The sequence below is a fragment of the Bradyrhizobium sp. 164 genome, from assembly GCF_023073715.1.
In the GTDB taxonomy this organism is placed as follows: domain Bacteria; phylum Pseudomonadota; class Alphaproteobacteria; order Rhizobiales; family Xanthobacteraceae; genus Bradyrhizobium.
The window spans coordinates 279155-368622 of the sequence record NZ_JADPKA010000050.1 but is presented as its reverse complement, the minus strand read 5'-3'; the positions used below and the strand labels follow the sequence as shown (position 1 = coordinate 368622).

General features: G+C 63.6%; 89 protein-coding genes and 2 pseudogenes. 47 read left to right on the top strand and 44 right to left on the bottom strand.

Annotated elements, in window-relative coordinates:
* Positions 1 to 300, bottom strand: a 300-nt coding sequence (locus IVB01_RS19080; RefSeq protein ID WP_276577622.1) for a transposase DNA-binding-containing protein, incomplete at its 3' end; no start/stop codon positions are given.
* Positions 301 to 441: 141 nt separating this feature from the next.
* Here IVB01_RS19080 and IVB01_RS19075 point away from each other — a divergent pair.
* The 4 genes from IVB01_RS19075 to IVB01_RS19065 are packed head-to-tail and all read left to right on the top strand — an operon-like array spanning position 442 to position 3493.
* On the top strand, positions 442 to 1182 hold the full coding sequence (locus tag IVB01_RS19075) for a CDC27 family protein (protein ID WP_247281534.1): 741 nt from the start codon (positions 442 to 444) through the stop codon (positions 1180 to 1182).
* A 41-nt stretch (positions 1183 to 1223) separates the two neighbouring features.
* Positions 1224 to 1928 carry a hypothetical protein gene (locus IVB01_RS19070; protein WP_247494731.1) on the top strand — a complete coding sequence of 235 codons (705 nt, stop codon included), beginning with the start codon at positions 1224 to 1226 and terminating at the stop codon, positions 1926 to 1928.
* A gap of 5 nt (positions 1929 to 1933) precedes the next feature.
* Positions 1934 to 2065, top strand: a complete 132-nt coding sequence (locus tag IVB01_RS35480) for a hypothetical protein (RefSeq protein ID WP_256464846.1) — start codon at positions 1934 to 1936, stop codon at positions 2063 to 2065.
* A 33-nt stretch (positions 2066 to 2098) separates the two neighbouring features.
* On the top strand, positions 2099 to 3493 hold the full coding sequence (locus IVB01_RS19065; protein WP_247494730.1) for a S8 family serine peptidase: 1395 nt from the start codon (positions 2099 to 2101) through the stop codon (positions 3491 to 3493).
* A 37-nt stretch (positions 3494 to 3530) separates the two neighbouring features.
* Here the strand turns inward: IVB01_RS19065 and IVB01_RS19060 are convergent, their stop codons facing one another.
* Positions 3531 to 5153 (bottom strand): ABC-F family ATP-binding cassette domain-containing protein, encoded by a 1623-nt coding sequence (locus tag IVB01_RS19060; RefSeq protein WP_247449333.1) that lies wholly within the window; start codon positions 5151 to 5153, stop codon positions 3531 to 3533.
* A 350-nt stretch (positions 5154 to 5503) separates the two neighbouring features.
* Here IVB01_RS19060 and IVB01_RS19055 point away from each other — a divergent pair, with 350 nt between their 5' ends.
* Entirely contained in the window at positions 5504 to 6034 is a 531-nt protein-coding gene (locus IVB01_RS19055) for a DUF992 domain-containing protein (protein ID WP_247281538.1), read from the top strand.
* Positions 6035 to 6214: 180 nt separating this feature from the next.
* Here IVB01_RS19055 and IVB01_RS19050 read toward each other — a convergent pair whose 3' ends face one another.
* A complete protein-coding gene (locus IVB01_RS19050) occupies positions 6215 to 7156 on the bottom strand; it encodes an alpha/beta hydrolase (RefSeq protein ID WP_247281539.1) in 942 nt (313 codons plus the stop codon).
* 238 nt (positions 7157 to 7394) lie between these two features.
* Between IVB01_RS19050 and IVB01_RS19045 the strand changes: the two genes are divergently transcribed.
* On the top strand, positions 7395 to 7991 hold the full coding sequence (locus IVB01_RS19045) for a phasin family protein (RefSeq protein ID WP_247281540.1): 597 nt from the start codon (positions 7395 to 7397) through the stop codon (positions 7989 to 7991).
* Between the two features lie 378 nt (positions 7992 to 8369).
* Here IVB01_RS19045 and IVB01_RS19040 read toward each other — a convergent pair whose 3' ends face one another.
* The 10 genes and pseudogenes from IVB01_RS19040 to IVB01_RS18995 all read right to left on the bottom strand — a co-directional run bounded on the left by IVB01_RS19040 (position 8370) and on the right by IVB01_RS18995 (position 19061).
* A complete protein-coding gene (locus tag IVB01_RS19040) occupies positions 8370 to 8741 on the bottom strand; it encodes a hypothetical protein (protein WP_247494729.1) in 372 nt (123 codons plus the stop codon).
* Between the two features lie 28 nt (positions 8742 to 8769).
* Positions 8770 to 11889 carry an efflux RND transporter permease subunit gene (locus IVB01_RS19035; RefSeq protein ID WP_247281542.1) on the bottom strand — a complete coding sequence of 1040 codons (3120 nt, stop codon included), beginning with the start codon at positions 11887 to 11889 and terminating at the stop codon, positions 8770 to 8772.
* A 7-nt stretch (positions 11890 to 11896) separates the two neighbouring features.
* Complete coding sequence (locus IVB01_RS19030; protein WP_247281543.1) at positions 11897 to 13603, bottom strand: efflux RND transporter periplasmic adaptor subunit; 1707 nt, start codon at positions 13601 to 13603, stop codon at positions 11897 to 11899.
* A gap of 51 nt (positions 13604 to 13654) precedes the next feature.
* Entirely contained in the window at positions 13655 to 14038 is a 384-nt protein-coding gene (locus tag IVB01_RS19025) for a hypothetical protein (RefSeq protein ID WP_247281544.1), read from the bottom strand.
* 234 nt (positions 14039 to 14272) lie between these two features.
* Entirely contained in the window at positions 14273 to 14977 is a 705-nt protein-coding gene (locus tag IVB01_RS19020; protein WP_247281545.1) for a GrlR family regulatory protein, read from the bottom strand.
* Positions 14978 to 15232: 255 nt separating this feature from the next.
* Positions 15233 to 15382 (bottom strand): hypothetical protein, encoded by a 150-nt coding sequence (locus tag IVB01_RS19015; RefSeq protein ID WP_007609497.1) that lies wholly within the window; start codon positions 15380 to 15382, stop codon positions 15233 to 15235.
* Positions 15383 to 15571: 189 nt separating this feature from the next.
* Positions 15572 to 16393: pseudogene (locus IVB01_RS19010) on the bottom strand (tetratricopeptide repeat protein).
* A gap of 32 nt (positions 16394 to 16425) precedes the next feature.
* On the bottom strand, positions 16426 to 17112 hold the full coding sequence (locus IVB01_RS19005; RefSeq protein WP_247281546.1) for a substrate-binding domain-containing protein: 687 nt from the start codon (positions 17110 to 17112) through the stop codon (positions 16426 to 16428).
* Positions 17113 to 17130: 18 nt separating this feature from the next.
* Positions 17131 to 17832: a GrlR family regulatory protein gene (locus tag IVB01_RS19000; protein WP_247281547.1), complete on the bottom strand. Its 702-nt coding sequence runs from the start codon at positions 17830 to 17832 to the stop codon at positions 17131 to 17133.
* Between the two features lie 194 nt (positions 17833 to 18026).
* Positions 18027 to 19061, bottom strand: a complete 1035-nt coding sequence (locus tag IVB01_RS18995) for a glutamine synthetase beta-grasp domain-containing protein (RefSeq protein ID WP_247281548.1) — start codon at positions 19059 to 19061, stop codon at positions 18027 to 18029.
* Between the two features lie 539 nt (positions 19062 to 19600).
* Here IVB01_RS18995 and IVB01_RS18990 point away from each other — a divergent pair.
* The 5 genes from IVB01_RS18990 to IVB01_RS18970 all read left to right on the top strand — a co-directional run bounded on the left by IVB01_RS18990 (position 19601) and on the right by IVB01_RS18970 (position 22854).
* A complete protein-coding gene (locus tag IVB01_RS18990) occupies positions 19601 to 19804 on the top strand; it encodes a DUF2735 domain-containing protein (protein WP_247449327.1) in 204 nt (67 codons plus the stop codon).
* A 405-nt stretch (positions 19805 to 20209) separates the two neighbouring features.
* A complete protein-coding gene (locus IVB01_RS18985) occupies positions 20210 to 20953 on the top strand; it encodes a tyrosine-protein phosphatase (protein WP_247281550.1) in 744 nt (247 codons plus the stop codon).
* A 22-nt stretch (positions 20954 to 20975) separates the two neighbouring features.
* Complete coding sequence (locus tag IVB01_RS18980) at positions 20976 to 21656, top strand: SDR family oxidoreductase (RefSeq protein ID WP_247281684.1); 681 nt, start codon at positions 20976 to 20978, stop codon at positions 21654 to 21656.
* Between the two features lie 111 nt (positions 21657 to 21767).
* Complete coding sequence (locus IVB01_RS18975; RefSeq protein WP_247281551.1) at positions 21768 to 22454, top strand: DUF2161 family putative PD-(D/E)XK-type phosphodiesterase; 687 nt, start codon at positions 21768 to 21770, stop codon at positions 22452 to 22454.
* A gap of 94 nt (positions 22455 to 22548) precedes the next feature.
* The gene (locus IVB01_RS18970) at positions 22549 to 22854 is read left to right on the top strand and encodes a hypothetical protein (RefSeq protein WP_015686575.1); all 306 of its coding nucleotides are present in this window, start codon (positions 22549 to 22551) and stop codon (positions 22852 to 22854) included.
* A gap of 60 nt (positions 22855 to 22914) precedes the next feature.
* Here the strand turns inward: IVB01_RS18970 and IVB01_RS18965 are convergent, their stop codons facing one another.
* A complete protein-coding gene (locus tag IVB01_RS18965; protein ID WP_247281552.1) occupies positions 22915 to 23520 on the bottom strand; it encodes a GNAT family N-acetyltransferase in 606 nt (201 codons plus the stop codon).
* A gap of 150 nt (positions 23521 to 23670) precedes the next feature.
* Positions 23671 to 24072: a PaaI family thioesterase gene (locus tag IVB01_RS18960; protein WP_247281553.1), complete on the bottom strand. Its 402-nt coding sequence runs from the start codon at positions 24070 to 24072 to the stop codon at positions 23671 to 23673.
* 118 nt (positions 24073 to 24190) lie between these two features.
* Between IVB01_RS18960 and IVB01_RS18955 the strand changes: the two genes are divergently transcribed.
* Positions 24191 to 24973, top strand: a complete 783-nt coding sequence (locus IVB01_RS18955) for a cobalamin-binding protein (protein ID WP_247494728.1) — start codon at positions 24191 to 24193, stop codon at positions 24971 to 24973.
* Between the two features lie 115 nt (positions 24974 to 25088).
* Here the strand turns inward: IVB01_RS18955 and kynU are convergent, their stop codons facing one another.
* From kynU to IVB01_RS18930, 5 genes are all read right to left on the bottom strand, one after another.
* Positions 25089 to 26291, bottom strand: coding sequence for a kynureninase (gene kynU / locus IVB01_RS18950; RefSeq protein WP_247419917.1), 1203 nt, complete (start codon positions 26289 to 26291; stop codon positions 25089 to 25091).
* Between the two features lie 8 nt (positions 26292 to 26299).
* On the bottom strand, positions 26300 to 27139 hold the full coding sequence (gene kynA / locus IVB01_RS18945; RefSeq protein ID WP_247281555.1) for a tryptophan 2,3-dioxygenase: 840 nt from the start codon (positions 27137 to 27139) through the stop codon (positions 26300 to 26302).
* A gap of 34 nt (positions 27140 to 27173) precedes the next feature.
* Positions 27174 to 27983 (bottom strand): alpha/beta hydrolase, encoded by an 810-nt coding sequence (locus tag IVB01_RS18940; protein ID WP_247281556.1) that lies wholly within the window; start codon positions 27981 to 27983, stop codon positions 27174 to 27176.
* Positions 27984 to 28263: 280 nt separating this feature from the next.
* Positions 28264 to 29541 (bottom strand): ArgE/DapE family deacylase, encoded by a 1278-nt coding sequence (locus tag IVB01_RS18935; protein WP_247281557.1) that lies wholly within the window; start codon positions 29539 to 29541, stop codon positions 28264 to 28266.
* A 54-nt stretch (positions 29542 to 29595) separates the two neighbouring features.
* Positions 29596 to 30321: a pyridoxamine 5'-phosphate oxidase family protein gene (locus tag IVB01_RS18930; RefSeq protein WP_247281558.1), complete on the bottom strand. Its 726-nt coding sequence runs from the start codon at positions 30319 to 30321 to the stop codon at positions 29596 to 29598.
* A 73-nt stretch (positions 30322 to 30394) separates the two neighbouring features.
* On the opposite strand from IVB01_RS18930, the gene IVB01_RS18925 reads away from it, so the two are divergent.
* Together IVB01_RS18925 and IVB01_RS18920 are read left to right on the top strand one after the other, a co-directional pair.
* Complete coding sequence (locus tag IVB01_RS18925) at positions 30395 to 31861, top strand: PLP-dependent aminotransferase family protein (protein ID WP_247281559.1); 1467 nt, start codon at positions 30395 to 30397, stop codon at positions 31859 to 31861.
* 67 nt (positions 31862 to 31928) lie between these two features.
* The gene (locus tag IVB01_RS18920; RefSeq protein WP_247281560.1) at positions 31929 to 32174 is read left to right on the top strand and encodes a DUF6719 family protein; all 246 of its coding nucleotides are present in this window, start codon (positions 31929 to 31931) and stop codon (positions 32172 to 32174) included.
* 8 nt (positions 32175 to 32182) lie between these two features.
* On the opposite strand, the gene IVB01_RS18915 is transcribed toward IVB01_RS18920, so the two are convergent.
* From IVB01_RS18915 to IVB01_RS18905, 3 genes are all read right to left on the bottom strand, one after another.
* Positions 32183 to 32545 carry a hypothetical protein gene (locus tag IVB01_RS18915; protein ID WP_247281561.1) on the bottom strand — a complete coding sequence of 121 codons (363 nt, stop codon included), beginning with the start codon at positions 32543 to 32545 and terminating at the stop codon, positions 32183 to 32185.
* Between the two features lie 35 nt (positions 32546 to 32580).
* On the bottom strand, positions 32581 to 32979 hold the full coding sequence (locus IVB01_RS18910; protein WP_247281562.1) for a hypothetical protein: 399 nt from the start codon (positions 32977 to 32979) through the stop codon (positions 32581 to 32583).
* Positions 32980 to 33248: 269 nt separating this feature from the next.
* Entirely contained in the window at positions 33249 to 33797 is a 549-nt protein-coding gene (locus IVB01_RS18905; protein ID WP_247281563.1) for a CreA family protein, read from the bottom strand.
* Positions 33798 to 34005: 208 nt separating this feature from the next.
* Here IVB01_RS18905 and IVB01_RS18900 point away from each other — a divergent pair, with 208 nt between their 5' ends.
* From IVB01_RS18900 to IVB01_RS18875, 6 genes are all read left to right on the top strand, one after another.
* Entirely contained in the window at positions 34006 to 35607 is a 1602-nt protein-coding gene (locus tag IVB01_RS18900) for a L,D-transpeptidase (protein ID WP_247281564.1), read from the top strand.
* A 160-nt stretch (positions 35608 to 35767) separates the two neighbouring features.
* The gene (locus IVB01_RS18895; RefSeq protein WP_247281565.1) at positions 35768 to 36334 is read left to right on the top strand and encodes a glutathione peroxidase; all 567 of its coding nucleotides are present in this window, start codon (positions 35768 to 35770) and stop codon (positions 36332 to 36334) included.
* A 162-nt stretch (positions 36335 to 36496) separates the two neighbouring features.
* Entirely contained in the window at positions 36497 to 37516 is a 1020-nt protein-coding gene (locus IVB01_RS18890) for a polysaccharide deacetylase family protein (RefSeq protein WP_247281566.1), read from the top strand.
* Between the two features lie 7 nt (positions 37517 to 37523).
* Complete coding sequence (locus tag IVB01_RS18885) at positions 37524 to 38075, top strand: dihydrofolate reductase (RefSeq protein ID WP_247281567.1); 552 nt, start codon at positions 37524 to 37526, stop codon at positions 38073 to 38075.
* Positions 38076 to 38492: 417 nt separating this feature from the next.
* Positions 38493 to 38972, top strand: a complete 480-nt coding sequence (locus IVB01_RS18880; RefSeq protein WP_247281568.1) for a hypothetical protein — start codon at positions 38493 to 38495, stop codon at positions 38970 to 38972.
* Positions 38973 to 39051: 79 nt separating this feature from the next.
* Positions 39052 to 39306 carry a hypothetical protein gene (locus IVB01_RS18875; RefSeq protein WP_247281569.1) on the top strand — a complete coding sequence of 85 codons (255 nt, stop codon included), beginning with the start codon at positions 39052 to 39054 and terminating at the stop codon, positions 39304 to 39306.
* 165 nt (positions 39307 to 39471) lie between these two features.
* On the opposite strand, the gene IVB01_RS18870 is transcribed toward IVB01_RS18875, so the two are convergent.
* Together IVB01_RS18870 and IVB01_RS18865 are read right to left on the bottom strand one after the other, a co-directional pair.
* Positions 39472 to 39924 (bottom strand): DoxX family membrane protein, encoded by a 453-nt coding sequence (locus IVB01_RS18870; protein WP_247494727.1) that lies wholly within the window; start codon positions 39922 to 39924, stop codon positions 39472 to 39474.
* A gap of 175 nt (positions 39925 to 40099) precedes the next feature.
* Positions 40100 to 42409 (bottom strand): NADP-dependent malic enzyme, encoded by a 2310-nt coding sequence (locus IVB01_RS18865; RefSeq protein WP_247281571.1) that lies wholly within the window; start codon positions 42407 to 42409, stop codon positions 40100 to 40102.
* Between the two features lie 248 nt (positions 42410 to 42657).
* Between IVB01_RS18865 and IVB01_RS18860 the strand changes: the two genes are divergently transcribed.
* The gene (locus tag IVB01_RS18860; RefSeq protein ID WP_247281572.1) at positions 42658 to 44628 is read left to right on the top strand and encodes a hypothetical protein; all 1971 of its coding nucleotides are present in this window, start codon (positions 42658 to 42660) and stop codon (positions 44626 to 44628) included.
* Positions 44629 to 44780: 152 nt separating this feature from the next.
* On the opposite strand, the gene aspS is transcribed toward IVB01_RS18860, so the two are convergent.
* The gene (aspS, locus tag IVB01_RS18855; RefSeq protein WP_247281573.1) at positions 44781 to 46553 is read right to left on the bottom strand and encodes an aspartate--tRNA ligase; all 1773 of its coding nucleotides are present in this window, start codon (positions 46551 to 46553) and stop codon (positions 44781 to 44783) included.
* Between the two features lie 196 nt (positions 46554 to 46749).
* Here aspS and IVB01_RS18850 point away from each other — a divergent pair, with 196 nt between their 5' ends.
* Positions 46750 to 48222 carry a protein adenylyltransferase SelO gene (locus IVB01_RS18850; protein WP_247449320.1) on the top strand — a complete coding sequence of 491 codons (1473 nt, stop codon included), beginning with the start codon at positions 46750 to 46752 and terminating at the stop codon, positions 48220 to 48222.
* A 429-nt stretch (positions 48223 to 48651) separates the two neighbouring features.
* Here IVB01_RS18850 and IVB01_RS35715 read toward each other — a convergent pair whose 3' ends face one another.
* Positions 48652 to 48951 (bottom strand): hypothetical protein, encoded by a 300-nt coding sequence (locus tag IVB01_RS35715; protein WP_346015594.1) that lies wholly within the window; start codon positions 48949 to 48951, stop codon positions 48652 to 48654.
* A gap of 191 nt (positions 48952 to 49142) precedes the next feature.
* Here IVB01_RS35715 and IVB01_RS18840 point away from each other — a divergent pair, with 191 nt between their 5' ends.
* The 5 genes from IVB01_RS18840 (at position 49143) to rnd (ending at position 54714) form a co-directional block, all read left to right on the top strand.
* Positions 49143 to 49991 (top strand): phosphodiesterase, encoded by an 849-nt coding sequence (locus tag IVB01_RS18840; RefSeq protein ID WP_247281575.1) that lies wholly within the window; start codon positions 49143 to 49145, stop codon positions 49989 to 49991.
* Position 49992: 1 nt separating this feature from the next.
* The gene (locus IVB01_RS18835; RefSeq protein ID WP_247494726.1) at positions 49993 to 50937 is read left to right on the top strand and encodes a sugar ABC transporter permease; all 945 of its coding nucleotides are present in this window, start codon (positions 49993 to 49995) and stop codon (positions 50935 to 50937) included.
* The gene (locus tag IVB01_RS18830; RefSeq protein WP_247281577.1) at positions 50934 to 51803 is read left to right on the top strand and encodes a carbohydrate ABC transporter permease; all 870 of its coding nucleotides are present in this window, start codon (positions 50934 to 50936) and stop codon (positions 51801 to 51803) included. The genes IVB01_RS18835 and IVB01_RS18830 overlap by 4 nt, the downstream gene beginning before the upstream one ends.
* An 11-nt stretch (positions 51804 to 51814) precedes the next feature.
* Complete coding sequence (locus IVB01_RS18825) at positions 51815 to 53149, top strand: ABC transporter substrate-binding protein (RefSeq protein WP_247469476.1); 1335 nt, start codon at positions 51815 to 51817, stop codon at positions 53147 to 53149.
* A gap of 416 nt (positions 53150 to 53565) precedes the next feature.
* On the top strand, positions 53566 to 54714 hold the full coding sequence (gene rnd, locus IVB01_RS18820) for a ribonuclease D (protein WP_247281579.1): 1149 nt from the start codon (positions 53566 to 53568) through the stop codon (positions 54712 to 54714).
* 171 nt (positions 54715 to 54885) lie between these two features.
* Here the strand turns inward: rnd and IVB01_RS18815 are convergent, their stop codons facing one another.
* From IVB01_RS18815 to IVB01_RS18800, 5 genes are all read right to left on the bottom strand, one after another.
* Positions 54886 to 56268, bottom strand: a complete 1383-nt coding sequence (locus IVB01_RS18815; RefSeq protein WP_247281580.1) for an aspartate aminotransferase family protein — start codon at positions 56266 to 56268, stop codon at positions 54886 to 54888.
* 165 nt (positions 56269 to 56433) lie between these two features.
* A complete protein-coding gene (locus tag IVB01_RS35475) occupies positions 56434 to 56562 on the bottom strand; it encodes a hypothetical protein (protein WP_256464847.1) in 129 nt (42 codons plus the stop codon).
* Between the two features lie 71 nt (positions 56563 to 56633).
* Positions 56634 to 57197, bottom strand: coding sequence for an isochorismatase family protein (locus IVB01_RS18810; protein ID WP_247281581.1), 564 nt, complete (start codon positions 57195 to 57197; stop codon positions 56634 to 56636).
* 25 nt (positions 57198 to 57222) lie between these two features.
* The gene (locus IVB01_RS18805; RefSeq protein WP_247281582.1) at positions 57223 to 57843 is read right to left on the bottom strand and encodes a GNAT family N-acetyltransferase; all 621 of its coding nucleotides are present in this window, start codon (positions 57841 to 57843) and stop codon (positions 57223 to 57225) included.
* Positions 57830 to 58435, bottom strand: coding sequence for a hypothetical protein (locus tag IVB01_RS18800; protein ID WP_247281583.1), 606 nt, complete (start codon positions 58433 to 58435; stop codon positions 57830 to 57832). Before IVB01_RS18800 ends, IVB01_RS18805 begins: the two co-directional genes overlap by 14 nt.
* Positions 58436 to 58512: 77 nt before the next feature.
* On the opposite strand from IVB01_RS18800, the gene IVB01_RS18795 reads away from it, so the two are divergent.
* A complete protein-coding gene (locus IVB01_RS18795) occupies positions 58513 to 59553 on the top strand; it encodes a LysR family transcriptional regulator (RefSeq protein ID WP_247281584.1) in 1041 nt (346 codons plus the stop codon).
* An 8-nt stretch (positions 59554 to 59561) separates the two neighbouring features.
* On the opposite strand, the pseudogene IVB01_RS18790 reads toward IVB01_RS18795, so the two are convergent.
* A pseudogene (locus tag IVB01_RS18790) lies at positions 59562 to 60739 on the bottom strand (autotransporter outer membrane beta-barrel domain-containing protein).
* 371 nt (positions 60740 to 61110) lie between these two features.
* Here IVB01_RS18790 and IVB01_RS18785 point away from each other — a divergent pair.
* Together IVB01_RS18785 and IVB01_RS18780 are read left to right on the top strand one after the other, a co-directional pair.
* Positions 61111 to 61317, top strand: coding sequence for a cold-shock protein (locus IVB01_RS18785; protein WP_008551638.1), 207 nt, complete (start codon positions 61111 to 61113; stop codon positions 61315 to 61317).
* A gap of 71 nt (positions 61318 to 61388) precedes the next feature.
* The gene (locus IVB01_RS18780) at positions 61389 to 61700 is read left to right on the top strand and encodes a DUF6678 family protein (RefSeq protein ID WP_247281585.1); all 312 of its coding nucleotides are present in this window, start codon (positions 61389 to 61391) and stop codon (positions 61698 to 61700) included.
* Between the two features lie 44 nt (positions 61701 to 61744).
* Here IVB01_RS18780 and purN read toward each other — a convergent pair whose 3' ends face one another.
* Positions 61745 to 62398, bottom strand: a complete 654-nt coding sequence (purN, locus tag IVB01_RS18775; protein WP_247281586.1) for a phosphoribosylglycinamide formyltransferase — start codon at positions 62396 to 62398, stop codon at positions 61745 to 61747.
* A complete protein-coding gene (purM, locus tag IVB01_RS18770; protein ID WP_247281587.1) occupies positions 62398 to 63471 on the bottom strand; it encodes a phosphoribosylformylglycinamidine cyclo-ligase in 1074 nt (357 codons plus the stop codon). Before purM ends, purN begins: the two co-directional genes overlap by 1 nt.
* 154 nt (positions 63472 to 63625) lie before the next feature.
* On the opposite strand from purM, the gene IVB01_RS18765 reads away from it, so the two are divergent.
* The 4 genes from IVB01_RS18765 to ppx all read left to right on the top strand — a co-directional run bounded on the left by IVB01_RS18765 (position 63626) and on the right by ppx (position 68781).
* Positions 63626 to 64168: a CDP-alcohol phosphatidyltransferase family protein gene (locus tag IVB01_RS18765; RefSeq protein WP_247281588.1), complete on the top strand. Its 543-nt coding sequence runs from the start codon at positions 63626 to 63628 to the stop codon at positions 64166 to 64168.
* Positions 64169 to 64253: 85 nt separating this feature from the next.
* Complete coding sequence (locus IVB01_RS18760) at positions 64254 to 64931, top strand: DnaA/Hda family protein (RefSeq protein WP_247281589.1); 678 nt, start codon at positions 64254 to 64256, stop codon at positions 64929 to 64931.
* Between the two features lie 139 nt (positions 64932 to 65070).
* Complete coding sequence (locus IVB01_RS18755) at positions 65071 to 67263, top strand: RNA degradosome polyphosphate kinase (RefSeq protein ID WP_247281685.1); 2193 nt, start codon at positions 65071 to 65073, stop codon at positions 67261 to 67263.
* Between the two features lie 15 nt (positions 67264 to 67278).
* Positions 67279 to 68781, top strand: a complete 1503-nt coding sequence (gene ppx / locus IVB01_RS18750) for an exopolyphosphatase (RefSeq protein ID WP_247281590.1) — start codon at positions 67279 to 67281, stop codon at positions 68779 to 68781.
* Between the two features lie 3 nt (positions 68782 to 68784).
* On the opposite strand, the gene IVB01_RS18745 is transcribed toward ppx, so the two are convergent.
* Positions 68785 to 69645 (bottom strand): TerC family protein, encoded by an 861-nt coding sequence (locus IVB01_RS18745; RefSeq protein WP_247281591.1) that lies wholly within the window; start codon positions 69643 to 69645, stop codon positions 68785 to 68787.
* Between the two features lie 44 nt (positions 69646 to 69689).
* Complete coding sequence (gene ndk / locus IVB01_RS18740) at positions 69690 to 70112, bottom strand: nucleoside-diphosphate kinase (RefSeq protein WP_035715388.1); 423 nt, start codon at positions 70110 to 70112, stop codon at positions 69690 to 69692.
* Positions 70113 to 70425: 313 nt separating this feature from the next.
* Between ndk and IVB01_RS18735 the strand changes: the two genes are divergently transcribed.
* The 3 genes from IVB01_RS18735 to IVB01_RS18725 all read left to right on the top strand — a co-directional run bounded on the left by IVB01_RS18735 (position 70426) and on the right by IVB01_RS18725 (position 73070).
* Positions 70426 to 70695 carry a sulfur globule protein precursor gene (locus IVB01_RS18735; RefSeq protein ID WP_247281592.1) on the top strand — a complete coding sequence of 90 codons (270 nt, stop codon included), beginning with the start codon at positions 70426 to 70428 and terminating at the stop codon, positions 70693 to 70695.
* Positions 70696 to 70928: 233 nt separating this feature from the next.
* Positions 70929 to 71102: a hypothetical protein gene (locus IVB01_RS18730; protein WP_247281593.1), complete on the top strand. Its 174-nt coding sequence runs from the start codon at positions 70929 to 70931 to the stop codon at positions 71100 to 71102.
* A 108-nt stretch (positions 71103 to 71210) separates the two neighbouring features.
* Complete coding sequence (locus IVB01_RS18725) at positions 71211 to 73070, top strand: ABC-F family ATP-binding cassette domain-containing protein (RefSeq protein ID WP_247281594.1); 1860 nt, start codon at positions 71211 to 71213, stop codon at positions 73068 to 73070.
* Positions 73071 to 73217: 147 nt separating this feature from the next.
* Here IVB01_RS18725 and IVB01_RS18720 read toward each other — a convergent pair whose 3' ends face one another.
* Entirely contained in the window at positions 73218 to 74183 is a 966-nt protein-coding gene (locus IVB01_RS18720; protein WP_247494725.1) for a tripartite tricarboxylate transporter substrate-binding protein, read from the bottom strand.
* A 134-nt stretch (positions 74184 to 74317) separates the two neighbouring features.
* Complete coding sequence (locus tag IVB01_RS18715; protein WP_247494732.1) at positions 74318 to 74788, bottom strand: MarR family winged helix-turn-helix transcriptional regulator; 471 nt, start codon at positions 74786 to 74788, stop codon at positions 74318 to 74320.
* Between the two features lie 97 nt (positions 74789 to 74885).
* On the opposite strand from IVB01_RS18715, the gene IVB01_RS18710 reads away from it, so the two are divergent.
* A complete protein-coding gene (locus IVB01_RS18710) occupies positions 74886 to 75254 on the top strand; it encodes an antibiotic biosynthesis monooxygenase family protein (protein WP_247281596.1) in 369 nt (122 codons plus the stop codon).
* 236 nt (positions 75255 to 75490) lie between these two features.
* On the opposite strand, the gene IVB01_RS18705 is transcribed toward IVB01_RS18710, so the two are convergent.
* The 3 genes from IVB01_RS18705 to IVB01_RS18695 form a co-directional block, all read right to left on the bottom strand.
* Entirely contained in the window at positions 75491 to 75991 is a 501-nt protein-coding gene (locus tag IVB01_RS18705) for a hypothetical protein (RefSeq protein WP_247281687.1), read from the bottom strand.
* A gap of 156 nt (positions 75992 to 76147) precedes the next feature.
* The gene (locus IVB01_RS18700; RefSeq protein ID WP_247281597.1) at positions 76148 to 76600 is read right to left on the bottom strand and encodes a DNA polymerase III subunit chi; all 453 of its coding nucleotides are present in this window, start codon (positions 76598 to 76600) and stop codon (positions 76148 to 76150) included.
* Positions 76597 to 78096, bottom strand: a complete 1500-nt coding sequence (locus tag IVB01_RS18695) for a leucyl aminopeptidase (RefSeq protein WP_247281598.1) — start codon at positions 78094 to 78096, stop codon at positions 76597 to 76599. The genes IVB01_RS18700 and IVB01_RS18695 overlap by 4 nt, the downstream gene beginning before the upstream one ends.
* 338 nt (positions 78097 to 78434) lie before the next feature.
* Between IVB01_RS18695 and lptF the strand changes: the two genes are divergently transcribed.
* From lptF to IVB01_RS18650, 9 genes are all read left to right on the top strand, one after another.
* Complete coding sequence (gene lptF / locus IVB01_RS18690) at positions 78435 to 79604, top strand: LPS export ABC transporter permease LptF (RefSeq protein WP_247281599.1); 1170 nt, start codon at positions 78435 to 78437, stop codon at positions 79602 to 79604.
* Positions 79601 to 80698 carry an LPS export ABC transporter permease LptG gene (gene lptG, locus IVB01_RS18685; protein ID WP_247281600.1) on the top strand — a complete coding sequence of 366 codons (1098 nt, stop codon included), beginning with the start codon at positions 79601 to 79603 and terminating at the stop codon, positions 80696 to 80698. The genes lptF and lptG overlap by 4 nt, the downstream gene beginning before the upstream one ends.
* Positions 80698 to 83184 (top strand): LPS-assembly protein LptD, encoded by a 2487-nt coding sequence (locus tag IVB01_RS18680; RefSeq protein ID WP_247281601.1) that lies wholly within the window; start codon positions 80698 to 80700, stop codon positions 83182 to 83184. The genes lptG and IVB01_RS18680 overlap by 1 nt, the downstream gene beginning before the upstream one ends.
* 68 nt (positions 83185 to 83252) lie before the next feature.
* Positions 83253 to 84179, top strand: a complete 927-nt coding sequence (locus tag IVB01_RS18675; protein ID WP_247281602.1) for a SurA N-terminal domain-containing protein — start codon at positions 83253 to 83255, stop codon at positions 84177 to 84179.
* The gene (gene pdxA / locus IVB01_RS18670; RefSeq protein ID WP_247281603.1) at positions 84179 to 85204 is read left to right on the top strand and encodes a 4-hydroxythreonine-4-phosphate dehydrogenase PdxA; all 1026 of its coding nucleotides are present in this window, start codon (positions 84179 to 84181) and stop codon (positions 85202 to 85204) included. The genes IVB01_RS18675 and pdxA overlap by 1 nt, the downstream gene beginning before the upstream one ends.
* Positions 85204 to 86061 carry a 16S rRNA (adenine(1518)-N(6)/adenine(1519)-N(6))-dimethyltransferase RsmA gene (gene rsmA, locus IVB01_RS18665; protein ID WP_247281604.1) on the top strand — a complete coding sequence of 286 codons (858 nt, stop codon included), beginning with the start codon at positions 85204 to 85206 and terminating at the stop codon, positions 86059 to 86061. The genes pdxA and rsmA overlap by 1 nt, the downstream gene beginning before the upstream one ends.
* 116 nt (positions 86062 to 86177) lie before the next feature.
* On the top strand, positions 86178 to 87236 hold the full coding sequence (locus tag IVB01_RS18660; protein WP_247494724.1) for an alcohol dehydrogenase: 1059 nt from the start codon (positions 86178 to 86180) through the stop codon (positions 87234 to 87236).
* A gap of 75 nt (positions 87237 to 87311) precedes the next feature.
* Complete coding sequence (locus tag IVB01_RS18655; protein WP_247281606.1) at positions 87312 to 87548, top strand: hypothetical protein; 237 nt, start codon at positions 87312 to 87314, stop codon at positions 87546 to 87548.
* Between the two features lie 418 nt (positions 87549 to 87966).
* On the top strand, positions 87967 to 88149 hold the full coding sequence (locus IVB01_RS18650; protein WP_247281607.1) for a hypothetical protein: 183 nt from the start codon (positions 87967 to 87969) through the stop codon (positions 88147 to 88149).
* A gap of 61 nt (positions 88150 to 88210) precedes the next feature.
* Here IVB01_RS18650 and IVB01_RS18645 read toward each other — a convergent pair whose 3' ends face one another.
* Positions 88211 to 88438, bottom strand: a complete 228-nt coding sequence (locus IVB01_RS18645; RefSeq protein ID WP_247281608.1) for a hypothetical protein — start codon at positions 88436 to 88438, stop codon at positions 88211 to 88213.
* The gene (locus IVB01_RS18640; protein ID WP_247281609.1) at positions 88435 to 89259 is read right to left on the bottom strand and encodes a Crp/Fnr family transcriptional regulator; all 825 of its coding nucleotides are present in this window, start codon (positions 89257 to 89259) and stop codon (positions 88435 to 88437) included. The genes IVB01_RS18645 and IVB01_RS18640 overlap by 4 nt, the downstream gene beginning before the upstream one ends.
* Positions 89260 to 89468 lie beyond the last annotated feature (209 nt).

Sequence of the window (89468 nt, the reverse complement as noted above, 5' to 3'; positions counted from 1 at the left end):
TTGATAACTGAACTCGGTCGTATCGTGGAGCACTAGAATAGGTCCGTCGGTGGCAATCGTGCGCTCACGCGTCGATTGAAAGTGGCCGGCCAGAATGTCGGCCTCACTGACCCGGTCGTTGGAGAAAAAACGATACGCAGCCTTGGTATTGGCCCAGTCCTGGCACACCAGTGGAATGCTTTCTCCCATGGCGCTCCCGATCTGCGCTAGCAGTTTGCGGAGCCGCTTATTCAGGCGCTCGTCGGCAAGGTTGCAGCCAGCGAGCTCGCGATCAAACCATGCGTCGGCTTCTTCGTCCATTGGCACCGCCCCCTGCGAATCGGTGCCAGACAAGGAATCACGGTCGATTCCCGCGATGCAATAGTTGGTGCGCTCCCTCAGCCCTCTCGGCTAAATGTGGGTAATTGAAAGTCGGACAACCTCAACGCTTACGAGCTGCTCATGAAGGCGATCGACTTCATGTACCGCATGAACTTCTTCGACTTCAGCCGGGCGGGCGAGCTGCTACAGGCCGCAATCGCTGCGGACCCAAACTACGCCACTCCCTACGCTTATGCAGCGCTATGGCACATTCACAATGTCGCACAAGGCTGGGGAGCCGAGCGCGGGCCCGATGCGGCGGAAGCGGCGCGCCTTGCCGCCGCTGCGGTAGACCGTGCGCCGGCCGACGGCTTCGCGTTAGCGGTTCTTGGACATGCCAAGGCGCTCTTATTCAAGGACTACGATGCAGCGCTCGACCTCTTCGATAGAGCGTTGAGCGCATCGCCTGGAAATGCCATGGCCTGGACCTTAAGCAGCGGCGTGTACGGCTACCTTGGCGACGGGCAGTCGGCGATCACGCGCGCTGAACAAGGATTGCGTCTATCACCTGCCGACACGCAGGCCTATTTCTACCTGATGTTCCTCGGTCAGGCGCATTACATCAACGGCAATTACGACGAGGCGGTCGTTTGGGCACGCAAGACCGCGGGACTGAACGGACGCCTATCCGCCAACCTGCGTATCCTGGCAGCTGCCTACATTGCAAAGGGCCAAGTCGAAGAGGCCCGCTCCGTCGCCAAAATGCTCTTGGACATACAGTCTCAATTCCAGCTTTCGGTCTACCGTGAGCGTTGTCCCTTCAAATCAGATTTGCGGGACCGCTTCATCGAACATTTGCGACAGGCAGGTCTGCCTGATTGAAGCCATGCTGCATTTGCAGCGAACCATAGGAGGATGCCGAAATGGGCGGTAATTGGTTCGGCGGCAACTGGTTTGGTGGCAACTGGTTTGGTGGCAACTGGGCGGGCGGTTCAAACGGGGCTAATGCAACGCGCGTGTTCGCCATGCGCGCAGATCGGCCACTTGCCGAGATCACCATCGCGCGGGCCTACAATGAGAAGTTCCGGGAAGCGGAATGGGATGCCGATTTGCGCGCCATGGCGATCATGTCGGAGTTCCCGATGCAGCAGCAAGGAGGCATGTACTGGCAGGCAGCCGTCGCGCTGCCGCCACCGACCTACCCGGTCACGGCGAAGATGATCGACGAGGTTTTGGTGCTCGCGGTTGCAGAACGGCCGGAGGCGCTCGGCGAAATCGTGGAGGAGGATCAGAATTTTCAGCTGCGGTGGTTGCAGCTTCTCAACATTACCGCGACGAGCCACCCGCAAACATTCCTGCTCATGAAAATCATAGCTCGGGTCGGCGATTCGCGATGGTCCAACTCAAGCTCCAATATGCGAACACGGCTAGCGCCGGCATGCCGCCTTGGTACCAGCCACGGCCGAGCCAGGTCTGCCCGACAATATACCCGCCCGTCCCGATTCCGGGGCATCCGGCCTATCCGGCAGGACACGCACTCATTGGCACGCTCACCTCCGAGTGCCTGGCCGACCTGCTGCCTCAATACGCCGACGCTTTGCGGGCTCTCGCCGCCCGGGTCGGGATGAACCGGATGATCGCCGGATTGCATTATCACGAGGACATCGACGCGGGCGCCAAGGCCGCTCTCGCCATCAAGCCCTACCTCTCGGCGTGCCAGTTCTACGCGGCGACGTTCGCACTCGCGCAGAAGGAATGGAAGTGAGGGAGCAAGGCTGGCCCAAGACCGGAGGCGACCATGAGACCTTGGGAACTGCAGTCCCGCTACATACGGGTGCTGGCGCAGCGCGATCAACACGACGTACTTGTCCAGGCTGCTGAAGACCTGATCGACGGCATTAGCCCCGTCGGCACGATGCGCCGTTACGTTCACGAGAACGCAGCGCCCGACTTTCTTATTGATGAGGCATTCGCCGCCGTGCCGATCTGGGACGGCGCCGATCACGTGCCGGTGGTCTCGGTCAAGGACAGGGGCGAGGCAGCGCGCTCCCGCCTTGCGCTCGAGAAATCGAAGAAATTCCTGATCCGTGCCTACGTGGATCCTGCGAGCCTTTCCAAGCCGAATTTCAATAATGGCGAGCCGGTCTGGTCGGATCCGGATTTGGGCGGCGCGAGTACGTTCCCCGCCGCCAACCAGGCCACGGGCGACGTGGACGCGGTCCGGCAGGACCTCGACACGGCGACGCTGCAGCACAACGGCCTTTCTGGCGCAGGCGTTGCGGTCGCAATTGTCGACACGGGGATCTACAGGCCACACCTTGCCAGGCGGCTTGGCTTCAACCCAGCCCTCGATATCGGCAATTCGTGGACGCCACCGACCGTGGCGACCAAGCCCGGTCTCAACCGCGTTGGGCACGGCACGATGTGCGCATACGGCGTGCTCGCGGTGGCCCCCAACGTGACGCTGCTCGATTACCCGTTGCTGCTGGGGCGACCGGCCGGAGAGCACACCGTCCGCGCAACGATCAGCGAGATGGTGCTCGGCTATTTTGTCCTGATCTGGCGCACCATTCCCCAGGCTGCGCTCGTCGTCAACAACAGCTGGGGCATTTTTCATCCGAGTCTCGACGAGTTTTCGCCCGGCGATCCGCGGCGTTACATCGACAACCCCATGCATCCTTTCAGGCTATATGTCTCGCTGCTCACATCATTTGGGGCCGACGTGGTTTTCGCCGCGGGCAATTGCGGGAAGGGTTGCCCCAATGCCGTGTGCCTGCAGCGGACGGCGGGAATGATCATGGGCGCCAACACATATCATGAGGTGCTGACGCTCGGCGCATGCGATGTTCACGACGTACGACTCTGTTATTCGTCGCAAGGACCATCTATCGCGGGAATGTTTCCGCAGAAGCCGGATGTGACCGCCTACACGCAGTATCTCGGCTCGAAAGTTCAGCGCGGCCCGCGTGGCTTCGAGCCCGACACTGGGACATCAGCGGCATGCGCGGTCGCATCCGGCTGCGTCGCCGCGCTGCGAAGCCGTCGGCCACCGACGGCGACGGATCCGGCAACGATGATTGCGGTATTGCAAGCCACGGCGCAGCCGGTCGGCGGCGCAGTGCCAAACTATGATTACGGCTTTGGCATCCTCAGACCGGTAGCGGCCGGACACAGCCTCGGCATCATTCCGTGAACGCGCAAATCGCCAGCCCAGCCTGTAACGAACTGCCCTAACTCCGCAATCCCGGCGCCTCCTGCCCGGTGCGTGCGACGTATTCCGTGTAGCCACCGCCATATTGGTGGATGCCCTCCGGCGTCAGCTCCAGCACGCGGTTGGATAGCGTCGCCAGGAAATGCCGGTCATGCGAGACGAACAGCATGGTGCCCTCGAAATCCGACAGCGCATTGATCAGCATCTCCTTGGTCGCGAGGTCGAGATGGTTGGTCGGCTCGTCCAGCACCAAAAAGTTCGGCGGATCGAACAGCATCTTGGCCATCACCAGGCGCGCCTTCTCGCCGCCTGACAACACCCGGCAGCGCTTCTCGACATCATCGCCGGAGAAGCCGAAGCAGCCGGCGAGCGCGCGCAAGGAGCCCTGCCCCGCGGTTGGAAACGCGTCCTCCAGCGACTGGAACACGGTGCGCTCCCCGTCGAGCAAATCCATCGCATGCTGGGCGAAATAGCCCATCTTGACGCTGCCCCCGAGCGCCACCGTGCCTTCGTCCGGCTCGCTCGCGCCGGCAACCAGCTTGAGCAGCGTCGACTTGCCGGCGCCGTTGACGCCCATCACGCACCAGCGCTCGCGGCGGCGGATCATGAAGTCGAGACCATCATAGATGCACTTGTTGCCATAGCCCTTGTGCACGTTCTTGAGCGCCACGACATCCTCGCCCGAGCGCGGCGCCGGCGGGAAGTCGAACGCAACGCTCTGGCGGCGGCGCGGCGGCTCGACGCGTTCGATCTTGTCGAGCTTCTTGACCCGGCTCTGCACCTGGGCGGCATGCGAGGCACGCGCCTTGAAGCGCTCGATGAACTTGATCTCCTTGGCGAGCATGGCCTGCTGGCGCTCGAACTGCGCCTGCTGCTGCTTCTCGTTCTGCGCCCGCTGTTGCTCGTAGAATTCGTAATCGCCGGCGTAGGTGGTGAGCGAGCCGGAATCGATCTCGATCACCTTGGAGATCACGCGGTTGATGAACTCGCGGTCATGCGAGGTCATCAGCAGCGTGCCTTCGTAATCGTGCAGGAATTTTTCCAGCCAGATCAGGCTTTCCAGATCGAGATGGTTGCTCGGCTCGTCGAGCAGCATCACGTCGGGACGCATCAAAAGGATGCGCGCCAGCGCCACGCGCATCTTCCAACCACCGGAGAGCTTGCCGACGTCACCATCCATCATCTCCTGGCTAAAGCCGAGGCCGGAGAGCGCCTCGCGGGCGCGGCCGTCGAGCGCATAGCCGTCGAGCTCCTCGAACCGGTGCTGCACCTCGCCATAGCGGGCGATGATCTCGTCCATCGCGTCGGCCTTGTCAGGATCGGCCATCGCGGCCTCGAGCTCGCGCAGCTCGGCCGCGACCTCGCTGACGGGACCTGCGCCATTCATGACTTCGGCCACGGCACTGCGGCCGCTCATCTCGCCGACATCCTGGCTGAAATAGCCGATGCTGATGCCGCGATCGGTCGAGACCTGGCCCTCGTCGGGCAGTTCCTCTCCGGCAATCATGCGGAACAAGGTGGTCTTGCCGGCGCCGTTCGGACCAACGAGGCCGATCTTCTCGCCTTTGTTGAGAGCGGCGGAGGCTTCGATGAAGAGGATCTGGTGGCCGGCTTGCTTGCTGACGTTGTCGAGGCGGATCATGCTTGTCTTTGGGGGAATTTTTGCGTTGCAGCGTCATAGGCCATGCCGGCCATCAGGGGAAGCCCGGCGGGACCCGAATCCTGGCGCGTCGGCTAGGGCGCCTCCATCTCATTCGCCGCCGCTACAAATCGCTTGGCAATTCTGTCCACCTTGAAGACACCTCGGCACCTGAAATAATCGTCCTCGCAGCTGGTCGCATGAGCGTCAGAGCCCGGCCACACGTCGCGTCCGGCGCTGCTTCGACAGATCAGAGATTTTTCCTGTACTCTTATTCGCTTCCCCAACAACAGGAACATCGCTGGGTGAGCGCGTATTGAAGGACCATCAGAATAGGCTCGACGGAGGCCCTCATGATTGGGACAAAGCTGAACGAAACAAGGCTGACCAATTTGGCGACAGCGTGCGCGGCCCTGGCCCTCGTGCTCGCCACGGTTCCGGCAGCGGCGCAGGAGGCCGGACGACCGAGAGTCGGCACACTCACGTGCAACATATCGCCCGGGGTCGGCATGATTGTTGCTGGACAACGGCAGTTGAGCTGCATCTATGCATCGGCGAGAGGCAGGGCGCGCGAGGCTTATGAAGGCACCGTCAGCACGCTTGGTCTCGATATAGGGGCCACGTCCGGCGGTCAGCTCGTTTGGGCCGTTTATGCCCCGACCGCGGTTCGCCACGCCGCGTTGGCTGGAACCTATGCAGGCGCGACCGCCGGCGGCACTGTTGGCGCCGGAGTTGGTGCCAACCTTCTTGTGGGCGGGTCGGATCGCACGATCGCCTTGCAACCGGTATCCGTTCAGGCGCAAACGGGTGTGAACATCGCGGCAGGCATATCGAGAATGGAATTGCGGCCGGCTGCTGCGCCAGTGCGTCGCAGGGCGCAGTGACGGCCGTCGCCGGCCAATTAAAGTAGAAATGGCGCTTGTTAGTGAGGCCGGGTCCGCCGTGGCCATCGGTGCTCTCAGCACGTCACTGCTGGTTCATCGCAAAGATGCCCGAAGGTTCGCTTTGCGCAAGCCGAGTGCTCTTCTTCCGGCGAGGTCCAAGCGATAGACAAGCCACCGGCCTCAGGAATTTGCTATTGAATTAACGGCTTGTACAATGGCGGCGGGATCTGCGTACGTGACCATATGCCCGGCATTCGGAACGAGATGAAGATCGGACCGGGGCAGTGCCTGATGTAAATCTCGCGCTTGGTTGTGTTCGACCACCTGGTCCTCTGTTCCGTGGAATATTTGCACTTGATGGGCCATGGTCGAATAATAGGATTGGAATTGTGCCGCAGTTGGAATGAGGAGTGCACTTTCCTCCGCAGCCGCCCTCAACTGTGTGGGTCTGAGAACGAGAGACGCTGGAAATTCATTCTTGAACGTCTGCGGGACAGAACGGGGCGCGAAGATCTTACGGAGAGCTCCCGGCAAGACGGCCCACGAAATGATCGGCGCGACAGTGTAACTGACCAAGTCGCCTAGCACCGGTATGGCTGGACCGGCCATCAGCCACACGTCCAATCGGACGGTCGGGAAGTAATACCCGGACGCAAGCACAAGACCCCGGATCGGATAATCCTTCCGCACGCCGAGAGCGATAGCGACAAAGGCGCCCCAAGAATGGCCCAGCACCACAGGATCGCGGATCCCGAGTTGATTGAGCGCCTTCACCAATAGAGCTGCTTGAGCTGCTGCGGTCCATATTCGGCGCCGCGGCCGCTGACTATAGCCAAAGCCCGGGCGGTCGAAGCACACCACGCGATTGCTACGAGCAAGAAGATCGACCAGGCCACTGATCGTGAAGTCCTGGATCATGGATCCGTTGCCATGGAGCAGCACAACACAAGGAGCCGCGGGATCGCCCCGATCGATATAGTGGAGTACCACGCCGTCGCACTCGAGGAACTTGCCGATTGGTGGATTCCTCCACGCGGCCAGTTTGGAGAAGCCGACGTTGCCGATGATGAGAAGTGCTAATAACAAGGCGGCGATGAGCAATACGGTTTCGGCGGCGGTCATGATCGAGCCTTGATGATCGAGGGGTCAGAACACGAGACCCGCGGTGCCGAGCAGATCAGCCAATCCATCGAATAATTGGAAGTTGAAGCGCTCGTTCCTGCGCGCAATGGCGGAGGATTGATTAAAAAATCGCTCGCCCCGGAACGGTCCAGAAATGCCCACGTTTGCTCGCGTAGGATCGCACCTGTGACGGAGAGCATAGGATCCGACCTCACCAACAACAACGATGGAGCAACAAATGGCCAATCCACGCCAGGAGGAAAAGTCTACGCAGAGCCCTGAGGACACAATCCGCCGCGCCGCCGAGAGGACCGCGGAGCAGACCAGACGGATCGGCTTAGCTACCGCTGAGGCCGGCGAGGAGGTGGCCCAAGCCAGCAGCCACCTGCTGCGACAAAATGCCGAGATGCTGCAAAACACTTGGCGCTTCGGCGTCGACATGGCCACCGCGATGATGGGCCGCTCGACTGATCAGCTTGGTCGCACGTTCGGTTTGACGGGCAATGAAGCGCAGCGGGCAACGGAACGCTCGGTCCGCAACGCCGAAGCAATCATGTACTCTACGACCGCAGTGGCCAAAGGAATGAATGGCATGTCACGCGAGTACTTTGATTTCGTTCGACAGCAGATCGAGAGGACCATGGACCGCATGAATGAACTCTGGCGCTGCCGAACTCCTCACGATTTGGCGGCCTTGCAGACTGATCTGATGCGCGACACGGTCAGTAGCGCCTTGGATACCAGCCGCCGGATGGCGGACATGTCTCTGAAGGTGGCTGACGACGCCGGAAACCATATAACCCAGAGTATCGAACGCATGCGGCAGGCTGCCTAGCACGCCGGCATAATCATGGGGTACGTGCGCGGCTGAACCTCAGCCGCTCATGTGCCTTGCTGGAGCTGCGGCCTCGCCGCTCCAGATTCCTCAGCGCACTGCATCAGCGCGGAGTAGACGACCACGTCAGCGGCTAAATCGCCGCTAGTCGCCTTTGAACCCGCTGCTCAGTCAAAGTGCCCTCCGAACGGCCAGACGAACCACGTCGCTGCGACAAGAAGGAGCCTAGCACTTAGCCGCGGACTTGTGAGCCGTAGTCTAGGAGGATGTCCGACTTGGGGTCACGTGCCGCTGTCCAGGCACCGCAGCCCGCATCCCGACCTCGGCGGCCTGCATCATTGGCGCCAAGTGCCGCGCCTTTTTATAATTATGCGCTGACTATTCCGCGGTGTACCTGGCCGTCAGGGAATGACCATGCAAGCTCGCGGAAAACACCACGATGGCCTTTGGTGACAGCTCGGCCTGCAGCTTTCCCGTCATCATGTTGGGATTGGCCGGCGCAAGCGGAACGGTGACGGTCTTGCCGCCGTCTTGAATCGTTGCGCGCCCCCACATGTCCTTGGTCGACAGCGGAGAACCATCGTCGTCGCCCACATAAAAGACGATTTCCGTGCCCTTGCGGACAAACTCGATCGGATGTCCCTGCGATCTGACGACGGGACCGCCGTTGCTGCCCTTCGTCTGTGCCATGGCAAGGTCCGGCATTGTGGCGATCACAGCCATCACGGCCGGGAAGATGTATTTTCTCATTGGTGGCTCCTCGGTAGGTTGTGCGAAGTCAGTGAGCTTCCGCGGGGGTAAACCTTGCAGCATGCCCGGCCATCAGCCGCTCCAACGGCTGCTTGCCAAACGTCAGAAACAGAATTGGGGTCACGACGGTATCGAGGATCGTGGCGCTGAGCAGGCCGCCAAAGATCGTCACGGCCACGGGGTGCAGGATCTCCCGGCCCGGCTCGTCCGCGCCGATCAAGAGCGGCGTAAGCGCCAATCCGGCACAAAGCGCCGTCATCAGAACGGGGCTGAGACGCTCCATGCTACCGCGAACGACCAGCCCGATTCCGAAACGCTCGCCCTCGTGAATGGCGAGATTGATGTAATGGGAGATCTTCAGGATCCCGTTGCGCGCTGAGATGCCGGCAAGCGTGATGAAGCCGATCATCGACGCCACCGACAGCGGCTGGCCGGAGATCTTCAGCGCGCCGACGCTGCCGATCAGGGCGAGCGGTATGCCGCCCATGATGATCAGCGATAGCGCGGTTGATCGGTAACGGCCGTAGAGGACGATGAAGATCAGCGTCAGGGACGCCAGCGACAGAATGCCGATGCGCCACGACGCCTCCTGCTGGGCCTGAAAGGCGCCCTCAAGGTTGGTCGTGTAGCCTTGCGGAAATTCAAGTTCCCGAATCGCCTTCTGAATGTCGGCAGCGATATCGGCGATGTCGCGGCGTCCGTCCCCATTGCCATAGACAACGATCCTGCGCTGGGTCCCCTCGCGCTGAATCTGGTTCGGCCCGTCTGTCTCGACGACTTCAGCCAAAGCGCTGAGCGGAACGAATTCCAAGCCGGTCGGAATAAGCAGGTTTTGCAGGCCTGTTGTCGACCGGTCTTGCTCAGAAAGGCGCATGATGACGTCGAAGCGGCGATTGCCGTCGACGATCTGAGAGACCTTCCGGCCGTTGGACAGCGCGTCGAGTGCCTGGGTGATCGCGGCCGGCGTCAGGCCATGAAGTGCGGCGCGGGCATGGTCGACCTGAACCCGCACCTGCGGAATAAGCACCTGCTTTTCGACCTGGAGATCGACCAGACCGGGAATCGTCGATAGACGTTGGCGCACCGTTTCGGACAGGCGGCGCAACATCTCGATGTCGTGCCCAAAGATCTTGAGCACGATCTGGGCACGAATACCCGACTGGAGATGATCCAGGCGATGGCTGATCGGCTGTCCGATGGCAACTGACGCCGGCAGTGCGGATAGAGCTTCCCTGATGCTCGTATAGATGTCCGCCTTTTGGCGCTTGGACGGAACGAGATCGACATCGATCTCGCTGAAGTGCACGCCTTCGGCGTGCTCATCGAGCTCGGCGCGGCCGGTGCGGCGTCCGACCGATTTCACCTCGGGCACCTTTGCGAGCAACTGTTCCGCCAGCAGTCCAAGACGGTTCGATTCCGCGAGCGAAATGCCTGGATTGTACTGCAGCGACAGCACCAGCGTCCCTTCGTTGAAGGGTGGAAGAAAACTGCGAGGCATCTGGCTCGCGGCGTAGCCTGCCACCATGACCGCCGCCGCGACGGAGCTCAGCACGAGACCCCGCCGCTCGAAAGCCCAACCCAGCACCCGCCGATTGGCCTGCTTCAGCTTGGTGACGATCAGGCTCTCGCGGTCACCCGAACGCGCTCGTTTCGAAAGCAGATAGTAGGACAGAACAGGCGTCACCGTGATCGACGTCAGCAGCGAAGCGAGGATCGAGACCACATAGGCCACGCCAAGCGGCGTGAACAGCCGCCCTTCGATGCCCGGAAGGGCGAATAGCGGCACAAAGACGAGAACGATGATCATCGTTGCATAGACGATGCCGGAACGAACCTCCTGGCTCGCCCCGGAGATCACGTCCAGAACAGGACGCGGCGTGCTCGACGCGGCGTTCTCCCGCAAGCGCCGCAAAATGTTTTCGACGTCCACCACGGCATCGTCGACCAGTTCGCCGATCGCGATGGCGAGGCCGCCAAGGGTCATCGTGTTGATCGTGAGGCCGAAGGCGCGGAACACCAGGACTGTCACAAGGATCGATATCGGAATGGCCGTCAGCGAAACCAACGCGGCCCGTCCGTTCATCAGGAACACGAACAGGACCACGGCGACGACGATGGCGGCTTCGGCCAGAACGTGCTCGACATTGCTTATCGATGTCTCGATGAACGTGGCCTGACGGAATTGCATGTTAGTCACGTTAATTCCCGAACGTATGGTGCGCTGCAGCTCCTTCAGCCCGGCTTCGATATTGCGCGTCAATGCCACGGTATCAGCAGCCGGCTGCTTCATGACGCTGATGATGACGGCGGGCTTGCCATTGTACCCGGCGTCGCCCCGCTTGGTGCGCGCCGCGAAATCGACGGCGGCGACCTGCTTCAGCAGGATCGGCTGCTGGTCGCGGCTCGCAACGACGGTGTTGCCGAGGTCCTCGAGACGCCTGGTGAGCCCGACATTGCGGATCAGATATTCGCGGCCATGCTGGTCAACGAAGCCGCCGCCGCTGTTGGTGCCGAACTTGGCGACCGCCTGCTCGATCTGGTCGTGGGTGATGCTGAGTGCCTGCATGGTGGCAACGTTCGGCGTCACGCGGTATTGCCGGACCTCGCCGCCGATGGGTATCACCTGGGCGACGCCGGGAATGGCGAGGAGTTGCGGCCTGACGACGAAGTCGGCGATCTCGCGCACTTCCATGGGCGAACCTGTGCCATCGCTCGTCAACGCGAATAGCATGATCTCGCCCATGATCGATGTCACCGGCCCCATCTGGGGATTGACCGAAGAGGGCAATTGTTCGCGGATCAGCGCCAGCCGCTCCGAGACGAATTGCCGGGCGCGGTAGACGTCGATGCCCCAATCGAATTCGACGTAAACGACCGACAGACCGACGCCCGAGACCGAGCGTACCCGGATCACGCCGGGCATGCCGTTCATTGACGTCTCGATCGGAAACGTCACCAGTTGCTCGACCTCCTGGGGCGCCAGTCCCTCCGCCTCGGTCAGGATGTTGACGGTCGGGCGGTTGATATCCGGCAAGACGTCGACGGAGACGCTCGGCAGGACGACCAGCCCGTAGCCAACCAGCACGGCGGCTACTGCCAGAACGAACAGGCGATTGCGCAAACTTGTTTGCACGATGAGCTTGAACATGAGCGGTCTACCGGATCTGATTGATGAGGTCGGTGCCGCGAATGACAATGCGCTCGCCCTCCTTGACGCCGGCCGCCACTATCACGCGGGCCGCGTCGACCGGCAGCACGCGAACGGGTTTCGGCTCGAAGCGCTCGGGCCCGGCATGCAGCCAGACGATGTTCTCACCATTGCCGCTGCGAACGACCGCATTGCGCGGAAAGATCAGGCCGGCGACAGGGGCGCCGCTCTGGATCATCACGTTCAGCGGCTGGCCGATGTTGAGGCCCGTTGGCGGATCCGGCATCGCAAACTGAACCACGGTGGCATGCTGGCGCAGTGCCCGGCTCGTTCCGACGAAGGTCAGCGCAATCTGCTGCCCGTTCGGGGCCATCGCCGTTGCAGCTTCAGGCTGCTTCAATCCTATGTCATCATAGGCCAATGCTTCGACCCAGAGGCTGCTTGGGTCCGCGATCTGGAACAGGACGTCCTGCGGTTGAATGACTTGGCCGGGCACGACCTTGGCGGACGTGATGACGCCGTCGGTCGATGCCCGCAGCTCCTCGAACCCGGTGCGGGAATTTCGGACGGTTTCGCGGCGCGCCCGCAGGCCCTCCAATTCACTTTCCAGGTCGTTGACCTGCCCATGCGGCACCGCGCCGCGTTCGGCCAGCGGCCGCAGACGCCGCAGCTTGTTTTCCGTGACTGCCATCAACTGTTCGATCTCGCCCACCTTTTCGAGGATCGTCGTGCGGTCTGCGACCGGCAGATGCGGCTCGATCTGGATGAGCAGATCGCCCTTGCGAACGGTTTGGCCAATGCGAGGTATGCCGCCATCGATCGGAACGACGCGGCCCCCGTAGACGCTCTGCACGATGCTGCTGCGGTTGGGGTCGGCCATGACGCGGCCGATCAGCGTAACCGCGGGATGAATTGTCTGCAGCTCGGCTGCAGCGGTCCGGACATCAAGCAACCGCTGCGTCGGCTTGGCCGCGAAGACGGTGCCGTCTTGCAGGCGCCGCGGGGCATCGCTCAGTGCGGGAGCATCCGGCGGATTTGGTTGCGTTGCGTTCGTCCGCCCCTCGCCGAACATGATGGCGGCGAGAACGGCGAACACCGCTGCCATCACGGCGGAAATGGAGGCGGCCATGCTGCGGCCGCGTCGCCTCCAATAGGCGAAGAGAAGGCCGAGGCCCAAGGCAACTAGCGCGGAGGCAGCGATGGCGGTTCGGCTTGAGAAAAGCCAGCCATGCTCGTGCTTCTGTTCTGGTAGCCGGGCATCGCCGGCACGCGTCGGTATGAACGAGTCGACCAGCAGATCATTCCCCTTGCCGGCGCTGATTGAGAAGATGACTTCAACCGATCCAGCCGGCGTGCCGTTCGGGATCGCGGCGGTGTAGACTCCGTCCTCCTGGCTTGAAGCCTCGATCGGGGCGGAATCCCCGATCGTGACTTGCAGGGCAGCGTCCGAAACCGGGTCGTTCGAAACTGCATCATCAAGGAAGACCGAAAGCTTGCCGTCTTTTAGGATGCCGACGATCTCATAAAGCTCGGAGCGCGCGGCAACCCTTGGATAGGCTGAGGACACAAACGTCGGCTTGTCGGCATCGCTGTGATCGTGGCCTTCATGGGCAACGGTTCCGGACAGACCAAAGATCAGGCTCGCCAGCCAGATAAATCCGGCCAGCCCAAAGATTGCGAGCCGCCCTTTCGGGCAGCGCTGATTCATAAACATGGAAAATTCCCTCAGACATGCGAAAAGGCGGCGGCCGTAGGGCCGCCTGGGCTACGCGATGCTGAAGGTACTTGGTGGCCGGATGAGTGCCTCGGGGCTTACCCCGACGATGGCTCGCGCAAGCGGCAATTCGATAGCGCCGAGCACTTCGAAAGAGCCGAGCACGTGAATGAACTGCGGTGAAGCGATCGAGGTACCAAACATGTCCCAAGCCACGCTTGGAGCGCCATCGTCGTCGTGATCCGGTCCATCATGTACGTGGCCTTCGGCGTCGTCGCCAGCGTGGGAATGCACGTGCCCTGCCAACTGATCGTGAAAATGCAAGGAACCGCTGAGCGTGACGGCAGGCATCGGCATAGCGCCAACAGCCGCCTTCACCTGCGAGACCGAAATCAGGGACACCTGAAGCACAAAGGCCCATATCGCCACGAACATGGCCGTTCTGGCGAGTGGACGAAGATGTTGGACAAGACCGTGCTGCACGGCAAAGAACTAGGTCATCCCAGCGGCGATTTCAACGACGTTCGCAGCAGCATCGAACGGGAACTTGACTGAAGGTCGCCCACAATAGCGTGTCCGTTCTCAGCTGCGGGTCGACGGCTATGTTGCCACGGGGACGGCTCAGGACTGCTTCAGGAAACAGGTATCCAACACCTATATGTCCGCGCCCTACGCTCGCCGCATCAGCTTGAGCGAGGCGGCAAGGCGCAGGCTGCGCTTGCCGGCGAGCGCGATGCCTTCGAGCTCGCCGCTGTCTTCCGTGCAGGTCCCGGAGAAGCCGATCCCCACCTCCAGGCCGCCAAACACGGGATTGTCGTCTTTCGCCGGCGTATGCTCCTGGTTCAGCATCTCGCCCTTCCAGCGGCCATGCGCCGAGGAGTAGGAGCCGAGATAGTAGAAGAACGCATCGCCTCCGAGGATACGCCCGTCCATCAGCAGCATCACGCCGGAGAGGCCAGCCTCGACGCCGTCGAGCGCGCGAAGGTGAATGGAGTACAGCCCGTTGATGATACCGCCGGGACCGACGGTGCCGCGGGGCGGCAGCGCCTCATCATCGAGCGGCGCGAGGTTGGCCCAGAACACGCTGCCCGGCATCGGATCGGCCTTGCCCTCGAACAGGATCGTCGATCCCTCCGTCCTGCCGTGGACCTTGATCGTGGCGACATCAGCGCCCATCAGCGGCTTGTAGTTGGGATCGTCGTTGTGGCGCTCGGTGATGACATTGGCTTCGATCGCGCCATCCCTGACGTCATAGGTCCCAAGATGCGCAAAGGCGGAATTGCCGCCCAGCAGCTTGCCGTCATGCATGCACATGATGCTGCGGCCGAAGGCACCGTTGATGCCGTATTCAACCTTGTAGAGCCCGTTGAGCAACGTCTTGAACCTAAAATCCGGAAAAGATTTGCGGGCTAGCTAGCATCGTCGCCGCATCGAAGTCATCGGCTTTTCCGCGCAGCCCCGTCCGCGACCGACCGCCGTTATGATGCCATTATGCACCTGTTTTGCTCGACGGGTCAAACCAATTTCGCTTAATCCGTAATACGTGCGATTTCAATCCCTTGGCTACTGTGCATGGGGTTGTTTTCGCATGTTTTGTCTTGCCGGCTCCTGGACGGCATTCGCCGGCCTTCAATGCCGCTTGAAGTACTGCACCTCGCGCTCGTGCTTCTCGGCCGCCGCGCGGCTCTTGAACGTGCCGAGATTACGCCGCTTGCCGGTCTTCGGGTTCACCTTGCGCGAATAGAGGCGATATTCACCGGATGCCAGTTTGCGGATCATGGTTGCATCTCCCAGTCTGCCCATGGCAACGACCGGCGCATGGTCAAGTTCCCGGGCGCCCGGCTGTCTCGAGACCACCTATCACGACGCCCGCAACGATCTCGCCGACAACTTGAAGCGAGCCGAGCCCCCTAGTCACATCGCTGTCACCAGAGCGCTAGAACCACCTCTCGCGAAGAGAGAGGCGAATTAGAAGCACAGTGTGGTGACGAGCTTGCCCTGCTTGTCCTTGATCGCATAGGGACAGCGCAGCCGTTCCAGCGCCTTCTTGGCGTCATCGTCGCCGAGGGCTGCGGCGCGTTCGTAATAGGCCTTTGCGGCGTCCTTGTCCTTCGGCCCGCCGCGGCCTTCCTGGGCGAAGGCGCCCATTCGCTCCAGCGCGCCGGGATGATTTTGCGCGGCTGCCTTCTCGAACAGTGCGCGCGCAGCGACGTCGTCCCTCTCCCCGCCATTGCCGCTCGCCAGCATCAGACCGAGCTGGTACTGCGCCTCCGCATTGGTTTCGGCGGCCTTGCCCAGCAGCGCGCGCGCCTGCGCGGGATCGGCGGGCGCGCCGCCACTTGCGCTACCGAGCGCGGCGAGATTGCTGACGCCGCGGGGATTGCCGGCCTGCGCCGCCTTCTCGAACAGTTTTCGCGCTTGTGCTTCGTCCTTCGCGATCCCAGAGCCTGTCCCCTAGGCGACGCCGAGTTCGACCATCGCCGCGCTCGATCCCTTGTCGGCGGCCTTGCGCCAGGCAATGATCGCCTCGCTCGTCTGCCCGTTGGCCGCATAGGCGCGGCCGAGCGCGAACATGGCGCGGCGCGAGGAGGATGCGGCCTGCTTGCAGAACTTGATGGCCGTCCTGACGTCGGAGGAAGCGATCTCCGTCACGCCCTTCACGTCGGCCGGCTTGTCGGGATCACTGGGATCGGCCGCCACCCGGTCGCACAGCACGAGATCGGCCGACTGCGCCTGTGCCGCCAGCGGCACGGCGAGCGTCAGGAGAGTTGCGAGGAGATAAGCGCGCATGACCATTACGTTGCGTCCCCGCCCTGGCACATTCAAGGCTCGAGTCCCGATTGGCGGAGGACAGGAACGGCCTCCGGCGATGCCAGATAGCGCAGCAGCCTATCGGCAGCTTCGGCATGTGTCGCATTCGCCATGCGGCCGGCGGAGAACACCGCCGGCGTCTGCAAATCATGCGGGATCGGACCGACCACCTCGATGCCGCCGACCTGCTTCAGTTCGCTGATCTGCTGCACGGCGAGATCGGCCTCGCCATTGACGAGCCGCTCCGCCGTAAAGCCCTGCTGCACGATAATGGCTTTGGCGTTGATCTCCGGCGCGATGCCCAGCTGCTGGATCAACTGCGCAAAGTAGATTCCGCTGGCGCCAAGCCGCGAATAGGCGACGCACTGCGCGGCAAGCAGCGTCTTGCGCAGCGCGGCTTCGGTCGCGATATCGGGATGCCTCTGTCCTGCCCGGACGGCGATGCCGACATAGGAACGCGCGAGGTCAGCCGCGCTATCGGCGACCACGCGGCCCTCAGCGATCACTGCGTCGAGCCCCTCGCGGGTGAGGATGACGAGATCGGCGGCCTCGCCGTCGCGGAGCCGCTTCAGCAGCGCCTGGGTCGGCGCGAAATCGGCGTCGATGCGGACGCCCGTCGCAGTCTCATACGCAGACGACAGGCTGCGCATCGCGCCCATCAGGCCGAGCGTCGAGAGCATGCGAACGAAATTGTCCATGTGCTTATCCCGTGGCGCTCAGGCGCGGTGCATCAGCTTGAGCGCGGCGGTCAGGCGCAGGCTGCGCTTGCCGGCGAGCGCCGTGGCCTCCAGCACCGCCTCTTCCGCATGGTAGCGGCCGGAGAAACCGATGCCGACTTCGTGGCCGCCGAAGATCGGATCGTCCTTGGCCTGCGTGTGCTCCTGATTGAGGATCTGGCCCTTCCAGCGGCCGTTCGCGGCGGTGTAGCTGCCGAGATAATAGAACGCCGCATCGCCACCGAGGATGCGGCCCTGGTTGAGTAGCATCACGCCGGTGAGGCCGCCATCGAGACCGTCGAGCATGCGCAGATGAATCGAATAGAGACCATCAGTGATGCCGGCTTCGCCGACACCGCCAGCGACCGGCACCTCGTCTGCGGTGATCGGCGTCATGACCGACTGGAAGGGTACGCCTGGGAGCTCTTTCAGCTCGCCCTTGAAGCGATAGAGATTGCCGTCGGCCCAGCCCTTCGCGATCAGGGTCGCATCGTCGGTGCCGGCCATGGCGCGATAGTTCGGATCGGGGTTGTGGCGGACGGTCTTGATGACGACGTCGACGCCGCCATCAGTCTTGTCGTAGGTGCCGATATGGGCGAAGGCCGAATTGCCGCCCAGCATCTTGCCATTGCCGGCATGCATCACGCTCCGGCCGACCGCGTCGCCGAGCTGAAATCTCACCTTGTAGAAGCCTTCAAACACCAGCCGTGTCCCCGGCCCTGCGCATCCGGGCGCACTCTCCCGCATTCCAACGCAATCGACAAGCTTGACGCAGGAAGCGGCGGGCAGGCCACAGGAACAGCTGTCATCAGAATGCAGAAATCCGCCGGAGCCCTGCAGCTCCGGCGGATTTGAGACCAACCCGGGTCAGCCCCCAGCCCTGGGGCGGAACGATCTTACGCCGCGGCCTTCTTGCCGGTCGGCACGGATGAGATCGTCTTCAGGATCTGCGAAGCGATCTGGTAGGGGTCGCCTTGCGAATTCGGACGACGGTCTTCCAGATAGCCCTTGTAGCCGTTGTTGACGAAGGAGTGCGGAACGCGGATCGAGGCGCCGCGGTCGGCCACGCCGTAGCTGAACTTGTTCCAGGGCGCGGTCTCGTGCTTGCCGGTGAGACGCTTGTCGTTGTCCGGGCCGTAGACGGCGATGTGGTCCATCAGGTTCTTCTCGAACGCCGCCATCAGCGCTTCGAAATACTCCTTGCCGCCGACTTCGCGCATATAGGCGGTCGAGAAGTTGGCGTGCATGCCCGAGCCATTCCAGTCGGTGTCGCCGAGCGGCTTGCAGTGGAACTCGATGTCGATGCCGTACTTCTCGGTCAGACGCAGCATCAGGTAGCGGGCCATCCACATCTGGTCGGCAGCGGTCTTGGAGCCCTTGCCGAAGATCTGGAATTCCCACTGCCCCTTGGCGACTTCCGCGTTGATGCCTTCATGGTTGATTCCGGCAGCGAGGCAGAGGTCGAGATGCTCTTCGACGATCTTGCGGGCGACGTCGCCCACGTTCGAGTAGCCGACGCCGGTGTAATACGGACCCTGCGGGGCCGGATAGCCCGAGGACGGGAAGCCGAGCGGACGACCGTCCTTGTAGAAGAAGTACTCCTGCTCGAAGCCGAACCAGGCGCCGGGATCGTCGAGGATGGTGGCGCGCTTGTTCGACGGATGGGGGGTCTTGCCATCGGGCATCATGACTTCGCACATCACGAGCACGCCGTTGGTGCGCGCGGCGTCCGGGAAGACGGCGACCGGCTTCAGCACGCAATCGGAGCTATGACCTTCGGCCTGCTGGGTCGAGGAGCCATCGAAGCCCCAGAGCGGAAGCTGCTCGAGCGTCGGGAACGACGCGAATTCCTTGATCTGAGTTTTGCCGCGCAAATTCGGAGTCGGCGTATATCCGTCGAGCCAGATGTACTCGAGCTTGTACTTGGTCATTGAGCCTCTCTGTAGATGATGCGAAAGGTTGGGGGCCCTGGGGTCCCCGCACGTTTGTACCCGGCCACCATCGGCCGGCCCCCTACAAGCATTTTACGTGCCAAAAGGCTGCACTGCGGGAGGTTTTCCAGCGCGGTCGGCATCGGCCCGGAGCTGACCGGACAGCCCCAACAATATGCGTCATAGCCGCGCACCTTAGCGTGAAGCTGCACCGCAAAAATCCCGCCAAAAGCGCCCGATTCTGAAGCAGGCGCGACAATGCTGAACGCCGCCGATGAAACGCGCATCAATGCCCAGCAACTTTCGTAAAGTCCTAGAGCACTGCCTAGCAACCTTTGGAATAGCCCAGCCGTTGGTCAGCGAGCCCGTGCCTTAGGAGATGCAACAGAGCATCTGCCTACAAATTGGGCGGCAACTGATTTCCTTTTCAGCACTTTCCAATTCGGAGCGCGCCGCCGATATGGAGATTTCAGTAACCACAATCGAACGAGTCGGGCGCACCATGGAGGCCAAGGCGCTTTGACCAAGGAGAAATCGCAATGATGAACAATGGTCTAAGTCACGGAACTGCGAAGATCTACCAATTCCCTGCCGGGGGCCGCGCAGCTCTTGGGGGACGCCGCTATGGCGAGACCCGTCTTCCCGCCGATCATGCTTCGCCCCCCTCCAACGTCTCGATCTGCAGCGACAGCTGGTATCACCAGGACGCGGTGGACGAAGCCAAGCCGAAATGGGATCGCTGATGATACCGTCGCGCTCCCGCAAACGCCGGCGGCAGTTCAAAAATGGGTCGAAGCCACGGTGTTTCGGCCCTTTTTGATTCCTGCAGATACAATGCCGTTCAGATCACCGCGCAGGCGTGAGCGGCCGCTTCAGATGTTGATCGTGGTGGCCCGGTCCTGCCGATCGCCAGCGTGATCCCAGCTTCGAATAGCGGGCGCCCGAGACCGTCATAGAGTCAGATGATGAACTGCGTACCATCGGTACAGCGATAGGTCTGCGCATCGGCCGGCCGGGTGTCGAAACTTCCGGCCGACAGCATGGTGATGGCCAAAACAATGGCCTTGTGCCGACCCATGATCGCCCTCTGTAATGGACGTTAAGGACGCCGCAGCGCGCCCGGTGGAACCATAACCCAAGCTGATCTCATGTCCGACTCCCCTGCCCGCCACCTCGCCCTGCAAGGCGCCAGCAATTTTCGCGATCTCGGCGGCTATCCGACCACCGACGGCCGCATCACGCGCTGGCGGCAGATCTTCCGCTCCAACCATCTCGGCCACCTCACCGCAGCCGACATCGAGATCGTCCGAGCGCTGGGGGTGCAAAGCGCCTTCGATTTCCGTGGGCTGGAGGAGCGCGCCGGCGGCGTCTGCATCGTGAACGAAATCACCGTGCACTCACTGCCGATCGAGCCGACCGTCGTCGCTGCGCTGCGCGCCGAGCTCGCTCGGGGCACGCTGACGGCACCGGTCGCGCTGGAGATCATGCGCGAATCCTATCGCAACTACGTTCGCCACAACACGCACAGCTTTCGCAACCTGTTCGGCCATCTCCTGGAAGATCGCGCGCCGCTCGTGATCCACTGCACGGCGGGCAAGGACCGCACCGGGTTTGCGAGCGCGCTGATCCTGCATGCCCTCGGTGTACCCGATGACGTCATTGCCGAGGACTACCTGCTCACCAATCAGCACTACAAGCGCGATGCGACAGCTGCGATCGATCTGCCAGAGGACGTACGCAATGCCATCGGCAGCGTCGAAGCCTCTTACCTTGCTGCGGCGTTCGAAGCCGTCGGACAGGAATATGGCGATATCGAAACCTATTTACGCGACGGGCTCAAGCTCGGCGCGGCCGAACGGACTGCACTGAAGGCGCGTTATCTGCAATCGTAGGCGGCGTGCCGGGAGATCGATGATGCAAGGCAAGGTTCTGATCGTGACCGGCGCGCGCGGCGTGCTCGGCAAGGTCGTTGCGGAGATTGCGCAGTCGCGCGGCGCGCGCACAGCCCGCATCGATCACGCGGCTTCACAAGGCTCCGCAACGCCTGAAAGCATCGAGATCGGCGGCGTCGACCTGTCCGACGCGACGCAGGCGAAGACGGCGATCGAGGCGGCGGCAAAGCACTTCGGCAAGCTCGATGCGCTGATCAACATCGCCGGCGGCTTCGCCTTCGAAACCGTCGGCGACGGCGATGTTGCGACCTGGCAACGCATGCATGCGCTGAATGTCCTGACCGCGCTCAACACCTCGCGCGCGGCGCTGCCGCATCTCGCCGCCTCCAAGGCCGGCCGCATCGTCAACATCGGCGCGATGGGCGCGCTCCAGGCAGGCTCCGGCATGGGCCCCTATGCGGCCTCGAAAGCAGGCGTGCATCGCCTCACCGAGGCACTCGCCAACGAGTTGAAAGGCAAGGTCACCGTGAATGCGGTGCTGCCGTCGATCATCGACACCAAGTCCAACCGTGCCGACATGCCGAAAGCCGACTTCTCCAAATGGGTGACGCCGCAGGAGCTCGCCGAAGTTATCCTGTTTCTCGCCAGCGATGCCGCGAGCGGCGTCACCGGCGCGCTGATTCCGGTGGGTGGGCGGGTGTAGGCGGATCGCGTTCCGAGTCTCTGCCAGACGGCAATGATTCAATCGGAGCCGAGAAGGCTCTAAACTGCCTGCACTGATTCTCCGATCGGACGTCACACACGGAACTTGTCTTTGGAAACCGCGCTCTATCTGCCCGTCAAACGCTTCCTCGAAGAGCTCGGCTTCACCGTGAAGGGGGAGATCGGCGGCTGCGATCTCGTGGGCCTCAGCGCCGGCGATCCACCTGTCGTGGTCATCGGCGAGCTCAAGCTCGCCTTCAATCTCGAGCTGATCCTTCAAGCGGTCGACCGCGCGCCGGCCGGCGACGAGATCTGGATCGCCGCCAGAATGTCGGCCCGCGGCAAAGGGCGTGAGAGCGATGCGCGCTATCGCAATCTGTGCCGCCGGCTCGGCTTCGGCATGCTCGGGGTCACCGATCGCGGCCAGGTCGAGGTGCTGGTGAAGCCGCCGACGGCGGCGCCGCGCCGCGAGCCGAAGATTCGCTCGCGGCTCGTCGCAGAACATCAGCGCCGGCAGGGCGATCCCGTGCTCGGCGGCAGCACTCGTGCCCCGATCATGACGGCCTACCGGCAGCAGGCGCTGGCCTGCGCCTCCGCCCTCGCCGAAGGCCCCCGGCGAGTGAGCGAGTTGCGCGAACGCTGTCCCGATGCCGGCAAGATCTTGCTTAACAATGTGTATGGCTGGTTCGCACGTGCTGAACGGGGAATCTACGGGCTCACCGAAGCGGGGCACGCGGCACTGAAACGCTGGCCACAGCAAGGGATTGAACTCGGTGCAGGTGTCGCGTCACCGCCCTGACACCCGACCGGTGCATAGCTGAGATGCCACACCGATTCCATATTGCAATGCAACATTAGCGGCACTAGGTATCCCGGCATCAAACGAGGCCGTTATGAGCGCAGACTGGAATACCAAATATGGCACGCGGCGCGTGCGTCACGATCCGCCCACCCTGGACGAGGCGATCTTCGCCGCCGTCGGCATCACCGACGACCAGGAGCAGCAGGCCGAGATCGCAGCAGCGCTGATGGGCATGCCGCTCGATGTCGTGCAGGCCGAGGTCAAGAAGCAGGCCCGCACCAACAGCCGCATCACCGCAACCCGCGTGATCGCCGGCGAACAGGGCGCGCAACGCTCCGTGGTGGTCGAGCGCCGCGTCGTCCGCCGTTTCGGCAACGACAAGCGCACCGGCACCTGAGCGCTCATTTCGTTGCCCAGACTACGAAAGCGGACCGGCCCTGCCGGTCCGCTTTCTGTCTTATGCGGCGCGACTGCCGTAGATGCTGGAGATGATCTTCCAGCAGGTCGAGTTGAAGCTGAGCAAGGCCCGGCCGGCTGTGAAGGGCGAAGCCGCGAGATCGGCAAGCTCGGCCTCGGTTGTCTTGGTGAGGTCGATCGTCCCGGTCGATTCGCCGTGGCGGAAAGCCAGATGCGCACCGAACTTCCTGGCGAGCGCCCGCATGGCGTGGTTCTCGGCGCCGGTGGTGATGCGCAGGCGCTTATAGCCCTTCCAGCGCGCTTCCGCGATCAGACGGCGGAACAGTACGGTGCCGACGCCCTGGCGGCGAGCGGAAGCCTCCACGCTGAAGGCGACCTCAGGCAGCGAATCATCCTCCGGCGGATGCAGCTCGGCCGCACCGCGGACCATGCCATCGACAATGTAGGCGACGATCACAGTGCCGTCATCGGCGCAGCGGGCGGCATAACGCTCGATGAAGCTGTCGTCGAGAAAACCGTTGAAACGGTCGTGCCGGCTTGCGGGATCCAGTCTCAGCAGATGGTCGCGCAGGAGCGGCAATTCTTCCTGCTGGATCAAGGTCCGTACATAGCCCGGAGCGGTGCGGACGGTCTCTTCAAGTACCACGTCAAAACTCCTCTTGGTGTCCCTCGAGGAGGCGTTCGAATCCCTAGGCCGCCTATATTGTGCATCGCAACAAGCTTTTCAAGATGCGAGCGTGCCCAAGTAAGTGGCACCGGACGCGACCATTTCGTTAACAAAATCAAGGACCCTCATTCATACGAGGATGAGCTGCGTCTGGGTCACAATGGCCACAAGCTTGCCGTCCTCGGTTTCCAGCCGGGTGGTCCAGACCTGGGTCCGCCGGCCTCGGTGGACCGGGGTGGCGGTCGCGATCACCGTGGTTCCCTCTTTGGCCCCACCGATGAAGTTGGTCTTGCTTTCCAGCGTCGTGGTGCCTTTGGCGTCGTCCGGCAGGTTGATCACGGTCGCAGCCGCACCGACGGAATCCGCCAGCGCCATCACCGCGCCGCCATGGATGGTGTGATGAAGCGTGCAGAGGTCGGGCCTGACCGTCATCCGCGCCACCACGCGGTCCTTCTCGGCCTCGACGAACTCGACGCCTTTGAGCTCGGCGAACGGCATCTTCATGACTTTAAGTTTCTCGAGCGGCGTCATCGGATCTCCTTCCAATTCCTTGTTGTCTCAACGTGAATTGCTTCGTGCGGCAAAGCAATGACATCCAAGGTAATGGGCGGGCTGACATCGGCGCCGACATTGTGCATAGGCTGCTCGCATGCGCCACTTCCCCCCGCACCGCATCGTCTGCCTGACCGAGGAGACGGTCGAAACACTCTACCTGCTCGGCGAGCAGGACCGCATCGTCGGCGTCTCCGGATATGCCGTGCGCCCGCCCCAGGTGCGACGGGAGAAGCCACGGGTGTCGGCGTTCGTCTCGGCCGACATCCCAAAGATCCTGGCGCTGGAGCCAGAGCTGGTGCTGGCCTTCTCCGATCTGCAGGCCGGCATCGTCGCAGATCTCGTCCTGGCCGGTGTCAACGTCCACGTCTTCAACCAGCGTGACGTCGCCGGAATCTTGGCGATGGTCCGCACGCTTGGTGCGCTTGTCGGTGCGGCCGAGCGCGCGGAGAACCTCGCGCAAGGTTTTGAGCGACGCCTCGCCGCGATCGCGGCAACGCCCCGGCCCTCGGTCCGGCCAAGAGTCTATTTCGAGGAGTGGGACGATCCGCTGATCTCGGGCATCGGTTGGGTCTCCGAGTTGATCGAAATCGCCGGCGGCGGGGATGTGTTCCCGGAGTTGCGATCGCGGCAGGCGGCGAAGGACCGCATCGTGTCGGCGGAGATGGTGCGCGAGGCAGCGCCCGATGTGATCCTCGCGTCGTGGTGCGGCAAGAAGGTTGTCCCTGCCCGTATCCGCACGCGCGAAGGCTGGGGTGAGATTCCGGCGGTGCGCAACAGCCGCATCGTGGAAATCAAGTCGCCGATCATCTTGCAGCCGGGACCGGCAGCGCTGACGGATGGGCTCGATGCGGTCGTGATGGCATTGTGGGGGACGTGATCCCTCCGCCGTCATTGCGAGCGAAGCGAAGCAATCCAGGCTGCCTCTGTGGAGGGATTCTGGATTGCTTCGTCGCACGGGCTTCTCGCAATGACGCCTGTGGAGGCGTCTTTCCTCACGTCACCGCATTGACGACCTGATACTCCGGCCGGCGCCACACCTCGCCTACGATCACCTCCTCGATGATCTCGGCGGCTCCGACGATCTCATCCTCACCGATATAAAGCGGCGTGATCCCGAACCTCATGATCTCAGGCGCGCGGAAATCACCGATGACGCCGCGGGCAATCAGCGCCTGCATGGCGGCGTAGCCGCCGTCGAAGGCAAAGGAGACTTGCGAGCCGCGGCGCTCATGCGCGCGCGGGGTCACCAGCTTCAGAGACGGGCAGCGACGCTCGACTTCGGCGATCAGGAGATCACCGAGCGCCAACGAACGCGCACGGACCTCACGGATGTCGATCCGATCCCAGATGTCGAGTGAGGCCTCCAGCGCCGCCATCGCCAGCACTGGCGGCGTTCCGACACGCATGCGCTCGACGCCGCCGGCCGCCGCATAGGCAAGCTCGAACGCAAACGGTTTGGCATGGCCCATCCATCCCGACAGAGCGGCGCGGGCATTGTCGGCGTGGCGCGGCGCAACGTAGAGAAAGGCCGGCGCACCGGGGCCGGCGTTGAGATATTTGTAAGTGCAGCCCGCAGCAAAATCGGCGCCGCAGCCGGAGAGATCGACGGGCAGCGCGCCGGCGGAATGGGCGAGATCCCAGACGGTGACGATGCCGAGCGCACGCGCTTTCGCGGTGAGCTTCGCCATGTCATGGCGGCGGCCGGTGCGGTAGTCGACCTCGGTGACATAGAGGACCACGACCTCCTCGGACAGCGCGGCCTCGATCTCTTCCGGCGCCACCAGACGCAATCGATGGCCGCGCCCAAGCGTTTCGATCAGGCCCTCGGCCATGTAGAGGTCGGTCGGGAAATTGCCGGTGTCCGACAGGATTACCTTGCGCGACGCGTTCATATCGAGCGCAGCCGCGAGTGCCTGGTAGACCTTGAGCGAGAGCGTGTCTCCGACCATCACGGAGCCGGCTTCGGCGCCGATCAGTCGCGCAATGCGATCGCCGACATGACGCGGTTGGGCATACCAGCCTGCGGTGTTCCAGGCACGGATCAGCTCATTGCCCCATTCGGCCGTGATGACGCGATTGACGCGCTCGGCAACGCCGAGCGGCAGCGCGCCGAGCGAATTGCCGTCGAGATAGATCACACCGTCGGGCAGATGGAACAAAGCCTTGGTGTCGTCGTAGACGCGTAGCTTGGTCATGGCCATTTCTACAAAATCGTACGCACGCGCCAGAGCTCGGGGAATAGCTCGATCTCCAGCATCCGTTTGAGATAGCTGACGCCGCCGGTACCACCTGTGCCGCGCTTGAAGCCGATCACGCGCTCGACCGTTGTCACGTGGTTGAAGCGCCAGCGGCGGAAATAGTCCTCGAAATCGACCAGCTTCTCGGCGAGCTCATAGAGCGTCCAGTGCGTCTCCGGCGCTTCGTAGACGATACGCCAGGCCTGGAGCACGCCTTCGTTGAAACTGTGGGTTTCGCGGACGTCGCGGGCCAGCACGGCCGCAGGCATCTTGAGCCCGTTGCGGTCAACAAGCCGCAGCACCTGGTCATATAGGCTTGGGGTCGCGAGCTCGGCTTCGAGCAGCTTCGTCGTCTCCGCATCGTGCGCGTGCGGCTTGAGCATGGCGTGGTTGCGGTTGCCGAGCAAGAATTCGATCAGCCTGTATTGTCGCGACTGGAAGCCCGAGGACTGCCCGAGCTGCGAGCGGAAGCGCGTATACTCGCTCGGCGTCATCGTCCGCAACACGTCCCAGGCGCCATTGAGCTGCTCGAAGATGCGCGACACCCGCGCCAGCATCTTCATCGCGGGCTGCACCTCGTCCCTGGCGATGGCGCGGCGGGCGGCGCTGAGCTCGTGGATGGCAAGGCGCATCCACAGCTCCGTGGTCTGATGCTGGATGATGAACAGCATCTCGTCATGCGCTTCCGAGAGCGGATGCTGCGCGCCGAGAATCGCGTCCAGCGCCAGGTAGTCGCCGTAGGACATGCGCCGGGCGAAATCCGTCTCGGCGCCTTCGCTTGCAGGATCGTAATCGCTGGACGTCATGATAGGTCCTCTCGATCCATCTTCCCTCGCCTCGTCAGTCGAGGCCGATCAGACGCGCGGTGATCGGCGACGACGGATCCTTAAGCCCGTCGATCACGGTAAAATGGTTGAGCCCGGGATCGATGACGAGGTGCGTCGGCACGTCGAAACCGGTCCAGACGTTGGCCATCAGGTCGGATTGGCGGATGAATTCAGGGCGCTCGTTGCCGCCGACCCAGGCCGTCACAGGCGACTGCCCCCGCGGCAGATGCAGCGCCGCGCTCTCGAGCGTCGCCTCCTGCATGGTCATGCGCAGGGTCTCGTTCATCCTTGTCTTCAAGAGCGGCCGCAGATCGTGCAGGCCGCTGATCGAGAGCGTGCCGGCAATACGGTCGTAGACGGCGGGCTCGAGCCGGCTGTCGTCGCACAGCATGCGCGTGACCAGATGGCCGCCGGCGGAATGGCCGGCGAGCCGGATCGGCCCTGCCACCAGCGAGGCCGCCTTAGCGACCGCGGCGGTGATCTCGGCAGTGATGTCGGAGATGCGCGCGGCCGGTGTCAGCGTGTAGCTCGGCAGCGCCACGGCCCAGCCATGATGCCTTGCGCCTTCGGCAAGATCGGTCCAGGCTGACTTGTCGAAGCGCATCCAGTAGCCGCCATGCACGAACACGACGAGGCCCTTGCTGTCGCCCTCGGGCAGGATCAGGTCGAGGCGCTGCCGCTCACCGGCGCCGTAGGCGACGTCGGGACGAAAATCCCTCAACCCCGCACGGTAAGCCGCCGCCCGCTCCGCCCACAGTGCCGGCATTTTGTCCGCGCCGGGGATACGGGCCGAATTGGCATAAGCATCATCCCAATCGCGCATCGTGATTTCCTCGGCGGACTTAAGGCCTCTGCGACGGAGGCCAGTCTGCCACTGGCAGGGCCGCCATCCTAGTCTTTGTTTTAAGCTTAAAGGATTGATCCGCGCCTGTGCCTCGGACAGCGGATCGCACCGGCAAGGTATGTCCTTTGCCCTGAGGAGCCGCCGTCACATTCCAGGACTGCGAGCGCCGTGAAGCGAATCCAGAATCTCTCGCGGCGGCAGTCTGGATTGCTTCGTCGCTTCGCTCCTCGCTGACGGCAGAGAGGGCAAGCGCGGTTGCTTACGCCTTCTCCACTCCGCACCACTCCGCGATGAACAGCGCCATTGCCTTGGTGGTCTTCTTCAGCGACTCCAGCTCGACAAACTCGTTGAAGCCGTGCATTTCGCCGCCGCTCGCGCCGAAGCACAGGCTCGGGATGCCATGATTGAGGCCGTAGAAGCGGGTATCGGTGAGTGCGGTGAAGACGAGGTCCTCGACTGCGCCACCGTAGACCTTATTGAAGGCCTTGCCGAACGCGGCCTCGGGTGCGGCGGCGTCAGTCAGTTCATACCCCTCCGACAGGAAGCCCGACCATTCGATCTCCGGCGGGTTGTTGGCGAGGAAGCGGTGGTTGCGCGCAGCGGCCGCGACGCATGCCAAAATCTCCTTCTGGTGCTCGGCGATCGACCAGCCCGGCAACACGGCAATCCGGCAGTCGACGTCGCACCAGGCCGGCACGCTGGAGGCCCAATCGCCGCCCTTGATGATGCCGGGATTGAAATTGATGGGATGGTTGAGCGTCCTGAAGTGACGATCGGCTTTGGCGCGCTCGTTCCATTCGATCTCGAGTTTTTGCAGGGCCTGGATCAAATGATAGGCCGCCATGATTGCGTTCGCGCCGGAACCGGCGAAGGCAACGTGGGTCGGATGGCCCTTCACGCGCAGGCGAAACCAGATCACGCCAACCTGAGAGCGCACCATCTTGCCGCCGGTCGGCTCCGGAATGAAACAGGCATCGGCGCGGTAGCCGCGCTGAAGCGTCGAGAGCGCGCCGACGCCCGTGCTCTCCTCCTCGATCACGGACTGGAAGTGGATCCGGGCCGTAGGCTTCAAGCCCGCGGCTTTGATCGCATCCAGCGCGTAGAGCGCACCGATCGTGCCCGACTTCATGTCGCAGGCACCCCGGCCAAACATCTTGCCGTCCTTGATGACGGGCGAGAACGGCGGCGTATCCCACAATTCCAGCGGACCTGCCGGCACCACGTCGCAATGCCCCTGGAGGATCAGCGATTTTCCAACGTTCGTTTGCGGACGGTAGGTGCCAACCACCGAACGCGCTTTCGAAAAATCATGCTCGATCGGGCCAAAACCGCGCAGATCCTTGAGGTCGTCGATATTGATGTGCCAGTCGTCGATCTCATAGCCGCGTTCGCGCAGGAGGTCGCCGATCATGTCCTGGCACGGTCCCTCCGCCCCGCGGGTCGAGGGGATCGCGACGAAATCGCGGGTGGTCGCAAGCTGGGCTTCGAAGCCGGCGTCGACGGCGTCAAGAATCCTCTGCTGCGTCTCGGCATTCATCAGGCAACTCCAATCGGGCGTTCAGATCATCGATGGAGCGCAAGCTAGCCGATTTCAGCCGTTCGGGTACTCTACAAAATAAGCATCCCGCAATGCATCTTCGAGCAGCCGGCCTTCGAAGTAGCCATTCAATGTCGCAGGCCGGGTGACGCCATCGAGCAGACGCGGACACGGCTCGGGCGCGCCGAGCACCGTGCGCACCGGGATGCGCTCGGCATAGATCGGGAGTTCGTAGTCCTCATCGTCATCGGCCACGCCCTTGGCACGGATCTTGGCCGAGGCCTCCTCGATCTCCATCGCGATGAAGGAGGTCGCCTTGGTCTCCTGCGCGGTGCTCTGACGCAGGCCCGCGGTGCGGCCCGGGAAGAAGCGGTCGACCATCGCGATCACCGCGCGCTCTTTCTCCTCGTGGTCGGTGACGAGGTAGGCGGTGCCGAACGCCATCACCGCCCGGTAATCGGCGGAGTGATTGAAGCCGCAGCGCGCCAGCACGAGACTGTCGAGATGAGCGACCGTCAGGCAGACGCGCTCGCCCCTGGTCTGGTTGCGCAGCATGCGGCTGGCGCTGCTCCCATGCCAGTACAGCTTCGTTCCTTCGCGCCAGAAGAAGGTCGGCGTGCAATAGGGCTGACCGTCGATCACATAGGACACGTGGCATAGCATCGAGGAGTCCAGGATGCGGTGAACGGTCGCGTGATCGTAGAAGCCGCGGTCGTGACGGCGCTTCACCTGGTTGCGCGCTGACGTCGGATAGGAGTCTGAGTTTTCAACCCGGCTCACGGCCGCACCTCCGAGATTGGAACAATTCGGAAGAGTTGTAGCCGTGGATTTGGTCTGCGATAGTGCCAATTCCATGCGAAAAATTCCGACCAATTCTCCCTCGCCGGCCAAGGCCGAGTTGCCGCTCGACCTCACCGGTCCGCACGTCACGGCCGGCGCCTCCGCGGCGCACCGGCTCTACCAGGCGCTGTGCGAGATGATCGTCTCCGGTCTCGTCAGGCCCGGCGAGCCATTGCCGCCCTCACGGACACTGGCGCAGCAGACCGGCTTCCGCCGCAACGCCGTCGTCACTGCCTATGAGCGGCTGATCGCCGACGGTTTTGCCGAGGCAGCCGTCGGCTCCGGCACCTTCGTCGCCGCGCGCATCCCTGCACGAGCAGCCGAGGCGAACAAACCCAAGGCGGTTGTCGAAGCGCCGCAGCATGGCGCGTTCGCGCTCGGCTGCACCCATATCGACGAGCGCGCCGTGCAGCGCTTCCGCGCCTTCGTGGGCCGTCGCATGCGCGCATTCGGATCCGAGCATCTGCATTATGGCGATCCCCGCGGCAGTCGCGAGCTGCGTGCGGCAATCGCCGATCACCTGCTCTCGGCGCGAGGGCTGCGCTGCGACCCCGATCAGATCATGCTCACGTCCGGCACGCTGCATGCGCTGCGCATCGTGCTGAGCGCGATCCTCAAGCCGGGCGACCAGGTCTGGTGCGAGGACCCCGGCTATCCGATCGCGCGCCAGACGATCGGACATTGCGGATATCGCACCGTACCCATTCCGGTCGACGCGTACGGGCTGCACGTGGCCAAAGGTCGTTCGGCGGCACCGTCTGCGCGCGCGGCCTATGTCACGCCGTCGCACCAGTTTCCGCTGGGCGTCCAGATGTCGATGCCACGGCGGCTCGAACTGCTGGACTGGGCAAAGCAGGCCGGTGCCTTCGTGTTGGAGGACGATTACGACAGCGAGTTCCGCTATGACGGCGCGCCGCTGATGTCGCTCGCCGGCATCGATCACCTCCAGCGCGTGATCTACCTGGGCACCTTCGCCAAGACCTTGTTTCCGGGCCTGCGCATCGGCTATTGCGCGCTGCCCGAGCGCCTGATCGCGGACGTGACGGCTGCACGGGCTGCGCTCGACCGCTTTCCCGGCACGCTGATGGAAGGCGCGGTGGCCGACATGCTCAATTCCGGCGCCTTCGCCGCGAACCTGAAGCGGGTGCGCAAGCTCTATCGCGAGGCGCGTGATGCGCTGGCGGAGACATTGGAAGCGAAATCGGACGGGGCGCTATCCGTGCCGGTGCCGTCGCAAGGGTTGCATCTTGTCGCACGGTTCAATCCCCCGGTCGATCCGTCGCGCGCGGCCGAGGCCAAGCGGGCGGCCGGCGCGGAAGGTTGGCTCCTGGCCGACACCTATTCACTCGCGCGTCCCCTGCCCGGTTTCGTGCTTGGATTTTCAGGGCATACGGTTCCGCAACTGATGGCCTCTGCCGAACGGCTGGCGCGCGAGTCGCGCGCTATCTTGTGCGCGAGGAGCTCAGCCCGGCAGGCGTAACGAAGCTTCACCTATCAGAATCGCCTCCGGCTCCCTAGATTGCGGCATCGACGCCGGACTTCAAATCATGCTGCTACACCGCGCGACCTGCCTTTCGCTCCTGATGTCCCTCGCGCTCGCCTCCACGGCGCGCGCAACAATGGTCGGCCGCGAACAGGACATCGTGGATCTCAAGCTCGGCCAGCGCGTGCAAGTGGATGACGGAACTTGCCCCGCCGGACAGGTCAAGGAAGTGCGCGGCGCGCGGATGACCGACAAAGGCGTTTCACGGACCAGCACCTGCGTGCCACGATACGGTCCGAAAACCAAATAATCTGAACGTCACTTCGCCGGATCGAACATGCACTGCAAGGTCGGCTTGGCGATTTTGGTGAAGGTCGGGCCGATTTCGCCTTGCTTGGACGTCGGCACCCAGTCGGTCTCGATCGTCGGCACGCCGGTCTCGCTGATGCCGCGCAGCAGCGCCTCACGCAAGTCGCGGTCCTCGACAACGGCAGCGGCATGGTCGTGCAGGCAACCGCAGACCTCCTCCGGGTGCTCCCAGCGCCCGAGCATGCGCGGCGCACACTGACGCACGAATTCGGCACGGGAATCCGGCAGCCTGGAGGGAGCACGCACCTGCGCCGCAGCGGCGCTGAGCGTCAGAACGGACATGAACGCTGCGGCGCAGAAACGAGCAATCATGATGGCCTTTTGCCGGCAATTTTTCTTGTTGGCGATCAGAAGCGCGTGGCGACCACGATCGGCTGCGGTGCCGTGATCGTCAGTGGCGAACCGGTGTACTGGAAGGTGCCGACACCGGGAAGACTGCCATCGGGCGAGCCCGCGAACGAGGAACCGGCAAGCACGAAGCCGAAGGCAAGGATGAAGCTGAGCGCGCGCATGGTCTTGTCTCCGAATCGGTGGCCGGCGGTGCCGTCGTTGTGAAGCTGATAACCATGGGTGGTTTCGTGCGTGATGCGCCAAAAGCGGAAAATGGTTTCATCTTTCGTGAGAATTGTTTCGTCGTGTCCGGCACGACGAAACATTCGCCGGAAAATGCCAATCTTTTCAGGGGGGCGCGCCACGGCCCAAAGTAGCCTGACAAATTCCCGCTCGAGCTCGGAACGCGCCTCCACGCGGTCGGGGACGCTTCAGCTGCGACCTCCATCGAAATCGCGACTCCGGGATCACCGGGCGCGTTCACGTGAGGGACGCCATCATGATGGCGGCAGATCGCGCTCGACGCGCGAGACGGACCAGCGGATGGGCCGCGGAGACAACGACCCGTTCGCAACAGCGCGACGTCAGCTGGCGAAATGGCGCTGCAAGCCAAGCGCGACCTTGAAGCCGCGCCGCAGACATTCGCGCCGCTGACTGGCTCGCATCTTGCAGGACCTCGCAGTCGTCAGTGAGTGAAGAACTCACCGCACTTCTGGACGCTTGCGTCCGCTGGTCCCCACGGCATGATCGGCACGGTCGACGTCGAGTTCTTTGGTGAGCCCTCGATCAGCTTGTCCGAATAGACCATGTAGACCAGCACGTTGCGCTTGGCGTCACAGCCGCGCACGATCTGCATCTTCTTGAAGAACAGTGAGCGGCGCTGGCGGAACATGTCGTCACCTTGCTCCATCTTGTTCTTGAACTTGATCGGGCCGACCTGGCGACAGGCCAGCGAGATGTCCGAGACCTCCTCGGCAAGGCCGAGCCAGCCCTTGAAGCCGCCCTTCTCCGGCACCGTGAAGTGACAGGCGACGCCCTCGACCTCGGGGTCGTCGAGGCCGTAAGTCGCGAGCTTGTCGTTCGGGCTCATCCATTTGAATACAGTCGAGCGGCGGAAGATCAGATCGGGCTCGTCGGCAGCAAGGGCGGGCGCCGCCCAAATCGTCAGAGCCAGGAGGAATAAAGCGAGGCCCTTCAAACGGATGCCGAAAAGACCGTGGAAACGAGATGACATGAAGTTCTCCGGTAACAAGTCCCCGCAATGTAGGCATCAGGCGGCCGGTCAGGAAGACGAGCGGCCAGTCGGCACGGCCGCCGTTTACCGCTCTGTGAGGCTTTTTTGCTACGCGTTGAACAAAAGTAACTGACGGCAGAACCACCTTGAGGGTGAACGCGTATCCCCTTTGCGAGACTAACGTCTGATTTGGATTATGGATTCGAGGATGAACAGCGTGAACGGGTCCGGTTTTGCTGCCAAGCCAACGCGAATTTGGCAAATCGCCATTTTGACGGCGGCGGGTGCGATCGGGACGGCAAGCCAGGCTGACGCAGCGTTTTATTATTGGACGGATTATTCCGACGGGTCCTATTACGCCCGGCAGGATCGGCCTCCCGAAATACCGCGCCAGAAGCCGCCGAAGCGCGGCACGGCGGGCAAGAAGGAGATCGTCGCCGAGAAAGAAGCCGGCACCAAGCCACAAGGACCGCTCGTCATCGTCGTCTCGATCGACCGGCAGAAGGTGACGGTCTACGACAGCAAGGGCGTGTTCGCGGAATCCCCGGTGTCGACAGGCATGAAGGGCCATTCGACGCCGATGGGTGTGTTCAGCGTCATCCAGAAGCACAAATTCCACCATTCCAACATCTACAGCGGCGCCCCGATGCCGTACATGCAGCGGATCACCTGGTCTGGCGTCGCCATGCATGCCGGCGTGCTGCCGGGCTATCCGGCCTCGCATGGCTGCATCCGCATGCCGATGGCGTTCGCGGTGAAGATGTGGAACTGGACCAGGATGGGCGCGCGCGTGATCGTCGCGCCCGGCCAGATGTCGCCGCAAAGCTTTTCGCATCCGCTGCTCGCCTCGGTGCGCGTAGCGCCGCAGCCCGCCGCCAGCCTCGCGCCGCAGATCAACACCAGCGACAATGCCGATAAGGGCGGGGCGCAAACCAAAGTCAACGAAGCCAGGCCGGCCGAGACGAAGACCGCGAGCGCAGACAGCGTGCTCGAGCTGCGCGCCTCCGTCGGCCACACCGTGATGTCGGATGTGACCACCGGCAATGCGCCCGCCCGCGAGGAAGCGGCTGCGCTCGCCGACAAGATCACGACCGAGATCGCCGAGGCATCTGACGCGGCCAAGCCGCAGTCCGAAAAAACCGCCAAGCCCGCGAACATGGACGCGAAGCCGATTGAGGCCGCGGAAGCGCCCAAGGCTTCGACAGTGACCGACGACAAGAGCGCTGCCAAGACCGAAGCTGCCGATTCCCGGAAGAAGCCTGATGCTCCGGCACTCGCCACCTCGGCCGACGTGGAGAAGGACGAGACCCGCGTTGCCGATCCGGCACCTGCGGCGAAGCCGGACGCGCCGCGGCGGGCCGGCCAGATCGCCGTCTTCATCAGCCGCAAGGATTCCAAGCTCTACGTGCGACAGAACTTTGCGCCGTTGTTCGAGGTGCCCGTCGCGATCGCCCCGAGCGACCGGCCCCTCGGTACACACGTCTTCACAGCCGAAGTCGATAAGACCGATTCCAACGCGCTGCGTTGGTCGGTGGTGTCGCTGCCGATCTCGGTCCGCGCCGCTGCGCGCGATGACGACGGACGCGTGTCACGCCGCCAGCGTGGCGCTGCCGTGGTTCCCGTTGCCGCAAAGCCGGTCGTCACACCGGACAGCCCGACTGAAGCCCTCGACCGCATCTCAATTCCGGCCGACACCATGGCGAAGATCAACGAGATGCTGACATCAGGTGGCTCGATCATCGTGTCCGACCAGGGCATCAACCAGGGGGAGACCGGCGAAGGCACGGACTTCATCGTCCGCCTTTACTAGCGCCTTCACTAGAGAGCGTTTTGAGCGAAGTGGATACCGCTTCGCGCAAAGCAAACGCGCCAAACGTCTAGCGCCTCGCCGCGACCGATAACGCGGTGTTGACGAGTGAGGTTGCAGCGGCGAAGTAACATGCACCCCGGATCATTTCGGGGACGGCGTCATGATGAACCGCAGGACCATGCTCGCCGCGCTTGCAGGCGCACTCGTGCCAATGAAGCGCGCGTTTGCCGACGGCGGCATGAGCCGGATCTCGGCCTATGCCTTCTCCTTCCCCGCGTTGTCCGGCGAGGACATCCGCCTTGCCGCGTACACCGGCAAGCCGCTGCTGGTGGTGAACACCGCTTCGCTCTGCGGCTACACCCCGCAATATGCAGGCCTCCAGGAGCTCTGGGACGAGTTTCGCGAGCGCGGGCTCACCGTGATCGGCGTGCCTTCCAACGATTTCGGTGGCCAGGAGCCCGGCGGCGCCAGCGAAATCTCCGAGACGGCGCACCACCAATACGGCGTTTCCTTCCCGATCACAGCCAAGTCCGTTGTGATCGGATCGAAAGCGCACCCCTTCTACAAATGGGCCGCCGACGCACGGCCGCGAGAGGTTCCGAAGTGGAACTTCCACAAATATCTGATCGGCCGTGACGGCTATATCGCCGAGGTCTTTGCGTCCGCCGTCGCGCCGACCGATACGCGGGTCAAAACGGCCATTGCCAAGGCGCTGGCCGACAGTTGACGCGAGTTGCGCCCCATCCGGTTGGGCACAATTGTGGCGGGGCATCAAACAGCCGTTGCAATGGCGAGGGCCCACCCTCTAGGCTAGGATGGTTTGGGGCAGGACGGTTTGCCGCAGAAAAAGCCGCGGCGGAACAACGGGATCAATCTCGAGGACAACACCATGCGTGTGGCGGCAGGACTGATTTTGGCAAGCGCGATGTCTCTGGGCATGACCGGCGCGGCATGGTCGCAGACCGCCGCAAAACCCGCGGCCACCACCCAAGGAGCACCGGCGATACCAGCAGCTTCCGCGCCGGCGGCTGCGCCGGCACCCGCTCCCGCAGTAGCTGCCGCGCCAGCGGGCTTCGTTAACCCGCCGCCACCGAAACAGGCGCCGCAGCCGGCGCGTGCAGCCTGCAGCACGCCGGGCGCGCTCGGTGTCGCCCGCACCGTCGAGATCGACACCACCGGCGGCCCCGGCTTCGGCTTCGAGCATTTCAAGGAGCTCGACTTCCTGCGCGACCACGAGGTGGTGCTGACCTTCGACGACGGCCCCTGGCCCAAGAACACGCCCGCCGTGCTGAAGGCACTCGCCGACGAGTGCACCACCGGCATCTTCTTCTCCATCGGCAAGCACGCGACCTACGAGCCGGAGATCCTGAAGCAGGTCTATGCGGCCGGCCATACCGTGGGCAGCCACACCTGGTCGCATGCCAACCTCAACAACAAGAAGCTCAACGAAGCGCAGCGCAAGGAAGAGATCGAGAAGGGCCTATCCGCGGTGAAATGGGCGCTCGGCGGCATCTCGCCTTCGCCTTTCTTCCGCTTCCCGGCGCTCCAGCATCCGCCGGAGATGGTCACCTATCTCGGCAACCGCAACATCGGAATTTTCTCCTGCGACATCGATTCGTTCGACTTCAAAGCCTCCAAGCCTGAGAAGGTGGTCGAGACCGTGATGAAGAAGCTCGACACCAAGGGCAAGGGCATCATCCTGATGCACGACTTCCAGAAGCACACGGCGGAGGCCCTGCCCGAGCTGCTCAAGCGCCTGAAGGCGGGCGGCTACAAGGTGGTAGCGATGCGCGCCAAATTCCCGGCATCGACGCTGCCCGAATACGACCAGGAGCTGCTCAAGGACGTCAAGCTGCCGACGGTGAGCCAGCGCCCGGTCAATTCCGTGGTGACGACCGTTTCCGAATAGACGGCCATTGTCTTTTCGCATCGAAGGCTACGTCATCGTCTCGGCGGACGGCATGCTCGCTGACGCCGCGCATGTGATGCCGGACAGTCTGAAGTTCGAAGGCGACAAGCTGTTCTTCGAGCAGGCGCTCGATCGCGCCGCGCTGATCGTGCACGGCCGCAACTCGCACGAGCAGCAGCCGAACTCGCCGAAGCGCAAGCGACTGATCCTGACCCGCAAGATCAGGGCGCTGACCGTCGACCCTGAAATGCCGAACGCGACATTGTGGAATCCGGGTCACGCCAGCTTCGCGGAAGCTTGCGCCTTCGCCAACGTCGCATCCGGCACGGTCGCGATCATCGGCGGCCCGATGGTGTTCGACATGTTCATGGACCGCTACGACACGTTCTGGCTGTCCGAGGCGCCGCATGTGCGACTGCCCGGCGGCGAAGGCTGTTTTGGCGGCGTGCCCCAGCGGACGCCGCACGAGGTGCTCGCCTCGCACGGAATGAAGCCCAGCGCGCCGTATCTGCTCGACGCGGCACATGATGTCGCCGTCACGCCGTGGCGGCGGGGATAGCGCAAGATCAAGGTGCGCATCGCCGCCAGTCCGCTGTGAGCCGCCGAAGCCAGCCGCCCGTCCTCAGGCAACGTCAATCGCCGCGGCCCGTGCCCCGTCGTCGCGCACGCTCCCGCGTCCCCGGCAGGTCCGGCGATGGCTCAATGTGCCGAGAGTTTCAACAATCCCGAAATCGGCCTGCGCGGCAGATTCTCGTGCGCCAGTTGGAGTCAGAGAGAGCAGTGCCGAAGGGAGACGGTGCGGCGGAGTTACGACGTTCCTCATCCCGAGCCTGTTTAATGCGGCGTGAACCGGCGAGGCCAAAACTCCTTCCCACACGAGCGAAAAATTAGAGCTTCTCTGTTATGCAGATCGCATGTGGCGACTTCATTCCGCTTTCTGGCATACGCCCGGCCCCTCATTAAGGACAAAGAGACCATGAGTTCGATTTTTGCCTCCCTCTCCTGCCGCAAGTTTCTCGGCGCTATCGCGGTCCTGGTCTCGCTGACCTTTCTGTCAGTGATGTCGCCGTCATCGGCCTACGCGATCGACCTGCCGACCGACGACGAGCAGGACGTGCTGGTCCGCACGACGCTGATGACCTTCAACGACGCCAACATCACCGGGAACTACTCGGTCCTGCTTGCCAAGGGCTCGAGGCAGTTCCAGGAACAAATGACGCCCGAGAAGCTGGCGGCCGCGTTCGAATCCTTCCGCAGCAAGAAGCTGTTCTTCGAAGGGATCGTCACCGACGATTACGAAGCACAGCAGAAACCCAAGCTCGATTCGGAAGGTGCGCTCGTTCTCGCCGGCGAGTTCAAGAACGACGAGGTCCGGGTCAAGTACAGGCTGCGTTTTGCCCAGAACGACAATGCCTGGAAGATCATCGGCATCGACGTCGATGCCAAGAAACCCTGACAAGAAACCCCGACAAGAAGCCGAGACGGGGAATCCTGAGCCAGCGAGCCGGCGCGGCTGCCAAGAGGAGGCTGCTTCCATGTCGACAAGCGATACTCCATCGACACCCAAACCCTTTTGGCGCCGTGGCCTCGCCGGCTTTCTCGACTTCCTGACGGTGTTCTTCGTCGGCGGCTATTCCATCGGCGCCGCCACCGGCGAGACGACGAAGGACGGTTTCAGCCTGCACGGCGCATCTGCTCTTGTGCTGTTTGCCCTGATCACCCTGTACTTCTATCTTGGCTGGAAGGTGCTGGGTGGCACGTTCTGGCAGCGCATCCTTGGGGCGCGTTAGAGCATGATCCGGAAAAGTGCGAAGCGGTTTTCCGAAAAAAATAATGCTTAAACGACAACCTAAGCGCGGCGATGACTCATCCCAATCTCATCACGCTTTTAGGTGCGGGTTGGCGTCAGCGTAATCCACCCTACAGCACCGCGCGGAGCGGCGGTCATACCCTGCCTACACGTCCCCGTAGGCCGCTTCGGCCGGACGTGTGGTTCGGCCGTAGCCGATGATCATGCACAGTCCGCCGATGATCGACAGGTTCTTCAGCGCGTCGATCACCACCTTGGCGTTGTCGGGCGGCGCCTGGTTCCAGAAGTCATCGAACAGCACGGTCGCGACCGCAATGTAGATGATCAGCAGCATCGCGAAGAATCGCGCGCCGAAATTCAACGCAATCATCAGCCCGGCGATGACCTCAAGTCCTCCGACCGCGATCGCCAGCAATTGCGGCGTCGTCATGGCGGTAGCGGTCTCGACCTGCTTGGCGTAAGGCGCAATCATATCGGGCACCATGATCTTGGTGGCGATGAAGTCCGCCGTCGCCTGAATGGCGAACAGCTTGGACGCGCCCGTGTAGATGAACAGTACGGCGAACAGGATCCGCCCGAAAGTCACGAACGCTGGCATGATCGGCCTCTTGGCAAGAGCGCTAAGCACGGGATGCGCGAGGATTATGCAGAGTCCGCTTGCGGTTTTCAAACAGGGAAATGGAGAGCTGCGAGGAATTCAAAATAAGCCGCGCGACCGGTGCCCCTTCTCCCCTTGTCGGAGAAAGATGTGCATCTTTCGCGCAGATCGACCCTTACGTAAACAACGTCGGCTGCTGCCTCGCGGCGCGCTCCTGCGCTTCGACCACCGCGACCGCCGTCATGTTAAGGATGCCACGTGCGGTCACCGAGGGCGTGAGGATATGCGCCGGCCGTGCCGGGCCGATCAGGATCGGGCCGACCGGGAGCGCGTCCGCCAGCGACTTGATCATCTGGTAGGCGACGTTGGCGGTATCCAGGCTTGGCATGATCAGGATGTTGGCCTCGCCCTCGAGCTTGGAGTGCGGCAGCACCATTTTCCGCGCAGCAGCTGAAAGCGCGGTGTCGCCCTGCATCTCGCCGTCGGCCTCGATCTCGGGATGCTTCTCCTTCAGAAGCTGGGTCGCCCGGCGCATCTTGCGCGAGGAGTCGGTATCGTAACTGCCGAAATCCGAATGCGAGACGAAGGCGATCTTCGGCTTGATGTTGAAACGCTGTACGTGGACCGCCGCGAGCGAAGCGATCTCGGCAAGCTCTTCCGCGCTCGGATTTGGGCGTACCTGCGTATCCGCGATAAAAAATGCGCCCTTGCTGGTGATCAGCAGTGCCAGCGCGGCGTAGTCGCTGACGCCGGCTGAGAAGCCGATGATCTCGCGGACATGGCGCAGATGACTCATATAGCGACCCTCGACGCCGCAGAGCATGGCGTCGGCCTCCCCGCGCACCACCGCAAGTGCCGCGATCACCGTGTTATTGGTGCGCACCACCGTGCGCGCTGCGTCGGGCGTCACACCGCGGCGGCCGGCGACCTCGACATAGGACTGCACATAGGAACGGTAGCGTGGATCGTCCTCAGGATTGATGAGGTCGAAATCCTTGCCGGCCTTGATCGACAGGCCGAACCGCTTGATGCGTGCCTCCACCACCGAGGGGCGGCCGACCAGGATCGGCCGCGCCAGCTTCTCCTCCAGCACCACCTGGGTGGCGCGCAGCACACGCTCGTCCTCGCCCTCGGCGTAGATCACGCGCACCGGCTGAGTCTTGGCCTTGGCGAACATCGGCTTCATGACGAGGCCGGAGCGGAAGGCGAAGCGCTCGAGCAACGCGGTGTATTCATCGAAATTGATGATGGGCCGCGTTGCGACGCCCGATTGCATCGCCGCCTTCGCCACCGCCGGCGCGATCCGCAAGATTAACCGCGGATCGAACGGGCTCGGGATCAGGGAGCCCGGGCCAAAACCCTGCGTCTCGCCGGTGTCAAAACCCTGCGCGACTGCATCCGACGGCGCCTCGCGCGCGAGCTGCGCGATCGCCTCGACTGCGGCGTGCTTCATCTCCTCGTTGATGGCGCTGGCGCCGACGTCGAGCGCGCCGCGGAAGATGAAGGGAAAGCACAGGACGTTGTTGACCTGGTTCGGATAGTCGGAGCGGCCGGTGCAGATCATGGCGTCGGGGCGCACCTTGCGCGCCTCCTCCGGCATGATCTCCGGCACGGGATTGGCGAGCGCCATGATCAACGGCTTGTCGGCCATCGCCTCGGCCATCTCCGGCTTGAGCACGCCGGGCGCGGACAGGCCGATGAAGATGTCCGCGCCGCCGATGACGTCGGCGAGCGTGCGCTTGTCGGTCTTCTGCGCATAGACCGCCTTCCAGCGGTCCATCGAGGTGTTGCGGCCCTCGTGCACGAGGCCGTCGATGTCGCAGACCCAGATGTTCTTGCGCTGCGCTCCCATCGACACCAGGAGATTCAGCGTCGCGATTGCCGCGGCCCCTGCTCCCGAGGCCACGATCTTGACGTCGGACAGTTTCTTGCCGTTCAACCTGAGGCCGTTGGTGATGGCGGCAGCGACGATGATGGCGGTGCCGTGCTGGTCGTCATGGAAGACCGGGATCTTCATGCGCTCCTTCAAGCGCGCTTCGATCTCGAAGCATTCCGGCCCGCGGATGTCTTCCAGATTGATGCCGCCGAAGGTTGGCTCGAGCGCCGCCACGGTCTCGACCACGCGGTCGATGGTGTCGGCGGCGATCTCGATGTCGAACACGTCGATGCCGGCGAATTTCTTGAACAGGACCGCCTTGCCCTCCATCACCGGCTTGGAGGCCAGCGGGCCGATATTGCCGAGGCCGAGCACGGCGGTGCCGTTCGAGACAACGGCGACCAGATTGGCGCGGGTGGTGAGCGAGGCGGCCTCGGCGGGATTCTTGGCGATCTCGGTGCAGGCGGCGGCGACGCCCGGAGAATAGGCCAGCGCGAGATCGCGCTGGTTGGCAAGCGGCTTGCTCGCCTGGATCTCAAGCTTTCCGGGCCGCGGCAGACGGTGATAGGCGAGCGCCGCCTGGTGGAGATCATCAGAATAGGACGACATGCGGTGTCTCGCCTCGCGTTACCGGCCTCAAAATGCATCACCGGGAGCGGCCGCCCAATGCGGACGTTATTTCCGGGTCATGGAAACGGGATGAAGCACGGCAGCCGCCCCGGTGGCAACATCCGATTGCGACCCCATCAACAGGACGCGTGGTCAAATGCTTGAAAACCATAGCTTTCCCTGGACCGCGCGGCGTTTCGCGAATATGGCAGGTTGCGCGGTGCAAAACCAGCAACTGGAGCAAGGAAATGAAGGGAATCCTGATCGGCCTGATCGCACTCGCCGTGCTCGGCGCGGGCGGATCGTTCGGCTTCAACCTCTATGCAAAATATCGCGCTACCACCGAGGTCGAGGCCGCCTTCGAGCAGATCCGCAAGCAAGGCGGCAAGGCGAGCTACGGCAAGATCGAATTCGACGTGATGAGCCGGACACTGAGGGTCGATGATATAGCGGTGACTCCCGGCAACGAGTCCCAGGCGCAGATCAAGATCGCCGGCATCAAGGGCACCGGCGTCCGCCTGCTCGACCAGAGCAGCTTTTCGGCCGACAACATCGACGTCACGGGTTTCGAAGTCGCGCTCAACCAGGTCGGCCCCGCGAAGCTGAACGCATCCTATAAGATCCCGCAACTCACCCTGCGTGACTATGCCGGCCCCCTTCACGCCGGGAATGTGCCGACGGGTGGCTCCGTGAGCGATATCTACCGCTATGTGCTCGGTCAATACGCACGCGTGACAGCATCGTCAGTCACGGCTCCGGCGCTGACGATGAGCTTCGATGCGAGCGGCAGCGCCGCCGGCAGCGGCGAGGTCGCCTATTCCGGCCTGGCCATCCAGAATCTCAAGCACGGCAAGTTCGATGCGATGAAGGCGGACCGCGCTGTTTTCACCATCGACGTGCCGCAGCCGGGCAAGCAGGACAAGCTGACCGGCGACCTCTCCAACATCATCGTCAACGAATTCGATGCGACCGCGATCGCCGCGGTACTCGACCCAGACAAGACCGGCGACGACGGCTACTACCGCGTCTACCGGCAAATCTCCGCCGGCCCTTATGTGCTCAAATCGACCCAGGGCATGCGGATGGACATCGACGGGATCACCTTCGAGGACGTCGCGGCGCAGCCGTCAAAATTCCGGCCGGCCGAGATCGTTGCGCTCATGCCGACAGACCGGTCGGTCCTCCCGACATCCGCGCAATCGCGCGAGATGATGGAGAAGCTCGCCGGGTTCTATGATGGCCTCCGTATCGGCAAAATCCAGGTCGGCAAGACGTCGATCAGCATGCCGCAAGGCACCGCGAGGATCAACGCCGTCAGATATCGGGGTGGCGAATTCGCGATCGAAGGCGTCGATACGCCGACCCCGCAGGGGCAGTTCAAGATGGAGCGCTTCGCGCTGAAATCCTTCAGCGCGGCAAACCTGATGCGCTGGGCGGCAGGCTTCAGCAATCACGGGCAGGCACCCTCGCCCGATCAGGTGCTGGGCCTGTTCCGCGTGCTGGAAGGCGCCGAGATCAAGGGCGTGGTGGCGCCCGACAAGAACACCAAAAGGCTGATCACGATCGATACGATGACACTGGAGTGGGGACAGCTGATTGGCTCGATCCCGAGCAAGGCGCACCTGATTGCGAAATTCGTCACGCCCACCGATCCATCCGACCCAAAACAACTTCCATTGGTTCTCAGCGGGATCGACAAGCTCGCGATCGATCTCGATCTCGGCGCCGCGTGGACAGAGTCGTCCAACAGCTTCAATTTGACGCCCGCGACGCTCGACATCGGAGGGATCGCCAGCGCGCAATTGCGCATCACGCTTAGCAATGTGCCACGCGAGCTGTTTTCGGCTGACCCCGCTCAGTTCATGGGTCGGGCCGCCCAGGTCGAGGCTGTCGCGCTCGAGTTCTCGGTCCGCGACAATGGTTTCGTCGATTCCGCGGTGACGCAGAATGCACGGGGACGAAATGTCAGCCGCGACGAGGCGCGCCGGACATTCGTCGACAGCGTCAGGGCGTACCGAGCGGATGTCGCCGCCGCCAATCCGGAGGCGGGCACGGCGGTGGACGCGATCGCGAGCTTTGTCGAGACGCCAGGCCAGACGCTCGTCATCAAGGTCACGCCGCGCACGAAGGTGCCGCTGATGCAATTGATGCAGCTCTTCAATGCCGACCCGGAGGGCACGCTGGCGCAGTTCAAGATCGAAGCGTCGACGGGGCTGTAGGGAGAGCTGGTTGGTCTCGTGTCCCGGACGCGCTGCGGCACGCAATGACGCTGTGCAGAGCCGGACCCAGAAAGCTATGTCTGCCGAGAGATGGGCCCCCAGCTCAGCCGCGCACCACTGCGTGCTGCGCTGCGTCCGGGCAAGAGACCAGCTCATTTCTGCGGCAGGTTCACCCGGATATGCAACTCGCGCAGCTGCTTGGTGGTGGCCTCCGACGGCGCGCCCATCAGGAGGTCCATGGCCTGCTGGTTCATCGGGAACAGCGAGATCTCGCGCAAGTTCGTGGTGCCACAGAGCAGCATCACGATGCGGTCGACGCCCGCGGCCATGCCGCCATGCGGCGGGGCGCCGTATTGGAAGGCGCGGTACATGCCGCCGAACCGTTCGACCACTTCCTGCTCGCCGTAACCGGCAATCTCGAACGCCTTCACCATTGCTTCCGGCACGTGGTTGCGGATGCCGCCCGAGGCGATCTCGTAGCCATTGCAGGTGATGTCGTACTGGAACGCCTTGATGGTCAGCGGGTCCTGGCCCTTCAGCGCGTCGAGGCCGCCCTGCGGCATCGAGAACGGGTTGTGCGAGAAGTCGACCTTCTTGTCGTCCTCGTTGTACTCGTACATCGGGAAGTCGACGATCCAGGCGAGCTCGAACCGCTCCTTGTCCGTGAGGTTCAGCTCCTCGCCAACCTTGTTGCGGGCAAGACCCGAAAACTTCCAGAACTTGTCGGGATCACCGGCGACGAAAAAGGCGGCATCGCCTTCCTTCACGCCGAGCTGCGCTCGGATCGCGGCGGTGCGTTCGGGACCGATGTTGTTCGCGAGAGGACCGGCGCCCTCGCCGCCCTCGCGCCACATGATGTAGCCGAGGCCGGGCTGGCCTTCGCCTTGCGCCCAGGAATTCATGCGATCGCAAAACGCACGGCTGCCGCCGCCCGGTGCCGGAATTGCCCAGACCTGGTTCTTGGGATCTTCGAGCATGCGCGCAAAGACTTTGAAGCCGGAGCCGCGGAAATGTCCGGAGACGTCCTGCATCTCGATGGGGTTGCGCAGGTCCGGCTTGTCGCTGCCGTATTTGCGCAAGGCTTCGGCGAACGGAATCCGGCGCCAGCCCTTTGTCACCGGCTTGCCCTTGGCAAATTCCTCGAAAACGCCGGTGATGACCGGCTCCATCGCGGCGAACACGTCGTCCTGCGTGACGAAGCTCATCTCGACGTCGAGCTGGTAGAACTCGCCGGGCAGACGGTCGGCACGCGGGTCCTCATCGCGGAAGCAGGGCGCAATCTGGAAGTAACGGTCGAAGCCGCTCATCATCAGCAGCTGCTTGTATTGCTGCGGCGCCTGCGGCAGCGCGTAGAATTTTCCCGGATGAATGCGCGAGGGCACCAGGAAGTCGCGCGCGCCCTCCGGTGAGGACGCGGTCAGGATCGGGGTGTTGAATTCGAAGAAACCCTGCTCCTTCATGCGACATCGCATGGAGTCAATGATCGACACGCGCGTCATGATGTTCTGGTGTAGCTTCTCGCGGCGCAGATCGAGGAAGCGGTACTTCAGGCGTATGTCTTCAGGATATTCCTGGTCGCCGAACACCGGCAGCGGCAGGTCGCCGGCCGGACCCAGCACCTCGATCTCGCTGACGTAAACTTCGATCTTGCCAGTCGGCAGATCGTCATTGTCGGTACCTTCGGGGCGGCGGCGGGCCTTGCCGTCCATCCGCACCACGAATTCCGAACGCAGCTTCTCGGCCAGCGAGAATGCCGGCGAATCCGGGTCGACCACACACTGGGTCAGACCGTAATGGTCGCGCAGATCGATGAACAGCACGCCGCCATGGTCGCGAACGCGATGGACCCAGCCCGAGAGGCGAACCGTTTCGCCGATGTTGCTCTCGCGGAGCGCGCCGCATGTATGTGACCGGTAGCGATGCATGGTCGTCCCAAATTCAATCTCGGAGGAAGCGAATCGAACGGCCTGTAACGGCCGGTCCGAAGTTGCGGCAGGGTTTACCCGACGAGGCCCAAAGCGGCAACCAAGGGAACGGCCTGATTCGGACCAGATGCGCCCATTTTTGGCTTATCTGGGGTCCAACCTTTGCCATCAGGCGTTCCAACCCTATCTTGAGCTCATGACGGTTCATTTCCCCTTCCAGAACTCCTATGCAGCGCTGCCGGACAGCTTCTTCGCCCGCGTCGCGCCGACCCCCGTGGCGGCGCCCCGGCTGATCAAGCTGAACCGGCCGCTGGCGGTCCAGCTCGGGCTCGACCCTGATATGCTGGAGACCCCGGAAGGCGCCGAAATCCTGGCCGGCAAGACGGTTCCCGTGGGCGCCGATCCCATCGCTATGGCCTATGCCGGCCACCAGTTCGGGCATTTCGTGCCCCAGCTCGGCGACGGCCGCGCTATCCTGCTCGGCGAGGTCATCGACAAAGACGGCATCCGCCGCGACATCCAGCTCAAGGGAAGCGGCCCAACCCCGTTCTCCCGCCGCGGCGACGGCCGTGCCGCGCTCGGGCCGGTCTTGCGCGAATACATCGTCAGCGAGGCGATGTTCGCGCTCGGCATTCCGACCACGCGCTCGCTCGCCGCGGTCGTCACCGGCGAGCATGTAATCCGCGAGACCGCCCTGCCCGGCGCGGTGCTGACGCGCGTCGCCTCCAGCCATATCCGCGTCGGCACCTTCCAGTTCTTTGCCGTCCGCCGCGACACCGAGGCCATCCGCCGGCTCGCCGACCACGTCATCACCCGTCATTACCCGGATTTGCTTCAAGCGGAGCGGCCCCATCACGCGCTGCTCGCAGCCGTCGTTGCGCGGCAGGCTGAGCTCATCGCGCGCTGGCTCCTGGTCGGCTTCATCCATGGCGTGATGAACACCGACAACACGTCCATTTCCGGCGAGACCATCGACTACGGCCCCTGCGCCTTCATGGATGCCTACAATCCCGCGCAGGTGTTTTCCTCGATCGACGAGATGGGCCGCTACGCCTACGCCAACCAGCCGCGCATTGGCTTGTGGAATCTGACCCGGCTCGCCGAATGCCTGCTGCCGCTGTTCTCAGACGAGCAGGAAAAGGCGGTCGCCGAAGCCCAGGACATTCTCGGCGCCTTCGCCGAGACGTTCAGTGCGGCCTATCAGGCCGGCCTGCGCAGGAAGATCGGCCTGTTCACGGAGCGCGACGGCGACGAGGCGCTGATCCAGGACCTGCTCGATGCCATGGCGAAGAACCAGGCGGACTTCACCCTCACCTTCCGCAAGCTCTGCGATGCCGCAGGCGACGGAGGCGCAGACGTGCGCGCGCAGTTCATGGAGCCCGCGGCGTTTGACGAATGGGCCGGACGCTGGCGCGAGCGCATCGCGCTCGAGCCGCAGAGCGCGGCCGAGCGGCAAGCCGCCATGCACGCCGTGAACCCGATGTTCATCCCGCGCAACCACCGCGTCGAAGCCGTGATCCAGGCCGCCGTCAACAACGACGATTACGCCCCGTTCGAAGAATTGGTGAAGGTGCTGGCCAAGCCCTACGAGGACCAGCCGGAGTATGCGGCTTATGCCGATCCGCCGCTGCCGGACCAGCGGGTGCTGCAGACTTTTTGTGGCACCTAACTCCCCCTGATCATCCGGACAAAGATTGTTCGTGGAGCTGAACTCGCCTGACGTAGCTGGGTAGGGTGGATTAGCCGGAGGCGTAATCCACCTCTTCTCTCAACCAGCGGAAAGTAGATTGGTGGATTACGCTTCGCTAATCCATCCTACCGGCTGCCGCTGCCGCGAGCATCACGCCCGCTCGCCGAACTCGCCCGCGATCTTGACGTCGCCGCCCCAATCCTCTGGAAACAAACCGGCGCGGACATCACGGTGAAGCGACGAGTACGGCCAGTCGCACACCTTCGAGACATGACCGTGCTTGATGGGATTGTAATAGCAATACTCGACATGACGCGCGTAGTCGGTCTCGTCACGGATGAGATGCTCCGGTACCGGCGTTGCCAGATGCCGCGCTCGTTCCGAGCGGCACGAAAAGCGCTCAGCGGCTCATTCGCAGGGAGTGCCTTGGCAAAACGTGTCTTGATCAACCGCCAGCGCGCCGAGAAATTGGCGTCGCCCCCGGCGGAAGCTTCCAGATCGCGTGCAGATGATCCGGCGGACCACAAACGCGTCGATCTCGAATGGATGGCTTTGGCGCGTTGCTGCCACGGCGCCGCGTAAGATGTTGATCTTGTCTATCAGAGTAAGATGTTGATCTTGTCTATCAGAAGAGCCTTCCGCCGATCGAGCAGGTTCACCGCGAAGAACCAGCATCCTCCCGAGACGAATGCGGCGATAGTTGGACATGGATCATCGATAGCACAACTTGAAGTTGGCTCACAGTGGTGGATTACACCTTCGGCTAATCCACCCTACCACGTCGCCACTTGTGGACGCGGGAACCGCTGTCATCAAACTGAAACACTGGCGCTCTAACCGCCTGTCAGGGCCGTCTTGCCGGAGGCGTCCATCCTCCAACAGTCCCGACACAGCGCGCCATGTCCTTCAAATTCATCCATCTCACTGACACGCATCTCGCGAATCCGGGGCAAAAGCTCTATGGCCTCGACCCGCGCGCCCGGCTGGATGCCGCGATTGTCGACATCAACAAGCATCAGTCGGACGCTGCGTTTGCTGTGGTGACCGGCGACCTCACCCATTGGGGCGAGCCGGAGTCCTACGCCAATTTCGCCGACGCCATGGCTGCGCTGAAAATCCCGTACGTTGCCATGGTCGGCAATCACGACCGCCGCGACGCTTGCCTCGACCGCCTTCGGTCCGCGCCGCGCGATCAGAACGGCTTCGTGCAGGGCACGCGGACGACCGAGCACGGCCTGTTCGTCTTCCTGGACACGCTGGACGAGACCAGCCATGCCGGCGAGATGTGCGGCAAGCGCCTCGGCTGGCTCGCAAGCACGCTGGCCGCCGCGCCGGCCGACATGCCGTTCGTGGTGTTCATGCATCATCCGCCCTTCCCGGTCGGCGTACTCGCAATGGACGAGATCGCGCTGAAGCAGAGCGCCGAATTCGCCGAGGTGATCGCGCCTTACCGTTCGCGCATCCGCCACCTCTTCTTCGGCCATGTGCACCGGCCGATCTTCGGCAGCTACGGCAAGACTCCCTTCTCCACGCTGCGCGGCACCAACCACCAGGTCTGGTTCGAGCTGAATGCCAACGCGCCGCATTTGGCGAGCCACGAGCCGCCGGCCTACGGCGTGGTGCTGATCGACGATGAGAACCTGGTCGTGCACAGCCACGACTTCCTCGACCAAAGCCCACGCTTCCCTTTCGCCGCGCCAGCGGGAATCGGTGACCGCGACTATGCGCTCAACTTCCTGGCCCGGTGAGATGAGCCTCGCTGAACCCGCGGCTCTCCCGCGCGCGACCTCGGCGGCACCGCGTCTGCATGTCCTGAAACGCTTCACCGCCGGCTTCACGGCGTCGCTGCCGGCCTATCTGCTGCTGCTCCCCTCGCTGGTCTTCCTGGCGCTGTTCACCTATGGCGCGATGGGCCGCGTGCTTATCGATGCGCTCTATCAGCGCACGACGCCGAAAGCGCCCGTGCGCTTCATCGGCCTCGACAATGTCAGCGCGGTGCTTGCCGACCCCGCCTTCACCGGCGTCAACAATCTCATTTACGCAGTCGGCACAGCGATCCCGAGCATCGGCCTCGCGCTCTTGTTTGCACTCGCGCTCTCGCGCACCAGCGCAGTGACCAGCGCGCTCCGCGCCGCGCTATTCCTGCCGGTGCTGATCCCGATGGTCGCAGCCTCCGCGCTGTTCCTGTTCATCTTCCTGCCCAATGTCGGCCTGCTCGATTCTTACATCGGCCGGCTACTTCCGGTGCTGCCGAACTGGCTGGGCGATCCCGACATCGCGCTATCAGCGATCATGGTGATCACGATCTGGAAGAACGCCGGCTATCACATGCTGTTCTTCCTCGCGGGCCTGCAGGCGGTGCCGGAGGACGTCATGGAGGCCGCCCATCTCGACGGCGCCGGTCCGTTCCAGCGCCTGCGCTACATCATCCTGCCGGAGCTCAAGCCCACCTTCCTGTTCGTCACCGTGATCGCGACGCTGAATGCGGTGACGCAAGTCGACCACGTCTTCGTCCTGACCCAGGGTGGCCCGTCCAACTCGACCAATCTCGTGCTGTTCTACATCTATCAGCAGGCCGTCGAGCATTATGACGTCGGCAAGGCGTCGGCGGCGACGCTGCTGACGCTGGCAGCGTTGATGGGCCTCACCGCGCTTTCGTTCCGGACGCTGGCGGACCGCGAGAGCGGCCCATGAATTTGATCGGCCGTCTGTTCAGGGATGCTCCGCTCGCCACCCGTCGCGAGATCACGCCAAAGCTCGGTTTCGTACTGACCGTGCTGCTCGCACTGGTCTGGCTGATCCCGTTCGTCTGGATGGGCGTGGCGACCCTGCGCCCGGCCTCCGATGGCATCAACCTCATGGCCGAGCTGATGCCGAGCCTGAAGCCGACGCTCGACAACGTCAGGGATGCCTGGGAGATCGGCGACTTCCCGCGCTACACCCTCAACACCACAATCATCTGCACCGGGATCCTGCTGGTGCAGTTCGTCACGATCACGCTGGCGGGCTTTGCTTTTGCCCGCCTCGCCTTCGCCGGCAAGACGCTGATCTTCTACCTGTTCCTGATGCAGCTGATGCTGGTGCCGGTGCTGCTGATCGTGCCCAATTTAAGCCTGATCGCGCAGCTCGGCCTCTACGACACGCTCACTGGCGTGATGATGCCTTTCTTTGCCTCTGCCTTCGGCACCTTCCTGATGCGGCAAGCCTTCGAGGCCATTCCAAGCGAGCTGGAGGATGCCGCCCTGATCGACGGCGCCGGCCTATTCCAGCGCATCCGCCACATCTACGTGCCGCTGTCGCTGCCGAGCTTCTCAGCCTTCGCCATCATCTCCGTGACCAGCCACTGGAACGACTTCCTGTGGCCGCTGATGGTGATCAACTCGCCGGACAAGCGGCCGCTCACGGTCGGGCTCTCCGTCTTCACCAAGACGGCCGAGGGCACGCAGGCCTGGGGCACCATCGCCGCGGGAACGCTGATGGTGATCGCACCGCTGTTCGTGACCTTCCTGATCTTCCAGAAGCGCTTCATCAGCTCTTTCGTCACCTCAGGCATCAAATAGGAGATTTTCCGATGCTGTTCCCCCGCAGGCTCATGCTCGGCCTTGCCATTGCAGGCACATTGGCTGGCGCCCTCGCCTTTCCAGCCCTTGCCGGCGAAGGCCCGACCGAGATCGATTTGTTCTTCCCCGTCCCGGTCGACGGCAAGCTCGCCCGCGACATGGGGACCTTGATGAAGGAGTTCAATGAGACCCACCCCGAGGTCAAGGCGACCGCGGTCTACACCGGTTCCTACGACGACACGCTGATCAAGACGCGCGCGGCGATCAAGGCCGGCAAGCCGCCGTCAGCCGTGATCATGTCGGCCAACTTCCTGCTCGACATGCAGATCGAGAACGAGCTTACCAATCTCGACCCCCTGATCGCCGCCGACGGCACCACCAAGGAAAAGTTCTTGGGCCAGTTCTTCCCGGCGCTGCAGGGCAACGCGGTGATCAACCGCTCGGTCTACGGCGTGCCCTTCCACAACTCGACGCCGCTGCTCTACATCAATGCCGATCAGGCCAAGGAGGCCGGCCTCGATCCGAACAAGCCGCCGCAGACCTGGGCCGAGCTTACCGAATGGGCCAAGAAGCTCACCAAGCGCGAGGGTGACAAGGTCATGCGCTGGGGCATCGCCATTCCATGCGCCTATGATTATTGCGGCTGGATGATGGAAACGCTCACGATGTCCAACGGCGGGCGCTACTACAACGAGGAGTTTGGCGGCGAAGTCTATTACGACACGCCTTCGATGCTCGGTGCGCTCACCTGGTGGAACGACCTCATCTTTAAGCACAAGGTGCATGCGCCCGGCGCGACGCCCGGCCCGGCCGTCAGCACCTCCTTCATTTCCGGCAATGCCGCGATGATGATGCTCTCGACGGGGTCGCTGACCTATGTGCGCGACAACGCCAAGTTCAGCTACAAGGTCGCCTTCATTCCTCGCAACGTCCGCAATGCCGTGCCGATCGGCGGCGCATCGCTGATCATTCCGCCAGGGCTCGAAGCCGACAAGCAGAAGGCCGCCTGGACGCTGATCAAGTGGATGACCTCGCCCGAGAAGAGCGGTTGGTGGAGCCGCGCCACCGGCTATTTCGCGCCCAATATGGCTGCCTACAAGACGCCCGACATGGTCGACTTCCTGAACAAGAACCCGGACGCCAAGACCGCCGTCGAACAGCTCGACGTCGCAAAGCCGTGGTTTGCCACCTACAAGACCGTGCCGGTGCGCAAGAACCTCGAGGACGAGGTGATGCTGGTCCTCAACGGCAAGAAGCAGCCGAAGGACGCCCTCACCGCCGCTCAGAAAGCCGCCGACGAGACGCTCAAGCCGTACAACGCTGAGACGTCGCTGAAACTGCCGTAAGGCCGGCAACTCATCGCGCGAACAAGCTTCGGCGCGCCGTCATGCGGGGGCGCCGAATGCGTTTCGACGGGCCCCGCCCGTTAACGCCTTGTCCACCATCCGGCCCGCCCCGCGGCCGGTAACCACGAGAATTAACAGACCCTCAATTCGTCCCGGACAAGTTTAGCAATGTTTCTGAGGGGTTTTCACCGTGGACCTGTTGGTATTCGAGTTCCTGGGACTGGCTCTGGTCGGCATGTGCGTGCTTGTGGTGGCACTGCCATGCGTCCGGAAATCCTCGCAACGGGTCCGCTACGAATAGGATTTTTGTCGGAAAAGGCGATTCCGGCCCAAATGCAAGGCTCGAATTCGCATCGAGCCCCTTGACATCACTGCACTTTCGGCAGAACGGCTGATGGTCTCGTCATGGGCCGTTCATGGATTTGATTACCACCACCGCTGACCTTGCGGCTGCCTGCAGCCGGCTGGCCAAGCACCCCGTCATCACCGTCGATACCGAGTTCCTGCGCGAAACCACCTATTACCCGCTGTTGTGCGTGGTGCAGATGGCGAGCGCCGAGGAAGCTGTCGTCATCGACGCCCTGGCCGAGGGCATCGACCTCAAGCCGTTCTTCGAGCTGATGGGCAACGAGGCCGTGCTGAAGGTCTTCCACGCCGCTCGCCAGGACATCGAGATCATCTGGCACCAGGCCGGCATCATTCCCCACCCGGTGTTCGACACCCAGGTCGCGGCCATGGTGCTCGGCTATGGCGACAGCATTGCGTACGACCAACTGGTCGAGAAGGTTACCGGGCACCGCCCGGACAAGACCCATCGCTTCACCGACTGGTCACGCCGGCCGCTCTCCAAGGAGCAGATGCATTACGCGGTCTCCGACGTCACCCACTTGCGCGACGTGTTCGCGGCGCTCGATGCCGACCTGAAGAAGCGCCGCCGCAGCGAATGGGTCTCCATCGAGATGGAGGTTTTGACCTCGCCCAGAACCTACGACTTCCACCCCGAGCGCGCCTGGGAGCGGCTGAAGACCCGGGTGCGCAAGCCGAAGGACCTCGCGGTGCTGATGGAGGTGGCGGCCTGGCGCGAGCAGGAGGCGCAGAGCCGCGACGTGCCGCGCGGCCGCGTGCTGCGCGATGAAGCGGTCAGCGACATCGCAACGCATGCGCCGACTACGCTTGAGAAGCTCGCCCATCTGCGCTCGGTGCCGAAGGGGTTTGAGAAATCCAAATGGGGCGCGGACATCGTCGCGGCCGTCGAGCGCGGACTGGCGCGGGATTTCTCGACGCTGCCGAAGCTGGAGAAGCCGCGCAACAATTCCAATGGAGCGGCCATCGTCGAATTGTTGAAGGTGCTGCTGCGCATGACCGCCGAGCGCCATGCCGTCGCCAGCAAGGTGATCGCCACCGTCGACGATCTCGAAGAGATCGCAGCCAGTGACGAGGCCGACGTGCCGGCTTTGCGTGGCTGGCGCCGCGAGCTGTTCGGCGATGCCGCGCTGAAACTGAAGCGGGGCGAGCTGGCGCTCGCAATCGAAAAAGGCCGCGTGATCGGGGTGCAGCGGGCGTAGGCCCGCGAAGGCCTGTGGCTGGCGCTCTGCCAGCCGCGTCGTCAGTGCGAGCCAACGGGTCCGCGCGAAGCGCGGCCCGATGACAGGCTCCGCGAAGCAATCCAGAATCTTTCGTTGGAGGCAGGCTAGATTGCTTCGTCGCTTCGCTCCTCGCAATAATGAGGAGAGATTTTACGCCGGTGTCAGCTTCGCAACTTCCCCCTTCATGTCCTCCAGCACACCCGAGATCGCCGCGATCAGTTCGTCGATCTGCGCCCTGGTGGCGATCAGCGGCGGGCAGATGGCGATAGCATCGAGCATGTTGCGGGAGATAACGCCGCGCTCCTGCAGCATGCGGCTGGCGATGCCGCCGACGGCGCCCGGCGTAGCGGCTGCGGTCTTGCGCCCCTTGTCGAGCACGAGCTCGAGGGCAGCAATCATGCCGACGCCGCGGACCTCGCCGACCAGCGGACCACTGGCGAGCTCGCGCAGCTTGCCCTGCATGTAGCCGCCGAGTTCGGCAGCATGCGCGACCAGGCCGCGCTCCTCGATGATCTTCAAATTCTCAAGCGCAATCGCCGAGCCGACGGGATGACCGCCGGCGGTGAAGCCGTGGCCGAGCACGCCGATCTTGTTGCTCTCGTCGGCGATTGGCTCGAACATGCGGTCGTTCAGCAGGATCGCCGACAGCGGGAAATAGCTCGAAGTGATCTGCTTGGACACCACGATCGCATCCGGCTTGATGCCGTAGGTCTCGCAGCCGAACATCTTGCCGGTGCGGCCAAATCCGCAGATCACCTCGTCGGCGACCAGCAGGATGTCGTACTTCTTCAAGACCTTCTGGATCTTGTCCCAATAGGTCGCCGGCGGAACGATGACGCCGCCCGCACCCATCACCGGCTCGCCGAAGAAAGCCGCGATCGTATCCGGGCCCTCCTTCTGGATCAGCGCGTCCAGTTCCTCGGCCCGGCGCGTCGCGAACGCCTCCTCGCTCTCGCCGGGTGCGCCGTCCTTGTAGAAATGTGGCGAGCCCGTGTGCAGGATGTTCGGCAGCGGCAGGTCGAACGAGCGGTGATTGTTGGGCAGGCCCGTGAGGCTGGCCGAGGCGATAGTGACGCCGTGATAGGCGCGCAGGCGGCTGATCACCTTCTTCCGCTGCGGCTGGCCCAGCGCGTTGGAGCGGTAGGCAATCAGCTTCAGCACCGTGTCATTGGCTTCCGAGCCGGAATTGGTGAAGAACACCTTGCTCATCGGCACCGGCGCGAGCGCGACCAGCTTCTCGGCGAGATCGATCGAGGGCCCGTGCGATTTGGCCGAGAAGGTGTGATAGAACGGCAGCGCCTGCATCTGCTTGTGCGCGGCGTCGACCAGACGCTTCTCATTGAAGCCCAGCCCGACGCTCCACAGGCCGGCCATCGCCTCGAAATAGCGCTTGCCCGCGGCATCGAACACGTAGGGACCCTCGCCGCGCTCGATCACGAGAGGACCGGCCTGCTGATGGGTGCGCGCGTTGGTGTAGGGATGGAGCTGGTAGGCCACATCCCGGGCCTCTTGCGAATTCGGCAGCATGGACATTTGCAGGGATCCCTAAAGTCGTGACACCGCCGGCACAGCCAGCGTCATCACTTGATGATCAAGTTACTTGGCTATTTCGATGAGACAAAGCTTGCAACGCCAATTCGTCGGCAGCAAGCGCTCAGCAGCGTTGCACAAAGCCGCATATCGGGATTGGACGGCTTTTTAGGCCGCGTCGTCGTCATCCCCGTCTTCAGCGGCGGCGGCCTCCCTCACCTCGACGAGCGCCATCGAGAGCAGATAGACCGTCGTGGGCAAGCCGACGCGGCGCGCCGTTTCGACGGCACGCGACAAATCGCTTGCCAGCTCCTTGAGGTGTTCTCCCCGGGACAATGTCTCAACCCCACCCCGCCGATCGCGGCCGCCTACACCGCAACGGCGCCGCTGGTTCTGATCAGTTCGGCGCTGGAATGGATCGTAGCAAAATTCCCGATGACATTCACTACTGCACGCTTGTAGGCGGCGGCATCGCCCGTGCCCGGCTGCCGGCAGGCCACGGCGTCAGTGATCACCTCGTAACGATGGCTGCGGTGAAACCCGTCCACGGCGGTGGCCAGGATGGTCTCGTCCAGGGAAAAGCCGGCCAACACGCAGCGCACATTGTGGATATTGGACATATAGTCCACAAACCGCGACGAGCTGTAGGCCGAGGGCAGCGGATGCTCGAACGTCATTTCTCCCGGACGCGGCTTCGCCTCCGCGATCCAATCGGTCAGCCTGGATGCCGGATTGAACCAGGCCGCCTGCGCGATGCGCTTCAAATGCATCACCGGCCAGAGATTGCTGCGCCACAGCGTCAGCAGTTCCAGGCAGCGTGCGGTGGCGGCATCGCCGCCGAGGATGACGTGGCGGCGCCCAGGGGTCAGATATTCGACCTGCAGGTCCGCGCAGACCAGGATCGGAGGATCATCGTGGATGGAAACCGGCATTGTCTTGCGCGCAGTTGCACCTAGCTCAGTGATCGGCGGCCGCGAGGTGCCGCAGTGGCGAGGTCACCGCCCGCCCCGCCGAGGCGTCGAGCACGCCCGGCCGGTCCCAATCGCCTTCGGGCCGGATGATCACATAGGGATCGCTGTCCAGCGTGATGGCGTCCGGGCCGGGCTCGATCTCAAGCAGCATCTCGGTGTAGGAGAAATCGGAGAAAGTGATCTTGCGATTGTGGCCGAGCGGCTTGGCGCCGAAATGGGCCCAGAAATCCACCAGGCGGTCCTGCGCCTGGCCGTAAATCTTGCGGAAGCCCTTGCGCTTCACATAGTCGACACTCGCCTGCACCAGCTTGAACGAGACGCGCGAGCGCCGGTACTGGTGACGCACCGCAAGGCGCTCCACCTTGGCGAAGTCGCCGAAGAAGCGCACGCGCAGGCAGCCCGCGGGCTCGTTACCGACGAAGCCGATGAAATGCGCGGCGACCATGTCGTTGCCGTCGAACTCCTCCTCGAACGGACAATTCTGCTCGGCGAGATAGACCGCGGAACGGATCGCGGTGACCAGCATGAGATCGCTGGGATCGCGCGCAAGGCGAATGGTAACGGCGCGGGAGTCGGGCTTGGCGAAAGGAATTCTAGTACCGTGCATCTGCAAAACTCCTTGCTTGGATGATTGCACCCGGCATCGGCCGGCGATGCCAGGGGCGCTCGTAGCACCAGAGGTCGGGTTGGAAGCTCGGAACGGGCGCAAAGCCGGTCGCCCTCATGATATCGCGTCCGGCCACGGTTGACGGCTGCGCATAGCAATCGGCGCCGCGAAACCTTAGCTGTCGCAGATGAGCCGCGGCCTTGCCGAGACCGGCGATGCCGCGCCCCGTCGCCGCGATCGCCCAGATGTAGATGGCCGCAACGTCGTCCTTCGCTGAAGCGAGATGGCGCGTCTCCGGCGCAGTCAGGCAGATCTCGTCGAGCAGCAGCGCATCGTGCCCGCGATCATTGAGGAACAGGAAGGCCATGCCGCCGAGCAGAAGTCCCTTCCGGCTGAAAGTCAGGATGCTCTGAGGATCGAACGTGAGATATTTCGAAAGCTCCGCCGCCTCGATCCGCACACCCGGCACCAGCCGATGCGCCATCTCCGAAAGCGCCGCGATTTCGGAAGATTGCGCACAACGGACATCGACGTCCGGGCTCAGCGGCAGCGCATCGAAATCATGCCGTGCGTCAAACGAGCCCCTTTCCATACCGATATCGCCTCTCTATCGTTTGCCGCTTTCGTACCCCGCTATGAGGACGAGCTTAGCGGTTGGGGACCAACAGTATGCAGCAGTTATTGCACCGGGGTGCTGCGATGATGCAGCACCGTGAAGAAGCCCTGGGTGCGTCCTGGGACGATTTGAAGCTGTTTTTAGCGTGCGCAAAATATAAAAGTTTTCGCAATGCAGCCGAAGAGCTCGGGCTCACCTCCACCACCTTGATGCGCAGGATCGACCGGCTCGAAGAGAGCATCGGCTGCAAGCTGTTCCTGCGCGACCAGAGCGGGCTCACGCTCAGCGATGAAGGCACCGCGATGATCGCCGACGTCGCGCATATGGAGCGTCACGCCTTCAACGTCTTCCGTCGCGCCTCGCGTTCGTCGAACGACACTGCCGGCACCGTGCGCGTCGCGGTGACGGAGGGGCCCGGCAATTTCTGGATTTTGCCGCGGCTGATCGATTTCCAGAAGACTTATCGCAAGATCACCGTCGATCTGCGCTGTGCGATGGAGCAGGCCGACGTCGCTCGCTTGGAATCCGACATCGCGATCCAGCTCGAGCCACCCACCAATCCGGATCTGATCGTGGCCAAGCTGGGCCGGCTGCACATCTATCCGTTCGTCTCCAAGGAGTACGAGAGCCTTTACGGCGTCCCGGCAACGCTCGCCGAACTCAACAACCACCGCATCATCAAGCAGAGCGCGCCGCAAGTCGACGACGGCGCTTATGCCCGCGTGCTCGGGCTGACGTCGCTGGAGGGCATCGTCGGCATCAAGATCAACTCCTCGGTCGGCGCGCTCTATGCCGTCGAACGCGGCGCCGGCATCGGCTTCCTGCCGACGGTTTCGATCGCGCTTGGTGCGCCGCTCGTTGCCGTCGATCTCGGCGTCAGCCACCACGCCGATCTCTGGCTCACCTATCACAAGGAGTTCCGCACCTCCGAGCGGCACAAGATTGTGGTCGACTGGCTGAAGAAGATCTTCGATCCCAGGACCTATCCCTGCTTCCGCGACGAGTTCATCCATCCGAACGCGCTGGTGCCGATGATGACGGCCGCGCGCGACGGATTTGGGCTGACCGGCTACGTTGCGGCAACACCCGCATAGACTTCAGCTCACCATTTGTATTCGAAGCCGACCGTGCCCTGGTGCGACGTGAGCTCGTTGCGGAGCTTGCCGTCGTAATTGACGTAGAGCCGCGCGACGCTGGTCAGGCTGAGCGAGGCCGAGGCGCCGGCATCCATGCCGTAGCGACTCTCGCCGATGCCGGGGACGACGATGCTCTGGGTGCCCAGGCTGACCTGGATCGATCCGAGGTCCTGGTGGAAATTGTCGACGAACTTGCCGTAGGCGGACAGGTCTAGGATCTTCTGGTCGATGACGAAATAGCGGCCGATCTCGGCCCCGATCATGATGCGCGCACGCGACAGCGCTGTTGCGCCGACGTTGAGCGGATCAAGGCCGCCGACCTCCTGGAACGCCGCGCTGGTACCGCGCACGTATTCGACCGCGCCCTTCGGCACGATGCGCATCTGGTCCTTGGTCCAGTAATAGCTGATCTCGGTCAGCGCGCCGTCGACCGCGGCGCTGTAGCCGCCCGCGCAAGCCCAAGGCCGGTATTACGGCTGGAACGGACCTTGCCAAAGCCGTGCACCACCGCAAAGGCCCAGGTCCATGGCCCCTTGTCGACGGAGCCATTGAAGCCGATTTGGGTGAGGTCGAGTGTCGCGGACTGGAGCGCCAAGGGCACGTCGATGTCGGTGTGACTCTGGTCGACCGAAAAGCCGATACTGACACCCGGCGCGAGCCGTGCGCCGATGCCGGCGACGCCGCCAAAAGTCTTGCGCTTGTCGCCGACGAAGTCGCCTTGCGCATCGGTGCGGACCGAGATGCCATAGCCCTCGAACCAGGTGCGGTAGCGCGGATCTTCGGTGCTCGCCGATGCGCCGCCACCGCCGGGATTGGTCCGCAACGCCCGGTTAAAGCCGCTCGATGCCTGGTTGCCGAGGCGCTCCAGGAAACCTGAGCCGAGATTGAGCGTGCTGTTGCCGGCCGACTGGTCATAATTGGCCGAGGTCGGCATCGGGACCGGGGTCGGCGACGGCGTGGGTGTCGGGGTCGGGGTCGGCGTCGGCGTGGGACTTTGCGCGAGGACGGCCGTAGCCGCCGACATCGTCACGATGAGCGCAAACGCCATAAGGGTGAAGGTCGTGGCGATCGCTGCCGCGACCCGGCGGACGCGGTTCAGCCCGATCGTCTGCCGTGTCCCTGGTGGCTGCGCAGTGCAGCGCATGACGACAAAACCCGAAGCAAATGGCGGCGCGCAAAAATGCAACATGAGCGCCCATGAGCTGATTTGCGCCGAACTGTTACGGAGGGTCAACCACGGGACGCCTCCAGATAAGGGGGATTGCTCCTGATTGTGGTTCCCCGGCCACAGGTCGAAATTGGGCCCGGGCACATCCGGGGCGATTTTGAAATTCGTGCTCTGCTTGCTAACGCACGGTTTTCATGTTGCAATATTGGCCACAACGGAATTGGCCGCTGGCTGTGCGTTTCGCGACATTGAGACTCAAGACTCGACAGACTTTCGGAAGGCCGTTTGTGGCGTGGCACGCGAAAAACCGGCCGCGTCTTTTTGCTATCTAGTGGAGGAGACTAGCGATGCCACAAAAGGGCACCGTCAAATGGTTCAACCCGACCAAGGGCTATGGGTTCATCAAGCCGAACGGCGGCGACAAGGACGTGTTCGTCCACATCTCCGCCGTCGAGCGCGCCGGACTCTCGACCCTCAACGAGAACCAGGTGGTTGAATACGACCTCGTGGAGAACCGCGGCAAATCATCCGCGGAGAACCTCAAGGTCTCCTGATGCCTCTCACGACACGCGAGAGATCATGACGTTGCCCCCGGCTCTGCCGGGGGATTTTGTTTGGCAGCCATATGGCTCAGCAGTCCGACTATTATTCGGCCGCGAATGATACAAAATGGCGCGAGTTGCGGGAGGCGATGCTCGCCCTTGCCCCCTCCGATCAACCTCGATTTCGCTGCAAGAACCTGGAAACGGGAAATCTGAGCCAGTGGGATGGCGAATGGTTCTATCACTGGATGAGCGTTGGATGGGATTGGATGGAATGGGCTGAACTATCCACCGAGACCGCGCACCAACGTGAACTTGTCCGCGCAATCCTGCGCCGCATGCGGTTTGCCGGAGAGCAGACGACGGCCGGTCAGGATCTACGGATATGTTCGTAACGGCGAGGCAGCAGGCTACATCGAGTGAGCCCGAGGTGCCCGGCTCAGCCCACCACGGGCGCAATCAGAAAATTCTCCGACGCCGCGCTGCCCACCGTCCTGCACACATCACCCTCGATCCGGACCTTGCCGGTCGCGAGCAGCCGCAGCGCCTCGGGATAAATGCGGTGCTCGACTTCGAGGATACGCTCGGACAGCGTATCCACCGTGTCGTGATCGCTGACGGGGACGGCGCCCTGCATCACGATCGGGCCTGCGTCGGTCTCTGGAATGACAAAGTGCACCGTCGCACCGGATAGCTTGACGCCGGCACGCAGGGCCTGGCCGTGCGGATCGAGACCGGGGAAGGACGGCAGCAGCGACGGATGGATGTTGAGCATCCGCCCGTACCAGGCCTTGGTGAAATCCGCCGTGAACAGGCGCATGAAGCCGCCCAGGCAAATCAGCTCGATGCCGTGCCGGTCGAGCGCGGCTTGCAATACTTTCTCGAAGCCGGCGCGATCCTTGCCGAACGGCTTGCTCTCGATCACCTCGGTCGTCACGCCGCTCGCCCTGGCCCGTTCCAGCCCCGGCGCACCGGTCTTGTTCGAGATCACCAGCGAAATCTCCGCCGGAAAATCCGCCGAGCTTGCTGCCTTGATCAGCGCGGCCATGTTGGAGCCCCGGCCGGAGATCAGGATGGCGACGCGGCGCTTCATCACAGCGCCAGGTCGAGATGGCCGTTATAGACGACGCGGTGCTCGCCCTCGGCGGGAATCACGGTGCCGAGCTGCGCCACGGTCTCGCCGCCATCGGTGAAGACCTCAACCACCTGCTCGACCTTGTCAGGCTCGACGATCGCAATCATGCCGATACCGCAATTGAAGGTGCGCAGCATTTCGAGTTCGGCGATGCCAGCCTGCGCGGCCAGCCATTTGAACACCGGCAGCACCGGCAGGCGTGCGAGGTCAATGCCGACGCCGAGGTTCTTCGGCAGCACGCGCGGAATGTTGTCGGTGAAACCGCCGCCGGTGATGTGGGCCAGCCCCTTCACCGCGCCGGTCTCGCGGATCGCACGCAAGCAGGATTTGACGTAGAGCCGCGTTGGCGTCAGCAGCGCGCCGCCGAGCGTCATGACCGGCGCGAACGGCGCCTGCGCCTGAAAGCCGAGACCGGATTGTTCCACGATCTTGCGCACCAGCGAGAAGCCGTTGGAATGCACACCCGACGACGCGAGCCCGATCACGGCGTCGCCCGCCGCGATGTCCGGGCGCGGCAGCAGCGTACCGCGTTCGGCGGCGCCGACTGCAAATCCGCCGAGGTCGTAATCGCCGTCTTTGTAGAGGCCGGGCATCTCGGCCGTTTCGCCGCCGATCAAGGCGCAGCCGGATTCCCGGCAGCCCTCCGCAACACCCGCGACGATCGCGGCGGTGGCCTCCGGATCGAGCTTGCCGCAGGCGAAATAGTCCAGGAAGAACAGCGGCTCGGCGCCCTGGACCACGAGGTCGTTGACGCTCATCGCGACAAGATCGATCCCGATGCCGCCATGCAGGCCGGTCTCGATCGCGATCTTGACCTTGGTGCCGACGCCATCGGTGGCGGCGACCAGGACGGGGTCCTTGAAACCGGCCGCCTTGAGGTCGAACAGGCCGCCGAAACCGCCGATCTCGGCGTCGGCGCCGGGCCGCGCGGTGGCGCGCACCATCGGCTTGATCAGGTCGACGAGGCGGTTGCCCGCGTCGATATCGACGCCTGAATCGGCGTAAGTGAGGCCGTTTTTGCGGTCGGTCATGCCCGATTTCCAGTGGGTTTGCGGCTGGTTACGTCGAATTCCGGGGACACGCAATGGCAAGCGTGGCGCCCCGCCTTATAGTATGTAGATATCAACCGGTTCAGCCTCCCTAGGGGCCGGATCCGAAGTCAGGCCGGGTGCCGGGAAGCGCCGCGTGAGTATTCCGAATATCATTACCCTGGGCCGCATCATGCTGGTCCCGATCATCGTCTGGGCCATCGTGTCGAGCCAAATGGAGGTGGCGTTCGCGGTCTTCCTGATCGCCGGTATCAGCGACGCCGTGGACGGCTTCCTGGCTAAGCGGTTCAACATGGCGAGTGAGCTCGGCGCCCTGCTCGATCCGCTCGCGGACAAGGCGCTGCTGGTCTCGATCTACATGGCGCTCGGCATCTGGGGGGCGATTCCGCGCTGGATCGTCATCCTGGTGGTCTCGCGCGACATCATGATCGTCGCCGCCGTGATCGTATCCTGGCTGTTCGACCGGCCGGTCGAGATGAAGCCATCAAAGGTGTCCAAGCTCAATACTGTGGCACAAGTGGCATTCGCGGCGCTGGTGCTGGCGGCGCTTGCCTTCGGCTTCAAGCCGGCACCCTATGATACGATCCTGATGGGCCTCGTCACGGTGTTCACGCTCTCCTCGGTGTCGCTCTATCTCGTCGAGTGGCTGCGGCACATGAGCACGATCGAGGCCAAATGAGTGGATGTGGCCCCGCAAAAGGCCAACTCCCGCTCGAAAGTCGAATCCAAACGAGGCCGGGACGCCGGCATGGAGCAAGGCAAGCGTGGCAGGCCGCGTTCATCCCCGACAATTGGCGTTTTCGCTTCCGCATGCGGAAAGCCTCAGCCGGGACAATTTCCTCGAGGGCCCCGCCAACGCGGCCGGTCTCGGCCTGATCGACGCCTGGCCGGAATGGCCGAACCGGATCATGTGGCTGACCGGCCCCGAAGGCAGTGGCAAGAGCCATCTCGCCGCGATCTGGGCCGAGGTATCAGGCGCCCGCTCGACCACGGCCAATGCGCTGGCCGCCGCCGCGGTCCCGGGCGCGCTCGCGACCGGAGCGCTGGTCGTCGAAGATCTCAAGGCGAAAGAGTTTGACGAGCGCGCCCTCTTCCACCTGATGAACCTCGCCCGCGAGGATGGCGCCTACGTCCTCTTCACCGGGCGCGAGCTACCCGCATCGCTCGAGATCGAGCTTCGCGACCTGCGCTCGCGTCTGCGCGCCGTGCCGGTGGTCGCGTTGCTGTCGCCGGACGACCAGCTTTTCCGCGGCCTCATCGTCAAATTCTGCGCTGACCGCCAGCTCACGGTGGATGAGAACATCGTCAGCTACCTCGCTACCCGGCTGGAGCGATCCTCGGCCGCCGCCCGGCAGGCGGTAGAATTGCTCGACAGCGAGGCCCTGCGGCTTGGCCGCCCCGTCACCCGGGCGCTGGCGGCCGAGCTGCTTCGGGACGTCTGACCAGTTCGCTGGCACCAGCCGCTTGACGCGGCGGAGCGGCGGAACATCAATGTCATCGAAACGTCATCGCTCTAACACATGCTCCCACCGATTTTGCGCGTAAGTCGCAATTGGGGTGAACTGGATGGATCGACTTCTCATGGACTCTGCGCAAGCTGTTGAAATCAAAGAAAAAGCCCCGGAAACGGAGAGCCTGCCGGCGATCGCTTCGAGCCCCGAACGGTTCATCAACCGCGAGCTGTCCTGGCTGCATTTCAACCGCCGTGTCCTGGAAGAATCGGTCAATCCCAGCCATCCCATGCTGGAGCGGGTGCGATTCCTGTCGATCTCGGCAAACAATCTCGACGAGTTCTTCATGGTCCGCGTCGCCGGCATCAAGGCCCAGGTGCGCGAGGGCATTGCCGAGCGCAGCCCGGACGGCCTGACCCCGTCGGAGCAGCTTGCCTTGATCAATCGTACCGTCTCCCAACTTGCCTCCGACCAGCAGGCGATCTGGCGCGACCTGCGCGGCACGCTCGCCGAGGTCGGCATCGTCCTGGTCGACGGCAAGGACGTCACCAAGCCGGAACGGACCTGGATCGAGGACTACTTCCTCAATAACGTGTTCCCGCTGCTGACTCCCCTCGCAATCGATCCGGCCCACCCCTTCCCGTTCATTCCTAGCCTCGGCTTCACCATCGCGCTCCAGCTCACGCGCGCTGCCGACGGCAAGCAGATGAACGCCCTGATCCGCATGCCCGGCAAGATCGACCGCTTCATCCGCCTGCCGGCCGAAGGCAAGGCCGTCCGGCTGATTTCGCTGGAGCAGGCAACCGCCCTGTTCATCAACCGTCTCTTCCCCGGCTATAATCTGCATGGCCAGGGCGCTTTCCGCATCATCCGCGACTCCGAGCTCGAAATCGAGGAAGAGGCCGAAGACCTCGTTCGCCTGTTCGAGACCGCGCTGAAGCGGCGCCGCCGCGGGTCGGTGATCCGGCTCGAGATCGACGCCAAGATGCCGGAGCAGCTGCGCAGCTTCGTGCAGCATGCGCTGTCGACGGCTGACGACGAGGTGTTTCTCGTCGACGGCGTGCTCGCCATGAACGAGCTTTCGCAGCTCACTCGTCTCGACCGTCCCGACCTCGAATTCACCCCTTACGTGCCTCGCCATCCCGAGCGCGTGCGCGAGCATGCCGGCGACGTCTTCGCTGCGATCCGGCAGAAGGATCTCATCGTCCATCACCCCTACGAATCCTTCGACGTGGTGGTGCAGTTTCTGCAGCAGGCCGCGCGCGACCCAGATGTAGTCGCGATCAAGCAGACGCTCTACCGCACCTCCAACAACTCGCCGATCGTGCGTGCGCTCGCCGAAGCCGCCGAGGCCGGCAAGTCGGTCACGGCGCTGATCGAGCTGAAGGCGCGCTTCGACGAAGAGGCCAACATCCGCTGGGCGCGCGACCTCGAGCGCGCCGGCGTGCAGGTCGTCTACGGCTTTCTCGAACTGAAGACGCACGCAAAGCTCTCGATGGTGGTGCGCCGCGAGGGCGGCAGCCTCACGACTTACGTGCATACCGGCACCGGCAATTATCACTCGGTGACCGCGCGCATCTACACCGACCTCTCCTACTTCACGTCGGACCCGACCATCGGCCGCGACGCGGCTCGCGTGTTCAATTTCATCACCGGCTATGCCGCGCCGAGCGATCTGGAGAAGATGGCGGTGTCGCCATTGACCTTGCGCAAGCGCATCATCGAGCACATCCAGGGCGAGACCGCGCATGCACGGCACGGCCGGCACGGCGCGGTCTGGATGAAGATGAACGCGCTGGTCGACCCCGACATCATCGACGCGCTCTATGAGGCCTCGCAGGCCGGCGTCCAGGTCGAGCTCGTGGTGCGCGGCATCTGCTGTCTCAGGCCCGGGATCCCCGGTCTGTCGGAGAACATCCGTGTCAAGTCGATCATCGGACGTTTCCTGGAACACGGCCGAATCTACTGCTTCGGCATGGGCCAAGGCCTGCCGAGCGCAAAAGCGGCTGTGTATATCTCCTCGGCCGATATGATGCCGCGCAACCTCGACCGCCGCGTCGAGGTGCTGTGTCCGCTGCAAAATCCCACGGTGCATCAGCAGGTTCTCGAACAGATCATGGTCGCGAACCTGAAGGACAATGAGCAGAGCTGGCAATTGTTGCCGGACGGGTCCTCAACGCGTATGAAAGCCGCGAAGGGCGAGGAGCCTTTCAACGTCCACAACTACTTCATGACGAATCCGAGTCTGTCTGGCCGTGGAAAGTCGCTCAAGGAATCCTCGCCGCGCCGTCTCACGCGGCGTAATGAACGTCATCAATCCTGATCCCGGATTCTCAACGTGAAGCAGCCGCGCAAGCGCGGCTCGAGCGTCGCGGTCATCGACATCGGTTCGAACTCGGTCCGCCTCGTCGTCTACGAGGCGCTGGCGCGCAGCCTCATTCCGATCTTCAACGAGAAGACGCTGTGCGGCCTCGGGCGCGAAGTGCAGAGCACGGGCCTGCTCGCGCCCGACGCCGTCGACAAGGCGCTGACCTCGCTGAAGCGGTTCCGCGCCCTGTGCCGCGTGATGCAGGTCGGACGCGTGTTCGCAATTGCGACTGCCGCCTGCCGCGACGCCTCCAATGGTCCCGACTTCATCGCGAAGGCCGAGCGCATCTGCGCCGTGAAGATCGAGATCCTGTCGGGCCCGCGCGAAGCGCGGCTGTCGGCCCTCGGCGTGATCTCCGGCATCCATCATCCCGACGGCATCGTCGGCGATCTCGGCGGCGGCTCGCTCGAGCTGATCGACGTGCGCAGGAACAGCGTGCGCAGCGGCGTGACGCTGCCGCTCGGTGGCCTCGCGCTCCAGGACCTCGCACACAAATCGCTCAAGCGCGCCGACCGTATCGTGCGCGAGGCGCTCGACGAGGTGCCGCAGCTCGCCGCGGGCCGCGGCCGCACTTTTTACGCGGTCGGCGGCACCTGGCGTGCGCTCGCGCGTATCCACATCATCCAGAGCGGCTATCCGCTCCAGGTGATGCACGGCTATTCGATTTCGGCGGCCGAGGCGCTCGACTTCTCGCGGCGTTTGCGCCGGCTTGCGGCCGCCGACATGCTGGCCGATATCGAGATCGTCGCTGATGCACGCCGCCCGCTCCTCACCTATGCCGCCCTGGTGCTCGAGCACATCATCCGCGTGGCGAAGCCGAAAACCATCGTGTTCTCGACCTTCGGTGTGCGCGAGGGTTTGTTGCACGAGAAGCTCTCGGACTCCGAACGCAACAAGGACGGGCTGATCTGCGCAGCAGAGGAGCTCAACCAGCTGCTGTCGCGCTCGGCGAAGCATGCCCGCGAGCTGATCGCCTGGACCGACCGCCTTGCGCGCGTCGTGAAGCTGCGCGAGACCGAAGAGGACCGCCGCCTGCGCCACACCGCGTGCCTGCTCTCCGACATCGGCTGGCGCGTGCACCCCGATCATCGCGGCGAGCAGACGCTAAGCCTCGTCGTCAATGGCAATTTCGGCGCGATCACCCATACCGAGCGCGCCTTCGTCGGCTTGTCGGTGTTCTATCGCTATGCGGGCCTGAGCGAGGAAAACCAGCCGCCGGCTAACATGCAGGGCCTGCTGACGCCGGCGCAGCTCGAGCGCGCCCGCCTCCTGGGAGCAGCGTTCCGCGTCGCGCACTTGATTTCGGCGGCGCGGCCGGGCGTGCTACCCGCCACGCATTTCCGCAGCCAGAGCCGCAAGCTGATGCTGGTGTTCGAACACCGCCTCGGCGATCTCGTCGCCGACCGCGTCGGCAGCCGCTTCCGCCAGCTCGCCCGCCTGATTGGCCGCGCCGGCTCGATCGTCCGCCGTTAAAAACTATTCGACCGAGGCCTTGGCGTGGCGCTCCGAGGATTCGAGCGCGGCCGCGCCCAGGCTACGCCGACGCCAGATGGTGCCGACGACCAGCACGACGACGACGCCGAGAAGCGCGCAAAGATATTCGCCGCCTCCGCCGCCATGGGTGAATTGCGGCGGGATGCGAAGTGCGCCGAGCATGCTGTCCAGCGAGGCGCCGAGCGGGCCGTCGAACAGCGTGTGCAGCTTCGGCGCGACGCCGGGATCGGTCGCGATCACTTCTCCCGAGATCCAGCCGAGCAGCGCAGCACCAGCCCAGACCAGAACCGGCAGCTTTGCGAGCAGCGCCATGATCAGCGCGGCACCTGCGACGATCAGCGGCACGCTGATGGCGAGGCCGAGGATCAGCAGCGGCACGCTGCCGTTGGCTGCGGCAGCGACCGCAATGACGTTGTCCAGGCTCATGACGATGTCGGCGACCACGACGATCTGAATGGCCTGCAACAGATGCGAGGCCGACTCGACGTCATCCTCGTCCTCGTTTTCCGGCACCAAGAGCTTTGCCGCGATTACGATCAGCGCAAGGCCGCCGACGAGCTTGAGATACGGCAGCTCCATCAGCGTCGCGACGATGCCGGTGAAGATGATCCGCAGTATCACCGCCGCGCCGGCACCGAAGATCATCCCCCACAGCCGATGCCGCGGGCTGAGGCCGCGGCAAGCGAGCGCGATCACCAGCGCGTTGTCGCCGGAGAGCAGGATATTGATCCAGATGATCTTGCCAACCGCGATCCAGAAGGTCGGCGCAGCCATTTCGTTGCGGAACTGGGTGAAGAATGCCCCGATCGTAGCGGGATCGAAGATCTGCCAGAGCCAGTCCACAATGAGTCCTTTCGCCCGTCGTACCTAACCTATCGGCTGATAGATCAGCCGACGATCTCGTTGCCAGAGAAGAACTGCGCGATCTCGATCGCGGCCGTCTCCGGCGCATCCGAGCCGTGCACCGAATTCTCGCCAATCGACTTGGCGTAGAGCTTGCGGACGGTGCCCTCGGCAGCCTTGGCCGGATCGGTCGCGCCCATCACCTCGCGGTATTTGGCGATCGCGCCCTCGCCTTCCAGCACCTGCACCACGACCGGCCCCGAAGTCATGAAGTCAACGAGTTCGCCGAAGAACGGCCGCGCCTTGTGCACGGCATAGAAGGTTTCGGCCTGCTCCTTGGTCATGCGGATACGCTTCTGTGCGACGATGCGCAGGCCCGCCTTCTCGATCACGGCGTTGACTGCGCCGGTCAGGTTACGCTCGGTCGCGTCGGGCTTGATGATCGAGAAAGTGCGTTCGATGGCCATAAATCTTGTCCTCGGGGAGAATGCGGGGGTTCGCAGTTGCGGGGCTTATATCGGCGCCATTGCCGGACGGCAAGCGACCGCCGAAACAGCCGCATAGGCGCTTCGCCGCAGGCCTCGCAGCCCGCGATTCAACATGGATTACACCGATTTCACTCAGATGAACCGAATCTGAAACCCGCATCAGGGTTCGGTTCAGCTTCGCGGGCGTAAGGTCGGGGCTATCGAAACCGAAGCCTGACCATGAGGCAGAGCGTTTCGGCGGCCTTTCCATCGGCGCGATAGCCCCGCGCCGGCAATTGTTGAGGAGATCACCATGTTGAGGAAACTTTCGCTTGCCGCCGTTGCCGCGGTCGCGCTTGGTGCCGCGCTGGCGCCGACCTCCGCTTCCGCCCACTGGCATGGCGGCTGGCATGGCGGCTGGCACGGCGGAGGCTGGCACGGCGGCGGCTGGCACCGCGGCTGGGGCGGACCGCGTTTCTATGTCGGCGGTCCCGTCTCCTACGGTTATGGCGGCTGCTACGTGCGCCGGCTGGTCCCGACCCCCTGGGGACCCCGCTGGCGGCTGATCAACCGCTGCTACTGAGCCCGACCGCACCTTCCGCAAGCACCTTCCTGAACAAAGGGGTTACCTATGCCCCCAAGGTAACCCTTCAGGAGAGGCCCCGGCGTCCGCGCCGGGGCCTTTTATTTGGGCGGACATGGCTGGCATAATACAATTTTTACGAGAATCCCGGGGATTCCCCGCAAGCAGCGAAACCATTTTGGGCGCAATGACTTGGTACCGTGTCCTTACCTCTGAGAACACGGAACCGCGCGATGGCTGGCCTTTTTGCCAATGACAGCGAACAGATCGACCGGCGCACCAGCCGCTCGATTCGCGATGCCGTGGGCGAACGGCTTCAGCAGAGTCTGCGCCCCGATCCCCGCCTCCCGACGCACCTCGAGAAGTTGCTCAACGAATTGAGGCAGCGCGAGCGCGAATCGCACTGATGGGAGCATGATCGGGAAAGGTGTGAAGCGGTTTTCCGAAGGGTCACGCTGAACGACAAGCTTGGAAAAACGGGTTGCGTTCGACGCGCCCTGCGGTGACAAGGCCGGATGCTGTCCATCACCGATCTCTCCGTCCGCCTCGCCGGACGCCTTCTGATTGACCAGAGTTCCGTGCAGATCACGCCCGGGTCCCGCGTCGGCCTGGTCGGGCGCAACGGCACCGGCAAGTCGACCCTGTTCAAGGTGATCCGCGGCGAAGTCGCGGCCGAGCACGGCTCGGTGACGCTGCCGCCGCGCTGGCGCGTCGGCAGCCTGGCGCAGGAGGCGCCGAACGGCCCCGAGAGCCTGATCTCTGTCGTGCTCAGGGCCGATCTCGAACGCGACGCGCTGCTCGCCGAGGCCGAGCGCGCGACCGATCCGCACCGGATCGCCGAGATCCAGACCCGCCTCGTCGACATCGACGCGCATTCGGCGCCGAGCCGTGCGGCCGCGATCCTCTCCGGCCTCGGCTTCTCCGCCGCCGATCAGCTCCGCCCCTGCGCCGAGTTCTCCGGCGGCTGGCGCATGCGCGTCGCGCTCGCCGCGACGCTGTTCGCGGCGCCCGACCTGTTGCTGCTCGACGAGCCCACCAACTATCTCGATCTCGAAGGCACGCTGTGGCTGGAGGATCACCTCGCGCATTATCCGCGCACGGTGATCGTGATCAGCCACGACCGCGACCTCCTGGACAGCTCGGTCGACCAGATCCTGCATCTGGAGCGCGGCAAGCTCACGCTCTACAAGGGCACCTATTCCTCCTTCGAGGAGCAGCGCGCCGCGCGCGAATTGCTCGATGCCAAGCAGGTCAAGCGCCAGGAAGCCGAACGCGCACGGTTGCAAGCCTTCGTCGACCGCTTCAAGGCCAAGGCCTCCAAGGCGCGGCAGGCGCAGTCCCGCGTCAAGATGCTGGAGCGGCTGAAGCCGATCACGGCGCTGGTCACCGAGGACGTGCGCGAGATCAGCTTTCCGGCGCCGGAGAAGATCCTGTCCCCGCCGATCATCGCCGTCGACAACGTCTCGGTCGGCTACGATCCGGAAACGCCTGTGCTGAGCCGCGTCACCTTACGCATCGACAATGACGACCGCATCGCGCTGCTCGGAGCCAACGGCAATGGCAAGTCGACGCTGGTCAAGCTGCTCGCCGGACGGCTCGCTCCGTTCTCTGGCAGAGTGACCCGCGCGGACAAGCTGTCGATCGCCTATTTCGCCCAGCACCAGCTCGATGAGCTGAACGAGGACGCCTCCGCCTACGACCATGTGCGCAAGCTGATGGGCGATGCGCCGGAAGCGAAGGTGCGCGCCCGCGCCGGTGCGATCGGCTTTTCCGGCAAGGCCGCCGACACCATAGTCGGAAAACTGTCGGGCGGCGAGAAGGCACGGCTGCTGCTGGGGCTAGCGACCTTCTTCGGCCCCAACATGATCATTTTGGACGAGCCGACCAATCATCTCGACATCGACAGCCGCGCCGCGCTCGCGGAGGCGATCAACGAGTTTCCCGGCGCAGTGATCATGGTTTCGCACGACCGCTACCTGATCGAGGCCTGCGCCGAGCGGCTCTGGATCGTCGCCAACCGCACCGTGACCAATTACGACGGCGACCTCGACGAGTACCGCCGCCTGGTGCTGTCCGCGCGCAACGCCGAAGCGCCGCGCGAGCGCAGCGTCGCGAGCGAGAAGCCGCAGCGCGTGAGGTCGGACAATCGCGGCTCGCTGAAGAAGCGCATCGCGGAAGCCGAAGCCGAGATCGCCCGCGTGAGCGAGATCATCAGCAAGATCGACACGGCGCTGGCGCTGCCCGACATCTTCACCCGCGACCCCAAGCAGGCTGCGCAACTGTCGAAGGCCCGCGCGAACGCGGCCGACGCATTGGCGCGCGCGGAGGAGCAATGGCTCGAGGCGAGCACGCAATACGATGAGGCGGCGGGATAACGTCCCGCCTCATCAAAATCGTGAAAACAACCCCATGCACAGTACCGGTATGTTAATACCCGGAAATGAGCCATTGCACTGAATGTTCTTTTACGGCGCGGTCGGCGCCGCCCGGCGGCGATGTCGGCACCATTATACTGGGATGACTCAGTCGGCGTATTGGCCGGCTGCCTTGATGATCGGCGCCCAGCGGTCGATCTCGCTCGTCAGCATCGCACCCAACGCCTCGGGCGTCGCCTTGTCCTGCGGGACAGGCTCGGTGTTGATGTCGTTGAACCGGGCTATCAGCGTCGGATCCTTGAGCGCCGTCTGGAGCGCAGCCGTCAGCTTTTGAACGATCGCCGGCGGCGTGCCCTCGGGGGCATAGATGCCGTGCCAGACGCCGAGCTCGAAACCTTTGAGGCCGGCCTCGTCGGCCGTCGGCAGATCGGGCAGGCTCCTCAGCCGCTCCTTGGTGGTGATCGCATAGGCCTTGACCTGCTTGGCCGTGATCGGTCCGGTGGTGTTCGTCGCCTGGTCGCAGGTGAGATCGATCTGCCTGCCGAGCAGGTCGTTCATGATGGGGCCGTTGCCCTTGTAGGGCACCGTGGTGAGCTGCTTCTGGATCGCCGTCATGAACAGCATGCCGCAGAGATGCGACGCCGCGCCGAGCCCGGCATTGGCGTAGGTCAATTTGTCGCCCTGCTGCTGGGCATAGGCGACCAGGTCCTTGAGCGTGTCGGCCGGGAAATCCGGACGCGCAATGATGGTCATCGGCGCGTTGGTCACAAGTCCGATCGGCGCAAAAGCCGTCTTCGTGTCGTAGCTCAAATTGCGGTAGAGCGTCGCGGCGGTCGAGATGCCGACGTGATGGATCAAGAGCGTATACCCGTCCGGCTGCGCGCGCGCGGCGCGGGTCGTGCCGATGGTGCCGCCGGCGCCGGTCGCGTTCTCGACGATGACCTGCTGTCCCAGGGATTTCGCCATGCCTGCCGCGGTCAGGCGCGCGATGGTGTCGGTCGGTCCGCCGGCGGCGAAGGGCACCAGGATGGTGATGGGCCTCGCCGGATAGTCCTGGGCGACCGCCGCGCCGAGCGGCAGAAGCAGAGCCGATATGAAGGCGATGAACCGCATAGTCTCCTCCAAATTCTTGTAGCTCCATATGAGCGTATTCGTGGCGGCAAGACCATCAGGAAAGCAGGTTCAACAGCCATGTCGCGATCACGATGATGACGCACCGCGGACGCGCGTGCCCCGCTCGCCGAGCGTTACATCTGCTCCTCGGTCTCGCTCTCGAGCTTCTTGCGTAGTGCCGCGACGATGCGATGGACGGTTTGCAGGTCCTTCACCGCAAGCCCTTCCGAAAGGCTGTTGACCCACGGCGCCTGCAAAGCCATCGCGGCATCGAAAGCGCGCCGTCCCTTGTCAGTGAGGACAACAAGCTGCGCTCGGCGGTGATGCGGGTTGGCCTCGAAGGCGACAAGGCCGTCCGCGTGCAGGTCGTTGACGATCCGCTGCACATTTTGGCGGTTGGCGCCCAGATCGCGGGCGAGCCAAGCCACCGGTTGGGGACGCTCCGCCTGCACAATGGCGCCCAGTATCTGCCAACGGGCGCTCGTAAGTCCGAGCCGGGCCACCAGACGGTCACCCGCGGTCAAGAGCAGGCTGTTCAGCCGGAACAAGTCAAGCATGAGCTTGGTCAGGGCATCGCCGGCCGACGTTCGCTGCGACTTCAACATATCGTCACCATAGACCGTATTGACATCATAATGTCGATTTGACATCGTATCCATAGTACCACACTGACATCATATAACCAAGTTACCGGAGGCCTTCATGTCGCTGCTACGCCCGCTGGACCCTTCCTTTCCGATCGACCGTCAACTCGGCATTGACGCCGGCCCCGTCGTCCTGGTGAATGTCTTCACCCTCGACAAGGCCGATGAGCAAACCTTCCTCGAGGTCTGGCAGGACGATGCGGTCTTCATGAAGCGGCAGCCCGGCTTCATTGCCACTCAGCTTCATCGCGCGATCGGCGAGAGTCCGACCTATCTGAACTATGCTGTCTGGGAATCGACTGCCCACTTCAGGGCTGCGTTCACGCACACCGAATTCAGATCAAAGATCGCGGCCTATCCCGCGTCCGCAGTCGCTTCTCCGCATCTGTTCCAGAAGGTCGCGGTGGCAGGCGTCTGCACGGCGTAATCCGCCCCGCGAGCATTCACGGAGGGAGCCAGCAATCAGAACCGAAAAGGCGACCAACTTCTTCGGCGCATGTGTTCAGCCGAGACGGATGGCAAAGAGCCAGCAATGGGACTCCGAATTCAACGGCTTCCTGCCGCGTTCATCGGAGCGTTGAGATTGAACCGCTTAGACACAGAGAACAATGGCGACCGCAAGCGTCGGCTCTCTGGGAAACAAGTCATGTCACGCGGCCGCGCTTATGCCGACTTCTTCTTCGGCTTCGGCTTGGTCGCCTTCGGCGCCGGCTGCGGCTCGGGATTGCCCTCGATCGAGGACAAGCGTCCGGCGGTGAACGTATAGATCCCCGCTCGCGGACCGGTCGTCCAAGTCACCACGGCAACGCGGCGGCCGATGGCGTCATTGGAGAGGTTGACCGACGAAGGCGCCCCGATGCCGCGCACCACGTCGCATTCGGTATGGCCAAGCGCGACCGTGCCGCCCAGCGGCGCGGGCGCCGTGCTCGATGCATTGGCGTCTGCCGGCCCGGGAGGCGGCGCCATGCCGGGACAGCCACCGTCGGCACTGACGAGATCCTCGGCTCCCACCGGTTTATCAGGCGTGAGTGGCGGCGATTCGATCGAGATGTTCTTGATGAAGAGACGGCCGGGCTTCTGGAACCATTCTGCGTCCTTCGACAACAGATCAGTCCCGCCAGAGCAGCCCGCGACCAGCGGTGCTACGGCAGCTAACGCAATCATGAGCGAGCCGGGAAGCTTTTGATGTCGCACGATAAACTAATTCCCCGCGTGAAGGACCAGCCCTAAACGATTGTCCCAACATCCCTTTGCGGCACGAAGGTGACCGAAGCCAGCATCGTTCGTAAAGTGCAAATTATCATTAATTGCGAGCAGTCTCTAATTCCGCTTCTGCCACCGGCCCCGCTCGTCGGCCTGCCAATAGGTGACATCAAATCCACGCGCCTTGCAATCGGCCCAGGCACTGCGGGCGAGCGCAAGCGCGTCCGGATCGTCCCCGTTGAACAACAACACCATGCGCTCGTAGCCCTCCGCGTCCTGCGGCAGCGCGGCGTTGTCGACCAGGAAGCGGACATTGGCGCCGTTCGGATTGTCCGCCTCGATCGCCAGCACGATCGGCTGGTCGACGGCATCGTTCACGCGCCATGTCGCGTGCGGCAGGAAGGAATCGTCGCGATAGGTCCACAAATGCGCGTCCAGCGCATCGGCGCGCTCCTCCGACGTCGACTGCACCACGACGCGCCAGCCGCGCTCGAGGGATTTCTCCAGAAGCGGCGGCAACACGTTCTCCACCGTCATGTTTTGCAGATGATAGAACAGCACTTCGGTCATTTGCGCTCGTAATGATCTGCGACCAGACGATCCAGCAGACGGACGCCATAGCCGCTTCCCCAGCTCTGGTTGATGTCGGTCTTCGGCGCGCCCATGGCGGTGCCGGCAATGTCGAGATGCGCCCAGGGCACATCGTCGACGAAGCGCTGCAGGAACTGCGCCGCGGTGATCGAGCCGCCGTGACGGCCGCCGGTGTTCTTCATGTCGGCGAACTGGGAATCGATCAGCTTGTCGTATTCGGGACCGAGCGGCATGCGCCAGACCTTTTCCCCGCTCTCGAGGCCGGCCGCGATCAGCCGGTCGGCGAGCTCGTCATTGTTGGAGAACATGCCGGCATGCTCGGTGCCGAGCGCGACCATGATGGCACCGGTCAGCGTCGCCAGGTCCACCATTAATTTGGGCTTCACCTTCTTCGCAACGTACCAGAGCACGTCGGCGAGCACGAGGCGGCCTTCGGCATCGGTGTTGATGATCTCGATGGTCTGGCCCGACATCGAGGTGACGATGTCGCCCGGCCGCTGCGCATTGCCGTCGGGCATGTTCTCGACGAGACCGATGGCGCCGACCACGTTGACCTGGGCCTTACGCGCCGCGAGCGCATGCATCAGGCCGACGACACAGGCAGCTCCCCCCATGTCGCCCTTCATGTCCTCCATGCTGCCGGCCGGCTTGATCGAGATGCCGCCGGTGTCGAAGCAGACGCCCTTGCCGACGAACGCGACGGGCGCCTCGCCCTTCTTGGCCCCGTCCCAGCGCATGATCACGGTGCGGCTGGGCCGCGTCGAGCCCTGGCCGACGCCGAGCAGCGCGCCCATCCCGAGCTTCTGCATCGCCTTGACGTCGAGCACCTCGACCTTGACGCCAAGCTTGCGGAGCTGGCCGGCGCGGCGCGCGAATTCCTCGGGGAAAAGCACGTTCGGCGGCTCGTTGACGAGATCGCGCGCGATGATCACGCCATCGACGACGTGGCCAGCCGCGGCGAACGCCTTCTTCGCAGCAGTGGCATCGCCGACCGCAAGCGAGATGTCGGCGCGCGAGCCGCCCTCCTCGCCGTCCTTCTTCTTGGTCTTGTAGCGGTCGAACTTGTAGGCGCGTAAGCGAAGGCCCGAGGCGACCGCGACCGCCTGGTCGCTGGTCATGGCGCCATCGGGCAGCTCCGCCAGGATCGTCATGGCCGCGGTCCCGGCCGGAAGCTTGCTTGCCGCCACGCCGCCGAATTTGAGGAAATCGTTCGCCTTCAGGCTGGCCGCCTTGCCCGCGCCGATCACGATCAGGCGGGTGGCCTTCACCCCCTCAGGTGCCAGGATGTCCAGCGCGGCCCCGCTCTTCCCCTTGAAGGCGGCCGCGGAGGCCGCCCGCTTCACGAGGTCAGCGGCGCTGCCGAGCGCCTTTGCCGTCGCGGGGCCGAGCTTCAGGCCATCGTCGCAGAACACAACCAGGATGCCACGGGGGGCGGCAGACAGCGGGACAAAGCCGACCTTGATGGCATCGGACATGGTAACTCCTCCAAAATGTGGGGCTTTTCGCCGTCCCGCGATCCCGGCCAGGGGCCGGAGCTGAACGGCGATTCACTGAGGTTTTCGTACTATGGGCCAGCAGCCCGCCAGATGCCAAGCGCCGCCGTGGCCCTCAGGCCACAACGAGCGAAATATTAACCATATATTGAGGGTGCCACGGGGCAGCCATTTTGTTGACGGATCAAAGGGATGCTAGTGAGAGAGTAAGCTGGCGGAACCGATGGCTGGCCGTCCCTTGGGGATCCCGTTTCGGGATTGGGTCGGGCAGCCGGATTCCAGCCAGCATTGGGGCCTTGGTGGGATTCGTGCGGTAGCGCATGGGGTCGATTGATAAGTATATCTTCCGCACGACGCTCGCGTCGTTTGCGCTGGTCCTGGTCAGCCTCACCGGCGTGATCTGGATTACGCAGGCGTTGCGCGGCATTGACCTGATGACGAGCCAGGGTCAGACCATCCTCACCTTCCTCGGCATCACCAGCCTCGTCATCCCGGCCCTGGTCCTGATCATCTCGCCGATCGCGTTGATGATCGCGATCTCGCACACGCTGAACAAGCTGGCGACCGATTCCGAGATCATCGTGATGAATGCGGCGGGCTTCTCGCCGTTCCGCCTGTTCTATCCGTTCTTCTACGCCACCTGTGTGGTGGCGCTGCTGGTCGCCTTCATCGCGGCCTATCTCGCTCCCGACGGAATGCGGCGGATCAAGCAATGGGACGCCGAGATCACCGCCGACGTGCTCACCAACATTCTCCAACCCGGCCGCTTCGCCCAGCTCGACAAGAATCTGACGATCCGGATCCGCGAGCGCCAGCCCGGCGGCATCCTCGCCGGCATCTTCATCGACGATCGCCGCGATCCGAACGAGCGCGTCTCGATCGTCGCCGAGCACGGCGAGGTGGTGAAGAACGAGACCGGATCGTTCCTGGTGCTAGAGACGGGCAATCTCCAGCGCTTCGAAGCCGGCAAGCGCGACCCGGCGCTGGTGGCGTTCGGCCGCTATGGCTTCGACATGTCCAAATTCTCGGGCCAGGGCCGCGACGTCACCCTCGGCATCCGCGAACGCTATCTCTGGGAGCTGTTCTCGCCGTCCGAGGACGATCCGGTCTACAAGCAGATTCCCGGCCAGTTCCGTTCGGCCCTGCACGACAGCATCCTGGCGCCGATCTATCCCTTCGCCTTTGCTGTGCTGACCTTTGCATTCCTGGGTGCGCCTCGCACCACCCGCCAAAGCCGCAATTTCTCGATCGGCTCCTCGATCCTCGCGGTGTTCGGCCTGCGCATGGCCGGCTTCGCCTGCTCGGTGATGGCGGTGAAATCGCCGGGGGCGGTGCTGGTGCAATACGCGATGGTCATGGGCGCCATCGGCGTCGGGCTCTGGATGATCATCGGCGGCGTGGTGGTCGAGCCGCCTCCGCGCCTCATGGAGGCCATCAACAGATCGAACGCACGGATCGCGCGGCTGTTCAGACGGCCGGCCATCGCATGAGCATGCTCACCAACACGCTCGGGCGCTATTTCGCCGGCCGCTTCGTGGTCGCCGCGCTCGGCGTGTTCGCCAGCATCTTCCTGCTGCTGGTGCTGGTCGACTACATCGAGATGGTGCGCAAGACCTCCGGCCTTGCATCCGCCTCGGCGATCATGGTGGCCGAGACCTCGCTGTTCCGGGTGCCGCAGCTCCTGGAGAAGCTGACGCCGTTCTGCATGCTGATCGGCGCGATGACCTGCTATCTCGCGCTCTCCCGCCGGCTCGAGCTCGTGGTCGCGCGCGCTGCCGGCATTTCCGCCTGGCAGTTCATCTCGCCGGCGCTCGGCAGCGCGCTCCTGATCGGGGTGATCGCCACCGTCGCCTACAATCCGATGTCGGCCAACTTGCGCGAACTCTCCAAGCGCATGGAGGCGGAGCTGTTCGGCTCGGCGCCCGGCGGCGGCATCCAGGATGCGTCCGGCTTCTGGCTCAATCAGGTGACCAGCGACGGCCAGACCATTATCAATGCGGCGCGCAGCGAGCAGCAGGGCGTCCGGCTCACCGGCCTCACGCTGTTCCGGTTTGATACGGAGCAGCACTTCAAGGAACGGATCGAAGCGCGCGAGGCGACGCTGGAGGCTGGCCGTTGGCTGTTCAAGGGCGTCCGCCGCTTCTCGCTGGACTCCCCGCCAGTCGACCAGGCCCGCCTCGAGATCCCGACGACATTGACCGAGGCGCAGGTCCGCAACAGCTTTTCCACACCAGAGACTGTGTCCTTTTGGCAACTACCGAGCTACATCCGCTCCTCCGAAAGCTCGGGCTTCGCGACAGCAGGATACCGACTCCAGTATCAGAAGCTTCTGGCACAGCCGTTTTTGCTGGCGGCCATGGTGATGCTGGCGGCCTCCGTGTCGTTGCGCTTCTTCCGGATGGGCGGCGTGCAGAAGATGGTTTTGAGTGGCGTGGGCGCAGGCTTTCTGCTCTACGTCCTGTCGAAAGTAACTGAGGATTTGAGCAAGGCTGAGTTGATGCATCCGATCGCTGCGGCGTGGTTGCCCGTTGTGGTGGGCGGCCTCACCGGCTTTTTGGCCTTGCTCTATCAGGAGGACGGATAGTGACTGCCGTCCACCGAGGGCTCGTGTCTCGTTCGACGCGGCGCACATTGGTGCGCGCGAACGGGCGCGGCTGGTCCGTTCGCAGGCTTCTGCTCGCAGTCGCCGCTGCCGCTTCGCTCGGCGCGGTGATCGACCTTGCTGCAGTGATGCCCGCCTCCGCCCAGTACACCTATAATCCGTTGCCACCGCGTCCGAAGCCGCAGAGGGGCCCCAACGACAACCAGATGCTGGTGCAGGCGACCGAGGTCGACTACGACTACAACAATTCGCGCGTCTCCGCGGTCGGTAACGTCCAGCTGTTCTACAACGGCACCAGCGTCGAGGCCGATAGGGTCATTTACGACCAGAAGACCAAGCGGCTCCATGCCGAAGGCAACATCCGCATGACGGATGCCGACGGCAAGATCACCTATGCCGAGATCATGGATCTCTCCGACGATTACCGCGACGGTTTCGTCGATTCGCTGCGCGTGGATACCGCCGACCAGACCCGCATGGCCGCGAGCCGCGCTGACCGCTCCAGCGGCAATTACACGGTGTTCGAGAACGGCGTCTACACCGCCTGCGCACCGTGTAAGGACGATCCGAAGAAGCCGCCGCTGTGGCAGGTGAAGGGCGCGCGCATCATCCACGACCAGCAGGAGAAGATGCTGTATTTCGAGACGGCACAGCTCGAATTCTTCGGCGTGCCGCTCGCCTACATGCCCTATTTCTCGACGCCCGACCCGACGGTGAAGCGCAAGTCCGGTTTCCTGATGCCGGGCTATTTCCCGGGCACGACGAACACCGGCTTCGGCGCCGAAATTCCCTATTATTGGGCGATCGCGCCCGACATGGACGCAACTATCACCCCCCGCTTCATGACGCGGCAGGGCGTGATGCTGCAGGGCGAATTCCGGCAGCGCCTGATCGACGGCGCCTACCAGATCCGCGCTTATGGCATCGACCAGCTCGATCCCGGAGCGTTCGCCGGGCAGCCCGGCGACCGTCAGTTCCGCGGCGCGGTCGACACCAAGGGCCAGTTCGCGCTGAACGACAAATGGGTCTGGGGTTGGGACGGCGTCCTGATGTCCGACTATTATTTCTTCTCGGACTACCGGCTCTATCAATACCGCGACCCGCTCGGCTCGTTCCTGCTGCTGCCGACGGAAGCGCTGTCGCAGCTCTATCTGACCGGCGTCGGCAATCGCAGCTTCTTCGATGCGCGCACGATGTACTGGCTGAGCTATTCGGGTAACCAGAGCCAGGTGCCGATCGTCTATCCGGTGATCGACTATTCGAACGTGCTCAACTATCCCGTTTTCGGCGGCGAGTTCAGCTACAAGACCAATTTCGTGAACCTGTCGCGTGACGGAGCGGTGTTCGATCCGATCACGACGGTCGCCAATACCAGCAGCCTGTGCACGACGGCATCGGCCGATCCGCTGGCCCGTACGCCCTCGCAGTGCCTCCTGCGCGGCTTCCCCGGCACCTACACCCGCCTCACCGCTGAAGCGCAGTGGCGCAAGTCCTTCACCGATCCGTTCGGCCAGATCTGGACGCCGTTCGCCAGCCTGCGCGCAGATGCGATCAATTCCTCGGTCTCCAACCAGCCGGGCGTGTCGAACTACCTGCCCGTCGGCGACACCCAGGCGTTCCGCCTGATGCCGACCGTGGGCCTGGAATACCGCTACCCCTTCATCAACATTCAGCCCTGGGGCTCGACCACTATCGAGCCGATCGCACAGATCATCATCCGGCCGAACGAGACCTATGCCGGCAAGCTCCCGAACGAGGACGCCCAGAGCATGGTGTTCGACGCCTCGAACCTGTTCAGCGTCGACAAGTTCTCCGGCTACGATCGCGTCGAGGGCGGTGGCCGCGCCAATGTCGGCGTGCAATCCACCACGCAGTTCGACAAGGGCGGTGCCGTCAAGGTGCTGTTCGGCCAGTCCTACCACCTGTTCGGCCTGAACTCCTTTACGGTCCAGGACACCCTCAATACCGGTCTCAATTCCGGCCTCGACAAGCCGCGCTCCGATTACGTCACGAGCGCCAGCTACTCACCCAACAGCACGTATACGTTCAGCGTCCGCTCCCGCATGGACGAGCAGACCTGGAACGTCCAGCGTTTCGAGGCGGAAGGCCGCGCCAATTTCAATCGCTGGTCAGTCAGCATGCTGTACGGCAATTACGCAGCGCAGCCGGAACTCGGCTACCTGACCCGCCGTGAGGGCATCCTGACGACAGGCTCGCTGAAGGTCGCCGCCAACTGGGTGGTGTCGGGCTCGGCCCGCTGGGATCTCGAGGCCAACAAGATCAATCAGTATGTGCTCGGGGCCGGCTATGTCGACGATTGCTTCGTGCTGGCGGCGAACTATGTAACTTCCTATAGCTATTCCGCGGGATCCGCACCGCCCGTTCTGAGCCACGCGTTCATGTTCCAGATCGGCCTGCGCACGCTGGCGACCTCTTCGACGACCAGCGGTTCCTCGGGCCTCCAGTGAGCGGTTTGAAGTGCCGGCCGCGCTTGCCCCACCACAGGCTCGGCGCGGCTGACATGCGAGCGATAACCATGACGATTCCGTTGCCGATCTTCCGCCTCCTTCTCGTCCTCGCCGCCCTGTTCCTGGCCGGTGCGCCGGCGCGGGGGCAGAACATCGTCGTCATGGTCAATGGCGATCCCATCACCGATTTCGACATCGAGCAGCGCTCCAAGCTCGACCAGCTCACGACGCAGAAGACCCCGAGCCGCGAGCAGGTCATCAACGAGCTGATCGACGACAAGGTGAAGATGAAGGAAGGCAAGAAGTACGGGGTCGATCCCGGCGTCTCCGACATCAACCAGTCCTATGAGGGGATGGCGCAGCGCATGCGCATCACGCCGGACCAGCTTACCAAGTCGCTCGAATCCAAGGGCGTCCGCCCCGAGACGCTGAAGGGCCGCATGAAGGCCGAGATGGTCTGGACCAGCCTCGTCCGCGGCCGCTACAAGGAGCGCCTCCAGGTCGGCGAGCGCGACGTCGCGCAGGCCGTGCAGGCCCAGACCGGCGACAAGCTTCAGGTCGAGGGCACCGAATACAAGATGCAGCCGATCGTGTTGATCGTGCCGCGCGGCTCGTCGCCGGCGTTCGTGGAAACACGGAAGAAGGAAGCGGACACCTACCGCGCGCGCGTCGGAAGCTGCGAGGAAGCCAACTCGCTGTTCCGCTCGACACCGAACGCCACCATCCGCGACACCGTCACCAAGACCACCGCAGAACTGCCCGAGGCGCTGCGCAAGGTGCTCGACGACACGCCGATCGGCCACCTCACCGCGCCCGAAGTGACCAAGGCTGGCATCGAGATGGTGGTGCTGTGCGCGCGCAAGCCGACCATGATCGACACGCCGAAGAAGCGCGAGGTCCGCGAGAAGATGTATCAGGAGAAGTACGAGAAGACCCAAAAGGCCTATCTCGAAGAGCTCCGCAAAGCGGCGATGATCGAATATCGCAACCGCTGATGGCCGAGCCCTCCTCAGCGCGCCCAGCAAAACCCCTCGCCCTGACCCTGGGGGAGCCCGCCGGCATCGGCCCCGACATCACCATCGCGGCCTGGCTCAGGCGCCGTGAGCTGAACCTGCCCGCCTTCTACCTGCTCGGCGACGAGGCGCTGATCGCCCGGCGCGCCAAGGCGCTCGGCGCCGACATCAGCATTGCCGCGGTGAACCCCAGTGAGGCCAACGCCGCCTTCGCGGACGCCCTGCCAGTGGTTGCCACCGGCGAGCACGCCACGGCCGAGCCCGGCAAGCCCGACGCATCGAGCGCGCCGGCCGCGCTCGCCTCGATCCGCCAGGCGGTCACCGACGTCCGCGAGGGCCGCGCCGGCGCCGTCGTCACCAATCCGATCGCCAAAAGCGTGCTCTACCGCGCAGGATTCCGTCATCCCGGCCACACCGAATACCTCGCCGAGCTCGCCGCGACGGACGGCCACGTCCCGCAGCCCGTGATGATGCTGTGGTCGCCGCAGCTCGCCGTGGTGCCCGTGACCATCCACGTTTCGCTGCGCGAGGCGCTGGCCCAACTCACGAGCGAATTGATCGCCTCGACCGTTCGAATCGTTGCGACCGAGCTCAAATCCCGCTTCGGCATCACGAGGCCGCGCATCGCAGTCTCCGGCCTCAATCCGCACGCCGGCGAGGACGGCTCGCTCGGCCACGAGGAGCAGACCATCATCGCGCCGGCGCTGAAGGCGCTGCGCAACGAGAGCATCGAAGCCAGGGGTCCATTGCCTGCCGACACCATGTTCCACGAGGCCGCGCGACAGACCTATGACTGCGCCGTCTGCATGTATCACGACCAGGCGCTGATCCCGATCAAGACGGTCGCTTTCGACGACGCCGTCAACGTCACGCTCGGCCTGCCCTTTATCCGCACCTCGCCCGATCACGGCACCGCCTTCGACATCGCCGGCACCGGCAGGGCCAATCCGGCAAGCCTGATCGCCGCGCTTCGGCTCGCCAGCCGCATGGCGGCTGCGAACCTCTGATGAACGCGATCGACGACCTCCCGCCGCTGCGCGAGGTCATCCGCCAGCATGCGCTGTCGGCCCGCAAATCGCTCGGCCAGAACTTTCTGCTCGACCTCAACCTCACCGCGCGCATCGCGCGCGCCGCCGCGCCGCTCGAGGACTCCACCATCGTCGAGATCGGCCCCGGCCCGGGCGGGCTGACGCGCGCTTTGCTCGCGCTCGGCGCGAGGCGCGTCATCGCCATCGAGCATGACGAGCGCGCGATCCCGGCGCTTGGGGATATCGCCGCGCGCTATCCCGGCCGGCTTGAGATCGTGCATGGCGATGCCATGACCTTCGACCCGCGTCCGCTGCTCGATGGCGAAAGAGCAAAAATCGTCGCCAACCTGCCCTACAACATCGCAACCCAGCTGCTGATCAACTGGCTCACCACCGAGCCCTGGCCACCCTGGTACGAGACGATGGTGCTGATGTTCCAGCGCGAGGTCGGCGAGCGCATCGTTGCGTGCGAGGACGAGGAGGCCTATGGCCGGCTCGGCGTGCTCGCCAACTGGCGCTGCGAGACCAAAATCCTGTTCGACATTTCGCCGTCAGCCTTCGTGCCGCCGCCGAAGGTCACCTCCTCCGTGGTGCGCCTTAAGCCGCGTGCACACCCACTTGCCTGTGATCGCCGGCTGCTCGAACAGGTCGCAGCCGCAGCTTTCGGCCAGCGCCGCAAGATGCTGCGGCAAAGCCTGAAATCGCTTGGCGTCGATCCCGCGCGGCTCGCGCAAGCTGCCGGCGTCGATGCGACGCGGCGTGCGGAGACCATTCCGATTGCCGGCTTTGTTGCCATGGCCCGTGAATTGGCCAATATACGAAGCGAAGCAGCGTGATCCCAACGCGAAGGGCCGCGTTAGCGCAAGGTGTGAAGCGGTTTTCCCAAACAGATCATGCTCAAGCAATCGGCTAAAGCGCCAAACGTTTTAGCGGTAATTTCGGAGGAAAGAATATGGCGCTGATGCGCAGGCAGTCCCTGGTCAAGTTCGACGCGCCCTTGTGTGAGACCATCGTCGAAACGCCCAAGCCGCAAGGTCGCGAGGTCCTGGTGCGCATCGAGCGCTGCGGCCTCTGCCACTCCGACCTGCATATCCAGGATGGCAATGCCGATCTCGGCGGCGGCAAGAAGCTCGACACCACGCGCGGCATGACGCTGCCCTTCACGCTCGGCCATGAGATCGCCGGCGTCGTCGACGAAGTCGGCGCCGACGTTCCTGCCGGACTCGTCGGCGCGAAGAAGGCGGTATTCCCGTGGATCGGCTGCGGCCAGTGCCGCGACTGCCAGAACGGCGACGAGAATCTCTGCGTCAAGCAGCGCTTCCTCGGCGTCTCCATCGACGGCGGCTTTGCCACCCATGTGCTGGTGCCCGACGCCAAGTATCTGCTCGATTACGATCCCCTGCCCGTCAACCAGGCCGCGACGTTGATGTGCTCCGGCGTGACCGCCTACGGCGCGCTCAAGCGCCTGGTCGACCGTCCGCGCCAGCGTAACCTCCTGCTGATCGGGCTCGGCGGCGTCGGCATGATGGGCCTGTCGTTCGCGCAGGCGATGTTCAAGCAGCCGATTACGGTCGCCGACCTCTCACCGGCCGCTCGCGACACCGCGCTGAAGAACGGCGCCGCTAACGCCTACGATCCGGCGGAGCCCGACGTGATCAAGCGCATCCTCAAGGAGAGCGAGGGCGGTTTCGACGAGATCGTCGATTTCGCCGGCAACGAGAAATCGATGGCGTTTGCCGTCGCGGTTGCCGCGCGCGGCGGCAAGATCGTCGTCTCCGGCCTCATGGGCGGCCAGTTCACGCTGCCGATGGTGCAATGGGTCTACAAGCGCATGACCATCGAGGGCTTCATGGTCGGCACCCTCGCGGAAGCCCACGAGTTGATGGCGCTGGCACGCGCCGGCAAGATCAAACCGACGCCGATGCGCGAGGAGCCGATGGGCGAGGTCCAGAAATGGATCGACGAGCTCCGCGCCGGCAAGGTGGTCGGCCGCATCGTGCTCAAGAACTGACCGAAGCGCGACGGGCCTGACGCAAGTCTCGCCCGCCCGTACGGAACACCTGCGGCCGCGCCGCGTTGGCAGCGCATGTCGATCCGTTGCACCGTCGAAAGCGCATTTTTCATCGCCTGGAGCTGCCTGGAGAAGAGCGGCGAGCTCGGTCCTCCGGACGAGAGCGCCAACGTCATTCTCGACGCCATTGAAGCGCAGCTTCGAACCGGGGAGCGCCGGCAGTTGATGCTCGCCAACCGGGCGATCGATGCTTACCGCGTGCATTCGGCGAGGAGCAACGCCGCCGCGAAACGTGAAGCGCGCCTTGGATGATGGTGTTCGGCGGCTACCCGGCGCATCCGAGACGCCGGTTGCCAGGCGTTCACTCCTGTATGTTCACTCCTGAACACGCGGGCACGCGCAACCGGCGCCGGTGCCCGTGTTCTCCGGCGGAGAACAGAGTTCAATGGCAACAGAGTTCAATGGCATCTGGAACGTAACGGCACCATTTGGAACGCCGCGAACGTTCATTGCATTGATCCCGCATCAGCAACGGTGGAGTTGATGCGCAGGACAAAGCCGTGGGCGAAACGGTGCGATCGGTTCCCAAGCAGAACCGGAGTCCCACGGCGGCCGGTCGCGCGCCGTCAGTTCCCGCGATGACGAGAAGCAAGACATTCGCGAGCAGGATGCGCATGGCAAGCTCACCCAGAACACCAGCAACAGGCACATGGGATAGACGATGAGGGGAATGTTGGATGTGACGAGTCTCGGCCGATGGTACGATCCCATCTCGGAGCGCTGGATTGAGCCGCGCGATACGCCGACCGCGACATCGCCTCGGGCGGAGGACGACGCCGTCTTCGAACGTCAACGGAAATTGCAGGCCGAACGTATCTGGCGCGCGCTGGTCGATTGCTGCGCGCGCGAGTGAGACAATTGCAGATCATACACAAGTATGTCTGCAAAGCCGGCGCCGTGGATGGCGCCGGCCCTTATTTTTTCTTGCGGTCGGTCCCGTTCTCTTGTTTGGACGCATCGGTCATGCCGGGCCGATTTGCCCGATTTGCATTCATGCCGGTGGTATCCATCGTCCCCTTTTCCGTGGCGCCGTTGGTGTTCTCCGGCCTTTCCATGCCGCTCTGTGGAGCGGGCCCGGTATTCTGAGCGATGACGGGCCCGGCCATGGCTGCAAATGTAATTGCTACGATGAGTGCTTTCATGGGCATCTCCCTCGTCCCATGGATGACGTGCCCGCGACAGAGTTGTTCCCCGCTCTCGAGCCGGACCTCGCGCCGACGTGCGCTGCCGCTTGCGGCGGCGACTGGCGCTTCTGGTGCAGATAGGCCGGGTTGAAATCCCCGAGCCGCTGCAACTCGCGCCATTTCAGCACGATCAGCTCGCCATCGCGAAGATCCATGGCCCCGCTCCGCCTGAGATCGGCGAGCGTCCGGTTCACGGTCGCAATCGCCATGCCCAGTGTCTCGCCGAGCTGCGCCAGGCTGATCGGCATGCGGCATCGATTGCCGCGGACCAGCTGCGCGGCGCGGGCGCGATAGAACAGCTCGCAGAACAGGTGCGCCATGCGCGCCTGCATGGGACGGGCGCTGTTGTTGGTGATGGCTTCGCGAAAGATCGCCGCGTCGAGCAGCGTCTCGCGCCAGACGGCCATTCCGAAAAGCGATCGCCGCCTGAACGCGGCGAACAATTCGCGATGCGGGATGAAGGCGACCGAAGCAGGCCCCAACGCACTCAGCCCATGATCCATTTGGTCGATGAATAGGCCTTGCGCGTCCGGCAGGTCGCCGGTGAGATGGAACGCGAGATATTGCCGCCGCCCGCTACCAAGCAGATGGTAGCGCGCGACCATGCCCGACACGACCAATACCGAATGTTCAGGTTCGTCGCCCTGACAGATGAAATCCTCGTTCGGTGCATAGTCGCGCACCGTGAAGGTGAGTGCGCGGACTTCGGCAATATCCTCCTCTTCGAGCGCGGTGTGCTCGCACAGGTTCCGGATCAGCACCTCGTGGGCTTTTTCCATACGGCCGCCAAAAATCGCATTGGTTCTATCAAATGATACATCTGACGTGTATCCAGCGGATTAGAACGCGAGCCGGAAGCACAGGTTGCTAACCGGTTTGCGATGGCACCGGTTCGCTTCCACTCCACCCGCGAACCGAGCCGGCCTTGTCATGAGCCCTACCACGATCCTGGAGCGCATCTGCCGTCTGTTCGCATCGGAGCGAAGCG

Bases quoted from the DNA above. Each gene is read 5' to 3' on its own strand.
- IVB01_RS18780 (WP_247281585.1), top strand. From the start codon at position 61,389: ATGGCTCAGCAGTCCGACTATTATTCGGCCGCGAATGATACAAAATGG.
- IVB01_RS18805 (WP_247281582.1), bottom strand. From the start codon at position 57,843: ATGCACGGTACTAGAATTCCTTTCGCCAAGCCCGACTCCCGCGCCGTT.
- IVB01_RS18995 (WP_247281548.1), bottom strand. From the start codon at position 19,061: ATGACCAAGTACAAGCTCGAGTACATCTGGCTCGACGGATATACGCCG.
- IVB01_RS18895 (WP_247281565.1), top strand. From the start codon at position 35,768: ATGATGAACCGCAGGACCATGCTCGCCGCGCTTGCAGGCGCACTCGTG.
- IVB01_RS19015 (WP_007609497.1), bottom strand. From the start codon at position 15,382: ATGATCCGCAAACTGGCATCCGGTGAATATCGCCTCTATTCGCGCAAG.
- IVB01_RS18705 (WP_247281687.1), bottom strand. From the start codon at position 75,991: ATGATTGCGTTAGCTGCCGTAGCACCGCTGGTCGCGGGCTGCTCTGGC.
- IVB01_RS18825 (WP_247469476.1), top strand. From the start codon at position 51,815: ATGCTGTTCCCCCGCAGGCTCATGCTCGGCCTTGCCATTGCAGGCACA.
- IVB01_RS18835 (WP_247494726.1), top strand. From the start codon at position 49,993: ATGAGCCTCGCTGAACCCGCGGCTCTCCCGCGCGCGACCTCGGCGGCA.
- IVB01_RS18850 (WP_247449320.1), top strand. From the start codon at position 46,750: ATGACGGTTCATTTCCCCTTCCAGAACTCCTATGCAGCGCTGCCGGAC.
- IVB01_RS18840 (WP_247281575.1), top strand. From the start codon at position 49,143: ATGTCCTTCAAATTCATCCATCTCACTGACACGCATCTCGCGAATCCG.
- purN (WP_247281586.1), bottom strand. From the start codon at position 62,398: ATGAAGCGCCGCGTCGCCATCCTGATCTCCGGCCGGGGCTCCAACATG.
- kynU (WP_247419917.1), bottom strand. From the start codon at position 26,291: ATGACCAAGCTACGCGTCTACGACGACACCAAGGCTTTGTTCCATCTG.
- IVB01_RS18660 (WP_247494724.1), top strand. From the start codon at position 86,178: ATGGCGCTGATGCGCAGGCAGTCCCTGGTCAAGTTCGACGCGCCCTTG.
- ndk (WP_035715388.1), bottom strand. From the start codon at position 70,112: ATGGCCATCGAACGCACTTTCTCGATCATCAAGCCCGACGCGACCGAG.
- purM (WP_247281587.1), bottom strand. From the start codon at position 63,471: ATGACCGACCGCAAAAACGGCCTCACTTACGCCGATTCAGGCGTCGAT.
- IVB01_RS19065 (WP_247494730.1), top strand. From the start codon at position 2,099: ATGAGACCTTGGGAACTGCAGTCCCGCTACATACGGGTGCTGGCGCAG.
- IVB01_RS18940 (WP_247281556.1), bottom strand. From the start codon at position 27,983: ATGCGCGATTGGGATGATGCTTATGCCAATTCGGCCCGTATCCCCGGC.
- IVB01_RS18970 (WP_015686575.1), top strand. From the start codon at position 22,549: ATGAGCGCAGACTGGAATACCAAATATGGCACGCGGCGCGTGCGTCAC.
- IVB01_RS18900 (WP_247281564.1), top strand. From the start codon at position 34,006: ATGAACAGCGTGAACGGGTCCGGTTTTGCTGCCAAGCCAACGCGAATT.
- IVB01_RS18800 (WP_247281583.1), bottom strand. From the start codon at position 58,435: ATGGAAAGGGGCTCGTTTGACGCACGGCATGATTTCGATGCGCTGCCG.
- aspS (WP_247281573.1), bottom strand. From the start codon at position 46,553: ATGCATCGCTACCGGTCACATACATGCGGCGCGCTCCGCGAGAGCAAC.
- IVB01_RS18880 (WP_247281568.1), top strand. From the start codon at position 38,493: ATGAGTTCGATTTTTGCCTCCCTCTCCTGCCGCAAGTTTCTCGGCGCT.
- IVB01_RS18865 (WP_247281571.1), bottom strand. From the start codon at position 42,409: ATGTCGTCCTATTCTGATGATCTCCACCAGGCGGCGCTCGCCTATCAC.
- IVB01_RS18695 (WP_247281598.1), bottom strand. From the start codon at position 78,096: ATGTCCGATGCCATCAAGGTCGGCTTTGTCCCGCTGTCTGCCGCCCCC.
- IVB01_RS18795 (WP_247281584.1), top strand. From the start codon at position 58,513: ATGCAGCAGTTATTGCACCGGGGTGCTGCGATGATGCAGCACCGTGAA.
- IVB01_RS18890 (WP_247281566.1), top strand. From the start codon at position 36,497: ATGCGTGTGGCGGCAGGACTGATTTTGGCAAGCGCGATGTCTCTGGGC.
- IVB01_RS18935 (WP_247281557.1), bottom strand. From the start codon at position 29,541: ATGAATGCCGAGACGCAGCAGAGGATTCTTGACGCCGTCGACGCCGGC.
- IVB01_RS19025 (WP_247281544.1), bottom strand. From the start codon at position 14,038: ATGTTCGTGGCGATATGGGCCTTTGTGCTTCAGGTGTCCCTGATTTCG.
- IVB01_RS18645 (WP_247281608.1), bottom strand. From the start codon at position 88,438: ATGAAAGCACTCATCGTAGCAATTACATTTGCAGCCATGGCCGGGCCC.
- IVB01_RS18640 (WP_247281609.1), bottom strand. From the start codon at position 89,259: ATGGAAAAAGCCCACGAGGTGCTGATCCGGAACCTGTGCGAGCACACC.
- IVB01_RS19035 (WP_247281542.1), bottom strand. From the start codon at position 11,889: ATGTTCAAGCTCATCGTGCAAACAAGTTTGCGCAATCGCCTGTTCGTT.
- IVB01_RS18720 (WP_247494725.1), bottom strand. From the start codon at position 74,183: ATGCGGTTCATCGCCTTCATATCGGCTCTGCTTCTGCCGCTCGGCGCG.
- rsmA (WP_247281604.1), top strand. From the start codon at position 85,204: ATGAACGCGATCGACGACCTCCCGCCGCTGCGCGAGGTCATCCGCCAG.
- IVB01_RS18875 (WP_247281569.1), top strand. From the start codon at position 39,052: ATGTCGACAAGCGATACTCCATCGACACCCAAACCCTTTTGGCGCCGT.
- IVB01_RS19070 (WP_247494731.1), top strand. From the start codon at position 1,224: ATGGGCGGTAATTGGTTCGGCGGCAACTGGTTTGGTGGCAACTGGTTT.
- IVB01_RS18960 (WP_247281553.1), bottom strand. From the start codon at position 24,072: ATGACGCCGCTCGAGAAACTTAAAGTCATGAAGATGCCGTTCGCCGAG.
- IVB01_RS19030 (WP_247281543.1), bottom strand. From the start codon at position 13,603: ATGTTTATGAATCAGCGCTGCCCGAAAGGGCGGCTCGCAATCTTTGGG.
- IVB01_RS18785 (WP_008551638.1), top strand. From the start codon at position 61,111: ATGCCACAAAAGGGCACCGTCAAATGGTTCAACCCGACCAAGGGCTAT.
- IVB01_RS18980 (WP_247281684.1), top strand. From the start codon at position 20,976: ATGCAAGGCAAGGTTCTGATCGTGACCGGCGCGCGCGGCGTGCTCGGC.
- lptF (WP_247281599.1), top strand. From the start codon at position 78,435: ATGGGGTCGATTGATAAGTATATCTTCCGCACGACGCTCGCGTCGTTT.
- IVB01_RS18955 (WP_247494728.1), top strand. From the start codon at position 24,191: ATGCGCCACTTCCCCCCGCACCGCATCGTCTGCCTGACCGAGGAGACG.
- IVB01_RS18700 (WP_247281597.1), bottom strand. From the start codon at position 76,600: ATGACCGAAGTGCTGTTCTATCATCTGCAAAACATGACGGTGGAGAAC.
- IVB01_RS18730 (WP_247281593.1), top strand. From the start codon at position 70,929: ATGGCTGGCCTTTTTGCCAATGACAGCGAACAGATCGACCGGCGCACC.
- IVB01_RS18990 (WP_247449327.1), top strand. From the start codon at position 19,601: ATGATGAACAATGGTCTAAGTCACGGAACTGCGAAGATCTACCAATTC.
- IVB01_RS18650 (WP_247281607.1), top strand. From the start codon at position 87,967: ATGTTGGATGTGACGAGTCTCGGCCGATGGTACGATCCCATCTCGGAG.
- IVB01_RS19050 (WP_247281539.1), bottom strand. From the start codon at position 7,156: ATGACCGCCGCCGAAACCGTATTGCTCATCGCCGCCTTGTTATTAGCA.
- IVB01_RS18860 (WP_247281572.1), top strand. From the start codon at position 42,658: ATGAAGGGAATCCTGATCGGCCTGATCGCACTCGCCGTGCTCGGCGCG.
- kynA (WP_247281555.1), bottom strand. From the start codon at position 27,139: ATGACGTCCAGCGATTACGATCCTGCAAGCGAAGGCGCCGAGACGGAT.
- IVB01_RS19005 (WP_247281546.1), bottom strand. From the start codon at position 17,112: ATGGACAATTTCGTTCGCATGCTCTCGACGCTCGGCCTGATGGGCGCG.
- IVB01_RS18815 (WP_247281580.1), bottom strand. From the start codon at position 56,268: ATGTCCATGCTGCCGAATTCGCAAGAGGCCCGGGATGTGGCCTACCAG.
- IVB01_RS19045 (WP_247281540.1), top strand. From the start codon at position 7,395: ATGGCCAATCCACGCCAGGAGGAAAAGTCTACGCAGAGCCCTGAGGAC.
- IVB01_RS18915 (WP_247281561.1), bottom strand. From the start codon at position 32,545: ATGATTGCTCGTTTCTGCGCCGCAGCGTTCATGTCCGTTCTGACGCTC.
- IVB01_RS19060 (WP_247449333.1), bottom strand. From the start codon at position 5,153: ATGATCCGCCTCGACAACGTCAGCAAGCAAGCCGGCCACCAGATCCTC.
- IVB01_RS19075 (WP_247281534.1), top strand. From the start codon at position 442: ATGAAGGCGATCGACTTCATGTACCGCATGAACTTCTTCGACTTCAGC.
- IVB01_RS35715 (WP_346015594.1), bottom strand. From the start codon at position 48,951: ATGTCCAACTATCGCCGCATTCGTCTCGGGAGGATGCTGGTTCTTCGC.
- IVB01_RS18985 (WP_247281550.1), top strand. From the start codon at position 20,210: ATGTCCGACTCCCCTGCCCGCCACCTCGCCCTGCAAGGCGCCAGCAAT.
- IVB01_RS18925 (WP_247281559.1), top strand. From the start codon at position 30,395: ATGCGAAAAATTCCGACCAATTCTCCCTCGCCGGCCAAGGCCGAGTTG.
- IVB01_RS18675 (WP_247281602.1), top strand. From the start codon at position 83,253: ATGACGATTCCGTTGCCGATCTTCCGCCTCCTTCTCGTCCTCGCCGCC.
- IVB01_RS18870 (WP_247494727.1), bottom strand. From the start codon at position 39,924: ATGCCAGCGTTCGTGACTTTCGGGCGGATCCTGTTCGCCGTACTGTTC.
- IVB01_RS18715 (WP_247494732.1), bottom strand. From the start codon at position 74,788: ATGTTGAAGTCGCAGCGAACGTCGGCCGGCGATGCCCTGACCAAGCTC.
- IVB01_RS18830 (WP_247281577.1), top strand. From the start codon at position 50,934: ATGAATTTGATCGGCCGTCTGTTCAGGGATGCTCCGCTCGCCACCCGT.
- pdxA (WP_247281603.1), top strand. From the start codon at position 84,179: ATGGCCGAGCCCTCCTCAGCGCGCCCAGCAAAACCCCTCGCCCTGACC.
- IVB01_RS18725 (WP_247281594.1), top strand. From the start codon at position 71,211: ATGCTGTCCATCACCGATCTCTCCGTCCGCCTCGCCGGACGCCTTCTG.
- IVB01_RS18905 (WP_247281563.1), bottom strand. From the start codon at position 33,797: ATGTCATCTCGTTTCCACGGTCTTTTCGGCATCCGTTTGAAGGGCCTC.
- rnd (WP_247281579.1), top strand. From the start codon at position 53,566: ATGGATTTGATTACCACCACCGCTGACCTTGCGGCTGCCTGCAGCCGG.
- IVB01_RS35480 (WP_256464846.1), top strand. From the start codon at position 1,934: ATGATCGCCGGATTGCATTATCACGAGGACATCGACGCGGGCGCCAAG.
- IVB01_RS18920 (WP_247281560.1), top strand. From the start codon at position 31,929: ATGCTGCTACACCGCGCGACCTGCCTTTCGCTCCTGATGTCCCTCGCG.
- IVB01_RS18755 (WP_247281685.1), top strand. From the start codon at position 65,071: ATGGACTCTGCGCAAGCTGTTGAAATCAAAGAAAAAGCCCCGGAAACG.
- IVB01_RS18710 (WP_247281596.1), top strand. From the start codon at position 74,886: ATGTCGCTGCTACGCCCGCTGGACCCTTCCTTTCCGATCGACCGTCAA.
- IVB01_RS18810 (WP_247281581.1), bottom strand. From the start codon at position 57,197: ATGCCGGTTTCCATCCACGATGATCCTCCGATCCTGGTCTGCGCGGAC.
- lptG (WP_247281600.1), top strand. From the start codon at position 79,601: ATGAGCATGCTCACCAACACGCTCGGGCGCTATTTCGCCGGCCGCTTC.
- IVB01_RS19055 (WP_247281538.1), top strand. From the start codon at position 5,504: ATGATTGGGACAAAGCTGAACGAAACAAGGCTGACCAATTTGGCGACA.
- IVB01_RS19040 (WP_247494729.1), bottom strand. From the start codon at position 8,741: ATGAGAAAATACATCTTCCCGGCCGTGATGGCTGTGATCGCCACAATG.
- IVB01_RS18655 (WP_247281606.1), top strand. From the start codon at position 87,312: ATGTCGATCCGTTGCACCGTCGAAAGCGCATTTTTCATCGCCTGGAGC.
- IVB01_RS18735 (WP_247281592.1), top strand. From the start codon at position 70,426: ATGTTGAGGAAACTTTCGCTTGCCGCCGTTGCCGCGGTCGCGCTTGGT.